This is a genomic window from Chryseobacterium vrystaatense (genome assembly GCF_000737765.1).
Lineage (GTDB): Bacteria > Bacteroidota > Bacteroidia > Flavobacteriales > Weeksellaceae > Chryseobacterium > Chryseobacterium vrystaatense.
Window position 1 is genome coordinate 1 of record NZ_JPRI01000003.1, and the last position, 115343, is coordinate 115343.

The window sequence follows — 115343 nt, forward strand, 5'->3', positions numbered from 1 at the left end:
TGAACGTAAAGAAAATTCTACTGTCCGAAGCGCGGGATAAAATTTGATTCTTAACATAGGGTTCTACCGCGCGAGTTTTAGAATTTTTAGAGAACAGGATTTATTTTTAGCGGAAGTTTCCCGGTCTTGAATTTTTGATTCTTTTGTTTGAAGACAAAAGAATACAATGAACTATCTACATCAAAAAAAAATCTTCGGCGGCCCGAATGGGCCGCCGAAGATTTTTATGTTATCTCTCAAGCGTAAAATTAGATATCACTTTCGGATGTTCAGCCTCATTAGCTGCTTTCCAGGATGTTCTGTACATCCATTCCGTCATTTTATAAAGCTTTTTAAAGTTGATGTTTTCCGATTCATCCTGAGGGGTATGGTATTGGTCGTGCAATACACTTGTGAAAAATATGGAAGGAATTCCAATTTTTGCATAGGGAAGGTGATCACTTCTAAAGTAGAAGTATTCTGCGTGGTTTGGAGAATCCCAGTCTTTCAGGTATTTGAATTTTGTACTTTCATTATTGGCATCCTCAGCCATTTTTACCAATTCTTCAGAGTTTTTATGCGGTGCATTTCCTCCCAGAAGGGCAGCTTCATTATTGTCATTTCTTCCGATCATATCACCGTTCAGGACGGCAACTATTTTTTCTTTAGGAACGACCGGATGGGCCGCATGCCATCTTGAACCCAGCAATCCTCTCTCCTCAGCACCATGGAAAACAAATAAAATACTTCTTTTTCCCGGCTGTTTTTTGTAGGCTCTGGCCATCGCCAGCATCGCAACACAGGTACTCGCATTATCATCGGCACCATTGTAGATTGTATCATTTTTCACCGGATGTCTGATTCCGTCATGATCCTGATGTCCGCTGAGCAGAACGTATTCCTCTTTCAGTTTAGGATCTGTACCTTCTATTTTTCCGATGATATTGACTGAGGGGTATTTATAGGTTTCTGTGATCAGGTTCAGAGCAATTTTAGGATTGTTTTTTACCCAGCCTGCATTTTCTCTTTTAATCCAAATGACAGGAATATTATCTGTTATTTTTTCTCTGAGGCCCTCCACGCCGTAGGTTCCTCTTGTCATTTGAGGAAGGACTTCAACCCAGCTTTTTTCAGAAATATCGTCTGTAATAAAAATCACAGCTTTCGCTCCCAGTTCAAGAGCTTTGTTATAATATTTAGTTCTTACAAAACCAGGATACCGTCTCACAAAAAGAGTCATTTCCTTATCGATATTTTTATCAGAGGCGTTAATGGCAAGCACTTTTCCTTTGATATTGAATTGGGAAAGCTTATCAGGTTCGGTCGTGCCTGCATATACGATTTCTCCATCAACAGAAGCATTCACAGGTTCTGCAACCAGAAAATCTTTCCACAGCGTCAGACTGCTGTTCCCTATTTTCAGACTGCTTTGAGGAATCACCTGATGCCTGTACATATCAAAAAACTGAAAAAATGTTCCGTTGTCACCCGCGGGTTTCATTCCGGCTTCTTTGGCTTTATCGGCAAGCCACATTGAAACTTTTAATTCATCTAAAGTTCCTGCTTCACGTCCCCAGAACTGATCTGCTGCCAGTTCATACATGTCTTTTTTCAGATCAGCTTCTTTGATCGCTGAGACCAAAGGTTTTTTATAATTTTGGGCACTTCCAAAGCTGAACAGGAGAACGCTAAGTATAGATAATATATATTTTCTATTCATCAGAATTTTTAATTGAAGTTAGCCAATTTATCGGAAAACTGTTTCGAAAATTCCTTTCTGTCTTCCTCAAGCTTTTCTTTTTCAGAAGGAAGAATATAATTAAAAAGGACTTTGTCTTCCTGATCAAGAAATATGATTTCCTTTTCATTGCCATCGATCATTTGCGAGAAAATTTCCCACATGGATGCACCTTTTAATTTTAATAATTCAAAAAACTGTTCTGCTTTTATTTCTATTCTCTGCATATTTCGTTTTTATATAGATAACGTTACTTAATATTATTTTTTGTAAAACAATTGATTTTCAGGAATTAAAATTCCAATAATTTGAGCTTAAACTGGATCGCAAAATTCTGCTTGAAATTGGGTGTAGTGTAGTATCCCACCCGGTAGAACAGTCCTAAATTGAAATAACTTGATAAGAAATTATTCCACTCAAGTCCCACTTCCTGATACAGATGGTCCAGTTTTCTGAATTTAAACTGATGGTATTCCGGATGTTTCATATCTCCGATTGTTCCTCGTAATACAAAGTCAAAGCTTGAAATATTCTTTCCGAAACTTTTGAAATACAGAGGAAGTTTGTGGGTGAAGTAATATGCAATAAATTTGTCATTGTAATACTTCCCACCTTCCAGCGTTGCAAAACCCAGATAGGAGGTAAGGTTAAAATTGAAATCCTTTCTCGGAGAAGCCAGTCCGTTCATCGTAAAATGTTTCCAGATAGGAGCTTCGCCCAATACCATTCCTCCGTAAAGCCTGAATCCTGTAGTTCCTAACATGGTTTTAAAGTTATGAACGAAAAGGGCGTCAAAACGGGTATAATTGAAATCCCCCCCCAGAACCTTATAACTTTGTTCATAGTTAAAATACAGCTCAGGATATTTCTGATCGATAATCGATTTACCCTGAGGAGTCATGATATTCGTCGAATTAGGTGAATATTTTAAGGTAAATAAAGTATTGAAATTATCAAACTGGCCGCCTCTTCCCCTGAATTCGTAGTCAAATTTTGCCTCTTCGATATTTCTTTTAGCTGCAAAAACCAGGGTAAGTCCGTTGGTAACATCATTCAAATAGGAGAGAGAGGCTCCTCTGAAATGATAATATTTATCATTGTTGATGTTATTCCCGTAATTCATCGTTCTCATCTTAAAATTCCAGAGTCTTCTGTAAAACTCTCCCGACGCTGTCACATCATTATAATATTCAATTCTGAAGAATGAATTCTTATCAAGTGTCGTCTTCATATCAAGACCGATTCCATACTTCCATTTGTCGTCTTTGAAACCGTAGGCAAAATAATAGTCCGGTGAGAAATAGGGATTAAAAGTTTCGTTCAGTTTAGCTTTTAAACCGAGCCTGAAACCTTCATACAAGTTATAATTCACGATTTCATCTACTGCAAAATCTACAATACCCGTTCTTATTTGCCCGTTGATAAGGCCTGTCAGGATCTTTGCTTTACTGTCAATATTGTATTTTCTGCCCAAACTGTCTATCGTAGTATAGGTATTTTTTTCACGTTCGGTCAGAGGCTCCGTTCGGTACTTATCGAGAAGATGGCCATCTGCATTTTTGACCTGGAAAGTATATCCTTTAAAATTATTTTTGTCTTCTTCAACAGGTGATTTGAAATCAAAATAGGTTGAGGTCAGAAAAGCATAGGTTCCGAAACTGGTCCTGTCTTTCTTTTCAGGCTGCTCCTCTGTTTTATCCTTATTACCCTCTTCCATGGCCACTCTGCTCATTCTGAGTTTTACCTTTTCCTGAGCAAGGAACCATTTGTTATTATAGAAAACCCAGACACTCGTAATAATGCCGTCATTTTTGTTCTTGCTGAAATTTTCGATCTTCTGGATTCCATAGGTTTCGGTATCTACATAAATAGCACCATTATATTTTCTTCTTTTATCCGGTTTTTTGTAATTCACCTCCCTGAAACGGATGACAAATGTTTTTCGTCCGTTAACTTCGATGGTATCTGAAAGGAAAAAGCGGTAAAGCCCCCTGTTTTCCTGTTTGATCTGATTAGGAATTTTGTCCCTGTTGCTCTGCTGGATCGCAATCATTTCATAGATTGGCTGTTTGAGCCCGGAAATTCTGTTATCAAGGATATTAATCTTTTCACCGTATGTTTTTGAGTATAAAAACTCCTGAGCTCTTTCCCATAAAAAGAGTTTACTTTTTGAAAAGATCTGTTTGGCGGAGATATTATTTAATGAATCCTTTTCTCTTTTTTTCTTGAAAAACTGTGTGTCATTGAAAAACTGATTAAACTGTGTAATGCTGTCCTGATCGATGTCCAGAGATACTTTTTCGTAAGATTTAAAAGTGTAGGAACTGAGGCTTTTGGGAGAGTTTTCTTTAAAAAGCCTGTTGACTTTTTTCAAAATTTCAATAGCTCGCGGGTCGCTTCGGTCTTCGATAACGACCTCTTGAATATCAGTGGTTTTTGATGCTTTTTTTAGAAGAGAAATTTCCATATCTGCTTCTACAGAAGCATTCTCTTTCTGATATTTTTCTGCCTCTATGTCAATAGTACTGCATGATGCTCTGAACTCCAGTACACCCTGAACATTCGTAAAGCCAAGAACTTTTCCGTCACAGGAGATTTTAGCATTTGATATAGGTTTCTGATTAGTTTCGTCAATGACTCTAACCTTTGATTGAGTGTAACCAAAGAAATACATTAACAAAAACAATAAAACTAAAAACCTTTTCATGCAAAAACTAGGTCAAAAGTAGTAATATTTCTTGTGGTGCGAAAGTTTTTATGATTTGTTAATACATTGATTTAATCTAAATTTTAAATAGAAATATAGATAAAAAACTCCTGAGATTCTCAGGAGTTTTTCGGTATCATAACAAAAGGACTTTCAATCCTAAATATTCAAAGCTTTTTGATAAGCATTTTCCAACCCATCAAGATTTTTCCCTCCTGCTGTTGCAAAGCCCGGATTTCCGCCGCCGCCGCCCTGGATTTCTTTTGCCAGGTCTTTAACGATCGTTCCAGCCTGATAATCTGCAGCCAGATCGTCAGAAACTCCAACAGTGATCATGGGTTTTCCATCTGCATCAGAAAGAATAATAGTCACAGAGTTAGGGATTTCTCTCTTCAGCTGAAATACAATATCTTTCACAGAACCTGTATCCAGAGAAGTTTTCTTCACCAGCAGCAATTTGTTTCCTTTCTGCTCGTAAGCATTTTTCCATTCGCCGATCTCGCCTTTAGCTTTTTCTTTTTTCAGAGCTTCCACTTCAGACTTCAATGAAGCATTTTCTTCCATCAGCTTTTCAACAGATCTTACAACATCTTTAGATTTCAGCAATTGAGAAAGTTCATGAATCTGATGTTCTAAATTTCTGAAATATTCCTCAGATTTGTCTCCGGAAATAGCTTCAATCCTTCTGATCCCTGCTGCTGCAGAAGCTTCAGAAGTAATCTTGAAATGACCAATCTCAATCGTATTTTTAACGTGAGTTCCCCCGCAAAGTTCCTTAGAACTTCCAAACTGGATCATTCTTACACTGTCACCATATTTTTCTCCAAACAAAGCCATTGCTCCTTTGTCCAAAGCCTCCTGAATAGGAATGCTTCTGAACTCCTGTAATGCAATACTTTCTTTGATTTTGTGATTTACTTTTTCTTCTACCAAAGCTAATTCTTCTTCCGTCATTTTATTGAAATGAGAGAAGTCAAAACGAAGATAGTCAGGACCTACATAAGAACCTTTCTGCTCAACGTGAGTTCCCAGAACCTCTCTTAGCGCTTCATGCAAAAGGTGTGTTACAGAGTGGTTGGCCTGAGAGTTTTTTCTGTCATCAGCATTAGCTTTTGCATAGAAAACAGCTCCGGCATCTTTTGGAAGACCGCTGATCAGAGATACAATCAGTCCGTTTTCTTTTTTAGTTTCTAAAACTTCGAAGCTTTCAGCTGCATTTTCCAGAATTCCTTTATCTCCCACCTGGCCTCCGCCTTCCGGATAGAAAGGAGAACTGCTTAGTACTACCTGATAGAATTCTCCGTCTTTATTTTCTACTTTTCTGTATCTTGTAATATAGGTTTCGGACTCAATCTGGTCATAGCCTACAAAGTTTTCAGGTTTTTCTTCCAAAACAACCCAGTCATATACTTTCTGAGCAGAGTCCTGCTTGGAACGGTCCTGTTGTTTTTTTCTTTCAGCCTGAAAATCATTCTCGTCAATAGTAAGACCTTTTTCTTCCGCGATAATTCTTGTTAAATCATCAGGGAATCCATAGGTGTCATACAATTCGAAAACCGCCAGAGTAGGTAGAACCTTCTGATTGTCAGCTATCGTTTGCTGAATTAATTTTTCAACTCTAATTAATCCTGTTTCAATTTTTTTCAGGAAAGATTCTTCTTCACTTTTAATAACTTCTGTTACCAAAGTTCCCTGTTTTTCAAGTTCAGGGAAAACCTTACCCATCTGTTCCTGCAGAACGGCAACCAGTGTATAAAGAAAAGGCTCCTTCATATCCAGGAATCTGTAAGAGTAGGAAATTCCTCTTCTTAAAATTCTTCTGATTACATAACCGGCACCTCCGCTTGAAGGGAGCTGACCATCAGCAATCGCAAAAGCAACCGCTCTGATGTGGTCTACCACAACACGGATTGCAATATCTTTTTCGTCTTCTAAAATTCCGGTGTATTTTTTACCTGAAAGTTCTTCCACTTTAGCAATAAGCGGCGTGAAAACGTCAGTATCATAGTTGGAAGACTTACCCTGCAGTGCCATACAAAGACGCTCGAAGCCCATTCCTGTATCCACATGCTGTGCAGGAAGTTTTTCCAGAGATTTATCTGCCTTTCTGTTGAATTCCATGAAAACCAGGTTCCATACTTCTACAACCTGCGGGTGATCATTGTTAACAAGATCAAGTCCCGAAACTTTAGCTTTCTCTTCAGGAGTTCTAAGGTCTACGTGGATTTCTGAACAAGGTCCGCAAGGTCCGCTTTCGCCCATTTCCCAGAAATTATCTTTCTTGTTTCCGTTGATAATGCGGTCTTCAGAAATATGAGATTTCCAAAAATCATAAGCATCCTGGTCCCTTTCAAGGTTTTCAGAAGCATCACCTTCGAAGATGGTGACGTATAAGTTTTCTTTTGGAATACCGAATACCTCAGTCAGTAATTCCCAGGCAAAAGCAATAGCATCTTTCTTAAAATAATCACCAAACGACCAGTTTCCCAGCATTTCAAACATGGTGTGGTGGTAGGTGTCTCTACCCACATCATCCAGATCATTATGTTTTCCGGAAACTCTCAGACATTTCTGTGTATCGGCAATTCTCGGGGCCGTAGGTGTTTTGTAACCTAAGAAAAAATCTTTGAACTGTGTCATTCCTGAGTTGGAAAACATAAGGGTAGGGTCGTCTTTCAACACGATAGGCGCTGAAGGAACGATAAGGTGGTCTTTACTTTTAAAATAATCTAAAAATTTTTGACGTATCTCTTGTGATGTCATAGTATTGCTTTGCTTTTAAAACTATCAAATTTTTGATAAGATGCAAATTTAATGTTTTTAAGCGATTTGTAAATAATTTTATGCTATGTTTTGAATGGGGTAAGCAGTGGTTTGTTATATAATAGATTTTAATACAGAATGGGAAGTGTTTATATCATGTTGGATTGGCTCATTTTTTTTAATAGAAGACCTTTTTTAAGCAAAACATGATTTTATCATTTACTGTTCGCAATGATATGCGTAATAAAAATTTTGCGTGGTATCATTTAACTTTTTATATTCGTTTTAATATTAAAAATAAAGACTTAACAGATATTAATTATAACGGGAGATCCAATGTACAGAATCAATAGTTTTTATCATAATATGTATGTAATTCAAAGATGACGAAAAATGAAGTACTGAAAAGCTGGGTAGAGCAGTATTCCGGACCTCTTTTGAAAAGGGCAGCTTATCTGCTTTCAGACAAGGTAGAAGCTGAAGATATTGTGCAGGACGTCTTTTTAGCAGCATTTTCGTCCTATGATTCTTTTGAAGGGAAGAGCCAGCCATTAACCTGGCTGACCTCTATTTTACATCGGAAAGCTGCCGACTTTTACCGCAAAAAGTATAAGTCAGAACCGGAAATCCGTCTTGATCATTTTTTTGATGAAACAGGATCATGGAAAAATGACGGTGTTCTGAATGACTGGAATGTGTCAGAAAAAGAATCTGAACTTTTAGATAATAGTGATTTCAATAAAACATTGGAAGACTGTATTGAGGAGTTGCCCTCCAGATGGAAGATTCCGCTGAAAATGTACTATCTTCAGGAGAAAAAAGCACCTGAAGTGAGTCAGGAATTGAACATATCCACGACTAATCTTTGGAAGATCCTTCAGAGAAGCAGAATGCAGCTGAGGGAATGTCTTGATATCAATTGGTTTACCAACTTATAACCCTATCATAAAAAATGTTGAGAAAGTTAATTCATATTCTGTTCCTGCCCTGCAGCAAAGCTACGATGCTGATGGAAAAAAGGAATGCACAGACCATCTCCCAAAGGGAAGACTGGCGGCTTTCCATGCACTTGAAGATTTGTAAATGGTGCAGAGCTTATGAAGAAAAACTGAAAATTTTAGATGATATTTTGAAAAGAAAACTTTCTCAGAAAGAAAATGTTGAAATTAATGATTCTGATATTCAGGGTTTTAAAAATAAAGTATTAGAAAAATTAGATCTTTAGATAAAATCCTGTCAGGATTTTGAAATTGTTCCGACTATACTTTTGAAAATAATAAAGTATCATTCAAAATCTTAAAGACATGGACGGAACATCAAAACTTGACCTCGAATCCGGAACGTACAGATCCGGATATTACATTTCACTTTTCGGAGCTGCATTGATTTTGCTCTGGATTGGAATATTCAAATTTACACCCACTGAAGCAGCTGCCATAAAACCATTGGTAGAAAACCATTTCCTTACTTTCTTCGTATATAAAATAGCAAGTGTCCGGATGGTGTCAAATGCTATCGGAGTGATAGAAATTATCATTGCTCTATTACTGATATTTAGTGTGAAATTTGCATCACTAAGGAAGTATGCCGGAATTGGGATGATTGTAACGTTTCTGATCACGCTGAGCTATCTGTTCACTACTCCCGGAATCTGGAAAACAGTGGATGGTGTCCCTGTCACAGACTTTTTTATTTTAAAAGATCTGATGTTATTAGGATTCGGGCTGATGATCGTACAAAACAATAAAAATAATGGATAAAAAGAAAAAAATGAAAAATATATTTATTGTACTCGGAATTATTCTGGGTATAGCAGTTTTTGCTGCAGGATCTGGGCTTTTTAAAAACTCTAAGTCCAAAGAATTAACAACAGAAAAAGAAAAGGAAAATCAGAAAATTATGGATAATAAAAATGTCAGAGAGATTTATTTTGCAGGCGGATGTTTTTGGGGAACTGAACACTTTTTTCAGCAAATCCGCGGAGTCGTGGGAACTGAGGTAGGATATGCCAATGGAAATACTCAAAATCCAACCTATGAAGAAGTAGTAAGTCATACGACAGGTTTTGCGGAAACGGTAAAAGTAAAATATGATCCTGAACAGGTTGATCTGAAACTGCTGATTGATCTTTATTTTAAAACAATAGATCCTACCACTCTTGACAAGCAGGGAAATGACAGAGGAAATCAATACAGAACGGGAATTTATTTCTCAAATAAAGAAGATGAAACTGTCGTGAAAAATGAGGTTTCAAAATTGGCTAAAAATTATTCTCAGCCAGTTGTGGTAGAAACGGTGGCTCTGAAAAATTTCTACAAAGCAGAAGACTACCATCAGGATTATCTGGATAAAAATCCAGGAGGATACTGTCATATTGAGCCGGGACTTTTTGAAATGGCTAAAAATGCAAATCCACTTCCCAAGGCCAAATATCAGAAGCAGGATAAAAAAGCGTTAAAAGAGAAACTGACTGCAGAACAATATAATGTAACTCAGGAAAATGGAACGGAAAGACCTTTCCAAAATGAATACTGGAACGAAACCCGTGAAGGAATTTATGTAGATATCACAACAGGTGAGCCATTATTTATCTCAACGGATAAATTTGAGTCAGGCTGTGGATGGCCAAGCTTTTCAAAACCGATTACTAAAAAACTGATCGATGAGAAAATGGATAAAACTGCCGGAATGGTAAGAGTGGAAGTACGAAGTAAAACAGGAGATGCTCACTTGGGACACGTTTTCACAGATGGTCCTACAGATAAAGGAGGACTGAGATACTGTATCAACAGTGCTTCTCTGAAGTTTATCCCTAAAGCTGAAATGGAGGAAAAAGGTTACGGAGATTATCTATCTCTGCTGGATAAGAAGTAATATGAAGGAGAGACCGCCGAAAGGCGGTCTTTTTTTATACCAGTTAATAACGCAATTGGAATCTTTCTTTAATACTAAGCATGGATATATTCACCAGGAATAGAAAACCAAATATGATGAAAAATGCTTCTTTAGGTAATAGAGCTAAAATTTCTGTAAACTTTGTATATCCTCTGGAGTCAGCTTCGGAATCAGCAAAAGTTGCGATAGTGTCATTACAAAGAAGGCATTCTTCAACTACGGGTGGAATATAGCGTTGAATAACAAACAGGTGTCCCGTTTTTTCTAAATCAAGAGCATATTCCTCTGATTTTGTTATATACAGATCATTAAATATGGAGATGAAATCACCATAGGTGTTATTTTCATTGAGAATAAATTCAATTCCGGTCCTTTGTTTATTCCTTTCCTTAAGTTTTTTGATCTCTGAAACATAGAGACTGGAATTTTCTTTTGCCTGTTTGGGTTGAACTTTAATTTTTTTATAATCCAAGTTTCTCAAAGGCTCAAAAGTGAAATTAAGATTACCTCTATCCTTTGATAATTTTGCAGGAAGCCCTATATCAATAACATTAAGGTTAATTTCCTCAAATTTCAGGTTTCCATAATACCAAAAAATCAGTGGCATAGCGATAGCACTGATCAGTCCCGGAAAATAATAAATCTTTTTCATGCGATTATTCTTTTTTGGATTTGAAGATTTTCTTTAATGCTGAACATCGAGATATTTACCAGAAGCAAAAATCCAAAAACTATATAAAATGCCTGGGTAGGGAGATTTTTTACAATGCTTTCGGGATCAGAAAAATTCATCTGAGCTTTTCCTTTATTATATTCTCCTCTAACCACCCCTCCACAAGTAGCATAGTTTTTATTAGGATCTTCATAAAAATGGACAGCAAAAAAATGACCTGTTTTCTCTACATCAATAGCATAAGATTCCTGTTTGGCGAGATGCATGGTATTGATGAGCCCTATGAAATCCTGATAGTTGTTATGATCGTCAATAATGAACTCTATTCCGGTTTCTCTTTCATTTTTTGCCTGAAGCTTTTTTAATTCGGAAATATAGTATTCTTGATTTTGGGTGAATGTATGTGGTTTTACAATAATTTTTTTATAATTCCAGTTTCTAAATGGTTCAAAAGTATTATACGGATTGTATTCTTTTTTGGAAGGAAGTCCCAAATCCATAACTGTATACTGTGGGTGTACTCTCTGGTTTCCATAGTACCAAAACAGGAGCGGAAGAGCAGTCGCACTGATCAGTCCCGGAAAATAATAGATTTTTCTCATTTCAGCATTTTGATAAAAATAATAAAAAATCGAATACTTGAATAGCAATCCTCCATTTTTAACATTTCAGTGATCATAAAAACAAAAAAGTGATCCAAGGGACCACTTAATATTTAAATCAATTCAATTTTTTAATTTACAAAGCCTACCAATCCCTTTTTCTCAGGATCAGGTAAGAGCCGACAATAAAGATCACAGACCAGATGATACATGCAATCATACTTTCTGTTGGATAATGAGCTTCATATTTTACGCCCATCACTTTCACAAGATTCAACCGCATCAAAGGGTTCGGTATTAGATTGGACATGCTTTCCAACGGTAAAAGGTTGGTGATAAAGAAATCATTCTCAAGTACCGCTTTTCTTTGCTCACCCTGCATTCCTGTTAATTTCTGATAGGCTTCTATACCTGTTAAAATCTTTTCAGCGATCCAGTAGGCGAAGAAACCAAGGAATACAAACATCGATTTTCTCAGCAATACGGAAAGGAACATCAGGAAAGAGAAAAAGGTAAACAGCTTCACAAAATAATTTCCGATATAGTACACTTCTTCATAAATTTTTGAAGAATCAGTTACCTTTGAATATTGATGTCCCAGGAACATTGTAATAATAAATACAATCAGTGTGGAAACCGCTGTAAAGATCGTAATCGTTAGAAGTTTTGATCCTATGAACTCCTTTCTGCTCAGCCCGTCAATGGTATTTTGTTTAAACATCCTGTTTGTGAACTCCTGCGAGATCGAAAATACAATGATCAATCCCAGAAAAATTTTCAGAAGGGCAACAATCCATGTCGTAAAGTTCCAGATTTCAGGAAAATTGTAAATTCCCTGTTCCTTTAAATTGACCGTCCCTCCGAAAACATCAAGATCTACCAATCCTATGAAAAGGAGAGCAATCAGAATGGCAAAATATAAGATGGTAAAAACCTTGAACGGTCTGTAGTTCAGATTTTTGTAATATTCTAGTTTTAGTAATTTAAGCATGGGTATTCGTGTTTTTTACAAGTTCAAGGAATTGAGTTTCAAGAGACAGTTTTTTCTTCGTTAAATGAGACAGAAAAATTCCCTTTTCAGCAAGCTTTTGATTTAAAGCAGAAGCAGAAATCGATGCGTCATCACGGATTTGGGCTTTGATGATTTCACCGTCTGCTTTCACAGCACTGAACCACTGAAGTTCTTCCAAAGCGCTTAAGAGCAAAGTATTATTGTCTGCCTTTAGCTCAAAGTATCCGTTGTTAGCCGTCATTTCATCCACCCTTCCACAATAAATTGAATTTCCCTCTTTCAAAACAATAACGTGGCTGCAGATCTTTTCGATCTCATCCAGAAGATGGCTGGCAATAATAATGGTGATACCCTGTTTAGCTATATTACTGATGATATCTCTGATCTGAATAATTCCCTCAGGATCCAGACCGTTGGTTGGTTCATCAAGAATCATCACCTCCGGATTGTTCAGCATGGCTGAAGCAATAGCCAGACGCTGTTTCATCCCTAAAGAATAGGTTTTGAAAGCATCATTTTTTCTTTCAAAAAGTCCGACTGTTTTCAGTACTTCAGCAATTCTGGTGTAGGGAGTTTCTTTGATCTCTGCCACGATCTTAAGATTCGTTTCAGCATCCAGATAAGGATAAAAATTAGGCTGTTCGATAATAGCACCGATTCTTTTCAGAGTATCGGGCTCTGTCCCTTTTTTTCCGAACCAATACCAGTCTCCGCTGGTGGGATTTATGGTAGAAAGCAACATTCCAAATGTGGTCGATTTTCCGCTTCCGTTGGGTCCCAGAAGACCATATACATTCCCCCTTTCTACATCAAAGGAGATATTGTTGACCACAGTTCTTTTGAATTTTTTTGTTAAATTCTTTACTGACAAAATTTTTTCCATGTAATTTGTTTTACATAGTAGTAGTCTATGTAATTAAGATATTGTTACAGCAATTTGATTTTTTTAAGACAATTTATTGAAGTTTCTGTTAGTGTTCGATGTAACAAGATGGATAGTGTCACTGTTTTACGGATGTAACTATTGTTAAAGAATGGAGACCTATTGAACAACCATCAACTCAAAAAATATAAGTATGAAAATCATTAAATGGGTAAAGCGTATCGCTATGGCACTTCTTTTAATCATCATTTTACTGCTGATTACGGGATTCATTTTTGAGAAAATATCCCGATCATTAGCAGAGAAAATTAAACCTGACGGTCAGTTTGCAGAAGTAGAAAACCATAAAATGCACTACCTGAAAGAAGGAAAAGGCGGCCCAACAGTAGTTTTTGAAACCGCTTTTGATCCGGCAGGCCACCTTCAGTGGTATCATATTCAAAAAGATCTTCCCAAAAACTACACTACATTTTCCTACGACAGATCCGGAATTTTATGGAGTGACAGAGGAACCAATCAAAAGACAGGCGAGAAGATGGCAGAAGAACTTCACCTGCTTTTGGAAAAGGCCAACGCTCCCAAACCCTATATTTTGGTAGGGCATTCTTTTGGTGGAATGCTCACCCGGTTTTTCGTTAAAAAATATCCTAAGGATGTTGCAGGAGTGATATTGGTAGACAGTCAATACCCGGCAGATGAAAAATTTCTTTCGCCACAAATGCATAAAATGGTCAATCAGGGGCTTCCCGGTGGGTTCCTCAAATTTGCCAATATTTTTGGAGCAGCAAGGCTGATGTTTAAAAATATGTTTCCTGCAACGGCAGAGTATAAATTCCAAAACTCCGTTATGCCTGCACTGCTTTACAAAAGTGCTGATGCTACCCTTGAAGAGCAGGATCATATGAAAGCGATTAAAGCAGAAGCCGCTACTGTGAACTCCTTCGGTTCAGTTCCTTTGTATGTGATCACAGCAGGAGATAAAACAAGGTATGATAGCTTCATCAAAGATCAAAAATTAAAAAACGAAATGCTTGAAGCATGGGACAAAATGCAGAAAGATTTACTTAATCTATCTGCTGACAGCAAGCAGACCATCGTTCCAAACAGTGGGCATTATATTAATCAGGACCAGCCTAAGGTCATAGAAGATGCCGTAAATGATATGGTTAAAAAGATCACAGTAAAATAATCAATGGATAAATTATTCATCTCAACTAATGTAAACTTCAGTCTTAGCTTTCACTAAACATATCTTCATTTACCTATTTTATTTTAGCGTATTTTCAATAGATTTTTAAGATTAAAATATTAAATTTGATAGAATTAATAGGTAATTTATGAAGTTAATTGAGTTAGCAAAAGAGCTTAATGTTTCGGCAGAGGCTATTAAACAGTTTATTCAGGATTTTGATCTTGAACTGGGAGTGTGCATCAGTACAAACTTTGAAGTGAAGAGCGATTTTGAAAAGTTTGCCCGTGAAAATATAGCATTTTTAAAACGTTACGAAAAAGATCTGGACCAAAATAAAACCCTTGAACAGATTGCTGAGGTGATCAACCAACCTAAGGAAAAAGTAGAAGAAGTCATCAAAGAGAATAATCCCAATATTTTTGACAATGGTTTTTTCCGGTCTTCAATTTCAAGTTATGGTATAGACAATAAGCTTGGTGGTAATTACAAATTTGTGTATGATTACTTTGGATATAAAACAAGCCTCAAGCACAGGGACTTTATTGGATACAGGGACCTTTTCTTTTACATATCGGGGGTTTTAGAACCTTTCTTAAATCCACAGCAGATAAAAGATTGGGGAATTCATAAGCCTGCCGGGATTATCCTTTACGGACCTCCGGGAAGCGGGAAAATATTCTGGGCTACCAAAATTGCCGAAATTATCGGGTATCACTTTAAAGAAGTAAAAAAACACTACCTCGGAACCTCATTTATTGATGGAAACCAAACGAATTTCACCGATTTTCTGTTAACCATGATGAAAGAAGAAAAAGTATTGCTTTTCCTCGATGATTTCGACGAAATTATGATGGAAAGAAAAGCAGAAACAGACCTTGCTTCCTGTAATCTGGAAACTCAGGAGCTGATTCTTCATTATATAGGAAAATTTGAAAAAGAAGAACTGCTGATGGTGGGTTCCGCAAACTCCGTATCAGAAATTGACGAAGAAATTCTTGCTCCCGGGAGGTTTGACGTTATGATCCCTGTCTTCCCACCCAATGCTGCAGAACGTTCGGAAATCATTCTCTATGCGATGACTAGAGGACTTGAAGAAGATTCCCTTCTTTATAAGATTCTTAAAAAAAATAAAGCAGACAAAGTTCCGTTCTGGCACGAAATCGCTGCTAAAATGAAGGCATTCAGTAATACCATGCTGATTGATTTTACGCAGAGTCTTAAAAAACGGCTTAAAAATCAGTACCAAAAAACCAGAAATGAAAATCTTAAAATCGATCAGAACCTTCTCAACGCTGCTTTACGAGATGCTGCCGGAAAACTAACTGAAGAATATCTTGACCAGGTAGCAAGATTCCTGGCAGATGCTATTATCAATAATTTTGATGAGTTTAAATCCAGAATTCAGGCGCTGAAAAAAGAACTGGAAACCTATAAGGTAGTAGAAGAGCCAAGAAGAGAAATAGGATTTCACCATAATGGAGAAGGGGGTGACAGTGCTCAGGGATAATTCTATTTGGAAAGTCTTGGAATAAAAGAGTTTAAGATACAGATTGTAAGAGTAAAGGGAAATGAGTGCTGATTCTATATTTTTTTTATCCTAAAATCTGTATCTCAAATCTTAGCTCTTTGTTCTTCATTCCTGACTCTTAGATCTTGATTCTTGACTCTTGACCCACCTTACCACTAATACATCTACTAAATAAAATGAACAGCATCTGGGAACTTGAAACTTTTTACAGAAAAAGAGATATCGTCATTATTGGGGCTGGGTTTTCAGGCCTTTGGACTGCTGTTTCCATTAAGGAAAAATATCCTGATAGGTCTGTTTTAATTATTGAGAGAAATACTGTTCCATTGGGAGCTTCCACAAGAAATGCTGGTTTTGCCTGTTTTGGAAGTCTTACGGAAATGATTGCCGATTCTCAGAAAATGGGTTGGGAAAAAACACTCGAGCTGGTTAAGATGAGGTTTGAAGGACTCCAAAAGATCAGAAAGTATTTTAGCAGTGATGAAATAGATTTTCAGTTGGATGGAGGCTATGAAATTTTGAATGATGATGAACCTTTACAGCAGTTAGCGACAGTTAATGAAAAACTGAAAGCCATAACTGGTCTCGATGAAACCTATTTTCTGAATCAGGAGAAAATTACAGGATTTGGTCTCAGAAAATCTGAATTTCTGATTGAAAATCCATGTGAAGGAAGCCTGCATTCCGGTAAGTTATTACAGAAACTTCTGGAGAAATGTTATGAATTGAAAGTAGATTTTCTTTTCGGTACAGAAGTGAAAAGTGTTGATGAAAAGACTGATGAAGTCGACATACAGCTGTCTGAGGCACTTTCGATAAAGACTGACAGGATCATTTACTGTACCAATGCATTTAGCTCAAAATTTCTTGAAAAGGAAGACATTATTCCCGCACGTGGACAGATTCTCTTGACGGAACCGATAGAAGGTTTGAAACTTAAGGGAACCTTCCATTATGATGAAGGATTTTACTATTTCAGGAACCTTGGCAACAGGGTCTTATTGGGAGGTGGACGAAATAAAGATTTTAAGACAGAAGAAACGACAGATTTTGAAACAACAGAATTTTTACAGAACCATCTGGAACATTTTTTAAAAGAAGTCATCCTGCCGGATCAGGAATTTCGTATTTCTCTCCGATGGTCAGGGATTATGGCGATGGGCTCAGAAAAAACACCTATTATAAAACAGATTTCAGACCGACAGTTCTGTGCAGTAAGACTTTCCGGAATGGGAGTTGCACTGGCCCCGAAAATAGGAGAGATTGTAGCGGAAATGATTTAATTACAATGTTATAGACCAATGAAATATTTACCTTTTGAGCGTATCATTTATAGAACAAATTTGTCTGAGCACGAAGTAGTAAAAAGGCTTTCAGACTTTATTGAACCCAAAAAATTTAGTTGGGGCAAAAAAACAACCAAAGAATATGAAGGATTTGTGACTAACAGCAGTTTTGAAATAAATAGAATTATAGATTACAGAAATTCTTTTCTTCCTCGAATAAGTGGCACTTTTAAAGAGAATAACGGCGTAACTCAAATTGAAGTTACCATGAAATTACATGTATTAGTCCTTGTTTTTTTAATAGTCTGGTGTGGATTTGCTCTACTGTTCTTAATAGGTATGGGGGTGGCTGTTGGCATAGCTGAGGAAAAAATTTCTTTAGTTCTTTTTATTCCTGTATTTATGCTTTTATTTGTTTACGCTTTAACGATGTTTGGTTTCAAAAGTGAAAGTAAAAAATCCAGAGAATTTCTGAAGAAAAGCTTTGAAGCAGAAATAATAAATGAATAAATACCAATTAATTATTTTTCCGCCAGTTCATTATATCATTTGTTATTTTTTCTGAATTGAATTCATGCATATACAGGCCATATCCCACGCAGAGTTCTGATTTTATGATGCCCTGTATTTTCTTCGAATCTGCCCCTTTTTCTAATTGCTGAAGTACTTTTTCGGCAAGAAAGGTGCAGAAACTTTTATGCATTTCGGAACTTATATTCATTGATATAATCAGTTTTTCCAACTGCCAAACACGGTTTTTACGATCATTAATCAACATATTCATATAATCGCTATCCATTCACTTTATTTTTTGATTATTTAAATATAAGATAAGAATTTAAGAAAGAATTCAGACATCAGACTTAAGCTAAGGATGAGATTAAGAAAGTTATTTGATAACGGTTAAATTCTTTCACTCTAAAACTTTCCAACCCTCAAACTTAAACCCTGCGTCTCAATCATTCGCAATCTGAAACCCGTACTCAGCATTCTCAACTCACAAAAGAATTCCGTATTTTTGTATAAAATAAAAAATTCGTGATCAACAACGACCAGATAAAAGAAGTTCAGTCTAGAATTGTAGACTTACATAAATACCTTCAGATCGAAAAAAAGAAGATAGAAATAGCGAATGATGATGAAAAAACTGCAGCTCCCGAATTTTGGGACACTCCAAAAGAAGCTGAAGTATTTCTAAAGCAGCTTCGTTCCAAAAAGAGATGGGTAGAAGATTATGAGGAAATCAGCACGCAGTTTGAAGACCTGCAGGTCTTGGTGGAATTTGCAAAAGAGGATGCAGACTCTGAAAAAGAGCTGGATGAAACATTTCCAAAGCTTGTGGAAAAAATAGAAGACCTTGAATTTAAAAATATGCTTTCCAACGAAGGAGACGAGCTTTCTGCCGTTCTTCAGATCACTGCAGGAGCAGGAGGTACAGAAAGTTGTGACTGGGCTGCAATGTTGATGAGAATGTACACGATGTGGGCTGAAAAGCAAGGATATAAAATCCGTGAACTGAACTATCAGGAAGGTGAGGTAGCAGGAGTGAAGACCGTTACGCTGGAGATTGATGGTGAATATGCCTTCGGTTACCTGAAAGGGGAGAATGGGGTACACAGACTGGTTAGGATTTCACCTTTTGACAGCAATGCCAAGCGTCATACAAGTTTTGTTTCTGTCTATGTTTATCCATTGGTGGACGATACGATTGAAATCAACATCAATCCAGCTGATATTTCTTTTGAAACGATGAGATCTTCCGGAGCTGGGGGACAAAACGTAAACAAGGTGGAAACTGCTGTCCGTCTTCGACACGCACCTACCGGAATAATTATTGAAAACTCCGAATCCCGTTCCCAGCTTCAAAACAAGGAAAAGGCTATGCAGCTGCTTCGTTCAAGACTTTATGAAATGGAACTTGAAGCACGTATGAAAGCAAGAACCGAGATAGAAGCCAATAAAATGAAAATAGAGTGGGGAAGCCAGATCAGAAACTACGTCATGCATCCTTATAAGCTGGTAAAAGATGTCCGTTCGGCTCACGAAACTTCAGATGTGGATTCTGTGATGAACGGAAATATCACGCCATTCCTGAAAGCCTTCCTGATGGCCGATGGTACCGCTGTTTCAGATGACGATATGGACTTGTAAAATATCATGTCTGGTTTTTAGTTAAAATCTTATAATTAATTTTTGTTTAAGACATTTTACACTTACTTTTGTTGTTAATCGTTATATATGGAAGATTTCAATAGCTGGAGAGATTTACTGAACCCCGAGTTTTATATCAAAATGGGTGGGTTTTGGCTTATTTTATTTATTGTTTTTGCTGAAACAGGTCTTTTCGTAGGGTTTTTCCTGCCTGGAGATTCACTACTGTTCGTATCAGGAATTTATGCCGTTGAAATCATCAAAGAGACTTTTGGCTCTACAGGGAGTGATTTCTTAGATACTACTATTTTGGCTTCGTGTGTGGCGCTTGCTGCCATTGTCGGAAATGAAGTAGGGTATTATTTTGGAGTGAAGACAGGTCCTGCTTTGTACAAAAAGCAAGATACCATGCTGTTTAAAAAGAAATATCTGTATCAGGCCCATGATTTTTTTGAAAAACACGGTGCACTGGCGATCATTATGGCCAGATTTTTACCTGTAGTGAGAACTTTTACTCCCATTGTTGCAGGTATTGTAAAAATGGACAAAAGAGAGTTCTTGAGAGACAACGTCGTTGGAGCTGTCCTTTGGTCATTTATTCTGATCTTTGCAGGACACTATCTTGATAAACTTTTTCAGGAGCAGTTTGGAATTAACCTAAAAGAAAAACTGGAGGTAATCATCATTATCATCGTTCTGGTAACAACACTTCCGGTAATCATCAAATTTGTATTCGGCAAAAAAGAAGATCATTCTAAATACGAAAACAAAGATTTCGACCAGGAATAATACCATAAAATTATATCACTAACCTGCTTTTCAGCAGGTTATTTTTTTATCCATTCCAGGATGTTGGGATAAATGATACTGTCTCTTTTGATCCTGCTGAAAAACCTTGGAACATGTCCCGTTCTTTTCATAAAGATCAGTTTGTGAGGAACATTATGCTTAGCCAGTGCCGAATCCATCGATAAACCCTGATGTTGGTTGACAAGAAAATCATTGTTTCCCTGAAAAAGTAATGTCGGAACATTAGATATATTGGCGATCGGACTCGCTTCTTTGAAAGCCCCGGATACATTTTTCCGGTCAAATTTGGTTCCTACAACCTTTTGAAAAGTAGGAGAAGTGTATTTTGAATAAAATGAGTTAAGGTATTCGGGGCTGTAAAAATCTGTAGGTCCGCTTAAAGATATAATTTTTTTGATCTGTTCAGGATGTCTGTAACCATAGAGTAGGGCAAGATGGGCACCGGCACTTTCTCCAAGAAGTATGTAATTGTCAGGCTGAAGCTCTGCTTTTACAGCCAGTGAGTTGAATTTTTCAATGGCGTAGCCAATATCTTCCAGCTGCTCTTTGTAGGTGATCTTCTTCCGTGTGGAAACCAACCTGTAATTCATATTGATGCTTGGAATTTTATTCTCAAAAAGCATTTTCTGAATCTTAATCATATGTTCCTTTTTGCCAAGTGTCCATGCACCGCCATGGACGATAAGAACGACAGGGGCATCTTCAGCATAATCCAGTGGAAGGAAAACGTCCATTTTCTGCCTTTCGTGCTCTCCGTATTTTAAATTGTATATTTTTTGCTGCCCGCCAGTACCTACCCAGACTCTGAATTTTGTGTTGCATGACTGTAGCAGGAAGGTTAGACAGCTTATTACAAAAAAATGGTATCTGAGAACTAACTTTTTCATTACTTAAATTTAAAGAAAAATTACGGGAGTGAGGACTTTTGAAGACTGATTTTTGATAGGGTATATCAGATACAAAGGTTCGGTACAAAATGAATTTGAAATACTGTTTTAAAGCTTTTCAGCAGTTTTTGATGAAAGACCTTTATTGATCATGATTGCATCTTTTTCGCCCTTTGTAAATAAAAAAGTGATTTCAGAATCATCATCACTGAGAAAGAAAACATTCTCCTTTTCAGCCAACATTCTGACTTTTGGGCCATTGTCCATTTGGATATAAAGCTGCCCTTTTTCAGTAAGAATATGAATAATACTGTTGTCCGAAAGTTGATAATTTCCAGAGTATTTTGAGAGGAGAGAAGGTTGAAGCGTTACTTCCTTTTTTGGATAGGGAAGTTCATACGGCTGGTTTAAAAGAGCAGCTAAAATTGTATTGCCTGCTTTCTCGAGTTTTTTACTGGTGATATTATTGAGAAGTATAATGCAGATATCATCGTCAGGAAGCATGGCAAAATAACTTGTTGAGCCTTCTATATTTCCTCCGTGATTGATGAGTTTTTTTCCGTAAAGATCATCAATGAACCAACCATAACCATAGCCGCTCAGATATGGAGTAGTGGCTTTCTTGAATGATTCTTTAGAAACAATTTTGTAATCTCTCAATCCTTTATAATACTGATACAGGTCTTCTGCAGTACTGTAGATTTGTCCTGCAGGACCGGTAAGTCCCGGATTCCATATCTCTGTTTTTTTCTGTTTTGTTTTTGATATATAAGAATAGGGAACTGTTTTGTATGGACTTTTCAGTGCGAGATAATCAAAACCGGTATGAGTCATTTTAAGAGGATTTAAGATCATTTTTCTTACAGCATCTTCATAAGAAAGTCCGGTTACCTTTTCAATAATAATTCCCAACAGTATATATCCTGAATTGGTATATGAGAATTTGGTACCTGGCTCAAAATCCAAAGGTTCATCTTTAAAAAATGAGATTGCCATTCCTTTTGGAATAATTTCCCCTGTATGAAGCAGCCTGAAATATTCCTTGTTTCGAAGCGGTTCATAAATTCCTGAAGAATGGGTCAGGAGGTTTTCAATGGTAATTTCATTTCCTCTGGGATAATCTGGAATAAATTTAGAGATGAGGTCCTTCACAGAAAGTTTTCCCTCTTCGCTTAGCTTGATAATGGTTAATGCCGTGAAGGATTTAGTTAAAGAAGCGATCTGGTAAATATTATTGTTTTGATTCAATATTTTCTTCTCTGCATCCTGCCAGCCGTAAGACCTTTCGAAAATCACTTTATTCTGATCATGAACAAAAGCTGTTCCGTTGAATTTATTGATGTCAGCATATGCTTTTATAATATGGTCTATTTCATATTTCTTCCCTTCCTGAACGCTACCTTTGGTGTCTGGTTTTGTCTGACCTTTTAATGGACAGCAAAAGATGCTGGATATGAATGTTATACATCCTAAAAAGAAAATGTAAGATTGATGGCGCATAGTATTCTGTTTTAAAAAACGTTTAAAAGTAAGCAGAGTTTTGTTCAGATAAACGGTCCATCCTCAGAAATTATTTAAAAATAATATTCAGAATCAAATAAAAATAGATTTTAATAATTATTTTTGCCTTACTTAACATATATTAAAAAAACATTAAAATAATATGGCATCTGGTTTTTTTGCGATTTTAGATGATATAGCTGCGCTGATGGATGATGTAGCGGTCACTAGTAAAATAGCTACACAGAAAACGGCAGGGATCCTTGGAGATGATCTGGCTGTGAATGCAGAGAAAGCCACAGGCTTTCTTTCGTCACGTGAAATTCCTGTTTTGTGGGCCATTACAAAAGGCTCCTTTATCAACAAACTGATTATTCTTCCTGTTGTTTTCCTTCTCAACTGGCTTTATGCTCCGGCAATTAACTATGTATTGATTTTGGGTGGGCTGTATTTGTCATTTGAAGGTGTTGAAAAGATCATAGAATTTCTTTTTCACCGGGATAAAAAAGGTCACGAAGTTATTGAAGAAATTGGAGTAGATGAAAAGAGTGATGAAGAAATAGAAAAAACAAAAATTAAATCGGCCATTACCACGGATTTCATTTTATCTGTTGAGATTGTCATTATTGCTTTGGGAACTGTTTTGGAAGAAAGTCATCCTTTTATTACCCAGATTTTGGTGACAAGTTTGGTTGCCTTTATTGCTACAGTAGGCGTGTACGGGATTGTTGCATTGATCGTAAGAATGGATGACGCAGGATTCAAATTAATCAAAAAGAGTAATGACAAAGGTTTCTTTGGAAAGCTAGGGCACTTTTTGGTGAAAGCTTTACCTGTTGTTATTAAAGCTTTGGGGGTTATTGGTACGATTGCTTTGATTATGGTAGCAGGAGGTATTTTTGCCCATAGAATAGAATTTCTTCACCATTTTTTACCTTCTTGGTCTTCTAATGAAGTGCTTACTATTTTAAAAGAGATTATTCTCGGACTTATAGGAGGCTTATTTGCTGTAGCACTTTTTACGATGGGAAAAGGTGTTGTTTCTTTAGTAAAGAAGAAATAGAATTTGATAGATTATAAACGACTCGGCGCGGCTTCTATGAAGCCGCGCCGAGTCGTTTATAATCAAAAAAAGAGGCTGATAAAAGCCTCTTTTAAATATTTTAGTTGAATAGATCTTTCACTTTATCAAAAAAAGTTTTTTCTTTTCCGGAAGGTTCTGCAACCATATCTCCGCTTGACATCTGTTTTTCGAAGAAATCTTTCTGTTCTTTATTCAGTTTCTGAGGAGTCCATACATTAATGTGGATGAACATGTCTCCTTTTCCATAGCTGTCGATGCTTGGAAGCCCCTTTCCGGCCAGTCTGAGGATCTTTCCGGACTGTGTTCCCGGATCAATGGTAATTTTCACTTTACCGCCTACTGTGGGAACTTCTTTCTTAGCTCCTAAAGCAGCTTCTGCATAGGAGATATATAATTCCTGATGAAGATTGTCGCCTTCTCTTTTGATTGTTTTATCTACTTCCTCTTCAATGATAACCAATAAGTCTCCCGGAACTCCTCCAAACGGAGCATCATTTCCTTTACCTCTTACATTAAGCTGGATACCATCTCTTGCACCCGCTGGGATATTGATTGAAATTTCTTCCTCATCTTTGATCAGTCCCTGAGCATTAGCTCCTGTAGGAATTTTATCAGCAACTTTTCCGATTCCCTGACATGTACCACACGTAGTCTGTGTCTGCATCTGTCCGAACATCGTATTCATCACTTTCATCTGAACACCGGAACCATTACAGGTAGGGCAGACTTTTGAAGTGGCACCATCGGCCATCTTCATTTTTTTTACTTTGATGGTCTTTTGCGTTCCGTTTACCATTTCTTCAAGGTTCAGTTTGATTCTGATCCTAAGATTAGAACCCTTTACCTGCTGGCGTCCGCCTCCGCCAAAACCACCGAAGCCTCCTCCGCCTCCGAAAATATCTCCAAACTGGCTGAAAATATCTTCCATATTCATACCTCCACCGAAGCCTCCGCCTCCGAAACCACCGTTACCACTCATTCCGGCATGGCCAAACTGGTCATATCTTGCACGTTTCTGATCGTCGCTCAGTATTTCATAGGCCTCTGCAGCTTCCTTAAATTTTTCCTCAGCCTCTTTATCTCCCGGATTTTTATCAGGGTGAAATTTGATGGCCATTTTTCGGTATGATTTCTTTATCTCCTCGGCCGATGCAGATTTACTGATCTCAAGAACTTCGTAATAATCTCTTTTTGACATAATGCTTATAATTGATTGTTGATGGGTAATAAATGATTTGTTTTGCCTATCATGTATCACTCACCATTGATCATTGGTATTTTAGTTTCCTGTTACTACTTTAGCAAAACGGATCACTTTATCACTTAAAGTATATCCTGTTTCGATAACATCTACGATTTTGCCTTTTAGATCTTCCGATGGTGCAGGAATCTGAGTAATTGCCTCATGGAAGTCTACATTGAAGGTATCACCTGCATTTACTTCCATAGCTTTTAAGCCTTTTTCGGTAAGTCTGTTCTTAAATTTCTGATAGATCAATTCTACACCCTGAAGGTCAGATGGATTTCCGTTTTTAGCAATTTCTTTTAAAGCTCTTTCAAAATCATCCAGAATTCCCAACATAGAAATCATCATATCCTGATTGGCATACTGGAAGAACTCCATCTTCTCTTTTGCCGTTCTTTTTTTATAGTTTTCGAACTCAGCGTATAATCTGATGTAACGGTCTTTCTCTTCTGCCAAAAGTTCCTCTGCAGAAGGTTTTGCTGTCACATTTTCCTCAGATGCCACTTCGTTCTGAATGTTGTTTTCTTCCTGATTATTGATGCTTTCTTCGTTAATATCCTGATTTTCCATAATTCAATATTTATTTAAATAATTGTTTGACAAAGAACCTGCCAAATAGAAAAAATGGACATTAAGGCAGAAATTTGAAGAGAGAAACTGACTGTAAATGGTCAATTTTACCACACAAACTAATGGGAAAGTATGGGTTTGCTGTTTCTATTGGTACATGGTGAATGATTATCTATTAAAAATTTACCATTCACCATTCTTAATAATTGTTACTATCAAGCGAACGTTTGGTACAGAAGGTAAAGGTTTAGAATAATGATAACAATAGAAATAATCCAGACACAGACTTTCAGGAAAGGCTTATTTACGAATTCCCCCATTTTGGCTTTATCATTGGTAAACATCACAAGAGGAACAACAGCAAAACTGAGCTGCATAGATAAGATAACCTGACTTAAGACCAATAAGTCAGTTGTTCCCTGTTCTCCATAGAGAATAGCAACTATTAAAGCAGGAATCACTGCAATCAGCCTCGTGATTAATCTTCGAAGCCATGGTTTTAGTCTGATATTTAAGAAACCTTCCATAACAATCTGCCCTGCAAGTGTTCCTGTAAGTGTTGAGTTTTGACCTGATGCCAATAAAGCAATCGCAAAAGCAATACTTGCCATAGAAGCCCCAAGAATAGGAGTCAGCATTTTGTACGCATCATGGATATCCGCCACATGTTTATTTCCGGTAGTATGGAATGTAGCTGCTGCCAGTATGAGGATTGCTGCATTAATAAAGAAAGCCAGCATCAGTGAAACAGTACTGTCCAAAGTTGCGAATTTGATCGCTTCCTTTTTTCCTTCTTTGTCGCGTGTATAATCTCTGGTCTGAACAATGCTGCTGTGCAGGTATAAGTTATGCGGCATGACCGTAGCTCCTAAAATTCCGATAGCAATATAAAGCATTGCAGGATTTTGGATGATTTCTTTTTGAGGAACCAAGCCACCCAGAATTTCATTGAAGGCCGGCTGTGAAATCACAATTTCATAAATAAAGCATGCGAGGATAATGAAAATAAGCCCGCCAACGATACTTTCTATCCATCGGAATCCTTTGGCCTGAAGCAAAAGAATGATCAGAACATCCACTGTTGTGATTACAATTCCCCAGGTTAGAGGAATGTGAAATAGAAGATTTAAAGCTATGGCAGAGCCAATGACCTCGGCGAGATCGCAGGCTGCAATGGCTATTTCACAAAATACCCACAGAATAAAATTGGTGGTGGGACTGAAGTGATCACGACATGCCTGAGCGAGATCTCTTTCCGCCACAACGCCTAATTTTACAGATAAATGCTGTAAAACCATCGCAAAGATGTTCGAAATAAGAATAACCGACAACAATGTGTACCCAAACTGTGCACCTCCTGCTATATCAGTGGCCCAGTTTCCCGGATCCATATATCCGACGGCAATCATAAGTCCCGGACCTGCAAAGGCCAGATATTTTCTCCAGAAACCTTTTTTAGGTACTTTTATGGATGCATATACCTCCGGAAGGGAGTGAGAGGTTTTATCTTTACGCCAGGCGTTATTTAAGTTGAAATTCATAAATGTTAGAAATGACTAACAAATTTACTTAAATAAATGTAAATACGAAAGTCGGCTGATAAAAAAATCCCGAAAACTAATTTTCGGGATTCTGTTTTTATTGATGTTAAAGATTTATTTTGCAAATCTTACAGACATTTTTCTATCTGCAGCTCTTTCTGCATCCGATGCTTTAGGATCAACCTTAGCAAATTTACTTCCGTAACCTTCCGCTTCTAAAACCTGAGTTCCAACTCCAGCTTTAGCCAGAGCAGCTTTGATAAATTCAGCTCTTGCCTTAGATAGTTTTACGTTATTTGCTTCGTTTCCTACTTTATCAGTATACCCACCAATTTTAATTTTTGCATCCGGGAATGCTTTTAAAATTGCCACTAAATTATCAAGCTGTCCCTGAGAACCTGCTTCCAGATCTGTAGAACTTCCCATTTTGAAATTAACATGGTCAAAATCATACCACTTATCTTTTAATGCTGCATCATCAGCTGCATTTTTATAGTTTCCTGATTTCAGGAAGGTGATCATCTGATCTTCCATACCTCCTTTGTAACCTTTCAGCATTACGCCATTAAGATCGATGTTTTCATCTGTCTTAGCAACTGGGGTTGCAGTGGATGCAGAAGTGTCGACAGGAGTAGTGGTAGCTGCGGTGTCCGTTTTCGACGCTGTAGAATCACTAGTCGTAGTGGTAGTTGTTGTCTGTTTCTTGTCGCACTGTTTCCAAAGGAAATAACCAGCCGCAATCAAAAGTAAAAGCGGAAGCAACCATTTCCAGATTGAACCTCCGCCTTCATTATTATTTCTGTCAGGATTGGTTCCTGCAGATGTTGTACTTCTTGTAACTTCTATTTTTGGCTCTTCGCTGGCAGTTGTTCTAATGGCATCATTGTCATTATCAAACTTGTACCCTTTAGCCCAGTCACCAATATTCAGAGATGCCAGAGAAAGTCCTGCGGGAAGAAGTGAAGAAACAATTCCTTTCTGCTCACCCAGCAGGTTTGAAATACCTGACTTATCCAAGTTATTATCAGCAGCATATTTTCCGATAGAACCTACCGTAGCTCCTGTGACTAAATTCAGCAGTGAACTGGAAGAGTTATTGCTGATACCTGCGTACGTAGCAATAGCATTCACTATTCCACTGATCTTATCTCCAAAAATAGAGGTTAACAGATTGGATATAACAGGGCTGCTTGAAGCACCACCCATTAAATTTCCTAAAATTCCGCTCGACGAGGCATTGGTAATTGCATCCAAAACTCCCGGGTTATCAGAATTATTTGCTAATCCTCCTACAACTGCAGGAAGCATTCCTCCAATTGCTTTTGAGATACCGGATTCACTTTCGCCAAACTGAGAAGCGGCTTGTGAAACCAAGGCGGGACCTAACTGTCCTTTAATTAAATCAATGACATTTAAAGACATAATAAATTATTTTGAGATTAATGTTCCATAAATTTAAACAAAAATCTGTCCAAATGTCATTTTTTTTGAATATTTATTTAATTTTCAGTTAAGTTTTTGCATATCAGCAAAAAAATATTAATATGCTTTTGCGAATAATACACGTCTTTTAGATGGCTTCCCACTGACTAAAGAAATACCTTCTTCTATATCATCATCTAAAGGAATACAACGGATAGTAGCCTTTGTTTCTTCTTTGATCTGCTCTTCTTCTTCATCAGTTCCATCCCAGTGTGCATAGATAAAACCTCCTTTTTCTTCAAGAACTTTCTTGAATTCTTCATAGGTGTCAACTTTTGTGATGTTGTCCTGTCTGAAGTTTAACGCTTTTTCATAAAGATCTTTCTGGATGGTCTGCAATAATTCTTCGATGTATACTTCAACACCTTCAATAGAACGGACTTCTTTGGTAAGGTTATCTCTTCTTGCTATTTCTATGGATTTATTTTCCAAATCTTTAGGTCCGAGAGCTATTCTTACTGGAACACCTTTTAGTTCATATTCTGCAAATTTCCATCCTGGTTTGTTGTGGGTATCGTCGTCAAATTTAACGGAAATACCTTTTGCTTTTAATTTAGCCTGGATATCCAGCGCTACTTCGCTAATCTGAGCCAATTGCTCTTCTCCTTTGAAAATAGGAACGATTACTACCTGGATTGGAGCCAATGTAGGAGGAAGTACCAATCCGAAATCATCGGAATGCGTCATAATCAAAGCACCCATTAAACGGGTAGAGGTACCCCATGATGTCGCCCATGCATGTTCAATTTTACCTTCTTTATTGGTGAATTTTACATCAAATGCTTTTGCAAAATTCTGGCCTAAGAAGTGAGATGTACCTGCCTGAAGTGCTTTTCCGTCCTGCATTAATGCCTCGATACAGTAAGTGTCATCTGCTCCGGCAAATCTTTCAGCTGGTGTTTTTACTCCTTTGATAACAGGCATTGCCATGAATTTTTCTGCAAAATCTGCATATACGTTATTCATTTTTTCAGCTTCTTCTACAGCTTCATCTTTGGTAGCGTGTGCTGTGTGGCCTTCCTGCCATAAGAATTCTGCTGTTCTAAGGAACAGACGGGTTCTCATTTCCCAACGTACCACGTTGGCCCACTGGTTGATCAATATAGGAAGGTCTCTATAAGACTGAATCCAATTTTTGTATGTATTCCAGATAATAGCTTCAGAAGTAGGGCGTACAATTAGTTCTTCTTCCAGTTTAGCATCCGGATCTACAATAAGCTTGTGTGGATTGTCCGGATCTGTTTTTAATCTATAATGGGTAACTACTGCACATTCTTTAGCAAAACCTTCTGCATTTTTTTCCTCTGCCTCAAACAGGCTTTTGGGCACAAAAAGCGGGAAATAAGCATTCACGTGACCTGTTTCTTTGAATCTTTTATCCATTTCATCACGCATTTTTTCCCAGATTGCATAGCCGTATGGTTTGATTACCATGCATCCTCGCACTCCAGAGTTTTCAGCTAAGTCAGCTTTTACCACCAACTCATTATACCATTTGCTGTAATCTTCGCTTCTTGAGGTTAATTTTGCCATTGTTTTTTAAAATTTTTTTAACTTTTCTACATTATTGTAATCTAAAAATAAAAATCTATTTTTGATAGATTTTTTTACCGGTGTTTTGGTACATTTTTGGTACAGATTGCAAATATAATTTAAATTAAAAATCTTTACGTTATCATGAAAAGAAATATACATAAAAATTTGCTCGGTATGTTAAAGTCCAAAGGGATTTTAGCACTATCAGGTGGGTTACTGCTTGTGTCTTGTGGCGCCCAGATGGGAGGATACACAGAAACCGATGGGGTTTATTATGATCCTAATAAAGATACGCTGCCAGAAGGGGTGATCATCAATGATGGCGGAAACAGAGTTGGAGAATATTACGATTATTATCAGGATTCTAATGTGATTCAAAATGCTCAGGCAAACTCGAAAGAACAAGACAACAAATACAATACATGGAGCGATAATAACTGGAATACCAATGCTACGGACTCAGATTGGGGCGCATTCGCAGGAGCTCAGACCAATTTTTATGACAATTCCTGGGGATCTCCTTGGGGCTGGTACGGTGGTTATAGTCCTTATTGGGGCATGAACCGTGGCTGGGGCTGGGGTGGATCATTTGGTTGGAACAGTTCATTTGGCTGGGGCGGATCTTTCGGCTGGGGCTGGGGAGGCTCTATGGGCTGGGGAAGTCCTTACTGGGGCTATGGATATTCTCCTTATTGGGGTGGATATTATGACCCGTTCTGGGGTGGCGGTTATGGCAACCCATATTGGGGTTGGAATGGTGGATACTGGGGCAATAGCTACAGACCTGTTTACAGAAGAAGCAGTGGAGGAGGATTCAGCAATCCGGGATTAAGTAACGCAGTTTACAGAAGCAATAACTATAGAGGATATGGTAACGGCAGTACAAACGGTTTCCGTAATACATCTACCAATAACGGATTTAGAAACAGCAATACCAACGGAGGTTTCAGAAATAGCTCCACTGGAGGTTTTAGAAACAGCGGTTCGTATAATAACGGAGGATTCAGAAATGGAACTACTAACGGAGGTTACAGACCTCAGCAGCAATCAGGAGGCTTCCGTAATTCAAATTCTCAGCCAAGACCAAATTATAATACACAGCCTACCTACAATAACAACAATGGTGGTTTCAGATCCAACGACAATGGTGGAGGTTTCAGATCAAGTGGAAGTTCTTCAGGCGGCGGAGGCGGCTTCAGATCTGGCGGCGGAGGCGGCGGCTTCAGAGGTGGCAGATAATTTCAAATTTAATAACTATTAAAAAAATAATGTTAAAAAAATCTTTAGTATTAATGAGTATTTCTGCAGCATTTTTTGCGCAGGCTCAGGATGTTTCTATAATAAGAAATACTGCAGATGTTTATTCCAATGGTCCAATGGTGGGTTCGTCAAAGTTTAATGCAATGGCTGGAGCTAACGGAGCATTAGGAGGAGATGCCAGCTCACTGCTTACGAACCCTGCAGGTTTGGGAGTGGCGATTTCGGGTGAAGTTTCGGGAACCCTGTCTATTTCGGGAAATAAAAATAAAAGTACTTGGGCCGGATCTACCATAGATTACAGCAAAACCAATACAGACCTTGGAAATATAGGTGCCGTAATGGCATTCCCATTGATGACTGAAACAGGGTGGAAGTTTATCAATATAGGAATCAATTATTCCAATCAGTCATTGGATAACTATATAGAATCTCCGGGAAGCAGTGATGTGATTAAGGATTTTTCCGATAAGACCAGCGCTTCATTGGCGGGACATGCTTACAACAGATATGGAAATCTTTCAAAGACAAGTTTCGGTGTAGGTGCTAACTATAATCATAATCTGTATATTGGTGCTGGATTCAATTTTTTCAATGCCTCTATTGATCAATATGATACAGCAGCTTTCAAATCATTATCTGACGGTTCTCTCGAATATTTTGACAGACAGAATACGCCTTTTACTGAAAGGTCTTCAGGTTTTTCTGCATCATTAGGGGTCATTGGTAAACTTAGTCCTAATTTCAGAATTGGAGGTGCTATCGAAACACCTACATTCTGGCGTATTGACAGAGCTTATAATTTTTATAATGATCCAACCTATGGGGATGGAACAGGAGGAGAAATAAGAGATCTTACCACACCGCTTAAAGCTACGGTAAGTGCTGCATTTGTTGCCAGTAAAAACTTTTCATTGAACGTTGATTATACCTTGGGCCTTACAAGACCTAAATATAAAGTGAATTCAGGTGCAGATCTTGAACTGAACAGCTTCTTCAAAGATAATTATAAGAATGTATCAGAAGTAAGAATTGGGGCAGAATACAGAGTACAGCAATTTAGATTAAGAGGTGGTTATTCATATGCTTCCAATCCTTTTGATGCTATGACTGTAAGCCAGGTAAATCCAGATGCTTCTACCGAAGACAGATCATACAATAATATGATGCTTAATAACAGAAATCTGGCTTCATTAGGTATTGGATATGATTTCAAAGCCTTTTATATAGATGCATCTTACCAATATATAACATCTACCTACAGTAATCCTTTCCTAAGAGGTATTAATACAGGTGATCCGGCTACAGATACTGCTTATTATTCACCTTACAATAATACAACAAATACACCAGGGCGTATTATGTCCAGTGATTATTTCGCTGTTTCAGAAGTGAAAAATAACAGAAATAACTTCTTTATTACATTAGGCTGGAAGTTCTAATCCAGATGTGTAATGAGTGATTAAATTGATGCTCCGGATCGTAAGATCCGGAGTTTTTTTATCGATTAAGTAAAAGGATTAATGAGAATGTCCTGCAGCAGGATGTTGGTGGAAAAGATGCATGATCAGGGCTAAGGAAACACCCAGAATAACCAATCCTATCTTCAACCAGTCAATATTATGATTCTTATTGCTTTCAAAAATGATCACTGATGAAATATGAAGGAAAATTCCACCTACGATAGCCAGGAAATAAGGCTGAAGGTCGGGATTGAAATAATTCCCCAGCAGCATTCCCATAGGAGAAGCGAGTGCAAATAATGCAACGATCAGAAGGGAAGGATATGGTGAACTTTTTGATTCGTTTTTTCTGTTGAACAGAAAGGCTCCAAGAATAAATGAAATAGGAAGATTGTGAAATACAATTCCCAGAAGATAAGGTGACAACTGCTGTTTTTCATTAGCCAGAGGAATTCCCTCAATAAAAGCATGGATAAATAAGCCTACCATCAATGCCATAGGAAGAATGTTGTTCTCGCTATGGTGGTGAAAATGTCCGTGTTCGAAACCTTTTGTCAAAGCCTCAAGAATCATTTGAAGCAGAACACCTGCGATGACGAATATTCCAAGACTGCTTCCGACCTGAGAGGTGTAAACCTGTGGAAAGACTTCATTCAGACAGATTGTAATAAGGAATCCGGCACTCAGGACCAGCAGATTTTTGGCCAGCTTTTCTTTTTTTCCGAAATGCTTGCCAAGAAAAACTCCTGTAATAACACTTAATATCAGTAAAACGACGGTGATCATGCCTTTTTCTTAAATAAATTGATACAGCGCGGGGAAACTTCACGGTCAAATTCATTCAGCTGATAATCGCCCCAGATCTTTACTCTTTCAAAACCGCAGTCTGCTGCATAGGAATGAATAGCCTCCAAAGTATGAAGCTTTACTTTCTCAAAGAAGTGGAAAGATTTTCCTTCTGTCTCGAAACGGATATCTTTGATGATATGTCTGCCTTCGATCTTTTTAAGGATCTTAAAATCAATATCACCACGTGTTATCGTGGTTTCAGGGACTAAACTTTTTCTTACATATTCTTCATTCAGATAATCCAAAACAAAATATCCTCCAGGTTTTAAAGCATTGTAAACCGACTGGAATACTTTTTTGTCATCACTTTCGTTATCAAAATATCCGAAACTTGTAAATAAATTGAACACAGCATCCATTGGATCGGCATCAATAGGGTTTCGCATATCATGAACATTGAAAAGAAGCGTCTGCGTTTCAAACTGCTTATCGAATTCAATACTCTGTCTGGAAAGGTCGAGTCCCAAAACGTCATATCCTAATTTATTCAAAAAAACAGAGTGTCTTCCTTTTCCACAGGCCAGATCAATAATCTTGGATGAAGGCGGTAACTGAAGGTCTTCAGTGAGCTTTGTAATGAAGTTTTCGGCTTCCGTATAGTCTCTGTTACTATAAAGAAGATGATAATAAGGTGTATCAAACCAAGATTCAAACCATTCCATAATGCAAAAATAACTAAATTTGTGCGGTTAAAAGCAAAGTATTTAAATAATGAAGGATCGAAAAATTCAATTGATAGGAAAATTGAATCCGTAATCTTTTAATTATTAAATCATTAAATCTTTTAATTATAATTTATGGACACAGAAAATCTAAAGATTCAGATAAAGACATTCTTCGGACTGGAGCAGATTCTTGCTGAGGAGATCAAAAAATTAGGCGGAAAAAACGTTGAAATCAAAAACCGTGCAGTCAATTGTGAAGGTGACCTTGGTTTTCTTTATAAAATTAATTACTCTGCAAGAACAGCATTAAAAATATTAATTCCTGTTTTTGAGTTTAAGGCATTTAATCAGCATCAGTTTTACAATAAACTTTCTGCTATCGCCTGGGAAGATTATATGGATGTAGACCAGTCTTTCGCAATCGACTCTACTGTCAATTCTGAAACCTTCAAACATTCACAGTTTGTGACGCTGAAAATGAAAGATGCTATTGTGGATTATTTTCAGGAGAAATTCCATAGACGTCCTGATGTAGAAACAAGAAGTCCTGATATTAAGTTTCATCTTCATATCGACAGGGAGTTGGTGACTATTTCTTTAGACTCTTCCGGAGATCCTTTATTCAAAAGAGGTTATAGAAAAGAGCAGGGTGAAGCACCCATTAATGAAGTTCTGGCAAGCGGAATGCTTCAGCTGGCAGGCTGGGACGGGAAAGGAAACTTTTTGGACCCAATGTGCGGTTCAGGGACACTTCTTGTTGAAGCAGCGATGATCGCAATGGATCTTCCAGCTCAGATCTTTAGAAGAAGATTTGCGTTCCAGAACTGGGCCAATTATGATGCTGATCTTTTTAGTAAGATCAAAGAAGTAAGAGTAAACAGGGTAAGAGAATTTACAGGAAAGATCGTTGGTTATGATATTGATGGAAGAATGCTGAATGCAGCCAGAACAAATATTGAAGCAGCAGAAATGGAAGATGTGATCGAACTGAAAACACAGGATTTCTTTGAATCTAAAAAAGAACTTTTCCCATTGCTGATGGTTTTCAATCCACCTTATGATGAGAGAATTTCTATTAATGACGAGGATTTCTACAAGAAAATAGGAGATACCTTCAAAACAAACTATCCTAATACATTAGCATGGCTGATCTCTTCTGATCTTGAGGCGGTGAAAAAAATAGGTCTGCGTCCTTCCAGAAAGATCAAACTTTTCAACGGAAAACTGGAAACCAGATTCTTACAGTATGAAATGTATGAGGGAACGAAGAAACTTCATAAAATCGAAAAAGAATAATTAATTTCAATATAAACCTTCCTGCTATGGAAGGTTTTTTTATTTTTGTTTCAATTCACAAATTAAAAGTATGGTGTGGGATCTTCTCGAAACTTTAGGGAATTTGTTGGACGTTGTTAATCTGTTTTCCAGCAATTCATCTTCAAGAGGTTTACATTATAATGATAAACCTGCAAAAAAGAAAAAGTCGAAATATTACACAGAAAAAGTGAGCGGCTGTTTTATAGCCGCAGCAGGGATATTGCTATTCTTTGTGTTTAAAGATCCGTTGCCGGCAGAAAATTACACCCAGACTTTACTGGTGTCATCTCTTATTGGAACTGCCGTTTCCGGACTTTTGTTTTTCCTTTTGTATGTTCTGAATCTTTACTATTTTAAAAACTTTTTCAAATTGCTGCTTTTCAGTGGCTCAGTAATCCTGTTTTTTATTTCTCTGGTAGGGTGTGTTTACTTCAGATCAGGCTTATTTGTTTAAAATATGACGAGCAGCTGTCATCTTTAAGTAAAATTAGCAGATTCCATTTTGCTTTTGATCGGTCTGTTAAAGTAAAAAGCCCCTTAAAAGGAGATTTACTATTGTGTATTCTGTACTCCTGAAACTGACTAAATATTGGTTTTTATTCTTTATTAAAATTTCTTTTCTGTGAAATACTATCGGAGATTTTGAAAGTCCCTTTAGTGAGATCAGTTCAAGGCAGATGGAACCAGCCCATACTGTTTTTTAAAAGCGTAAGAAAAATGGGAAAAATCCTCAAAACCAACTTCCATGAATATATCGGAAGGTTTTTTATGTTTTTCCTTTAAATGATAATAAGCCAGTTCCAGACGTTTGTGAGTGAGCCATCGCTGAGGAGTGGTCTGAAAAATTTTTCTAAAGTCCCTGTTAAAAGTAGAAAGGCTTCTGCCTGTAAGGTATCCGAATCTTTCCAGAGACATATTGAACATATAATTCTTTTCCATAAATCCGGCGAGGTCAATTTTTCCAGGCTCTTCAAAATCGGTCAGAATTCCATCAATATCTTTGTCAATTTCTCTTAGAATACTGATGGCTTCCGTAATTTTCAGCGAAGCGATATTTTCCGGGAATGGCCCTTCCACTTCAAAATAGGGAATCAGTGAGGCAAGGCAGCTTTTGAGTAAGGGATGATTTTGAAAACTGTATATTTTAGATTCTCTGCCCATTGGTTTATATTCGCATTCAACTGAAGCATAAAACTGCTTAAGACGTTCTGTCGTGAGATGCATTACTACAGCTTTATGAGGAAGTCCGTCTTTGGGGTAATTGATAATAGTGGCGAGGTGATTTCTCGGAATAAGAAAAATATCTCCTGCTCTGAACAGGTAGGATTGATCTGCCTGAATAATTTTGGTTTCCCCGGAAATAAACCATACCAGCATATGGTATTCAAAAACCGTTTCTGTTTTGAAGAGCCTGTCATCGTAGGTTGAAAGCTTGATGTCCGGTGTGATATAGTTTATCTGGAATTCCATCGTCTTTAGTTTATAGATACAAATGTATTTAAAAAGGAACTATTCTGCGTCGAATGTAAAGCCAAGCATTTCTTCGCTTAATTTCCATAGTCTCTGTGCATTTTCCAGATCAATGGAATAAGGCTGTACACCTCGGATTGTTGATGGTTCGTCATATCTGTGTTTGATCTGGCCAAGATCGATTTCGGCAATATCACAATTTTCGCAGTAAACGCCACCTATATTTTGAAGAGCAGGGCTGGTTGCACACCAAACGGTTGTGGCAGCACCCTGAGGAACTGTTTTCAATCTGGCTTCAACTTCAGGTTTTATTTTTCCGTCAATGTCATGGGTTCCCATCTGGATATACAGATCAATAGGCTCTTCTCTACCCAGATCCGTTCCATATACTGAGCCTGGATGCAATGAGTAAGCTCTGATATTAAACTTCTTCCCCATTTCGTCCAGCGCAGTGGCAAATAAATTACATGCTGTTTTCGATTGGCCATACCCTAAAAGAGTTTGATAGTCTCTGTTCTCAAAATTAGGATCTTCAAAATCAAAAGGAGCCATTTGATGCCCGTAAGAAGAAACACTGATTACTCGGGCGTTTTCTGCTTTTTTTAAGGCAGGCCATAGTTTTGCAGTCAGGTGAAATTGTCCAAGGTAATTGGTAGCCAGTTGTGATTCAATACCTCTGGAGTCTCTTCGGAGGGGAACCCACATAATTCCTGCATTATTAATGAGAAGATCGAGTTTTCTGCCGGAAGCAATGAATCTTTCGCTCAATGCATCAATAGAATCCGGATCCATCAGGTCCATTTTTTCCAGTTCTATGTTTTCAATACCGGCAAGATTCTGGCGGGCCTTTTCAATGTCTCTTGCGGGAATGATTACTGTTGCTCCTGCTGACACAAGTGCTTTTGTTGTTTCAAGGCCTATGCCAGCGTAACCTCCTGTGATCACTGCTGTTTTTCCGGTAAGGCTGATGCCATTAATGACTTCCTGTGCTGTTGATTCTGCATTGAATCCTGTGTGAACAGGCTGCTGAAATGGATTGATGTTCTGTAACATTTTTTTAATTTTAAAAATTTCTATAGCAAAGGTAGAGCGTACAGATCATGTTGATTTTGTTCAAAATGTCAAATTAGTGTGTTTAAAATTCCAAAAGTATTTTTTTAGAAGTTTCCTGTGAAAGTTAATTTCTATGAATAACCTGTTAAACTGTTTGCGGATTCCTCAGCGAATAAGTAATTTTGAAAAATTTTCAATTTGAGACCTACTATTTCCATTGTTGTTGCTATTTTCAACCGAAAAGACGAACTTTTTGAACTGCTGAATTCTCTGACTTTTCAGACAGATAAAGAGTTTGAAGTGATTATTGTAGACGATGGTTCTCTTATTGATCTTAAGCCGACAATTCAGAATTTCGAGGGTATTTTAGATATTAAATATTTCAGAAAAGAGAATTCCGGTCCGGGACTTACGAGAAACTACGGAGCAAAAAGAGCGAAGAATGATTGGCTTCTTTTTGTAGACAGTGATGTAATCGTAGAAAAAGATTATATCGAAAATATTAAAAAAGATATTGAGACCATTCCATGTGACGCTTTCGGAGGAGCAGATAAAGCTCATAAAGGTTTTAATCTCATGCAGAAAGCTATTTCCTATTCTATGACTTCAGTTTTTACAACAGGAGGAATCAGAGGGAGCAAAAAAGCCGTATCCAGATTTCAGCCGAGAAGCTTTAATATGGGAGTCAATAAAGCGGTTTTTGAGCAGGTAGGCGGTTTTTCGGAAATGAGAATAGGAGAAGATCCGGATTTGTCTATGACGCTTTGGGAGAAAGGTTTCACAACTGCATTTTTTGATGATATTGCCGTGTTTCATAAGAGAAGGGTAGATCTCGGTAAATTTTCTAAACAGGTGTACCAGTTTGGATGTGCCAGACCAATTCTTAATCAGAGACACCCCAACTATGTAAAGATATCATTTGCATTTCCTACACTTTTTATGTTAGGTTATATCTTAGGTTTTATCGAATATTTTATTTTGGGAAGAGGTATTATTCTGGCATTTTACGGATTGTATACCTTCCTGGTATTGTTTCATGCAATGATGGTTACGAAGAATATAAGCATTGCCGGAATGGCTGTGATTTCTACTTATATTCAGATGTTCTCTTACGGATACGGTTTCCTGAAATCGTGGGTGCTTCTTAATATTTTCAGAATGAAGCCTGAAGATGCGTTCCCAAAACATTTCCATAAAAAATAGATAGAGAAAATAAAAGCTGTCAAAAATTCCGACAGCTTTTATAACAATAAATTAGGATATGTATAAAGTTTCATGGTTGAGAACGCCTGTTTTCAGCATGCATTCCCGCATTTTTTCATAAGTTCTGGCGATATCATGATCCAGTCCGATCGAGAATCTGATCAGTCCGTCTGATATGCCCATTGCTTCACGCTCTTCTTCCGGAATCTCCGATGAAGTAGAACTTCCCGAGCATGAAAATAAAGTTTTATAGAAGCCCAGGCTTACTGCAAGATACCCCAGGTTTTCCTGCTGCATCATTTCCATCAGCTCATTGGCTTTATCAGTTGTTCCTGCATCTACCGTCAGCAGTCCGCCAAATCCGTACTCTTCATACATCATGCTTTTCATAAGCTCATGGTCCTTATGGGATTTCAGTCCCGGATAAGAAACTTTCAGTCCGTCTTTTTCAAACCTTTCAGCAAGGTACATTGCATTGTGGCTGTGCTGTTTCATTCTGATGTGAAGCGTTCTCAGGTTTTTCAGGATACTTGCAGACCGGAAACTGTCCATCGTTGGTCCGAGCAGCATGCATGCTCCGTTGTTCACGTTTTTAGTATCATTGATGAATTCCTGAGTTCCACAATAAACACCGCCTACCGTATCACTGCTTCCATTAATAAATTTGGTTAAACTATGGATTACGATATCGGCACCTAACAACGTCGGTGAAACAGAAAGAGGGGAGAAGGTATTGTCTACGATCAGTTTCAGATTGTGTTTTTTACAGATCTCTGAAAGTTTTCTAAGGTCTGCCACTTCAAGCAGCGGGTTGCTTACACTTTCACAGTATATAACCTTTGTATGAGGTGTTATTGCATTTTCTATAGACTCAAAATTGCTGATGTCTACGAAAGTGGTGTCAATATGAAATGGAGGCAAAAAGTTTTTAAGAAAAGCATAGGTACCGCCGTAGATCGTTCTGCTGGAAATAATATGGTCTCCACTTTTACATACCTGCATGAGGACAGAAGTAATAGCTCCCATTCCGGATGCCGTAACGTTGGCTGCCTCTGTGTTTTCCATTTTGGCCAGTGCCTGCGCCAGGTAAAGATTCATTGGGGATGAATGTCTGGAATATAAATAACATCCTTCAGCATTTCCTTCAAAGGTGTCAAACATCGTTTTTGCAGAAAGAAACGTATAAGTAGAGCTGTCAGAAATCGATGGATTCACTCCTCCGAATTCACCAAAATATTGCAGATCCTGGATCTCATTGGCTGCATTAAAATTTTCCATAAGCTTTATATTTTATTGATCGGTTAAATATGCTCTGTTTTCATAATAATTACAAGATATATTTGATTATGTAGAATATAAATCTATTTTTTTTGCTTTAGTTAGAAAATATGTTTGGTATCTTTGAAAATGTTAAACTTTTTCCAAAAAATTATCTATGAATTTTGATGAAACTGATAAAAAACTGCTCCTGTTCCTGCAGGAAGACTGTAAACAGACTACCAAAGAACTGTCTTACAAGCTCAATTTGTCTGTAACGGCTGTTTATGAACGGATAAAAAAACTCGAAAATCTGGGAGTAATCTCAAAATATGTGGCATTACTGGACCGGCATAAAATCAACAGGGACTTTATTGTGTTATGCCACATCAAATTAACACAGCATAAAAAAGAATTTGTACTACAGTTTGAGAGAGAAGTTATGAACCTTCATGAGGTCACAGAATGTTTTCATGTGAGCGGTGATTACGATTACATCCTGAAGATAGGGGTGAAAGATATGGAAGATTACCGTAATTTTATGCTCAGCAAATTGACGGCACTTCAGCATATTGCCAGTACCCACAGCTCGTTTATGATTTCCGAGGTGAAAAATACAACAGCAATCATTGTATAAAATACAGAAAATCAAAAGGAAAATTCTGATTTTCTGTATTTGAGGCTGAATATTTATTTATGAAAAATCTTGTTATTTGCCAGGACTAAGATCCTTGATACACAAGAGTGAGGACAGCGCGTAAAGAGTTTTATTTTCAGTACAATCTTAATGTGCCTGGGTAATTTTATCTATAAAATAATGAAGCCTTTTGATATCGGCCCTTCCTTTGTTTTTATCATTTAAAAAGCACGTGGTTACAATCACCATCTTTAAATCAGGAATGACACAGATTAGCTGGCCGCCGTATCCGGTAGCAACATATGCCTGATGACCATTGGTTTTTCTGCGCCACCAATAATAACCGTAGCCATTAGCATCCGGCATTACATCCCATGAATCCAGTTTCACCTGCTCCGAAGTTGATTCCTGAAGCCATTTTTGAGACACAATCTGCTTATTTCCAACTTTTCCGTTGTTCAGGATCAGAGAGCCAAATTTCAGCATTTCACTGGACTTCATAAACAGTTCCGAGCCTGCAAGGTTTCTGTCCTGTGGATCTGTATCCCATTTGGTGATGTGAATGTTTAAGGGTTGGAAAAGATTTTCATCTGCAAATTGTTTTAGACTTGTATTGACGATTCTCGACAATGCAGCTCCGAAAACATAGGTTTCACCACTGTTATAGTTGAATACGGCTCCGGGATATTCTTCGAAAGGCAGCTCCAGAACAAATCTTACAGGATCACTTGAAAATCCCATAGCCATAGATACTTTTGAATTTTCAACCCAATCAAAACCTCCCTGCATCATCATCAGATTTCTTAATGTTACAGTGTTTTTGATAGAATCATGAAGCATTTTGCCTTCAAGATTGGAAATATTTTTAAACCTACTCCTTGAAACATTGTATTCAGGAAGGATTTTTAAAACAGGTGTATTAAGATCGGGAAGAAGGTTTTTGTCTTTTGCAATGCCTGCCAAAACAGAGGTTATGCTTTTGGTAACAGATTTTACACTGAAGACGGTTTCTTTGCTGGCACCGTGAAAATACTGCTCGTATATTATCTTGTCATTCTGAGCAATGATGAAAGAACCAAGAGAAGGGATACTATCCTTAATTTCTCCGGTGAATTTCTCAGTAAATGGTTTGGATAAATCAATTTTAGGAGTTGCCTGTGATTTCAATTTAGGGCAAAAAATGGTCAGAACAGAAATCGTCATAACCTGCAGTACATGCTTGAATTTCATTGTTTAAAAAAGAGGGGGATTTATATAATTATCAGCTAGTGTAAAAAGATAGCTGCACTATACCAAAAACAAAATGTGAATTTCATTTTGGGTATAACGTCAACTAAATTTTATAGCCTCTAAATTATGAAATAAAACAATAAAATATGAGCAAAATAAGTTTAAATTTTTGTAGTAAATGCTCTTATTTTGTCGTGAGTAGATTTTAGGATGATGAAAAATATTACACCAATACTCCGTTCTTGGAGGAGATAGGTTCTGGAAGGTCTTCATGCCCTCCTCCCATTTGTAAAAGATCAATTTCTATTGCTCTACAGATAGAAAGCATAGGAACATCAAACATTAATCCTCCAAAGGGATTTTCAGAATAATCACCCACGAGTTCCATAATGATATAGATCCAGCCGATAGTAATACAGAAAGGAATAGAAGTCCATATACCCCAGTCTCCCAATTTGGCAAATTCATTTACCAAACCTAGCGGAAGTAATAGGATGAAAAGAATATTAAATACAAATGCCGTACTCGCAAACTGTCTTGGTGAAGGGAATTTTTTAATTCTTTCGGCTTGTCCCTGGTAATTATAAAATTCGTTTAAACAATTTTGTAGCTGTACCTGATTGAACTCAGATATGATTTTTTCATTTTTTAGTTCATTGATCTCTTTGGCTTGCTGGGAGATCAGATAGGTTGCGAAATTTTTGTAATCTGACTGAAGCTCAAATTCTTCTTCCGAAAGATATTTATGTAAAAAAATAGGGGTTCTTCCGTAATCAGGAAAACCTGCTTTAATAAGTCTGTGGCGTTTAAGATCAACATTTTTAAAAGAATCTTCTTCATTGCTGATGTGTTCCCATTCTGCAGGAACGAGAAGCTGTTCGCGAAAGGTATACAGCCATGCAATATGACGGTGAATAATTCTTTTTCTACGGTCTTCCAGGTCAAAAGCACCGACTTCCTCATTTTTAGTGTCAAAAGCATAAACCATGGACCCGAACGAGCGGCTGGAGTTCACAATTCCACCCCATATTTTTCGTGCTTCCCATAGTCTGTCATAAGCCTGATTGTTTTTAAAACCTACCAAAAAAGCTTCTGCAGTACCAATCAGTGCCACGGGAACCCAAGGGATGATCATCCAGTGCCAGTTAAAAAAATAGAAGAGTCCGGTAATTAAGGTGCACCAAACAGAAATCCAGATCAGATGAATACCGGATAAGTTTAAAACCTGTTTGTAGTTGACGTATTTTGTGGTGATCATAATGCAGCGTGAAATTTGGTGTCGGTATAAACAAAAGAAATACCAAAATGAGATATTCTAATGCTTATTAAATGTAATAAAAAAAACCTCTAAAAAATTAGAGGTTTGATATAATTAATATTGTTGATTAATATTTCAGCATTTCTTCGATCTTTTTGCTCAGCTTTTCTGCGTTCGGAAGCATTTCTTTTTCCAATACCAGATTGATAGGAACAGCCGGTACATCAAGAGATCCCATTGTTTCTACAGGAGCGTCCAGATATTTGAAGCAGTTTTTCGAAATACGGTGTGCAAATGCCTCTGCAAAAGAATTGTTGAGTTGTTCTTCTGTTAATACAATACACTTTCCGTGCGCTTTCACTCTTTCGAATACAAGCTCTTCGTCAAGAGGAATGATGGTTCTCAGGTCGATTACTTCAACTCTTCCATTGAAATTCTTTACAGCTTCTTTAGCCCAGTAAACTCCCATTCCATAGGTAACAACCAATAATGTCCTGCCTTTTTCAGTTTCATTCTGATCAGCTTCAATAATTACTTTACCTTTTCCGAAAGGTAAGATATAATCTTCTGCCGGTTCAATGGTCTTGGCATCTTCAGTTCCCGGAACTTTGCTCCAGTACAGGCCTTTATGCTCCAGCATGATCACAGGATTTGGATCATAATAAGCTGCTTTTAATAAACCTTTGAAATCAGCTGCGTTGCTTGGGTACGCAATTTTAATTCCTTTAATATTGGCTAAAATACTTTCAACACTTCCGCTGTGGTACGGTCCGCCGCCGCCATAAGCACCAATTGGTACCCTGATGATATTGCTTACCGGAAATTTCCCCTGACTTAAATAACTTGATTTAGAAATTTCAGTAATCAGCTGGTTGATACCCGGATAAATATAATCAGCAAACTGAACCTCCACGATAGGTTTTAATCCTACAGCACTCATTCCGGCAGTTGAACCGATGATATAAGCTTCCTGAATGGCTGTATTGAATACTCTTTTACTTCCGAATTTTTTACCTAAAGTAACGGTTTCTCTGAAAACACCTCCGATTCTTTCCCCAACATCCTGTCCGTAAAGAAGGGCTTCAGGATGTTTCCACATCAGCTCCTGAACAGCATGAATAGCTGCATCTACCATTACAATTTTCTCACCGCCTGCAGGCTCACGTGTTCCCGTTTCCTCTGTGATCGGAGTTGGAGCAAAAACGTGCTGCATAACCGTTTCAGGTTTTGGATCTTCCGCATTTTGAGCTCTTTCAAAAGCTTCTTCTGCTTCAAGACGGGCTTTTTTAGTGATCTGTTTTAGCAGATCTTCATCAGCTCCTGATTCAAGAAGCTGTTTTCTAAGGATTTCTCCCGGATCTTTCGCTCTATGTTTTGTTAAATCTTCTTCGTCTCTATAGAATTCTCTACGTACTCCGGATGTATGGTGACCGATAAGAACCGTTTTGGCACAAACCACTAAAGGCTTTCTTTCATTTCTTACAAAGTCTACAGCCTTTTTCATGGCTTCAAAACTTTCCACAAAATCAGTTCCGTCAACACGCATTCTGCTAAGGCCTGTAAATCCTGCTACAAAATCGTAAGCATCACATGTTCTTGCCTCTTCTTTGGTTACAGAAATACCCCATTCATTATCCTGTACAAGAAATATGATAGGAAGCTGGTGCAGGGCTGCAAACTGCAGCGCTTCACTTACTTCACCTTCCGTTACAGAATTATCTCCAAGACTGCATATCACAACCGGATTATTTTCAAAGGTTTGTAAATTGAAATCCTGAATATATTTTATCCCCTGTGCAACTCCTGTAGTTGGAATGGTTTGCATTCCTGTAGCAGAGCTCTGATGGATGATCTTTGGCTTGTTTTCATCGCGGCTTGAAGGGTGAGAGTAATACGATCTTCCACCAGAAAAAGGGTCTTCCGCTTTTGCCAGCAATTGAAGCATCAATTCATATGGCTCAAAACCAATTCCTAAAAGAATACTTTCATCCCTGTAGTATGGAGAAATCCAGTCTTCTTTTTTTAACTGATAAGCAGTGGCTAGCTGAATAGCTTCATGGCCTCTTGATGTACTATGAACATATTTACAGATATTTCTGTTTTCTTCATAGATATCTGCCATTGCTTTGGCCAGCATCATATGATTGTACGCTTTAAGCAAAATATCCTGAGAAACTTTTTCGTGAAGTGTATTTTCCATAGGAAGCAAATATACATAAAAAACAAAATACTAACAAGCGTTAGTATTTTGTATGAATTCTATGTGGTATAGGGTTATTCTTTAATTACTTTTTTAGAGATTACATCTTTATCTGTTCTTACTTCAACGATGTAAATTCCTTTAGTATATGATGATAAATCAACAGATTCTCTCTCGCTGTTGATTACTCCATTCTGTAGTTTTTTACCGGAAAGATCATAAATCACGAAAGTTGACTTTTTAGGAGCTTTCAAGATATTAACGAAATCTTTTGTTATACTAGGAGCGACAGCAATTTCATTTTTAGATTTTACTTCGTCATTAGTTCCCAGGAATTCAGTGTGTCCTGTAACCATGATTGAGTAATTCTGAGGAGCTGCTGCTCCCGCATCATTCTTAAGAGTTCCTTTGTTATTGATTTGAATCTTGTAAACTCTACCCGCTACCGGATTGTTAATAACCACCTGTTCTACATTGTCAACCGTATTGTCAGCTTTTATTGCTGGAGTCATTGGACTGTTTGCATTTAACTTCCAAGGATAATAGATGGTATTGTCTGTGGTGTCGATTATTCTCAAATCAACATCATTGATCAGTTTTGAATCACGGTTGTTAAAAACATCCTCTACAAATTGGTAATTTGGAGTATACTTAGGATCAAGCCAGCTAATCGTAACTTTTAATGGTTCTGATCCTGATGCTTTAATCATTTTGGTATTAGCGGTACCACTTGTTAATGTTTCATCTGTGAAAATAACAGAGCCATTTGATTTTCCAACCAACAATTCTGCGCCTTTTTTAGCGTTGATGAATCCCCATCCGAAGTGTGGATCCGGACCAACATTACCCGCCTCTGAGGCAGAGTGAATGGTAAGTACTTTGGCTGAAGATGCGTTAAGCAATGCATTGTCAAATAACTGTTTGTTGATTTGTGTCCAAAGCCCTATAATTCCTGTTACAATAGGAGCCGAAAAAGAGGTTCCGCTTCCTCCTGCCCAGGAATCGCTTCCTGTAGCGGATGATGCAGCATAAAGAACATTTGTTCCTACCGTTGAGATGTCCGGCTTGATTCCACCGTCATCTCTAGGACCTGCACTGCTGTACTCCGAATGCACAACTTCTGAAGCATTGGTATATCTGAAATTATTAGTAGCAATGATATCTGTTGCACCAACAACAATAATATTTTTTGCCAATGATCCTGTTCCGATACAGTCGTATCCTAATGAGCAGTTATTGGGAGGTAAGGTATCTGTAGCAGCAAATGCAACAGCTCCGTTAGGACCCTGATAAGATTTTGGAGCAGTAGAGTTTTTTCCGGCAGGTCCAAGATTAAAATAGTTACCTGCGGATTTAACAATGATATAAGAAGGATTATTATATGCTATTGCATCATAGTTGGCATCATTTGTATTGTATGTTCCCTGATAATCATAAAATGAATCACCAGCTTTACTTCCGTTGTATACAAAAGAAGTTATGCTTCCAGTATTGAGATCATATGTTTCTGTCCAACCGGAATTAATTCCGTAAGAGTGATTGGAAATATTGGGTTGAGCAATAATAATTTTTTCAAAAACAGTACTTGCTGCTGTATTACCCGGTAAAGTTGTAGTAGCAAACCTATAGCTGTCCATTGTAGAGTTGATCGCAACTCCTTTAGCATTTCCAACTGCTACAGGTGGTGTTCCGGATGTAAGAGTAACACTTTTCCCTCCTATAAAACTTCCCACACCAGTAGAGTGTTCAGAATATGGTTGAGTGGTTGCTTCCTTATTGGAGATTCTGTTGGCTGCATTATTAAATGCGGTGTGAGCCTCGTAAATTCTTCCACCATCAAATACAGTGTATTTAATGTTCTCACCATTAAAAGACCCTGCTAAACCTGTGATATTCCCTGCTGTATTAAGCAAATCTGAATTCGAATTTGATAACTGTCTGGTGTCCTCCTGCTGTAAAAAATAAGGGATGCCAAAATTAAAGCCTGCTAAATTAGATCTCATTTGATCTATTTCTTTTTGTTTTTCAGGGCTTCTGTTGCTTCCGAATGCTTTTGCTACGTAAGAGTCAAACTTAGCGTTGTTCTCTCTGTTCTGTTTCTCAAACTCATGTTTTAATCCTTCGTTCTTTTGTGCACTTACTAAAGCAAAAGCTAAAGTACCTACCAAAAATAAATGTTTCTTCATAACAGTTAGTAAAATGTTTAAAATTTATAAGATAACAAATATATAGCAAAATGTTTAAATTAGCTTATGTTTAGTAGGTTTTTGTTTGTTTTTTTTAATGCTTATTATTAGAGTTATTGATTTTTTTTATGTATTTAATGTTTATTGTGTATTTGTTTAGATTGTGAATTTTAAAAAAGATACTGATTCGGGGTTAAAATTTTGAACATCATTGGACAGTAGCGAAGATGTTTATTATTAGAAAAAATGAAGTAACTTTACATTCTCTTTTTTTTAGAAAAGTTAGAAACTTATATGTATTTAATTTTTGACACAGAAACAACCGGTTTACCTAAGAATTTCAATGCTCCGCTCTCAGACTCAGACAACTGGCCAAGAATGGTTCAGATCGCGTGGCAGATACATGATGATGATGGTAATTTAATTGAGAATCAGGATTATATAATAAAACCTGAAGGCTATGATATTCCATTTAATGCTGCAAGGATCCACGGGATTACTACCAAGATCGCTAATGAAGAAGGACGTGACCTGCAGGAGATTCTGGAGGAGTTTTCAAAAGTACTGGATAGGGTGAGAATCGTTTCCGGACACAATGTGGAGTTCGATTACAATATAGTAGGAGCAGAATTCTACAGAAAAAATATAAAAGACAATCTTCAGGATAAGCCCAAAGCCGATACCATGATTCTGGGAACAGATTATTGTAAGCTTGGCGGCGGAAGAGGAGGGAGGTATAAATCTCCTAAACTGGAAGAACTGTACGAAAAGCTTTACGGCCACAAATTTGACGAAGCCCACAATGCTGCTGCTGACGTAAATGCAACCGCCAGAGTATTCTTCGAAATGATGAGAATTGGCGTAATTCCATCCGATGTACTGAAGATCTCCGAAGATCAGCTGGCGTATTTCAAAACACTTTATCCGGATCCGATAAAGCCTTTTCCCATTGTCATCAGACGTCAGGTTGCTGATTTTAACAGCAAGAAAAAACATACAGACTCCCGAAATATTGATGAAGTTGATCTGGGGAAATATTTCAATTTCAACAGCCACAGTGTTTTCTCTACATTGATGGCAACTTCCAGCATTAATGACCTGATCAAAAAAGCTTCTGATGAAAACTTTCCTGCCGTAGGAATGGTGGATACCGGAAACATGATGGGGGCTTTCAAATTCGTATCAGCAGTAGAGTCCACGAATTCTGACCGTTCAAAAAAACATAAAGAATTCCTTGCTAAAAAGCAGGAAGCAGAAGAAAACGGAACAGAGTTTACCGAAGAGGAACCTGTTTCAGATCCGCTCATCCCTATTGTAGGCTGCGAATTTTACATATCAGAACGGTACGAGCAGAAGCAGTTTACCAAAGATGATCCGGACAGGAGGACTCAAATGGTTCTTTTGGCAAAAGATTTTAACGGATACAAAAATCTGGCAAAGCTTTCGAGTATAGGATTTTTAAAAGGTTTCTATTTCGGAGTGCCGAGAATCAGCCGAGAATTGATCGCTGAATACAAAGAAGGACTTATCGCTGTAACCTCCGGTATTTTAGGAGATATTCCGGATGCAATCCTTAATACAGGGGAGCAGAAAGGGGAAGAGCTCTTTAAATGGTGGAAAGAAACCTTCGGTGATGATTTCTATGTGCAGCTTCAGAACCATAAACTGCCTGAAGAAGAGCATTTAAATGAAGTTTTACTTTATCTGGCAGATAAATACGATACTAAAATTCTTGCCCAGAATGAAACTTTTTATACCCAAAAAGACGATGCCAATATTCAGGATATCATAAGCTGTATCAAGGATGGTGAAAAGCTTACCACTCCCGTAGGAAAAGGCTTCGGGAAACGAAGAGGACTTACCACAGGAGAGTATTATATAAAAAACAGCGACGAAATTAAAGAAGCATTTCTGGCTTATCCGGATGCTTTCGATGCTTACGAGGAATTTCTAAGTAAATTCAGTCCGTATACTTTAAAAAGAGACGTTCTCCTTCCTAAATTTGATATTCCGGAAGAGTTTATCCATGCAGAAGATGCGGAAGATGGAGGAAAAAGAGGAGAGATGGCTTATCTTACTCATTTAACGTATGAAGGGGCAAGAAAAAGATATGTAGAAACCGGAATTACAGATGAAATCAAAGAACGTCTGGACTTTGAGCTTGATGTAATCGCGAACACCGGTTATCCCGGATATTTCCTTATTGTGCAGGATTTCTGTAATGAAGCTCGAAATATGGGAGTCTGGGTAGGACCGGGAAGGGGTTCTGCGGCAGGTTCTGCGGTTGCTTACTGTATCGGGATTACCAATGTTGACCCTATTAAATACGATCTCCTTTTTGAGAGATTCCTGAATCCGGAGAGGGTTTCGATGCCCGATATTGATATTGACTTTGATGATGAAGGGCGTGACAGGGTAATTAAATGGGTTATCGAAAAATATGGACAGAGTCAGGTGGCGCAAATTATTACCTACTCGGTTTTGGGTGGAAAATCAGCCATTAAAGACGCCGGAAGAGTTTTAGATTTACCAATTCCTGATACCAATAATATTGCAAAACTGATTCCTCCAAGTCCGGGTATGAATATTGCAAAAGCATTGGCAAAGTATGATAAACTAAAGCCGGAAGAGCAACAGCTTGTCGATGAAATGAAGTATGTTCTGAACACACCGGATGACGCCCGCCACGATGTTTTGGCAAGTGCCAAAAAAATGGAAGGTTGTATCAGAAATACGGGAATTCACGCTTGTGGAGTTATTATTACGCCGGAAGATGTGAGTAATCTGGTGCCGGTAACCATTGCGGCTAAAGATGCCGATATTTTGGTTTCTCAGTTTGATAACTCGGTGGCTGAAAGTGCAGGACTTCTGAAAATGGACTTTTTGGGTCTTCGTACGCTGACGATTATTAAAGATGCAGTAAAGTTAGTCAAAGCCAGACATGGAATTGATATCAATCCCGATTTGATTCCTTTGGATGATGCTAAAACCTATCAGTTATTCAAAGAAGGACGAACAGTCGGAATTTTCCAGTATGAAAGTCCGGGAATGCAAAAATACATGCGCGAACTGAAACCTACGGTTTTTGCCGATCTGATTGCCATGAACGCCTTGTACAGACCGGGACCAATTAAATACATTCCAAGTTTTATCAACAGAAAACATGGAATCGAAGAAGTGATTTATGATCTGGATGAAACTAAAGAATATCTTGAAGAAACCTACGGAATTACGGTTTATCAGGAGCAGGTAATGCTCTTGTCTCAAAAATTAGCCAATTTTACAAAAGGTGAAGCCGATACTTTGAGAAAAGCAATGGGTAAAAAGCAGATTGAAGTTCTGAATAAAATGTATCCCAAATTCATTGAAGGTGGAAGAAAAAATAATCTTAACGAGGAAAGGTTAGAAAAAATCTGGAACGACTGGAAAGCCTTTGCTGAATATGCCTTCAACAAATCTCACTCCACCTGTTATGCATTAATTGCTTATCATACGGCTTATTTAAAAGCAAATTTTCCGGCAGAATATATGGCGAGTGTAATGAGTAATAACATTAACAATACGGATTCTATCACCATGTTTATGGAGGATTGTAAAAGTATCGGGGTGGATGTTTTAGGACCGGATGTGAATGAATCTCAATATAAATTCTCTGTAAACGAAAAAGGCCAGATCCGTTTTGGTCTGGGAGCGATTAAAGGGATTGGTGAAGGGCCGAGTGAGGCTATTACAAGGGAAAGAGCGAACGGAAGGTTTAAAAATATTTATGATTTCTTCGAAAGGATTTTACCTTCCCAGATGAATAAAAGAGTGGCGGAAAGTTTAGTGTTGGCGGGTGCTTTCGATGAATTGGGATCTTACCACAGAGGTCAGTATTTTGATATTGACATGGCTGGGAAAACGAATCTTGAAAGATTGATCAGGTACGGACAGAGCTTCCAGGAAAGTAAAAACGAAATGGAACATTCTCTTTTTGCTGATTTTGCCGATGAAGTACAGATCGAGCAGCCTAAATTGCCACCTTGTCCGGAATGGCCGAATATGCATAAGCTTAACAAAGAAAAAGAGATCATTGGATTCTATCTTTCTGCACATCCGCTGGATGAATTCAAATATCATTTTCAGTTTATGCAGGGGCAATTGTCTAAAAAGAGCGTGCTGGAAAAAGATGAGGAAGAAAAGCTGGTAACGGATGAGGTTCCTATTTTGGAAAAAGATTCTCAGGATGAAACTGTAGATCTTATTGAAATTGTCTCTGATGACCTGTCTATTGGTGAAGAAGAAATTATAGAAGAAGTAACAAAAAAAGCGGAACCAAAAGGAAATTTCATGTTTTTAAATCTTGATGAGGTAGATGCTTATAAAGAGCAGGCTTTCTCCAATAAGCAGGAAGAGCTGTTTGAAGAAAAAAAGAAAGACTGGAAGACACTTCAAAAGGAAAGAGAGAATGGAGGAGGCGGAAAAGAATATACAGTAGCCGGATTAATTACTGAGTATAGAGTTCAGGATGGCTTCCGAAGCGGAGAAAAGGTAGCCTTTGTTACTCTGGAAGATTATTCAGGGTCTTACTCTTTCAGGCTGGGAGATAGAGATTATATGCGTCTGAAAGAAAAGCTGGAGGTTCAGAGATTTGTAATTTTCAAAATAAAGTTTGCACAGGTGAAGGATGGAAGAGTCTTTGTTAATGTCAATGATGTGATTGAACTTCAGGAAGCTTTTGAAAGATTTGCCAAAAGTATCTCTCTGGTTATGGACGTTATGGATGTACGGGCTGAAGATCTGGACTTTTTCAGAACCGTTCTGGACAGGAATAAAGGAAATCAAAAACTTAAATTCTATATCAAAAATATTGAAGATGATTCACAGATTGAAGTGCAGTCTATGAAACATTCTGTAGATCTGAATGGGGATCTTATTAAAGAAATTCAACTCCTTAATAAATATGAGTTTTATCTGAACTAGAATATTTAGATCGAAAAAACAGAAAGAGCGGCATTTTGTCGCTCTTTCTGTTTTAATATTAAGTCGTTGTTTGGTGAAAATTTTTAATATTTTTTTATGTTAAATTGAAATTTATCCATTATTTGGGATTTTTTAAAATTTTATAAGTATTTGTTATTCAGTGTTTTATTGTTTTATTTTAAATTGTAAAATTATAGTTAAAATTAAACAAGTATTTAATTTTATTTAATAATATGTAATATTTTCAATTTAGTATTTAATATTTTATGATAATTTTTGATTTTAAGTGAAATATTTGTTTACTTTTACCCCCTAATTTTATTTTTACTACGTATGAAAAAACTTCTACTATCGTGCTTAGTTTCCATGAGTATGGGAGCTTATGCACAGGTAGGTCCGCCACAGGCGACAAATCCAAATACCAATAACGGGTATGGATTTACGCAAAGTACTGGAACCTACACTCCGCTGTCTGCCGGTCGAACTATTTGGCAATCCGGTACAACCTTAGGAACTGATGCTGTATCTGCAGCGATTAATTTACCATCACCATTTAAGTATAATGGTAAATCGTATTCGGCAGTTTATATCAGCAATAACGGCTTTGTAACGCTAGGCACGCCTGCTTTGTCCAATACATACACAGGGCTTTCTACGGACACATCTACTCCTTATGAAGGTGCATTTGCCGGTTTTGCGACGAACCTGAGACATGCCAATACCACAACTTCTGAAATTTCTTATGAAACTGTTGGCTCGAATTTTATTGTTCAGTTCACAGATTTACAGGGAAGTTCTGCAGCAGCGGCACAAACTCTTAACTTTCAAATACAATTTGACTTAACATCCAATAATGTTAATATTGTATATGGTAACTGCGTCTCAGGAACTGCTTCATTAACTGGGCAAGTAGGGATTAGAGGCTCAGAAGCTTCCGATATAAACAATAGAGTGGGAACCGACTGGAGTGCAACTGCTATCGGTACATCAGCGACCGTTTCCTGTACGTTGGGAACTACAAATGGGACGACTGTTCCTGCTTCCGGTCTTACATTTACTTTTACTCCGGGAACATGGCTGTCAACACCAGCGACCTATGCTACATTACCTTTTACCGAGAATTTTGGCTCATGGGTCAATGGAAATTCGACAGCTGACCTGCCTAATGCAGCCAATTGGAGAACCTGGCCTTCCAGAGGGGATAACTCTTGGAGAGCGAGTGATATTTCCGTTTCTGGATTTTCCAGTGTTTCAGGATGGACAAGTGTAGGTGGAACTTCTACTATTGGCACACCTGCGGTGGCACCTACAGCTAGATTTCATTCCTATAATACGGTGAATGCTTCAGGATATATGGATTTGTATATCAACTTATCCGGAGGTACAGGAAATAGAATTTTGAGTTTTAATTACTACAATTCCACAGGAACGGATAATCTGAAAATACAGCTTTCCACAGATGGAGGAACTACATTCAATACAGTAGGCTCTACCTTTGGGGTTTCTTCTTCATGGGCTACCAGATTTGTTGATTTAGGATCCAGCAGCGCAACAGCAGTTGTAAGATTCCTGGCAACTGGTGATAACGGAGATAATGATATTTATGTTGACAATGTTAACGTAAGTGTTGTAACCTGTTTAATGCCGGATACAGTTACTGTAGGTACCAGCACTGCTACAACAGAATCTGTAAACTGGACTATCGGAACTCCTGCTCCTTCTTATGATATTTATTACAGTACAACCAATACGGCTCCTACCAGCACAAGTACACCAAATGTAACAGGTGCTACGGGTACGACGAATACATTAACGAATCTTACCCCTCTTACTACCTATTATGTTTGGGTAAGGTCGCATTGTTCTTCATCTGACCAGAGTATCTGGATTGCAGGACCATCCTTTACCACTAAAACTTTCTGTCCTACAGTGTCAGTGCCTTCTTCTTCAGCAACAGGTGTTTCAGTAACCCCTACATTTACATGGACTGCCAATGCTGATGCAACAGGCTATAAACTTTCTATCGGAACTACAGCAGGAGGGACAAACATCCTGAATAGCTTCGATATGGGGAATGTGAATACTTATGTATTGCCGTTCGAATTATCCTATAATACTAAATATTATTATACTGTTAATTCCTATAATGCAACGCAGACTTCTACAGGTTGTACAGAAAGAAACTTTACAACACTTTCTATTTGTCCTACAGTTTCTGTGCCAGCTGCATCAGCGATTGAGGTTAGTTTAACACCTACATTTACATGGTCTGCAGTTACTGGTGTTAATGGGTATAAACTTAGAATTGGTACTACTGCAGGAGGGAATGACGTGTTGGATAATGTGGATGTAGGAAATGTTACTACTTATACTTTACCAACTCCGCTTAATAACAGTACTGTTTATTATTACTCAGTAGGTGCTTATACGGCTACTCAGAATTCAATTAACTGTACAGAAAGAAACTTTACTACCCTGTGTAGCGCGGTTACTGCATTTGCAGAAAACTTTGATGGCGTGGCTGCAGGAAGCTGGCCAGCTTGTTGGGGGAAAGTCGGTACTACAGGTACTGCCAGCATTGTAGCTAATATTGCGATGTCCGGACCTAATGTTTTAAATATTTCAGCTTCATCCACTACATCTTTACCTGTTGTTAAAATGAGACCGGTAAGTACACTGGATACAGGTTTATACAGATTAAGATTTAGGGCAAGATCAAGTTCTACCGTAGGTGGAAAAGTGGAAGTTGGATACCTAACGAACCCTGCTGCTGCTTCATCTTTTGTGAACTTAGCAACTTTTACAACAACAAGTACTTCTGTTGCGGATAATTTTTCTGTGAACAATATTACAGCGCCTGCCGGTACAACTATTTTAGCATTCAGACACACAGGTTCTCCTTCCAATGCTGTTCTGGTTGATGATGTTGTATATGAATTAATGCCTTCTTGTATGGAGCCAAGTGCTATTGTTCCGTCAAGTCCAACAGTTTCAGGAGTTAATTTAGCCTGGACAGCACCGACTTCTGCTCCTGCAAATGGATATGATATTTATTACAGTACGGTAAATACTGCTCCTACAAGCACTTCAACACCGAATATAACTGGTTTCTCAGGAACCTCAACACCAATTTCAGGTCTGGCTTCAGGTACAGCGTATTACATCTGGGTAAGATCACGTTGTTCTTCATCTGATCAGAGTATCTGGGTATCAAGTGCCTTTACAACAGTGACACTTCCTCCTGTAAATGATGACTGTTCTTCTGCTGTAAGTTTAGTAGTAGGCGGTACCTTTGCTCAGAATGTAGTAACAGGAACTACTGTTGCTTCTACGAATACACCTGCATTGACAGCCAGCTGTCTTACAACAACAACTAATGTTGCTGGAAATGTATGGTACAAAGTAGTGGTTCCGGCTTCAGGTAATATTACTATTGAAACAGATACTTCTACGGGAACAGCTTTAACAGATACAGTAATTTCTGTCTTTGCCGACTGTACTTCTACAACTTCTATTGGTTGTGATGATGATAGCGGTAACGATGCCTTTTCTAAACTTAGCTTAACAGGCCAGACGCCAGGGGCAACATTATATGTAAGTGTTTGGAGATACTCTAATTTGGGAGGTGGTAGTGATGGTACATTCAAAATTTCAGCTTATGATGCTTCACTATTGGGAACTTCTGAAGTTGCTGCATCTAAAAATACCATTAAAGTATATCCAAATCCTTTTGCAGATGTATTGAACATTTCTGATGTTTCTAAAGTGAAATCAATATCAATTATTGACCTTTCCGGAAGAATAGTGAAAACTATTGACAACCCTTCTTCATCTCTTCATTTGGGAGATGTTAAAGAGGGAATGTATTTGGTTACACTACATATGAAAGATGGATCTAAACAGACCATCAAGGCTATTAAAAAATAAAAATTTTAACCATGATTGTAGAGAATAGCAGCTGAAAAGCTGCTATTCTTTTTTTAGATAATGTCGTAAAATGAAAGTCGTTCCGGAAATTTCGGTTGTGAACTCAATGTATTTCATAAATACTGTAATAATTCTGAACAGGAAGAATGGATCTGGATATATGATAAAAGTAATTTCAAAATAATTCCTGTTTCGTCTATTTGTCAAAATCGGTTTGGCCTCTTTTTTAAATTAAAAAAAAGAGTGTTATTGTGTTTTTTTTATTAATTTAGCCTTTACTATAAAAAAATAATATATGAAAAAGATTTTACTTGCGAATTTACTAACGATTGGCGCGTTTTCGTTTGCGCAAACCTATTGTACACCTGCATTTGCAGAGGGATGCGGAGGTGGAGATGTCATCAACAGCTTTACGATTCCGGGAGCGGGATTCAGTCACCTTGATACAGGATGTTCTCAGTCAGCTTATACAGATTATACGGCTCAGACTATTAATTTAAATGCAGGTCTTAATTATGCATTTTCAGTGACGCATGGATATTCCAGTCAAAATGTTCGTATTTGGATAGATTTTGATAATAACGGAACATTTGATGATGCTGCTCCGGAGCTTGTTGCGGAGGGAAGCAGTACAGGATCTGGTAATAATTCAATTACTAACAGTAATATGAGTATTCCTTCAACAGTTACACCAGGAACGTACAGGATGAGGGTAGGAGATCGCTTTTCCAGTCAGCCGGAACCTTGTAACACACTTGGGTATGGAGAATCACATGATTATACCGTAGTGATAGGAGCCGCTCCAAGCTGTTTGGCACCGACCAATTTATCTTCAAGTGCAGTGACTTCAAGCTCAGCTTCTATTTCATGGACAGCCACTACAAGTACCGTCGGCGTTGGCTATGAATATTATTATTCCGATACGAATACTGCGCCAACAAGTACGACTGCCGCAACGGGAAGTGTAGGAGCCACTTCAGTTTCTGCTCCATTATCTACACTTTCTCCGGCCACTACTTATTATGTATGGGTAAGGTCAGTATGCAGTGCTAATGACAAAAGTGGATGGTCTTTGGGGACTTCATTTACCACTCTTTGTGCTACTATCGTACCTACAGTAACCTATATAAATGATTTTACAGCATTTCCGGGGAACTGTTGGGAGCTTGCATCTGGCGGTGATGCTTCTACAGGGCCTACTGATACAGAAGAATTATGGTTTGATGGGGACTTCCTTAATGGTACTGATGAAAACAATTCTGCAAGAGTAAATCTATATTACGAAGGTAAAAAAGCATGGTTGAAAACAGTTCCTTTTAATCTTTCTGCTGGAGGATACAGAGTTAAGTTTGATTATGGAGTGACAGAATATTCAGATACGACTTCTTCTGTTATGGGATCTGATGATATGGTTCAGTTTTTAGTGTCCGGAGATGGTGGAACTACATGGACTGTGCTTGAAACATGGAATGAAGCGAACGGACCTTCTAATACGTCCACTACCTATTCTTATGATCTGACTTCTTATACAGGAGCCAATACTGTCTTTGCATTTTATGCTACAGACGGAACGGTAGTAGATGACCTGGATTATGAGTTCTTCGTTGACAACTTTAAAATAGAATCTGCATCACTTTCTACATCTGAAGTTGCCAAGGCAAAAGAAGTGGTTAAGGCATATCCGAATCCTTTCACTGATGTATTGAATATTTCAAAAGCAGAACTTGTAAAATCAGTTTCAGTTTCTGATGTTTCCGGAAGATTGGTGAAAACTATCGATAATCCGTCTTCTGCTCTTTATTTGGCAGATCTGAAACAGGGATTATATTTTGTAACACTTAATATGAAAGATGGATCTAAACAGATGATCAAGGCGATCAAAAAATAATATATATTTATCATATTATAGGAATAGCAGCTGAAAAGCTGCTATTTTTTTATTTTAAAATAATGAAAGGTAATTGGTGGTTGTGATGAAGTGTATGACTAATTACTAAGGAAGCAAATGAAAAAAATAAGTTTCATTTATGGGTTAATTTTTTGTTTGGATAGGATTGTAGAATGTATAATAGATAAAAAGATGGCATTATTGCCATCTTTTTTATATCAGTCATAATACATCACTTATTGGGTACGGGCTGTATGTCTCCTGTATTCATGTGCTCAAAGACAGTCGGGAAAAACATAACGAGTATAAAATAAATAATGATCATTAATACAATTAAAGCAAAAAGGATAATGACCAGACTATTGGGTTTGTTTTTCTTTTGTGGTTCCATAATGTTTGTGGTATTTGGTTAATAGATTCATATCAATACCAGATACTAAGCTAATTTCTTGCCACACTGTTTGCAGTATCTTGCATCATCATCGATATCTTCGTTGCCGCACTGGTCACAGATCTTTTCAAGATTCTGTCTTTTATTCCGCATTTCTGCCGTTACAATTCCTGTAGGCACTGCAATGATCGAATAACCTGCGAGCATCAGAATAACAGCAAAAAATTTACCCATCGGTGTAATAGGAGAGACATCTCCATAACCTACCGTAGTTACTGTAACGACAGCCCAGTAAATAGATTGTGGAATGGTTTCAAAACCCGGTCTTCCTCCTTCCACCATAAACATCAAAGAGCCTACAATTACGGAGAAAATGATCAGGAACAGAAGGAAAATATAGATCTTTCTGGAACTGTGCTTTAAGGCTCTTACGATGAGGTATCCGTCATTCATAAAATCCAGAAGATTAAAGATTCTGAAAATCCTAAGCATCCTCAACATTCTGAAAATCAAAAAATATTTGGTAACCGGAAAAAAGAAACTCAGATAAAAAGGAACAAGAGCAAGAAAATCGATAATTCCGAAAAAACTGAAAATATAGTTTTTCTTATTTTTAAGAACACTGATACGCATCCAATATTCGGCTGTAAAAAAAACAGAAATGATCCATTCCAGAATCAGAAATGTATAATGAAATCTTTTGTCAAGTTGAGGTACGCTTTCCATCATGATAATGGCGGTACTTATCAGGATCAGAGATAATAATGTAATGTCAAATAACTTTCCGAGTTTAGTATCTGCCCGGTAAATAACCCTGTAAAGAAATCTTTTCCAAAGCTTATCTTCGGGAACAAGATTATGTTCTCTTTCCATGTTTAATGTTTTTTTAAATTAACAAATTATCGTTATTTTCGTAGCAAACATACAGAATAAAATGACAATAAGCGAAGTAATTTCAAAAATAGAGAACCGTATTCCATTGCAGCAGGCAGAAGATTTTGACAATGTAGGATTACTGTGTGGAGCTCCGGAGAGAAATGTCAGCGGAATACTGGTTTGCCACGATGCCCTCGAAAATGTTGTGGATGAAGCTATTCAGAAAAACTGCAATCTTATAGTATGTTTTCATCCCATTATTTTCTCAGGGTTAAAATCTTTAACCGGGAAAAATTATGTAGAAAGAGCAGTATTGAAAGCTATTGAAAATAAAATAGCCATTTATGCTATACACACAGCATTTGATAATGACTTGTTTGGAGTCAATTACGGAATATGCAGTCATCTGGGATTAAAGGATATGAAAATTCTTCAGCCGAAAAAGAATAATCTGCAGCAGCTGACGGTTTTTGTGCCAAAGGAGCATTCCAGTCAGGTGAAGGAAGCTCTTTTTTCAGCCGGAGCAGGTAATATAGGTTTTTATGACGAATGCAGCTTTACCCTTAACGGAAAAGGAACTTTCCGACCAATGGAAGGTTCCATACCATTCTCGGGACAACAAAACATTCGGGAAAACGCTGATGAAGATATGATCTCCGTTATTTTTGAAGGCTATAAACTGCGTGGTCTTATTTCAGCAATGAAGTCGGCGCATCCCTATGAAGAAGTTGCTTATCAGGTGTATCAGCTGGAGAATGAAAATCAACATTCCGGCTTGGGAATGTACGGTGATTTTGAGGAAGGAATAGATGAGCAGGATTTTTTAAGACTTGTGAAAGAAAAATTTGACCTTGAAGTAATCAAACATTCTGATTTTAACCATAAAAAAATAAAAAGAGTAGGGGTTCTTGGGGGATCCGGAGCCAGCGGAATAAAGTCTGCATTATCCCGGAAATGTGATGCCTATCTCACTGGAGATATCAAATACCACGACTATTTTCTGGCAGAATCCAAAATGCTGATCTGTGACATAGGACATTATGAATCCGAACAATTTGTAACTCAACAATTATTTGAAATTTTGTCGCAAAAATTTAGTACATTTGCAATTTCAAAATCTATTGAAAAAACAAACCCAGTAAATTATTTCATTTAAGATATGGCAAAAACCAACGATATTTCAGTTGAAGAAAAATTAAGAGCTTTATACGATTTGCAGATCATTGATTCAAGATTGGATGAAATCCGAAATACCAGAGGAGAATTGCCAATTGAAGTTGAAGATCTTGAAATCGAGATTGAAGGACTTGAGAAAAGAGCTGAAAAATTTCATGCAGATATCAAAGATCAGGATGACCAGATCAAAACAAAGCATGAAGTGATTAACCATGCAAAAACTTTAATTGAAAAATACAAATCTCAGCAGGATACGGTAAGAAACAATAAAGAGTTTGAAGCATTAGGAAAAGAAATGGAATTCCAGGAACTGGAAATTCAGCTTGCTGATAAAAGAATTAAAGAATTCGGAGTTAAAATTGCTCACAAAAATGAAACTTTAAGCGAACTTAACGGAAAAATCAGTGACTTAAAAAACCATTTAAAATTCAAGAAAGAAGAATTGGAAGGTCTTGTCTCTGAAACTCAAAAAGAAGAAGAATACTTAATAGAGCAGTCTAAAGAGTATGCAGGTAAGATTGACGAAAGATTGCTGGCTTCATATAACAGAATCAGAAGAAGCTCTATCAACGGACTTGCTGTTGTAGGATTAGAAAGAGGTGCACCAAAAGGTTCATTCTTTACAATCCCTCCTCAGAAGCAGATGGAGATTGCTCAGAGAAAGAAAATCATTATTGATGAGCACTCTGGAAAAATTCTTGTTGATGACGAATTGGTAATGGAAGAGAATGATAGAATGAAATCTGTAATTAAATTCTAATTACAGGCTTTACATAAAATAAAAATGCTGCTTCAATCGAAACAGCATTTTTTGTATTTAATTCCAATTGAAATTTTAAGGAGTACTTTTTATCAAATTCCCCAAAGAATCCATGTATCCTATAGGAGTACCGTATTGGGAAAGATAATACATCCCGTTGTACCGTTTATCGATGCTTATTTCGTGATCATAGATAATAGGCAGAACTTCTTTCCCCTGCGTATTATAAACACCATATTTCCCATTCCTGTTGACAATAAAGAATTGATCTGAGCTTTTGATCTGGGTGTCAAATTGGGGAGAAATGATTTCTTTTCTCTCACCTACATTATAAACGCCCCATTTCTTTTTTCCTGAAGAGTCTTTTGCAATATATACATAAGGATCAAGAATGGATTCTATGATCATATCATAGGTATTATTCAGAATAACTTTATAATCATTGTCCATAATTCCGTACTTATTATCTTTTTTGAAATAAATAAAACGATTGGGATGATTAGCACTCATCAGTCTTTCTTCGTACAGACTGAACTTATCCGAAGCAACAAAGCATTCAGGAAGAATTTCATCGTACACAAAATCAGAAATCAATTTTCCCTGATGATTAACAATCGCAAACTTATCTTTTTTTCTTAAACTGATAAAGGCTTCTGCCACATCATCAAATTCATTGGTTTTGAATCGCAGTTGGTCATAGTCAACATTAAACTTAATAGGTTTGCCTTCAAGATTCATTAAGACGGTTTTTCTTTCCTGCGTCCCACTTGCTTCTATAGTCCCATTTAAAAAGTAATTGGATGGTTTGATATAGTCGTAAATAAATTCTGTGAGGGGTTTGAAATTTTTGGAAAAGACAGCGTATTTTTTACTCTTATTGGTAGCGAGGATCACCGGTGTTTTTTCATTCCCTGCCTGTGAAAAATAACTCATAGGTTCTTTAGACAGCAAATTTCCCTTGAGGTCATACGCATAGGTTCCGTTATCCCTGTTGGCCGATAAAAATAAGGCCTTATTCCAGAATGCTACATAGTTAAACTCTACAGGAAGGATCATTTTTTTTAGTGTTTTGTCATATACTCCTGACAATGACTTTCCATCTGTTGACTGTATTTGGAACAAGTTATCTGTGAACGGTTTTGCCGATCCTAAGCTTTTTGGAACGCCATAATTATCGGGACTGGCTTTTGTCCTGAACTGTAACCTGTTATCTCTTTGGCTGTACTGAATTTTTTCTCCTTTTATATTTAAATAAATGTAATCCTCCTTTTTCCTGGCTTTAAAAATAGAATCTTTATAAATGGGCAAAGGCCATTTTTCCGGGCTTAATCTTCTTCCTACATGGTCGTATTCTTCATAGGTCAGCATATCATAAATAAAGGGTGTGATTAATTTTCCTTTATAATCTGAAATAGCCCATCCTTGCTCATTTTTCAAAAGAAAATGATCATGATAAGCGGAAAGTGCCGAATTGGTAAAGTACATACCTGCAATTTCCTCATAATCAGGTTTAAGTATTTCTTTACCATAAATATCAATGACTCCGAATTTTTTATTTTTCAACGTTACAGCATACACCAAAACCGGGTTTTTGCTGATCGTATCGAACTGGCTGATTCCATCATAACCATTTGCTTTCCGAAGCTTTGAATACTCAGTCTGTACCAAAATTCCGGCTTTGTCAGTTTCTAATTTCTTTTGACCATATGAAAAGACCGATAAAGTAATAAGAGCCGGTAGAATCAGTTGTGCAGTGAGAATACTCTTTTTCATTAATAATGTATTTGAGAATAAAGGGTTATGAGTTAGTTTAAGGGTATGAATTGTTCAAATATACAAAATAGTGATGTTGCTATTTTTGTATTCAAAAAAAAGCTGCTTCATTTCTGAAACAGCTTGTTATCTTGTTATTCGTGATGCTCATACATTTTATTGTACAGGTCCATGAATTTTTCTTTGACCGCTTTTCTTTTCAGTTTGAGAGTCGGGGTGAGCAGGCCTGTTTCTATGGCCCATACTTCCGGAGTAAGTTCTATTCTTTTAATCCTTTCCCAGTTGCCAAGATGCTCATTGATGCCTTCAATTTCCTTCTCAATTCTTTCCTTTAACTCAGGACTTTTTGCAATTTCTGCCGGTGTAGATCCGATGTTCAGATTGTTTCTCATGGCCCAGCTTTTAGCAAATTCAAAGTCTGGCTGTACCAGTGCACAAGGCATTTTTTCGCCATCACCTACCACCATGATCTGTTCTATGAATTTTGATGCTTTTGCTTGGTTTTCAATGGTCTGCGGAGCGATATATTTTCCACCTGAGGTTTTAAACATCTCTTTTTTACGGTCAGTGATCTGAAGAAATCCTTCAGCATCAATATGTCCGATATCACCTGTTTTGAAAAATCCATCTTCTGTAAAAGCTTCTTTGGTCATTTCCTCAGCTTTAAAGTAACCTTTGAAAACAGATGGTCCTTTTACCGTGATTTCACCGTCTTCCTGGATTTTTACCTGTAAGTTATCCAATGGAGCTCCAACAGTTCCAACCTTCATTTTTTCAAAACTGTTCACGGCAATTACCGGTGACGTTTCTGTCAGCCCGTATCCTTCAAGAATAGGAATTCCGGCATTCTGGAACATCATATTTAATCTGGTAGATAATGCAGCAGAACCGGAAACTAACGTGATTATTTCGCCTCCCATACCTTCTCTCCATTTGGAGAAAACCAGTTTATCAGCGATGATTTCCTGAAGACCGGAAGGTTTTGAAATGGTTTTCTTTTTACTGATCAGGTTTAAAGCCCAAAAGAATATTTTTGATTTCAGACCGCCGGCAGACGAACCTGTATTATAGATCTTATCATATACTTTTTCTACCAGTCTAGGGACCACTGTCATGTAATGAGGCTTTACCTCTTTGATGTTTTCTCCCATTTTATCGATACTCTCGGCAAAATAAATAGAAAATCCATTGTATTGATACAGATAGAAAAGCATTCTTTCAAAAATATGACATATCGGAAGGAAACTCAGTGCTCTGGAATCCTTATAATCAAGACTTTTTCTCTTAGGAATTCTTGGGATTGAACCCAGTACATTGGAAACAATGTTATGGTGCGTAAGCATTACTCCTTTCGGTCTTCCTGTCGTTCCGGAAGTATAAATAATAGTGGCTAAATCTTCAGAATTAATGGCATTGGAAAGGTCTTCTACTTCAATTTGGGTAGAATCATCTTCACCAAGATCCAGAATTTCTCTCCAGTTGGCCGCTCCGCTTATCGTATCGAAAGTGAAGACCCCCTGTAAAGAAGGAATATTATGTTTTACCTTCATCACTTTGGTCAGAAGTTCTTTATCAGACACAAAGCAATACTGTATTTCAGCATTATTAAAGATGAATTCATAATCTTCAGCAGAAATACTCGGGTAAACAGGTACGGAAACCACACCGATCTGAGATAGTCCAAAATCCATAACCGCCCATTCTGTTCGCGAATTGGTGGTGATCAGAGCAATTTTGTCTCCGGGTTTTATACCCAGCTTCAAAAGCCCTCTGGATATTTTGTTTCCCTGGTTGATAAACTCTAATGTGGATGTTTTTTTCCATTCGCCCTGATATTTCGTCACAAACATATCTGTTTTAGGAAATTTTTCTAAAGCATAGTGTGGAATATCGAATAATCTTTTGATCGTCATGATTTTTTAAGCAATTTTTAAAGAATTTTAAATATAAGCATTTTTTTTAATTGTAGTAATCTGAAATTACCAATTGAAAATTAATTGAATGCCTGCCATAATATCCGGAGCGTTGAAGTAATTATATGCCTGAAATTTCAAACTCACCACCTCTAACTTCTAACTTCTCATCTCTAACTTCTAATTCTATTTTCAGATTTCGTTAAAAAGTGTAAATTTACGGCTATCTAATTATTATTTTTTATGGACTTTAATTTATCGGAAGAACAGCTGATGATTCAGCAGGCTGCAAGAGATTTTGCACAAAATGAACTATTACCCGAAGTTATCGAAAGAGACCGCGACCAGAAATTCCCTACAGAGCAAGTAAAGAAGATGGGAGAAATGGGACTTTTGGGAATGATGGTAGATCCTAAATACGGAGGTGCTGGTATGGACAGCGTTTCTTATGTTTTGGCAATGGAGGAGATTGCAAAAGTAGATGCTTCTGCGGCTGTGGTAATGTCTGTAAACAATTCATTAGTATGTGCAGGTCTTGAAAAATTTGCTTCCGAAGAACAGAAAGTAAAATACCTTACACCTCTTGCAAGCGGAAAGGTTATTGGAGCTTTCGCTTTATCTGAGCCTGAAGCAGGTTCTGATGCTACTTCTCAAAAAACAACAGCAGAAGACAAAGGAGATTACTACCTGTTAAACGGTATTAAGAACTGGATCACAAACGGTGGAACGGCTTCTTACTATATTGTAATCGCACAGACAGATCCTGAGAAAAAACATAAAGGAATTAACGCTTTCATCGTAGAAAGAGGATGGGAAGGTTTTGAAATAGGAGTAAAAGAAGACAAATTGGGAATCAGAGGAAGTGATACGCACTCTTTGATCTTCAATAACGTAAAAGTACCGAAAGAGAACAGAATCGGAGAAAATGGTTTTGGATTCAATTTTGCAATGGCAGTATTGAATGGAGGAAGAATTGGTATTGCTTCTCAGGCTTTAGGAATCGCTTCCGGTGCTTATGAATTGGCTTTAAAATATGCTAAAACAAGAAAAGCGTTCAAAACTGAAATTATCAATCATCAGGCTATCGCATTCAAATTAGCAGATATGGCGACTCAGATCACTGCAGCAAGAATGCTTTGTTTCAAAGCTGCTTTTGAGAAAGATGCAGGTAAAGATATCTCTGAAAGCGGTGCTATGGCTAAATTATATGCATCTCAGGTGGCAATGGATACTACCATCGAAGCGGTACAGATCCACGGCGGATATGGATATGTAAAAGAATATCACGTAGAAAGAATGATGAGAGATGCGAAAATCACGCAGATCTATGAAGGAACTTCTGAAATCCAGAGAATTGTCATTTCCAGAAGCATCGCAAAATAAAATTAATATAAAAAACACTGCTTATGAAAAAAACTTTGTGGATCAGTCTGGGCGTAGTCCTTATTCTGATAAGTGTACTGGTATGGTACAAATACTTTTTCGTTTTTGGAGAAGGGGTGAAATCCGGCTATCTGAACTATGCCATGAAAAAAGGCTATGTATTCAAAACCTATGAAGGAAAACTAATTCAGGAAGGTTTTGGAAAAGGAAAGACAGGAACTATTACAAGTTACGAGTTTGAATTTTCTGTAGAAGATTCTGAAATTTTTAAGCAGTTGGAGACCAACAGCGGTAAAACTTTTGATCTTCATTACAAAGAATACAATGGAGCACTTCCATGGAGAGGAAACACAAAGTTTATTGTAGATAAAGTAGTGAACATGAAATAGCGAAAGGCTCCCAATCGGGAGCCTTTCTATTTACAAACCACTTACTTTAATAATATATGAGTGCTTTTTCAAGCCATATTATTCTCTTTTATTTAATAATAAACTGATCCGACTTAGGAAATTGGTCAGTGATGTCATCACCAATACCGAAATTTCCTTTTAGAATATCCTTGGGATTTCCACCGATCCAGCTGCTCAGGTCGATCGCTCATACAGACCATTATTGAAACCTAAGAGGACAATCAGTTTTTCAGAACCCGTATTTTTAATATAATGTCCGGCTCCCATCGGAACATAGCCGACATCTCCTTTTTGAAATTCATCTTTTACAAACTGACCTTCAGCCAGAAAAACCCCCATTTCTGCACGTCCCTGAATATAATACTGCCATTCATCTGCATTTGGGTGCCAGTGCATTTCCCTGAGACCGCCAGGTTCTATCTCAAAAATACTTCCCGTAATAGACTTTGCAATATTGAACTCTTTTTGAGTGACCACCCTCTGCAGTCCTCCACCAGGGACAATAATTGGCTGCTGTGCCCCGAGAGGGTAGCGATGCTTAGAGACCAGAGAAACCTCACTTCTTGAAAATGAAAGCCCGGAATGAATGTCCGGAAGTTCGCATTGCGCAAAATAAGCTTCACCCTGATACAGTTTTTTAACTTCTTCTTCTGTGATTCCCAAATTCTGAGCAGCGATTTCCACAGGAACACTTGAAATAAAATCCGTGATGCTGAACGTATGGTCTTCAGAAAAATTACCATTGTCGAAAATGAGAATGAAATGACAGCTTTCACTGCTGATACACTGTAGAACATGCCCAAAACCTCTGGGGAAATACCAGACATCTCCGGGATTAAAGATATCAACAGAAACATTACCTTCAGGATCAATTACCGTAGTTCTCATCTGTCCTTCTATCACATAACCCCATTCTGCAGCATTGGCATGCCAGTGAAGTTCCCGGATTGCTCCCGGATCCAGATGCATACTGACTCCTGCAAGGTTTTGAGAAGCTTCAAATTCTTTGACCGAAACACCCCTCGTAATCCCACCAGGCCCTAACCTGGGTTCCTTTTTTTCCAGTTCATATTTAAAATTAGGAAGCATCTTATCCATGGGATTTATTATGTTTGTCTTAATAAATATAAATATAGGAAGAAGTATTGGTTTTAATTTTTTAAATTCATTAAAAAAATATTAAAAAAATCCATCTTTCGATGGACTCTGCTTTATTGAGGATTGTTATCATTTGTTTTTTTGTTTCTTCTCTTATAAAAATAATATCCGATACCTCCAATCAGGAACAGCGGCCAGAGTGGAAGAATAAAAAGAAAGGTAGCTGTGATCACACCCCAGCCGGATGAAATAGCTGCCAGAGATTTTTCGCCGAAAGTTTTAGGTTCCTTTTCATAATCTGACTTATCAGTAATACTCACGGTTATAGTGCACAAGGTATTATCCGTGTAATTATTTCCCGAAACCTGTATGTTTTTAGTTTCAATCTCACCAATACTGTTTAAGTCATTCATCAGACCGTCAAAATTCTGGATAGGAACTTTGATATCCATATAATATACTCTCTGTGTACTTTCAGTATAAGAAGGATCTCTTCTGGCTGGTTCAGTGGTAATATAAGTAAGTTCTTCACTTTTCACATATCCATTATTTTTTACCGTTTCTTCTTTTACCAGCTCTTTTACCGTTTCCGCATTGTCGGCCTTTACAGAAATAACTCCCGTTTTTACCATTCTGTTCCTGGAAGCGGTAAGTTCATAGCTGTCATTCTTTGGTTTGTCTTTATAGATGATCTTGGTTTCTTTGATCACTTTTGGAGCAGGTACATTGACAACGATCTTTTCATTCTTTTTCTCAGCAGAATCTTTCCTGTCAATTTTGGATTCCAGTTTTGTGGAGGCAATTTTATCTGACAGAGAATCTACAATTTTTGATGTATTGTCTATTTTTTTCTGAATGTCACCTTTGGCATCTTCAAAGTCTTTTATTCTGATATTGGCTGAATCCAAAACTTTGTTTGCGGTATTATTAATAGCGTTCACTGTTTCATTCACAGCTGCAGCAGTACTGTCAGCAGCGTGTAAAGTATCTTCTATTTTCGATGTTGCTGCTTCTCCTTTTTTACACATAATGAAAGTGCTTGATATAGCAACCAGTAATATGAACTTTTTCATAACATTAATTTTTTTGATGAAGTAAAATTACTCGTGAACAGACACAGACTTTTGTAAATGGAAAGTATTATTCTGGTAAAGATTCAAATGTCTCAATAACAGTGTTTTGTATTTATTTTACAAGTGATTTACAAATTTTGTTATTGGCTTTTATCATATCGGAAGATGGGTTTATCCATTTATATTGAATAAATATTTAATTGAAGAATAAAAATGATTATTATCTCATTTTGAGAGGTTTAAATGTGGAAATGATAACAGAAATATAAAATTTGCATGTAAATTATTTCTATATTTGTTATTATGGGTTTATCTATTAAAAGTTTCTTTTTTTATAGCTTTTTCAGTTTTTTAGTATGTAATTGTACTGATTATAAAAATGTTTCGCAGATGAACTATGACAATAAAGATCAGAAGAAAGTGGAATTCACCGAAATCAGAAGACTTAATTTTGATCATAATATGAAAGAATATACGGTCATTACTTCTACAAAAGAAATCAAAGATCTGTATATGGAACTGAATGATTCAAAGTATTCCAGATCCGCACCAATACCTGTTTTACAGGAAGGGGAATACTTTTTGGTTTTAAAGCCTAAACTTAAAACTTTAAAGAATGGAGATATTGACATTGTAAAAATGGAATCAAACAGTTCTGTTCTGAATATTTTTTATAAAGAAATCGAAAATCAGGAATATTCCGATAAAAAATTGTCCCATCCCATACTGATCCTGAAAATTACAGACAGTCCTAAAAAAATTAAATTAACCATAAAATAATATAATATGAGACGAAAATTATTATTTCTGACGGGTCTTCTGGTTCTTTCGGGAACAGCTGTAGCCCAACAGAATGTCTGGAATAAGACCTCGCAAAATAATGTGAAAGAAACAAGAGAAAGAAATGTAAGAACCTCCGACTATCAATTGGTGAATCTGAACACAGATGAACTGAAGCACCAGCTTTCTCTTGCACCGGAAAGAACCCGGCTATCTTCTGAAAAAGGTATTCTTGTTAAGTTTCCAAATGACCAGGGAAAATTTGATACTTATGAAATATTTGAAGCATCCACCATGCACCCGGATCTTCAGTCGAGATATTCGGACATACAATCTTATGAAGGGCATAAAGTAGGAGATGCTGCTACAGATATCAGATTTACTTATGATCCTTATTTCGGACTTAATGCCGTAGTGAGAGGTATAAATGGAATATATTATATAGATTCTTACTCAAAGGATAACAAAACATATATGGTCTATGACCGGAAAAATGCAATATCTCAAAGTCGTTTTGACTGTTTGTTTAAAGGAGATTCTCCTGTAGCCGATCTGACTCAGAACGCACATGGCAAAACAGTTATAGATGGTTTGCTGCGTAAATACAGGCTGGCCATCAGTACAACAACAGAATATACGGATTATATTTCCCAGCAGGCTGGGGTAGGGGCAGGAACAGATGCTCAGAAAAAAGCAGCGGTACTTGCTGCAGTTAACTTAGTCGTAGCGCGCCTTAACCAAGTATTTGAAAACGAAATTTCAGTTTCTCTGCAGTTAATTGCCAATACAGATCTCTTATTTTTCATTGGGACAGACACCTTTAACGCATTGAATGCTTATCAGATGATTGATGAAAATGTTGTGGTGACCAATAACGCGATCGGTGCAGAAAACTATGATATCGGGCACGTATTTTTCCGTGCTACTCAGGGCAATGATAACGGCTTAGCTTATACACCTGCGATCTGCAACAGTACTTATAAAGCAGGTGGCGTGACCGGTTCTGAAATCCCTGTCGGAGATCCGTTCGTGATCGATTTTGTAGCTCACGAAATGGGCCATCAGTTTGGAGCAAACCATACCCAAAATAATCCATGTAACATCAATAATGCCACTTCCATAGAACCGGGAAGTGCAAGCTCTATCATGGGGTATGCCGGGATCTGCTCTCCTAATGTACAGAACAACAGTGATTCTTATTTCCATGCAGTGAGTATCCGTGAGATGTACACAACCATTACCGGAGGAGGAAACTGTAGTATGAATACAGCAACAGGAAATAATGAGCCAACTGCCAATGCAGGACCTGACCGGACAATTCCTATGGGAACACCGTTTGCCTTGACAGGAGTAGGTTCTGATCCGGACGGCGATGCCATTACTTATAACTGGGAGCAGATCGATGCTGGTGCGGCTCAGATGCCTCCAAGGCCGGCTAATGCTGTAGGCCCGATGTTCAGATCAATGTGGGGAACTGTGTCTCCAACAAGATATTTCCCAAGACTGTCAACCATTATTGAAGGTTATAATCCAAACATGATCACAGCTTCGAATTACAGATCATGGGAAAAGCTTTCAACAGTGGCAAGAAACTTAAACTTCTCGCTGATGGTAAGAGATAATAAAGCAGGTGGTGGACAGTCAGGTCGTGATGATATCCAGCTTACAGTATCTACTGCTGCCGGACCATTTACGGTGACGTCTCAAAATGCTGCTGGTGTAGTCTGGAACACAGGAGCTTCCCAAACTATAACATGGAACGTTGCCAATACCAATGCAGCTCCTGTAAATACAGCGAATGTAATGATTCTTCTTTCTACAGATGGAGGTCTTACATTCCCTCATACTTTGGTAGCGAATACACCCAATAACGGATCTTATACATTTAATGTTCCCGGAGGTTTAGGAACAAGCTCAACGGGAAGAATAATGATCAAAGCGGTTGATAATGTTTTCTTAAACGTGAATACAACCAACTTTACCATTAATTCCTCATTAGGAACCAGTGAAACTGAAAAAGCTGAAGCAGGAGTAAGAATTTATCCAAATCCTTCAAAAGGTATTTTCACGATCGAAACAGAGGGCGGAAAAGGTATTTCATACACCGTTTTTGCGATGGATGGAAAACTGGTCAATGCCACAAAAGAAGTGAAAGGCAGTAAAGTCCGTGAAGAAGTTAATGTATCTTATCTTCCTTCTGGGGTTTACATCGTTCAGGTAGATAAAGACGGTCAGAAGATTTCCAAGAAACTGATCATTAAAAAGTAATATCAATCTTTGCCATAAAAAGAAACCGTTCAATACTGTATTGAACGGTTTTTATTTTAATAGAACTAAATATTATTCATTATTAAATTCACTGATAAAATGCAGTTTCACATTCGGGAATTTTTCCTGTGTCATATGAATGGTGAATGAAGAGTCTGCCAGGAATACAAGTTGATTGTATTTATCCCTTGCAAGGAACCTTTGCTTCAGTCTTGCAAATTCTTTAAACTCCTCTGATTTTTCATCAGCTTCAATCCAACAGGCCTTGTGCATGGAAAGAGGTTCATACGTACATTTTGCACCATATTCATGCTCAAGACGGTACTGGATAACCTCATACTGAAGAGCTCCTACCGTTCCAATGATTTTTCTGTTGTTCATTTCCATTGTAAACAACTGAGCAACGCCTTCATCCATCAACTGATCAATACCTTTAGCAAGCTGTTTTGCTTTAAGCGGATCACTGTTGTTGATATAACGGAAATGTTCTGGAGAGAAGCTTGGTACTCCTTTAAAGCTCAATTTTTCACCGCCGGTTAATGTATCTCCGATTCTGAAACTTCCGGTGTCATGCAGACCAACAATATCTCCAGGGAAACTTTCGTCAACTACTTCTTTTTTGTCAGCAAAGAAGGCATTGGGAGAAGAGAATTTCATTTTTTTGTTTTCTCTTACCAACAGATAATTTTCGTTTCTTTTGAATGTTCCTGAAACGATCTTCACAAAGGCAAGACGGTCTCTGTGCTTTGGATCCATATTCGCATGAATCTTGAAAACAAATCCCGTAAAATTACTTTCTTCGGGTTTTACAAGACGCGTGTCACTTTCTTTAGGCTGAGGCATTGGGGCAATTTCAATGAATGCATCCAAAAGCTCTCTAACCCCGAAATTATTTAAAGCTGAACCAAAGAATACAGGCTGTAAGTCACCCGCCATATACTCATCACGGCTAAATTCAGGATAAACAGACTGCACCAGTTCCAGCTCGTCTCTAAGATCCTGAGCTGCTTTTTCTCCGATCACCTCATCTATGGAAGGATCATTGATATCATCAAACTTAATGGTTTCACCTACTTTCTGTTTCTTTTCTTCCAGAAACAGCTGGATATTATTTTCCCAGATATTGTAAATTCCCTGGAAGTCACTTCCCATACCGATAGGAATAGATAGAGGAACTACTCTTAATCCCAATTTCTGTTCCACCTCATCCAAAAGATCAAAAGCGTCCTTACCTTCACGGTCAAGCTTGTTGATGAAAACAAGCATTGGAATGTTTCTCATTCTGCAGACCTTAACCAATTTTTCAGTCTGTTCCTCGACTCCCTTTGCTACGTCGATTACAACGATTACGGAATCTACAGCAGTTAAAGTTCTGTAAGTATCTTCAGCAAAATCTTTGTGACCTGGCGTATCCAGAATGTTAATTTTGTGATTCTTATATTCAAAAGCCAATACAGAAGTCGCTACTGAGATTCCTCTCTGTCTCTCGATTTCCATAAAGTCGGAGGTAGCTCCTTTTTTTATTTTGTTGGACTTTACCGCACCGGCTTCCTGGATCGCTCCTCCAAAAAGAAGCAGTTTTTCCGTAAGAGTGGTTTTTCCGGCATCCGGGTGGGAAATGATCCCGAAAGTCTTTCTTTTTTGTATTTCTTTGATTAAGTCTGACATAGTGTATTTTGAAGTTGCAAAAATCGGGATTTTTTACGAGGTTTCAAATAATTTATCGGAATAAATAATTGACGGAGGGTGATCAGGCGGTTTGTGGGTTGAGAGTGGAGGTTTTGAGGGGTAAGGGTGGGCTTTTTGACTGTTTTAGATTATTAGATTAGGAACACAAAGCTGCAGGAAATATAGTGACTGTTTGTTATCTGATGTCTCCAATCTAACTTAAAAATTTAATCAAAAGCACAAACAGATATACTAAACCAAAAATAAAAGCCAACAAAACAGCAGTTACCGCAAATTCAGATTCTACCCATTTTTGAAGCGGGCGTTTTTCTCCGGTCAGATTGTACTCTTTAAGTGTGTAATCACTTATTTTAAGATCCGTTCTGAAAGTTTGGACTCCTTGCAAAAAATGCCTGTAGAGTTCATATTTATTTTTTAAAATGTAAAAACCAAAGTTAAAATCAATTACAGTTTCCTGTATCTCACCTGCTTTATTTTTCTTAAAGATCCTTAATGATTTTGTCAGGGAAGGCTGGCTGTTTGTTTTGCCGCTTACATCAGGAACGAATGGGGTATTGGATAGGGAAAGCTCAGTATATAAAGTCTGATTAACAATCTTGTTCCTGTAATTGTAAATATAAACTCCTTTTTCGTCAATGACCACTCTTCGGAAATATCTTTTCCTGACCCCAATCATATGAATGATAAGGAAAAAAGATAAAGTAATAAGGAGAATTTCTGCAATAAGGATGATGAAAAAATGATCAGGGCGGTAAGCAAAGTACTCGCCGAAACCATGTTCAAAAAGATCATAAAAAAGCAGGGCAATCACATTGGCTACCGCAATAATGCTCAGCCATACCAAACTTATGGCAAAACAGGTAACCGGCCGGTTGATTTCAGATTCTGTTATTTTAAATTTATTTTGATCCATACCGTTTTAAGTAAATGTCATCACCAGCCACATAATAATTCCACAAGTCAGGAGAGCTGCTGCAATGATTAATAAAAATAAATATGATGCCCCTTTTCTATTGATCTGCCAGGTTTCCGGGTCAATGAAATAGTTGAGAAAAACCTGTGGGGCAATCTTCAAGTCAGGGCGGAAAGTACTGATCCCTTTAAGAAAATGCGCAAATAATGTATAACGGTCCCGGACAACATGCAGGGGGAGATTCATTTCGATACGCGAAACGGCAGAACCCTCTTTTTCTGAAGCTATAAAGACTTCAAGCATCGGAATGATTCCGCTGCTTCTGGTATTCACAGTTGAAATGTCAAAGTCCTTTCCCGAAGAAACAAGATCAGCATAGAGTACTTTATTAACAGCTTCACCTTTCTTATTACAGTAGAGAAGTCCGACGTCATTGACGATAATTTTACTTGGCTGTTCACTTCTTTTGATGATGTAATATTTGACGGAAGGAATAAGAATACCCAAGCCAATTGGGAAACAGAGCAGTGCAGGGAAAATCATGACCTCAATCCCTCGTTTGTAGATTCCATAGGCAGGAAGAAGAATGAGAAATGCAAATGCTGCAAGCAGCATAAAATAAAGAAGTCCCTGAAGCATTACTGTTGGGAACAGATTGATTCTTGATTCTATACTGGAAAAAGGTTTTTCAGAGCTCATTTTTGCTGTGATTTCGATGGAAAGGCGAAAATAAGTATTTCCTTTTTTAGTTGCCTAAGGCTTTCAAAAAAATTATCTTTGTTTCTATAAATTTTTTACAGAGAAAAGCATGGAAAATAGCAGGTATCCGAAGTTTACCTTCACATGGATCGGCGGTCTGGTCTTAGTGGCAGGATTATTCATAGGAACAATGGCAGTTACTTTTTTTGGCAGTTTCTGGAAGATTGCTTTCAGAGAAAACCTTGAGCTGAAAGACTGGTTTCTCATGTTGACCAATGCCGTAGGATTTTTGACAGCGATTGCATTTTTTGATTTTTTCATCTGCAGGCCTTCTACCGGGAAAAAGCTCAATTTCAACTTTTCTACGACGAATTTTTATACCTATCTCCTGATATTTCCTATGATGATCGGGATGATGTTTATATCAGAATTTATCACCTCGCTTATTCCTATTACAGGACCGTTCTGGGGAAAATACTATGACTATTTCTCGCAGCTTATGGAGCAGCTGACCTTTGAACCGGTCATCATGATCATTATGACCGTGATTATGGCACCCATTTTTGAAGAAATTATTTTCAGAGGAATCATCCAGAAAGGACTTATTAATAAAGGGGTAGATCCCAAAAGAGCTATTTTTTATGCCTCCATTATTTTTGGATTGGTTCACGGAAATCCATGGCAGTTTGTAGGAGCAGTTCTGCTTGGATGTGTATTGGGACTGGTATATCACAAAACAAAATCTTTGCTGCTGCCGATGCTGTTGCATGGATTCAACAATTTGTGTTCTTCCATGCTGGTGACCTACACTAAAAGTGAAAGTTTTGCAGATGCCTTCAAAATTTCTGAATGGATCATCCTTGCGGTAGGGATTGTACTTTTTTCTTTGTTCTATTATCTTTTTATGAAAAAGTATAAGGTACATTACGCAGAGATTTAACAAAAAACACGAATGAAATCAACCGTAGCAGTGATATACGGACATTAATGAATTGAGCAAAAATGAATATAGATATGGAATTATTGGTTGCGACACACAACGAACACAAAAAAGAGGAAATCCAGCAGATCCTTGGAAATGACTTTACAGTAAAAAGCCTTACAGACTATAGTATTCATGAAGAAATTGTAGAAGACGGCGATTCTTTTAATGCCAATGCATTGATCAAAGCAAAATACTGTTTTGAAAAAACCGGGATTCCCAGTTTAGGAGATGATAGCGGCCTTGCTGTGGAAGCTTTGGATGGCAGACCCGGAATTTTTTCGGCACGTTATGCAGGAGATCATGATTTTGCTAAAAACATGGAAAAGGTTTTAGGCGAATTGGATGGTGAAGACAACAGGAAAGCTTATTTCATTACTGTTTTATGCTATTATGATGAAAATGGAGCCCGTTACTTTGAAGGAAGAGTTCATGGAAATATATTAACAGAAAATAAAGGACATAAAGGCTTCGGATATGATCCGATCTTCGTGCCTCAAGGATATGACAGGACTTTTGCAGAAATGAATCCTGAAGATAAAAATAAGATAAGCCACCGTAAACAGGCATTGGATCTGTTTCTTGATTTTCTTAAAGTAAAAGATTAGTTCCAACAGGAGAGGTATAAAGTTTACAATACGTAAACTTTTAAAATTTACCGATGTACCACAGGATAAAAAATTCCTTTTTTGCTGATGCATATGGAATTTATAGTTTGACGGACAGGGCCGGTACTTCCCGGCTGATCCAGTCATCAAAAGATCCAAATCTAAAACGTATTTTTAGATTTTCTGTCGTACATTTGTTATCATAAACTATTGATTTGAGTACTTATTTAACGATATTAGGTTTTAATTCAGCTATTCCGACCATCAATTCTTCACCTACGGCCCAGCTGTTGGAAATAGAAGAAAGACATTTTCTGATTGACTGCGGAGAAGGAACACAGGTACAGTTGAGAAAGGCAAAAGCGAGATTTTCAAAGATCAATCATATCTTTATTTCTCATCTTCATGGTGACCATTGCTTTGGGCTGCCAGGGCTTATTGCCTCTTTCCGTTTACTGGGAAGAGATATTCCTCTGCATGTGTATGGTCCTAAAGGGATCAAAAAAATGATGGAGACTATTTTTCAGATTACAGAAACACACCGTGGTTTTGAAGTGGTTTATCACGAGCTGGATAAAGACTATTCTGAAAAAATCTATGAAGACAACAGGGTAGAGGTATACACCATTCCACTGGATCACAGGATATACTGCAACGGTTATCTTTTTAAGGAAAAACCGAAAGACAGACATCTCAATATGAAGGAAATTGCTAAATACAGCGAAATAGAAACCTGCGATTATCATAATATAAAAGCAGGAAAAGATGTTGTATTGAGTGATGGTTACGTCCTGAAAAATGAAGTACTGACTTTAGAACCTGCAGCTCCCGTGTCCTATGCTTTTTGCAGTGATACCCGCTATCTTGAAAGTGTACTTCCTATCATTAAAAACGTGACCGTTCTTTATCATGAATCCACGTTCCTCCATGATCTGAAAGAAATGGCTGACTATACAGGACATTCCACTGCTCTTGAAGCTGCAACGATTGCCCAGAAAGCTGAAGTTGGAAAACTTATTTTAGGTCATTTTTCAAACCGGTATGCAGACCTTACCGTATTTACAGATGAAGCCAGAAATGTTTTCCCCAATACCTTTCTTCCGAAAGCTTTGGAAAGCGTAAAAATTTAAAACCTGTATGCTTAATTTTGAAGAATTAAAAAGCTTTTTGAACGAAAAAGCAGATCAGTACAACAGCCTTGATTTCATTGAAGAAGATCCGATACAGATCCCTCATCGTTTTTCGTTAAAACAGGATGTGGAAATTGCCGGCTTTCTGGCAGCAACTATTTCCTGGGGAAACAGGAAATCAATTATCAGGTCCGCAGATAAAATGCTCGATATCATGGGAAACTCTCCTTATGATTTTGTGTTAAATTATTCTGAGAAAGATCTGGAGTCGCTTCAGGACAAAAGTATTCACCGAACTTTTAACGGCCAGGATTTTGCTTACTTCATCAGGCAGTTCAATAAGATCTATAAAGAAAACGAAAGTCTCGAAAATTTATTCATCATAAAAGATCAGGAGACTAATTTTCTTCATGCTATTGAAAGATTCAGAAGCAGTTTTTTAGAATCAGAGAAACACAGAAGTCATAAACATATAAGTTCACCTTATAAAAATTCCTCTTCCAAAAGGATCATTATGTTCCTGCGGTGGATGGTACGGAAAGACAGGCATGGCGTAGATTTTGGAATATGGGAAAGTATAGACCAGAAATACCTGTCGATTCCTTTAGATGTACATACAGGAAATGTTTCGAGGAAACTTGGTTTGGTTTTGAGAACACAGAATGATTGGAAAACAGTGGAAGAACTGGATTTGGCCATCCGGAAATTTGATGAGAATGATCCGGCTAAATATGATTTTGCATTATTTGGAATTGGGGTAACCAAAGAACTCTTATAAAACATAAAAGGATGAAAAAAGATAGCGAAAAAACAGAAGTTCTAGAGAAAATCGCAAACGGTATTACTTGGTGGGTAGGTTCTATTCCATCTCTTATTGTGCATACTTTGTTCTTTATTACATCATTTCTTTTGCCGATGCTTCATATCGTTGAGTTTGACAAGATGTTGCTGATTCTTACGACAGTAGTTTCACTGGAAGCAATCTATCTGGCTATTTTCATTCAGATGTCGGTCAATAAAAGCCACGAAAAAATTGAAGATATTCAGGAAGATATCGAGGAGATCAGTGAAGATATTGAAGACATCCAGGAAGACATTGAAGAAATCAGTGAAGATATTGAAGAGATCAGTGAGGATATTGAGGAGATCAATGAAGACATTGAAGATATCCAGGAAGATATTGAAGAGATCAACGAAGATGAGGATGATGAAGACCATAATGAAAGAGCAAAGAATGCCATTCTTAAAAGCAATGTGAATTCCAATAAAAATGAAATCAAAGCGCTGAAAGATATTATCAGCCAGCTCCAGAGTGAAATTGAGCAGCTGAAAAAATGATTATAAAATCATAAAAAACATCATTGCTTTATCAATATAAAAAGACCGGATATAAATAATCCGGTCTTTTTCTGTTTCGTTTTTTAGGCAATTTTAAATTCTACTAATTTTGTGGAATATTTAATTATAAAATGTATTCTTTATGAATATTGATGGTGAATTATTTGAATATGCTAAAAAGAAGTGGGTTTTATATAATTTTTTACTACATTTGGATAAATAATTATAAAAATGTTCAATTATAGACTGAAGAATTACTTTTTATTTATGGTGTTTCTATTGGCTTACGCTTCTGCATTTTCTCAAAAAGCAGACAGAACTGTGAAGCCGGAGAAATTTAGTGCACAGAGTAAAAAAGCAGGTGCTTTTATAGATGTGAATGTACCTACCTATGTGCCTTCCGGATATACCATAGAGCAGCTTGTAAAAAATGTGCTTATTTCAGGAGGATCTGTCTGTGCAGCTCCCAATGTGAGCAACGTGACGATATCACCGAATCAGCTTCCAACTGATGCTGACAGAGCCTGGGGATATTTTCATAAGGGAACGACTGCCTTTCCGTTTACTGACGGATTAGTTCTTGTAACAGGAAAAGCGAGAAGAGCAGGAAATGGTTTGGAAGGAAATTTGGGAGATACTGTTCCTGGAGCGATAATGAATGATCCGGATCTGGTAGCAGCAATTAACCCACCAGGTAACCTTAAAGATGTAGTGTCTTTAGAATTCGATTTCGTTCCGAACAGCAACCAGGTTAAATTTAATTATTTATTTGCTTCGGAAGAATATACGAGCGGATACCCATGTGGTGACTTCGCGGATGGTTTTGCTCTCCTTCTTAAAAAGGTCGGTGATCCAACATATGAAAATTTAGCAATTTTACCAAACGGAGATGGACCTGTAAGCGTTCTTAACATTGTACCTCCGGGAGTAGGATGTGATGGGGAGACTAAAAATGAGCAGTACTTTGGCGGATTGAATACCGCGAATATTGAAACTAATTTTGTAGGAAGAACAATTCCTCTTACTGCGGTTGCAACGGTAATACCCGGCCAGACTTATCATTTTAAAATGGTTTTAGCGGATGCTATTGATAATGGATATGACTCTGGGGTATTTCTTCAGGGAGGATCTTTTGATATCGGGATGACTATTGTAGATAACAACGGGAATCCGTTGGGAGACACTATCAATATGTGTGATAATACACCTCAGATTTTAAAAGCACAGGTGACTACAGTTCCGGGAATGACCTACAAATGGTATAAAAACGGAGTGTTGATTCCTTTTGCAACCAATGCTGTGTATGTAGCTACCTCACCGGGAGTCTACGAAGTAAAAACCTTTGTAGGAGGAACAGAATGCCAGAAAGCAAGCATTACCATTATTGGCGGGACATCGCCTACAGCACAGAATGCAACGTTGAAGCTGTGTGCTACTCCAGCCAAGAATACTTTTAATATAGAAGATTCAAAACCTCTCATCAGTACAACGCCGGGAGCGGTATTCCGTTTCTATGCTAATCAGGCTGATGCACAGGCTCAAAATAACAGTTTTATCACAAATACCACCAACTATAACGGGACAGACGGACAGGTTATCTATGTACTGGTATCCAATGGAGCATTTTGCAGCAAAATAGTGACACTGAGCTTAAGAAGAGAAGAAACACCTGTGGCTGTACTCACAGCTCCAAGATTGAGAATATGTGCGGGAGAATCGCTGATACTAACAGCTTCCGGCGGTGTAACTTATCAGTGGAGTGATACTTCGAGTACAGGACCGGTAAGAACGGTAAGTCCAACACAGACGACTACCTATACGGTGTATGCTATCGGTGCTCAGGGATGTAAATCGCTTTTACCTGCCACTATTACTATTGATGTAGTGCCGGCTATCGTATCTTCTCTGAAGGGAGGACAGATCTGTGAAGGCGATATGATTCTTCTGGATGCAGGATCAGGACCTGGATATACCTACGAATGGAATACGGGAGAAACAACTCAGTCCATTACAACGGGTACTCCGGGAGAATATACTGTTAAGATCAGTAACGGAGTATGTACTCAGGAATTTAAAACGCAGGTAATCCGTGCTGTAGTACCTCAAATTATAAAAGTAGATTACAATGATAGCGGAACAATGGTTCTTACAGCCAGTAATCCTAGTAACGGAACATTGCAATATTCTGTAGATAATGGTTTTACATGGCAGGCATCCAATGTATTTACTAACGTTCCTAAAAATACAGTAATATCAATTCGTGTTAAAGTAAAAAACACCAGCTGTGTAGGATTTCTGGAGTATTTCACATTTGTTCTTAAAAATGTAATTACACCAAACGGAGATAACGTTAATGATAAAATTGATTTTAGTGGAGTAAGTGGTTATCCAGACTTTAAAGGGCTTGTGTTTGACCGCTATGGAAGAGAAGTTTTCAAAGCCGTGAAAACAAGACCTTATTGGGATGGCTATTTCCAGGGGAAACGTCTGCCAACCGCATCTTATTGGTATCAGGTGACCTATCAGGACCCTGCGAGTAAAGAGATGACTGTAAAAACAGGATGGATCCTCCTTAAAAACTTAGAATAAATTTTTATAAAATATCTATAAAGGCTGACAATTTCGTCAGCCTTTTTTATTATTTTTAAGTAAAGCAAGTTTATATTGTAAAATAAATAAACATGTATTAATGATAATGTAAATTGTCTTAAATTAAATTTCAATCAAAAAAAATAGTATTTTTGTTTTAAATACTATAAAATGTTAAATAGGAGGATTGGAAGTTTATTTTTGGCGTTATTTTTTGCACTGCTTGGAAGCTTTGTCTTTGGTCAAAACAGAGACAGATCTAAAATAAGTGCAAAAAAGCCTGGTGCAGCTTCTATGAAAGCCGGTGTTTTTATAGATGTAAATACACCCAACTATCCGGAATCCAGCTACAGCGTTACACAGCTTGTCAAAGATGTGCTTATATCCGGGGGAGCCTGTTCTACCGCAAATGTAAGCAACGTTAATGTTTCTCCTAATTTATCAGTCAATGATGCCAACCGAAGCTGGGGCTTTTTTAACAAAGGAACCACCGCTTTTCCGTTTGCAAAAGGAATTGTTCTTACCACAGGGTATGCAAGAAAAGCAGGAAACAGCTACGAGGGTACATTGAGTGATCCTCTTCCTTCTGCCGGAGATGTTGATCTTGCGACCGCTTTAGGGGTGAACAATGGTTCACTTAAGGATGCTACCTATATAGAATTTGATTTTATTCCGACTTCCACTGAAGTTACATTCAGATATTTATTTGCTTCCAAAGAATATGATACATCGCATCAGTTTGCCTGCAGTATATCAGACGGATTTGCCTTACTGTTAAAGAAAGTAGGAGATCCTAATTATACCAATCTCGCGGTACTCCCAGGTACAACCGTTCCCGTGAGTGTTACCAATATTCACCCGCTTATTCCGGGAGGTCAGGGCTGTGGTCCTGTTAATGAGGCGTACTTTGCTGGTATCAACAGTACGATGGTTGAGACTAATTTTGATGGGCGTACAATACCTTTAACCGCAAAAGCGACTGTAATTCCTGGCCAGACCTATCACTTTAAAATGGTTTTGGCAGATTACTCAGATCCAAATTTTGACTCAGGAGTTTTTCTTGAAGCAGGATCGTTTGATATTGGGGTAAAGATTCTTGATCCGGCTGGAGTCCAGCTTCCTTCCAGCGTCATTATGTGTGATAATACACCTCAAACTTTTACAGCTTCGGTACAGGCTCCCAACGTAACTTATCAGTGGTTTTTAAATAATAATCCTATTACTGGGCAGACAGGACCAAGTTATACCGCGACCCAGCCGGGTGTATATAGCGTGCAGGTATATATTCAGGGAAACAGCTGTCCCGGAACAGCGACCATTACTGTTGTCGGAGGAATATCCCCAACAGTGCAGAATGCGGTACTGACAGCCTGCTATGCTGCAGGAAATACAACCTTTAATTTACCTTCAGCACAGACTTCTATAAGTACAACTCCAGGTGCAACATTTGCTTATTATTTAACTCAGGCAGATGCACTGGCAGGAAATGCCAATACAATTCCAAGCCCTGCCACCTATTCCAGTCCTGGAGGACAAACGGTATATGTACAGGTAAAAACCGGATTCTGTTCTAAAGTAGCTGAATTGCAGCTCGTAAAAGCACCCCAGATGACAGCCTCGGCTTTACCTCCACCAGTACTTACGTGCGCAAGCTCACAGGCAACTTTAGATGCTACGGCTTCTGTGTATCCTGCGGGAGCGGTTTTTAACTGGACTACTACAGGAGGAAATATAGTTTCAGGCGGAAATACATTAACTCCGGTGATCAATGCTCCGGGAACTTATACTTTAACGATATCAAATACTTATCAGCCCGGGAATTTAATATGCACTGCGGTTACCAACGTAACAGTTACGGGCGACAGTGCGCCACCTGTAACAGGGCTTACAGCAAGTAAAATACAGATATGCAACGGCGAATCAGTTACCTTAACGGCATCCGGAGGAGCTACTTATACCTGGGCTACACTGCCTGGAACAGGAAATACACAGACGGTATCACCAACCACCACCACCACTTATACGGTAACTGCCGTGGGAGCCAATGGATGTGTGTCCCAAAATCCTGCAACATTAACTATTGAAGTTTCACAACCGATTACAGTACAGAATGCTGTATTGCATAAATGCTATGCTCCGGGAATTACATATGATCTTACCACGGCTCAGAGCCAAATCACAGCTGCAGGCGGTGGTGTTACTTTTACTTATTATATCAATCAGGCAGATGCTCAGGCCGGCAATGCCAATTTTATTGCGACTCCTACATCGTATGCTCCCCCTGCCAATCAGACTATATATGTTTTGGTTAAAAACGGAGGATGTCATTATGTAGTTTCACTTCAGTTACTTAGAACAGCCGAAACAACACTAACGATAGCAGCGCCACAGGAAATCACCTGTACAACACCTCAGACTACAATCGATGCTTCGGCATCTGTTGTGCCGGCAGGATCTACGATTACGTGGACAGCTGCGGGAGGTGGAAATATTGTATCAGGGGCTAATACACTTAACCCTGTAGTTAATGCGGGCGGAGTTTATACACTTACGGTGACTAATGTATCCCAACCTGGAAATTTAACCTGTACCTATACAGCAAATGTTACGGTAACTCAAAATACTACGTTACCGACCACTGCGGTGACCTCATCTCAGCCTAGAATATGTGTTGGAGAATCTGTAACACTTACAGCAACTGGCGGAGTAACTTATAACTGGAACGGACTACCCGGAAATGGAAATACACAGGTCGTTTCTCCAAATACCACTACTGTATATACCGTATTTGCGGTAGGTGCCAACGGATGTATTTCTGCAACTCCTGCAACAGTTACTGTTGTAGTGGGACCTCCTGTTGCAGGGGTTTCAGCATCAAAAATGAAGATATGTGCCGGAGAATCAGTGACGCTTACTGCTACTGGTGGATTTACCTATAACTGGGTTGGTCTTCCCGGAAACGGAAACACACAGGTTGTTTCACCAACAGCTACGACCACCTATTCAGTATTTGCTTTAGGAGGGAATGGCTGTAGTTCAGTAGTGGCGGCAGAAGTAAAAATAGAAGTAGTTCCGGCCATTGTATCTACATTACAGGACGTATATGTCTGTGCAGGAGATACAGGGATTCTAGATGCAGGAGCAGGAGTGAATTATACTTATTTATGGAGCAATGGGGCAACTACCCAAACTATTTCTACCAATGTTACTGGAACATATAGTGTAACGATCAGCAATGGAGTTTGTTCCAAGACCTTTACCGCCTCATTATTAAATCCTGATCTGCCCAAATTTACTAATGTAACCTATGAAAACCATGTGCTTACGCTTACAGCAAGCAATCCTACGGGAGGTGCGTTAGAATTTTCGATAGACGGAGGTGTAACATGGCAGACTTCCAATATGTTCTACAATGTCTTAAACAATACCAATTACCATCTGATGGTAAAAGTGAAAGACGCAAAATGTGGAACATCATTAGATTACTTCACGTTTGTGATCAGCAATGCAATTACTCCTAATATGGACGGAGTCAATGATACGGTAGATTTCTCGGGAATTAGCGGGTACAATAATTTTTCTGCATCAGTCTTTGACCGGTATGGTGCAGAGCTGTTCAGGGCGACAAAAACCGATGCGGTCTGGAGAGGCTCTTTAAAAGGAATGAATCTCGCTACGGGAACTTATTGGTACAAAGTACAGTGGGAAAATCCGGCAAGCAAAAAACTCGAACAGCGTTCAGGTTGGATATTGCTAAAAAATAGGAACTAACAGCTAAACCTTCCATATTTGGAAGGTTTGTTTTTTTTATGTTAAAAAAAAAGTAAAAGATAGATGATATATTTGAAAAAAAATTAAATTTGTTGAAACAAAAGTATTATGCGAAGAAATCTACTATTTTTTTTACTTTTTTTAGTCGTCTCGACATTTTCATATTCACAAATTAATGGCCCGCGAAAGCCTCCCAAAGAAAAAGCTTCCCCATCAGCTACTCAAAAAGCAGGTAACTTTATTGATATCAATGCTGCCGGATATGCAGAATCTGCCTATAGTATAACCCAGCTGGTAAAAGATGTCCTGATCTCTTCTGGAACAAATACGTGTGTAACACCCACAGTAACCAATGTAAAGATAACGCCTAACCATGCTGTGACAAATGCTGACAGGTCATGGGGGTATTTTCATAAGGCAACTACTAATTTCCCTTTCAAAGACGGAATCGTACTTTCTACAGGGAAAGCAAGAAGAGGAGGAAACAGCTCCGAAGGACTTCTTGGCGACAATAATGGGGGAGGAACCGATGCTGATCTGGCTCAGGCTATAGGGTCTACAGGAACGCTTACTGATGCTGTTCTTTTGGAATTTGATTTTGTTCCTACTACCAGCCAGATCAAATTTAATTATATACTGGCATCAGAAGAATATACAGGAACGTTTCCATGTAACTATGCAGATGCTTTTGCCATTCTCCTTAGACCTACATCAGGAGGCCCATACCAAAATATGGCCGTACTTCCGGGTGGTGCAGGTCCTGTAAGTATTACCAATATCCATCCATTGATACCTGGAACGTTCGGCGGTTGTGCTGCTGTTAATGAACAGTTTTTCGGAGGCTATAATACAAGTAATATTGAAACCAATTTTGAAGGAAGAACAATTCCTCTTACAGCCACGGCAACAGTAATGGCCGGCCAGGAATACCACTTTAAAATGGTAGTCGCTGACTTTGCTCCTGGTAGCTTTGAAGACCATTCTTATGATTCAGCTGTGTTTCTGGAAGGGGGATCATTTAATATTGGGGTAGAACTTTTAGATCCCAGCGGTGCCACATTGCCTTCTGATATTAATGTATGTGATAATGTACCCCAGTTGATAACAGCTTCCGTAAGTGATCCTAATTTATTATATCAATGGTTCCTGAACGGAGCTCCTATTGCAGGTGCAACCACAAACACGATTACAGCTCTGCAGCCGGGATCATATACCATCGAAGTAAGTGTTCCCGGCAATCCTTGCCCGGGTAAAGCGACCATTGAAATTCATGGGGGAACTACCCCTCAGGCACAGGATGCTACGCTATTGCTCTGTACAACACCGGATATTACGACCTTTGATCTCACTAATGCTATGCCGTCGATAAGTCCGACACCGGGAGCTGTATTCAGATTCTATGTGAATCAGGCTGACGCTATAGCTCAGAATAATAACTATATTCAGAATATTTTAAATTATAATGGGACAGACGGACAGATCCTGTACACTGTAGTTTCCAATGGAGGGTTCTGTAGCAAACTTATAGAATTAAAATTGCTTAAAGAAACCACACCTACAGCGGGTGTAAAGTCTTCAAGGATAAAAATATGTCCGGGAGAATCCGTAACCCTTACCGCTGATGGAGGTGTTACTTATCAATGGACTAATTTTCCGGGTACCGGGAACACGCAAACGGTGACTTTATACCAGACGACAACATTTACTGTATATGCTGTAGGGGCAAAAGGATGCCGTTCATTAAACCCTGCTACCATAAGAGTAGAGGTTACCCCTGAGATCATTTCATCTTTAAAAGATGTGGAAATGTGTATAGGAGATCGCCTTACTTTGGATGCAGGTGCTGGACCTTATTATAAATATCTATGGAGTACAGGAGCTACAACGCAGACCATTACTGTAGACAACTGGGGAGTTTATACCGTAGAGATAGACAACGGATTCTGTAAAAAGATCTTTACAGCGAAAATAGGAGGTGCAGCAATTCCTTTCGTTACTGCAGCCAATTATGAAAGTGCTAAAAAAACGATAACCGTCGTTGCTGAAAATCCTGTGATGAATAATACTCCAAGTACCTTAGAGTATTCTATAGATAATGGGATCACCTGGCAGCAGTCTAATATTTTTACAAGCCTTTTTGATAATACCAATTATACAGTATTGGTGAGAAGGGTAGGAACCCATTGTGTAGGAACATTTGATTTCTATACTCTTCAAATCAATAATATCATTACACCTAATGATGATGGAATTAATGATGTCCTGGATCTTAAAATGCTTGGAGAATTCAAAAACTTTACGGGATCTGTCTATGACAGATATGGTGTAGAGATGTTCCGATTCTCTAAAGAAAAGCCAGTATGGGATGGAACTGTTGGAGGTAAGAAACTTTCTACCGCTACGTATTGGTACAAATTTAATTTTGAATATCCTAAGTCAAAAGTTCAGATGAACTGGTCCGGATGGATCATGCTTAAGAATAGAGAATAGAAGATAAAGCACATGTAAAAAGCCTTTCAAGAAAACTTGAAAGGCTTTTATTTTTTTATAAACCTGAATTACTGATTCTGCTTCCAGAGGTTGGCAAAGCCTATAAAATCAAGAACACTAAGCTCTTCGGCTCTTTTGTCCAGAAATTCATGAGTTTTTAAAGCTTCAGGAATATCCAGGACCTTCAGCGAGTTTGAAAGTTTTTTTCTTCTCTGATTAAACCCTGCCTTTACGATTTTCTTAAAAAGAATCTCGTTTCCGGCCAGACCTTCTTTTGGATTTCTCGTCAGTCTGATAACTCCTGATTTTACCTTCGGAGGAGGGTTAAATACATTTTCATGAACAGTGAACAGATAGGTCACGTCATAATAGGCCTGGATCAGGACAGATAAGATACCGTAATCTTTAGTCCTGGGAACCGCAGCTGTTCTTTCAGCAACTTCCTTCTGAAACATTCCCACCATTTCAGGGACCTGCTGATAATAATCAACGATCTTAAAAAGGATTTGTGAAGAGATGTTATAAGGAAAGTTACCAATGATTGCAAGTTGCTCACCGTTGATAAAATTAAAGTCCTGCTTCAGAAAATCTCCAACAAAGGTGCTTTCTGTAATCTTTGAATAATTGTTTTTCAGGTATTCAATAGATTCAGTGTCGATCTCTGCAAGGTAGATGGTCTGATCCTTTTCAAGCAGATATTTAGTAAGGACTCCCATTCCGGGACCTACTTCCATGACATTTTTATAGTCTTCATAGCTAAGACCTTCCACGATTTTTCTCGCGATATTTTCATCTGTCAGAAAGTGCTGTCCAAGATGTTTTTTTGCTTTTACACTCAACGTTTTTTATGATTTTATTAACAATGATTTTCTTTATTTCCCCCCAAATTTCGGAAGTTTTTTTCTAATTTAGCCAAAAATTTTAATATTAATGGCTAAATCTGTAGATGAGTTTAATAAGAAAAGGCTTCGGTCCAGCAATATTACAGTAGTAATAAGTATTGCCTTAGTGTTATTTTTGTTAGGATTAATGGGGCTTATTTTAATCAATGCCCAGAAGTATTCTGACTATATCAAAGAACAACTGGTAGTGAATGCTTATTTTGACGAAAACTATGATGCAAAAGATTCTGTAAAAATTGCAAAACTGGAGGAAGAAACTTTTAAAAAGGTACAGACATTAGCTCCTGTAAAAAAAGCAACCTATATCTCAAGAGAGATGGCGGCGAAAGAAGCCAAGAAAACGATGGGCATAGACAGTGATGCACTTTTTGAAGAAAATATTTTTCCTTCATCCATCGAGATTGCATTAAAACCTGAATATGTAGATCCTGCCAAAATAGACGGAGCGATCAAAGTGATCAAATCTGTTCCTGGTGTTGTCGATGTTAAGAACGACAGTACTTTGATGGTGGATGTTTACAATAACCTGAGCAGAATTTTGAAATGGATTCTTGGATTCTCTATTCTTTTCCTGATCTTGGCGGTAGTTCTGATCAATAACTCGATCAGGCTGAAGATATTCTCCAAAAGGTTTATTATCAAAACCATGCAGTTGGTAGGTGCAAAAAGAAGATTTATCCTGAAACCATTCATTATTGAAGCTGTTATTTTGGGAGCGATCGGATCTGCAATTGGTCTTTTGGCATTAGGTGGGGTATGGTATTATTTTACAAGCCAGATTGGTTCCGCTTTCGTACAGGAGAACAGTCAATATTTCTGGTTGGTTGTTTTAGTACTGGGAGTAGGTGTTTTCATATCAGTCCTGAGTACCATTTTCGCTACATGGAGATTCTTAAAATCAAACGTTGACGATCTATATTATTCATAATAATGAGCAAAAAAACAAATAAATTGGCCGCTTCGGAGTTTGGCAAAGAAACAGAAGTAGTACAGGAAAGCACTTTCTATTTCGGACAGCAAAATTTCAAGTGGATGTTGATAGGGCTGGCATTTATCGTGGTAGGATTCCTGCTGATGATGGGCCCGGATGCTAACACAGTAGATGGTAAATTTGATCCCAATTCATGGAATGATGATATTTTTTCTATTCGTAGGATCAGAATTGCGCCACTATTTATAGTCATAGGCTTTGTGATAGAAGTGTATGCTATTTTAAAAAGAAAATAAATCAAAACTTTATTTAAAGATTAAGAGATTGAGGAATTTAGGATGGTTTTCTAGATTTCGAAATCTCTTAATCTTTTAATTTTAACAATATTATGGATGTAATTAACGCAATCATTATTGCTATTATTGAAGGACTTACAGAGTATCTTCCTATTTCTTCTACAGCTCACATGGGATTTACCGCTAATCTGTTGGGACTTAAGGATGACGAATTTCTGAAGATGTTTCAGGTATCCATTCAGTTTGGTGCAATTTTGTCCGTCGTAGTAGCCTATTGGAAAAAGTTCTTTGATCTGAAGAATATCCAGTTTTATTATAAACTAGCTTTTGCTGTTATTCCTGCATTGGTTTTGGGATATTTATTCGATGATAAAATTGAAGCTATTCTCGGAAATCAGATCGCTATTTCTTCAGTACTTGTACTGGGGGGTGTTATCCTGCTCTTTGCGGACAAATGGTTTAAGAATCCCCGAATTGATGATGAAAAAGGAATTACAATTAAAAGTGCTGTTACCATCGGATTCTGGCAGTGTCTTGCAATGATGCCCGGAACAAGCAGAAGTGCGGCCTCTATTATCGGGGGAATGTCACAGGGACTTACAAGAAAAGCTGCCGCAGAATTTTCATTCTTCCTGGCAGTTCCTACCATGCTCGCAGTGACCGTATATTCTGTATTTCTGAAAACATGGGGTAAAGAAACAGGGAATCCTCAGAAAGGATATGAAATGATTATGGCATCTCAGGATCATATTATGATTTTTGTGATAGGAAATATTGTTGCATTTATTGTAGCTTTGATTGCTATCAAGGCTTTTATTGGGGTACTGAATAAATACGGCTTCAGGCCTTGGGGCTGGTACCGTATCTTCGTAGGGGTTGCCTTATTGATTTATTTTTATTTCTTTAAATAAGACTATGAAAAATACTGTTTTTATAATATTGGCTTTTTCAGGTCTGATCGTTTCCTGTGCTCCGGCACATACGCTGTTTGTGAAAAATAATACGAAGGAAAGGTTAGAGGTCTTTGTAGAACTTAAGGAGAAAAGTCCTATAGGAGATTTATTGATCTGTAAAGAACTGGTACCTGATGACAAGCTGGATCACAAACCTTTTATTGAATATTCAAAGGAAGGGAAATGTTATCATCAAAAAATTACAGCTGTTGATAAAATCAGTTATAAATTTAATTTACCTGAGAATTACACCGTTAATATTGTTCCGAACAATTCTGTATATCCATTTCGTAATATATACTACTTTATAGGTGATAAGAAATGTTTTGTCAATGTAGAAAATGGCCCTGACTGTAAGCAGAAGGTCAATAAATTACCCAGCTTGGTAAGTATCACCGAAATTTTAGAATAATGACAGCTGAAGAACTGCAATCAGGATATGTGTTTTTATTGGACAAACCTCTGGACTGGACTTCTTTTCAGGCTGTCAATAAAATGAAATATAAACTAAAAAGAGAGTTTAATCTTCCTAAGAAATTCAAAATAGGGCATGCCGGAACTTTAGATCCGAGGGCTACCGGTCTTCTCATTGTATGCTGTGGGAAGTTCACCAAAAAAATTCCGGAGATTCAGGATGCTCCCAAAGAATACTGGACAGAAATCAAAATAGGGGTTCAGACAGAATCCTATGATACTGAAAAGCCTGAAATCCTTCAACAGAGCATCGATCATATTTCAGAAGAACAGGTTAGGGAAATACTGGGAAAATTCGTTGGAGAGATAGAGCAGAAACCTCCAGTATATTCGGCTATAAAAATAGACGGACAGAGAGCTTATAATCTTGCGAGAGCAGGAGAAGAAGTAGAAATGAAATCCAGAAAAACAACAATCTTCTATATCAAAGATATTAAAGTTGATTTTCCTTTGATAAGTTTTACAGTAGGCTGTTCAAAGGGAACGTACATCAGGAGTCTTGCTCATGACATTGGTCAGGATCTTGGAGTAGGGGCTTATCTTACACAGCTTAGACGTACAAAAATCGGGGATTACATGGTTGAAAATGCGACAACTGATTTTTTAGAGAATGAATATAAATTTGAAAATTTATGATAAAAAATTTTCTCCTGATGGTAGGAATCCTTTCTTCTGCAGTATTTTTCTCTCAGGAAAAGAATGCGAAAAAAGAAAAAATGGATTTTTATTTCAATCCTTCGCTTAATGTTGGATTAAACCTCCAGACCAAAGATAATCAGTTCACCAATTCACAATATATTGAACCGAAAAGAACAGGTAAAATAAGTTATGGGGTCACTGCTATAGGAGGATATAATTTTCTTCCTAACTTTGCACTGGGAACCGGATTTAAATACAGTTTTATAGAAGATAATTATCATTTGGTCTATTGGATGATCCAGCCAAAGATTATATTCAGTCCGGGTGACCGTCCTTTTTATATAGATTTAAATTACGGAAAGCAGCTTAATAACTCAGCAATTTCAGATTCTGAATTCTGGGGAGCAAGACTGGGAATGATGGTTTCTTATTCAAAAAGACTGAGCCAGGAAGGTGGAATTACTTTTGAAGGCTACCAGCTGAACGGAAAGTCTAACGGTTTTTTCATCGGCTTAAGTTATGGAATTACCATTTTCAGCAATAAAAATTATACAGGTTACGGAGAAGACTAATGGAAAAAACGCGTATTAATAAATATTTATCAGAAGTAGGCTATTGTTCGAGAAGAGCTGCAGATAAGCTTTTGGAAGAAGGTAGAATTACCATTAATGGAAAGGTCCCGGAAATGGGAACAAAAGTTTCGGATGAAGACCTTGTAGAAGTTGATGGAAGACCTATTCGTGAACCGCAGGATAAACCCGTTTATATAGCTTTCAATAAACCTGTAGGGATTGTCTGTACTACAGATACGAAACGCGAAAAAAATAATATTGTCGATTATATTAATTACCCAAAGAGAATTTTCCCTATCGGCAGACTTGATAAACCAAGTGAAGGACTGATTCTGCTTACCAGTGACGGGGATATTGTCAACAAAATCCTTCGGGCAAGAAACAATCACGAAAAAGAATATATCGTACGCGTAGACAAACCGATTTCTCCCAAATTTCTTGAAAAAATGAGAAATGGAGTTCCAATCCTGGATACCGTTACCAAGAAATGCGATGTGGAAAAGATTGATGATATGACGTTCCGTATCATTCTTACTCAAGGACTGAACAGACAGATTCGCAGAATGTGCGAGTACCTTGGCTATGACGTAAAAAAGCTTAAGAGAATCCGTATCATGAACATCAAACTGGATCTTCCGGTTGGTAAATGGCGTGATCTTACAGAAGAGGAATTTAATGCACTTAACTCCTTACTTTCTGATTCTAGCAAAACAATCGATTAAGAGTATATCATTAATAATAAAAAATTAAGCAGGAAATATTTTCCTGCTTAATTTTTTATATCTGTTTTTTTTTTAATGAATTAAAACTTCTATTTTCGAGTATTCTATCTGAAGGAAAGTAGTATAAAATACTTAAAATTACTATTTGTAAATATTCACACATTAGTGTAATATTATGATTTTGTTGGTGAAAATATATTATATTTATAATAGTAACTAAAAAACAAAAAACCATGAAACTAAAATTTAATCTACTTTCCCTTGTTATTTTAATAACATTTTCTAATTGTCAAAATGATAATCATCATTCGGACCTTCCGCACGATTCTTCTTTTTATATTGACTATAGAAGTTTGAACGGATTATCAGATGGAATAGCTGTAATTGAGCTTGATCCTGAAGCCCCCAATTTTGGACATATCAGCAGCAAACTTGAATTAGGTGTTGGTGTCCTGCCTCATCATCTTTATTATAATCAGAATGCAAATAAATTATTTACCACTGCTTTAGGAGGTAATTATCTCTACGAGATAAAAACAGAAAAAGATAAAAATGGACAGCCAAAATTAGTGAGTGCAACACCTCTTGATACAGGTGAGAATACAGTAGGCGAAAATTTGTTTTTTACCAATGATGGAAGATATTTTATGACTTTTATGGGTGGGGCAGGAGGACCAAAAGATGGCAGTATAGGTGTTTTTAACGCCAATAACAACCAGCTGATTAAAACTATTAAAGCGCCGGTTCAAACCAATCCAAATCAATTTATTATGTACCCGCATGGTATTTCTGTTAATGAAGAAAAAGGATTAATGATGGTCACCTCAACCATTCACCCGGATCTTACTACCGGAAAGGGAAATACTTGTACTTTATTAGATCTGAATACCTATGAATTAAAAGAGACTTACCTCGTAGCAGACTCACAAACGGATATGTCCAGTCCAGTCGAGGTTTTATTGCTACGTGGAAAATTTCCACAGTATGCCCTTGCAACGACAATGCTGGGTGGCGATATATGGATTGCTCCATACAATGCGATAACCAAGAAATATGATGCTTTTAGTAAAATATTTGATGGAAGCACACAGGGATTAGGCTGGGCACTCGAAATGTACATCGATGATAACAGCAGGCTTTATGTAAGTTTTGCAGATCCCGGAAAAGTTCTGGTCTTTGATATAAGTAATCTTCCTCAGCTAAAGCTTCTAAAAACCCTTACCGCAGATAAAGGAGCACATCATATGGTTTTCTTTAAAACCAAAAAAGGAAAAGAAGTTGTAGCAGTACAGAATAATCTGTTGGATATTCCTAACTTAAATTCCGGTACCATTAGTGTTATTGAAATCGAGACAGGGAAAACACTAGGTACCATCGATTTACGAACCAAATATGGAATGTTGCCTGAATCAATTGAAGGAACCAATGGTCCAAGCAACTACATGCATCACTAAAACTTAAAATAATATGCAGATGAGAAACTACCCAAAATAGCAGATTGTGTTTTGGGTAGTTTTTACTGTATGGTTTCCGTTTTATTTTAAATATAATTTCATTCTTTCTTCATACTCAGGCTTTAATTTTAAAAGCTTTAGAATTTTCTTATCATCCGTGTAACTGATCCGGTAATAAATGATCTTATCAGCGGAGTACTTAAAATAGGGATGGCTTTTAAGCCATTCTTCCGGGGCATCTCTCAATGAATATTTAGGAACATCCATTGTATGCAGCTGGCATATAGAAGTCAGTTTCTCGACAATATCCTTGTCAACATCATAGGTATTCAGAATTTGCTGCTTATTGACAAAACCTCCAAGTTTTTTACGGAATCCAATTATAATGGCAGCACTTTTCTGATCTAACCCAAATTCCATAAGCTGTTTAAAAGTAATCACATTTAGATCAATCTTTGAAAAATCAGTTTCCTGCTTTTTATTGAGTTCAGGATTCAGTTTGATATAAGGTTTTAATTCAAGAAATTTTTCAGGAGAAATAACAAAGCACTTTTGTATATCATCAAGTGTTTTGAAATTTCCTCTTAAATTTCTATCGCGGTAACTGACAATGGTATTAGCCTGCCTGTCGGAAAAACCCAAAGCCTTCCAGCCTTCCGTATCCAGAGTGTTAGGATCAAAAGTACGGTATTGAATATTGGATTTTACAGTATTTTGTTTACCCTGATTTTTAAAATGTTCCGGTGTTTTTGAAGGAAGTAACAAATAAGGCTCCAGCCTCTTGTAGTTGTCTGAAGAAATGATAAAACATTCTTTAAATTTCTCTTTGCTTATAAAACTTCCGCCCAAATAATTCCGGTATTTTACAATAGCTTCAGATTGTTTTTCGCTGAACCCCATCTTCATCCATTCGCTGGAAGAAAACCCGTCAGGATTGAATTTTTTGGAAACTGAAATCTCTTTATTTCCAGAGTGTTCAGACTTTTCCATGGGAGATTCTTTACCGGTTTCAGCGAGTAAAATATACGATTCAAGTTCAGCGAATTTTTCTTCAGAAACAGCAAAGCACTTTTTGAACTGTTCTTTGGATGTAAATTTTCCTCCAACAATTTTTTTGTAGTTAAGAATCGTCGAAGTCTGCTTTTCGGAAAACCCCAAACGCTGCCATTGTTTCGCATCCAGGTCGTTGGGATCAAAATTGCTGAGATCCATTGGAATAGAACTTTCTGCAATAAATTTTACTTTAGGAAAGTCCTTTTTATCGCGGCTGGTATAATTCTGAAATGCGAACAGGACAATAAGCAGCATTCCTATGAATGCCATTTTTTTGTAATAGTTTTTTCTCATGATAACGTAAACTTATCAATAAAAACAAGTCAGCACAATGCTCGTACACCGAATCGGTTATTTTATGCAACAGATTCTTTTAAATGATTTTTAAATTACATTTGAAAGACTGTTATATAGAATTATTTGAAGATAGTCGAAAAAAAAAGCATCTCAAAGAAATGCTTGTATACTATAATAAGATTTATTCTGAATCCCGGTCGGCCAGAGAAGCCTTGAGCTTCTGAAGCTCAGCTTTTATAAATTCAAGACGGTCGATGATCGTTACTGTCTCAGAAATTTTGCTGTTGGTAGTCAAAGCAATCCTTGCACCGTCCAGCGTATAGCCCTTTTCCTTTACCAAATGATAGATCATCTGTAAGTTCTTGATATCTTCAGGAGTGAAATATCGGTTTCCTTTTTTGTTTTTTTTAGGTTTGATAATAGGGAATTCCTGTTCCCAATAACGTATCAGTGAGGTGTTTACATCAAAGGCTTTGGCCACTTCTCCTATAGAATAATACAGTTTATCGGGTAAATTTATCTTCATTTTATGAATCCTAAAAGCCAAAGATAAAAATTTTTTAAATTCTTATGCAAATATGCGGTACTAAATATCTCTGCAAATGTTTTGTATGAGAAGGATTTTTGAGATTTTCGTTATTTTTTTTAGAGTTATTAGTAAAATATTAGAAGAAATTTATTCAAAATCAGATTTTTGTATTATTAATTTTTATTAAATTGCCGTACAACCAAATCACTTTTTTATGAAATATTATTTCTTTCTTTCCATGTTGACGATTCCTTTTTTAGGATATTCACAATGGACAAAAACATCCGTTAGGACGCAGAAGGTTAAGGCGTCTCAGGAAAAATTACATTATTCAGCACTCTATTCTTTAGATGCAGGAAAACTCAGACTTACCCTCAAAGATGTTCAGGATCGGTCTTCGGGAGCAAAAGGCGTAATTATTTCGCTTCCAAATGCTGCAGGTAAAATTGAAAGATTCCAGGTTTGGGAGTCTTCCAATATGGATCCTGCTCTTCAGAAAAAATTTCCAGATATCAGATCTTATGTAGGAACGGGAGTAGAAGACCCTTCTGTGTATTTAAGATTTAGCATGTCTCCTGTAGGGTTTTCATCCATGATCACCCGTTCCGGTATTTCAGAATTTATTGAACCGTATACAGATGACAGAACTGTATATGCGGTATTTGATTCGAATGCACGAAATGGCCAGGAGAAAGACCTTTTTGAATGTTCCGTTACAGATGCCGGAGAGAAAAACAGTGGAAGTGCCAATAAAAAAACGGCGGGCTTCAATATTTTCAGACTTGCACTATCCTGTACGGGAGAATATGCACAGTACCATTTAACGGCTGCCGGTACTCCTGCCGGAGCAACTGAAGCTGAAAAAAAAGCGGTGGTACTTGCTGCGATGAACGCTTCTCTTACCAGGCTGAACAGTGTTTTTGAAAAAGACCTTTCATTTCATTTTAATCTTATAGCCGGTATTGAAACTATCATATTCGTAGATCCGGCAACAGACCCTTATACAAACGGAGGTCCGAACGAGGCCCATGCCCAGATTTCCTCAAGAATCGCTGCTGAGGATTATGATATGGGTCATTTAATTGATAAGAAAGGAGGTAACGGATCAGCAGGCGTAGGTGTTATCTGTAACAACAACTCAAAAGGAGCAGGATGGACTGCTCATAATTTTCCTGAAGGAGATAAATTTGATATAGATTATGTTGCTCATGAAATGGGCCATCAGCTGGGAGCAGGGCATTCTTATACATACAGATCGGCGCAGGCAGATCAGAGAGTGGAACCGGGAAGTGGAAGTACAATAATGGCATACACAGGCATTACAACTGCTTCAGATGTTCAGTTTAACTCCAATGATTATTTTCATACGAACAGTGTTACACAGATTAAAAACAAAATAAACAGTATTGTCTGCGGGGTTAATGCTCCTTTTGTAAATCCTGCTCCGGATATCAATGCAGGTGCTGATTACACTATTCCCAAGTCTACACCGTTTGTTTTAAAAGCTACCACTGCTGATGCTGTAAATGCTGCTTATACTTATACATGGGAGCAGGCAGATCAGGCAGCCGCAGCGCAGATAGGAGCAGGAGATATTTCTTCAGCTTATCCTACGAAACCTACAGGGCCAACCTTCCGGTCTTTCGCTCCGATAAGTTCTCCGGTAAGGTATTTTCCTGATTTTAATAAAGTACTTTCTGGTGTATTATCAACCCGTTGGGAATCAGTATCGAGTGTAGCGAGAAGTTTGAATTTTGCAGCTACGGTAAGAAACAATAATCCAGTACAACCGCAGGTGTCCAAAGATGCAATGGCAATAACAGTAGATGCTGCATCCGGTCCTTTTCAGGTAACAGCTCCTGTATTTGGACAGCCGGTAACTTCCAATGGTACAGTTAATGTAACATGGGATGTGGCCAATACCAGTCAGGCACCGGTTAATACGGCCAATGTTAATATAAAACTGTCTACAGATGGAGGACAGACATTCACTGTCATTGCGGCCAATACACCTAATGATGGAAATGAGCAGGTAACCATACCCGCTGCATCGATCTCTGCCAATGCTTATATTCTGGTAGAAGCTGTGGGGAATGTTTACTACGCTGTAAGTCCAAGCTTTGTAATTGATTATGCAGTGGCAGGAGAAAGCTGTAACACCTATACATATGGTGGCGGAGCAGTTGCTATTACAGACAGTCCGGGAGGCGCAGGTATATCAGCACCTAGAATCAACATTCCTTTAATGGTCAACAATACCGGAACCATTACCAGAATAAAAGTTACCCCATCTATTACCCATCCTAATATCAGTCAGCTGGCCATAGGAATTGAAAGCCCTGTGGGATCTTCAGCTCTTTTCTGGAACAGACAATGCTCCGGACAGTCAGGGATTACAGCCTCATTCAGTGAAGCTGGTAACGCAGTAGCCTGTGCGTCACCTCTTGCAGGAGAAACAAAATCCAATGAATCTTTAGCGATATTTAAAGGACATAAGGCTCAGGGAGAATGGAAGCTTTTTGCAACAGACAATAATCCGGGAAGTACAGGAACAGTTACTGCATGGTCTCTGGAAGTATGTACAAGAGAAACCCAGAGTCTGGGAACTCATGACGTTTCTTCTCCGTTGGCGGATGATATCAAAATCTATCCAAATCCAAGTGACGGTAATTTCTTCATTAAATCCCGAAACTTAAAAGGAGAAGTAAAAGTAGGTATGTTTGATGCCAGTGGAAGATTGGTATTTTCATCTGCGTACCAAAGCGAAGGAAATAATACCAAGGAGTTTAATGTTAATGTTCCGAAAGGAGTTTATGTGATCAGCATCAATTCTTCAAAAGGCGCTTACAACACCAAGCTTGTTATCAAATAACAGATAATAATTTCTGAATGAAGGACTGGTTTTTACCAGTCCTTTTTTTGTAACCCTATCTCTGGTATGATCTTAATTATTGAATAGATCCGATCATGTAAAATATCCTTATTTCATAAATCTTGACGACACCGATTGTTTTTTTATTCACTGCAATTACATACAGGTAATATTATCCCTTTGTCAGACGTATTTATATGAATTTTGATAATTATATTAGATTTAACATAAAAAAAAATATATGAAATTCCCATAATATCAATATTTTATCTTGTTGAAATGTGTTAAATTAGTGCACAACAAAATCACTTTTATGAAATATTATTTCTTTCTTTCCATGCTGATGGTTCCTTTTTTAGGATCTTCGCAATGGACCAAAACCTCCTTGAGAGCGCAGAAGGTTAAGCCGTCTCAGGAAAAATTACAATATTCAGGGCTCTATTCATTAGATGCTGAGAAGCTCAAACTTACATTAAAAGGTGTTCCGGATCGATTTTCAGGAGCAAAAGGCGTGATTGTTTCGCTTCCTACGGCAGCGGGCAAAATTGAGAAATTTCAGGTTTGGGAATCTTCCAATATGGATCCCGAGCTTCAGAAAAAATTTCCTGATATTAAATCTTATGTAGGCACAGGGATAGATGATCCTTCTGTATATTTAAGATTTAGCATGTCACCGGTAGGATTTTCATCGATGATTACCCGTTCCGGTATTTCTGAATTTATTGAACCTTATACAGATGACAGAAAAGTTTATGCTGTATTTGATTCAAATGCACGAAGAGGGCAGGACAAGGAACCTTTCGAGTGTTCTGTAACGGATGCTGTAGAGAAAAGTGCCGTTGAAAAAAAAAGCGAAAGTGCCAATAAAAAAGTAGCAGGTTTCAATGTTTTCAGACTTGCATTATCCTGTACAGGAGAATATGCACAGTATCATTTAACGGCTGCCGGTACTCCTGCCGGAGCAACGGATGTTGAGAAAAAAGCGGTCATTCTTGCTGCGATGAACGCATCCCTTACCAGAATGAACAGTGTTTTTGAAAAAGATCTGTCCTTGCACTTTAATTTAATTGCCAATAATGATGTCGTTATATTTTTAGATCCGGCAACTGATCCTTATACTACATTTGGAACAGGTGCGGCACAATCAGCAATATCGGCCCGCGTTCCCGCAGCGGATTATGATATGGGACATTTAATAGATAAAAGAGATGCGAATGGAGTAGCCGGTTTAGGAGTAATATGCAACAACACTCAAAAAGCCCGGGGATATACTTCATGTAACTTTCCTGAAGGAGACAGCTTTGATATAGATTATGTGGCCCACGAAATGGGACATCAGCTTGGGGCAAACCATACATTCTCTTTATATCTTGATGGTAATGGTTCCTCTGAAACAGAGCCTGGAAGCGGATCTACTATTATGGCTTATACAGGAATTATGGGAGGGAATGATGATGTTCAGTTTAATTCCAATGATTACTTTCATGCTTATAATGTGACTGAAATTAAGAATAAAATCAACAGTGTTGCCTGCGGCACCAATACTGCTTTCGTAAATCCTGTTCCTGTTGTAAATGCAGGTTTGGACTATACTATTCCTAAATCTACCCCATACGTCTTAAAAGCAACGACAACGGATGCCAATCCTGCGTCTTACACCTATACCTGGGAAGAGATGGACGCAGCACCAAGTGCTCAGACAGATGCCAACTCAATTGCCTATCTTGCTAAACCTGCAGGACCTAATTTCAGATCTGTGATTCCTGTAAGTGCTCCTGTACGGTATTTTCCGGACTTTAATAAAGTGCTTGGAGGAGTTCTGACGACAAGATGGGAGTCTGTATCAAGTGTAGCAAGAAATCTTAACTTCAACGTAACGCTCAGAACCAATAACCCGGTTGATCCGCAAACCAATAAAGATGCAATGGTGGTAACAGTCAATGCAGCAGCAGGACCTTTTCAGGTAACCGCTCCTGTTTTTGGACAGTCATTAAGTTCAGGAGGGACTGTGAATGTAACATGGGATGTAGCCAATACCAACCAGGCACCGATTAATACAGCCAATGTAAATATTAAATTATCTAAAGACGGAGGACAGACGTTTACGGTTATTGCAGCCAATACTCCTAATGACGGAAGTGAGGAGATCGTTATTCCTGCAGGTTCTACTTCAGCGAATGCTTATCTTATGATTGAAGCCGTAGGAAACGTGTATTATGCAGTAAGCCCTAGTTTTGTTGTCGATTACAACGTAGTCGGTGAAACATGTAATACCTATACTTACAATGGAGCTGCGGTTCCTATTACAGACGGTCCCGGAGGTTCAAATATTTCTGCGCCAATTGTTTCTGCTCCTTTGATGGTGAACAATACCGGAACGATTACTAAGATTAAAGTAACCCCATCAATTGCCCATGCTAATGTAAGACAGCTGGCTATTGGTATTCAGAGTCCGATAGGTTCTTCAGTATTAATCTGGAGCAGAACCTGCACAAACAGCTCTGGAATTACAGCTTCATTCAGCGATGCAGGAAATGCGGTGGCATGTGCGTCGCCTATTGCAGGAGAAACAAAATCCTTTGAATCTTTAGGTATCTTTAAAGGACATACTGCACAGGGACAATGGAAACTTTTTGCAACAGATAATAATCCTGGTACTACAGGAACCATTAATGGATGGTCTCTTGAAGTATGTACAAGAGAAACACAGAGTTTAGGAACGCATGACGTTTCTTCTCCATTAGCGGATGATATCAAAATCTATCCCAACCCAAGTGACGGCAATTTCTTCATTAAATCCCGTAATTTAAAAGGAGAAGTAAAAGTAGGTATGTTTGATGCCAGTGGAAGAATGGTATTTTCATCTGCTTACCAAAGCGAAGGAAACAATACAAAAGAGTTTAACGTTAATGTTCCGAAAGGGGTTTATGTGATCAGCATCAATTCTTCAAAAGGAGCCTACAACACCAAGCTTGTTATCAAATAACAGATAATAATTTCTGAATGAAGGACTGGTTTTCACCAGTCCTTTTTTTATGCAGATTTGTGTTATCCCTCTTTTTACAGTACTTTTATACCATAACTACGATCCGTTTATTATATCAGTAATGAATTCTATCTCTGTCCTTCATATTGAGCTTTTCCAGTCCGGCAGGAATACGTCAGATTTTTATTTCAATACCATGAAAGAACATTTGGTTGTAGGTCACAGCCATATTGAAAAGCCTCACCGTCATGATTTTTATGCAGCGGTTCTATTTACCAAAGGAAAAGGAATCCATGAAATAGACTTTCATAAGTATGATGTTTCAGAAGGAAGCCTTTTCTTCCTTTCTCCCGGGCAGATCCACAGTTGGGAACTTTCAGAAGATATTGATGGATACATTTTTTTCTGCTCGCAGGAGTTTTATGAAATACATTATGTAAGTCAGAAGCTGCGGAATTTTCCATTTTTCGGTTCCATATCTTTCCCCAGAAAATTACAGTTGGATACTGATGAATTACATAAAAAAAACAGCCTGTTTCAGGAACTGGGCAAAGAGCATAAATCTCAGGGTGTTATGAAAGAAGGAGCGATTCTTTCCCTGATGTCTCAGATTTTTATCAATGCGACAAGACTGTTTTCAAAAGATATTGATATCCGCTCATCTTCCGCCAGTCTTTCCTATTTTAAACACTATCAGGATTTTGAGAATCTTGTAGAACAAAATTTCACGACTCATAAATCCATTTCCCATTATGCCTCTTTATTGGGCATGACCCCCAAACACCTCAACAGAATTGCACAGACTGTTGTTCAAAAGACAGCAACTGATGTTATTACAGAAAGAGTAGTACTGGAAGCCAAAAGAATGCTGATGTACCTTGATGAAGGTCTTGTGGAAATTGCCTTCAGACTTGGATATGAGGAATATTCCTACTTTGTAAGAGTATTCCGGAAAAGTTCCGGAATGACTCCTACGCAGTTTATGAGAAAATACAAGGCTTAAAATTTAATCTGTCAGGACACAGGTAAAACCGGGATAAAGTTAATTGAACTTTATACTGACGGTCTCCCTTCTTAAATACTCTGTCTGCAGTCTGATATCTCATCTCCTACAGCATCAGCTTAAATGGTCCCTCAAACGTTGTGTCAAATGAATCAAGCATTTCTCCTTTTTCATCAAAGACTCCGATAACCATATTCTGCTTGGAAAACTTAATGTCATCTTCGGGGAATGTAATATTAATGTTTCCCTTCAGGATCTCATCGCCCTTAAGAATGATCTTTTCCGAACCGAAGTAATCGATCTCTGCATGGGCAGGAGTTAGTACTTTAATCGTTAAAATCTTTTTCTCGTTGGATTTATTTAACAGCGTATAAATAAAAGTATTCGTGATCTTACCGTTTTTGATAAAGAAAGTAGAACCTGCAGGTTTGATGAATTTTGCTTCCATTGATCCGCGGTCATACATTAAGAAACCTAAAAATCCTATCAGCAGAGCTAAAAATACCGTTGTCACCTTCATTCTTGAGGTAAATTTGAAGGTATCCTGATTTTCAATTTCTGCTTCTGTTGCGTATCGAACCAATCCTTTAGGAAGTCCTACTTTTTCCATGACCTCATCACAGGCATCTATGCAGGCTGTACAGTTGATACATTCCAACTGCTGTCCGTTTCTGATGTCAATACCGGTAGGACATACAACAACACACTGATGACAGTCGATACAGTCTCCTTTACCCGTAGCTTTCCGGTCTTCATTATTTCTCCATTTTGAACGGTTTTCTCCCCTTTTGAAATCATAATAAACATTAATGGTCTGTTTATCGATCAGTACTCCCTGAAGTCTTCCGTATGGGCATACCAGTGTACAAACCTGCTCACGAAGCCATGCGAAAACAAAGTAGAAAGCGATGGTAAAAAATATCATGGCAACGAATTTCAGAGGATGCTCCTGCGGACCTTCACTCATAATTCTGAACAGTTCCTGGTATCCTACAATGTACATGAACATAAAGTGAGCAATGGTCATTGAGATCAAGGCGAAGACAGACCATTTCAATACCCTTTTCCTGATTTTTTCAGCATCCCACTCCTGTCTGTCCAGCTTCATCTGCTTGTTCCTGTCGCCTTCGATCAGATATTCAATTTTCCGGAATACCATTTCCATAAAAAGAGTCTGCGGACAGAGCCATCCACAGAAAATTCTTCCGAAAACTACCGTAAAAAGCATCACAAAGATTACAGAAGTTACCGCTCCCAAAGCAAGAATAAAGAAATCCTGCAAATAAAATGGCTGTCCCACAATGAAAAATTTTCTGTCGATTACATTGATCAGAAGAAAAGGATTACCATTGATCTTCACAAACGGAAGTCCGAAAAATATAGCCAGCATAAGATAACTTGCGTAATTCCTGTAGTTGGTAAATTTTCCCTTTGGCTTTCGGGGAAAGACCCATTTTCTTTTACCAGCGTCATCCATCGTTCCCACCGAATTTCTAAACGCGTCGTTTTCTATTTCTACAAATTTGCTGCTGCCTGATTCTGCACTCATTGCGGTACTTTTGTTAAGTTAAAAAAGTATTAAGGTAATATTGGAGGCCGGATCAATCTGGTTTTTCAGTCAGTTTTTAATAAGGAAAAAGAAGTGTTGATCTTACCATGGCAAAGGTCCGGATAAAACCGTTTTTTAACTAATACCATCTGCTTCAATAATAGGACAATTGAGACATTGTGTAATTTTCGACAGATCGTTCGACGTATACAAGTGCTGTTTTTCCAAATTGCTGAAATTCAGTTCTCTTAAGGCCTTTTTTTCGTAGTTTAGCCTCAGCTGTGATAGGCTGATTGATATTTGACTTTTTTCATCTGATAGCCTCGGTTTTGTCACTCTTTCTCTAAAAATAAAAACCGTGAAAAATAAAATTTCTATTCTCCTTGTACTCTTGTTTATTTGCTCACCACTAGTGGCTCAAATTCCAAATAAACTGTCACTTAATGAGAAAATTTATGGACTGTCTAAATTTTGGAGTGATGTGGAATATAATTTTGTGTATTTGTATAAAACAGATCAGAAAAAATGGAACGAGGCATACCGGGAAGCCATAGCTAATATTCAGAAAACAAAAAACGATTATGAATACTATAAGGAGCTTCAAAAATTGTGTGCTGTTTTAAAGGATGGACATACACAGGTCTATTTTCCTGAAGATATACAGAATCAGGTCATGGTTTCTATGTTCGGAGAATACAGGCTTTTTCTCATGAATGTACAGGGAAAAATCTACATTATAGGAACCAATAAAAGTAAAGAAAAAGAAATTCCTTTAGGCAGCGAGATCATAAAAGTAAACGGATTGTCTGTTGACGAATACCAGGGAAAATTTGTTAAACCTTATATTTCCTCTTCTACAGTCAGTTACCTGAACTTTAAAGCCGGGATGAATTTATTGGAAGGAGTAAAAGGTGATGTTTATGATATTGAAATAAAAACTCCGGGAGGAGCATTAAAAAAACTGCATCTTATTCATTCCAAAACAGATGAAACAGCTGTAAATCCTGAACCATTACCTAATCAGTCCCTTTTTGAATTTAAATGGCTGAAAGATAATATGGCTTATGTAAAGATCAGCACATTTGAAAATTCTTCTGTTGTGAAAGACTTTGAATCAAATCTGCCCGAGCTTAAAAAAGCAAAAGGAATTGTTTTAGATATCAGAAATAATGGAGGAGGAAGTTCAAAAAACTCAAAAAATATTGCGAAGTATTTTATCAAAGGAGATACCATTTACGGGGCAAAAAACTACAGCCGGAAGATCATTCCCACAGAAAGAGCGCTTGGTTCTTTTCTCACTCCAAAAGATACACTAACAGGTAAATCAGAATGGGGGCTTTCAAAAGAGGAAACCACCGATTTATATAAAGCATATGTAGGGAGCAAGTTCCACGAATTCGAATATAAGCCTCAGGTGGTAGATCCTGTAGAAAAACTGAATGTTCCTGCTGTAGTGCTGACGAGTGTTTTAACAGCTTCAGCTGCAGAAGATTTTTTGATCTATCTGTATGGTCAGAAAAATATAGTGCGTGTGGGCGGTTACTCCAATGGAAGTACAGGTCAGCCCGTTCAGATTGAACTTCCCGGAGGAGGATCTGCAATGATATGTACCAAAAAAGTTACGCTCCCTGATGGAGAAGAATTTATAGGAGTCGGGATTAAACCGGATATTCTCATAGAAAGGAATCTCAATGATACTTTATACCCTCTGAAGTTTGATTCTCAGCTTGAAGCGGCAATACAGTATTTAAAGAATACTTTGAAAAAGTAGAATTATTTTTTCACACAGAATATGGGAATATCTTATGTTTACAATTTGTAAATTTGAACGTGTTAAAGAAGAAGAATGAAAAATATATGCAGAATAGGTACGGTTGGTTTGGTTTTCGCATTGTTAAACTGTCAATCAGTAAATTACAACAAAATGTTTTATGAAGATGTACACCCGGAGAAGGTTTCGGATCAATTCAGTTTTACGGAAGGACCGTCTTCGGATCAAAGAGGAAATGTTTATTTCACTGATCAGCCTAATGACAAAATTTATTACTGGGATTGGAAAACCAATAAGGTTGTAGAGTTTTTAGGTAAGTCGGGTAGGGCAAACGGTACCCATTTCGATAAAGACGGAAACCTCATTACCTGTTCCGACGATCAGGGAGAGATCTGGAAAATTTCAAAAGACAAAAAAATAGAAGTAATTCTTAAAGGCTTTGAAGGGAAAAGACTCAACGGACCTAATGATGTCTGGAATGATTCACTCGGAGGAATGTATTTTACAGATCCTTTGTATAAAAGGGATTATTGGGTAGATTTCAAACAGGAAATTGCCCATAAAAGCCTTTACTACCGAACTAAAGAAGGGAAAACCGTTGAACTGGAAACCTTTGTCCAGCCCAATGGAATCGTGGGAAGTGAGATCTTTAAAAAATTGTATGTCTCAGATATTGATGCCGGAAAAACTTATGTTTATGACATTCTCGGTGAGGGAAAACTGTCTGAAAGAAGGCTGTTTTGCGAAATGGGTTCAGATGGTATGACGCTCGATAAGCATGGAAATCTTTATTTAACGGGCAAAGGAGTACATATTTATAATCTTAAAGGTAAAAAGCTATACCATATTCCGATTGAAGAAGACTGGACATCAAATGTAACTTTTGGAGGTGAAAATAATGATATACTGTTTATTACCGCTTCAAAATCAGTATATACTTTACGCACAAAAGTAAGAGGGGTGAAGTAAAGCATAACCAGGAAGAATTATAACAATATTAGATAAAAAAAATAAGCCCAGAGCGGGCTTATTTGTATTTTGAACGGTTGGCTTACAGTTAATAAGCAACTTCCATTTTTACTTTTTTACCTTTCAGTTTTTCATTGCTTAATTTCTTCAAAACAAAGCTTACCTTATTTCTGGAAACGGCGACATAAGAAGTCGTATCTTTCACTTCAATGATGCCGATATCCTCTTTCTGCAATTCTCCTTTTTTGATAAGATATCCCACAATATCAACCTTATTAACCTTATCTTTTTTTCCTGCACTGATATAAATCGTCTGGAAAGGTGTTTTCTCAGGAACCTTATTAAAACCGGCAACACTTTCTTCCTCAGTATTACTTTTAATGAAAGGGAAATTTTCATCCTCAGTCATGATCAGGTAGGCGAAACCTTTTGCATTCATTCTTGCGGTACGTCCGTTTCTGTGGATAAAAGCATCTTCTTTGGGAGGAAGCTGATAATGAACAATAGATTCCACTTCAGGAACATCAAGACCGCGAGAAGCTAAATCTGTCGTAATTAAGATCCTTGCAGAATCGTTTCTGAATTTCAGTAAGGCACGTTCTCTTTCATCCTGCTCCATACCACCGTGGAAAGTTTCTCTGTCGATCCCTTTGTCTGCTAAAAGGTCAGAAATACGGTCAACCGCTTCACGGTGATTACAGAAAATCAACGTTCTTTTATTTCCGATTTTACATATTAAGTTAAACAGTGTATCCAGTTTCTCTTCAGAAATCGTCATTACTTTTCTCAATTGAATATCAGGCTTTACTTCGCTTAGTTTTAGAAAATCAATGATCTTTTCATTTTTCAACCCTGTAAACTTTGGAATTTCATCCATTGCTGTTGCTGAGGTTAAAATTCTTTGGGAAAGACCTCTCAGTTCACCTGAAATATATTCCATATCCTCGTGAAAGCCCAGTTCCAAAGCTTTATCAAATTCATCGAGAACCAAAGTCTTAATGGTCTTAGGATCAAAGTTGTTATTCCTTAAATGGTAAGTGACTCTTCCGGGAGTTCCGATCAGAACAGCGGGAGCTTCAATTAAATTATTAACCTCAATTTTTTTATCATGACCACCATAACACACCGAAACTTTAAAATCTGTTCCCATTGATTTGAAAACCTGCTCAATCTGTAACGCAAGTTCCCTTGCCGGAACAAGAATCAAAGCCTGAATTCCCTGAACATCTTTTTTTAGATTCCGAAGAACAGGAAACAAAAACGCAAGGGTCTTTCCGGATCCTGTAGGAGAAAGCAAAACGACATCTGTATTGTTTTCGGTAGTTTTATAGGTAGATTTCTGCATTTGATTCATATCCTGAATCTGCAGTTTTTGATAAATTGATTCTAATTCCATTTTGCAAAGGTAGTAAATTTAGGTGGCTGGCAGAAAATGAAAAGTGGCTGTATTGAGACTTTGAACGTCTTGGGGGTTGAGCGTTTTGGAGCTTGATAATTTTAGAGTTTGAAAGCTAGGGAGGCAGTCTAAGTCTTTATCTGACATCTTAGATCTCATCTATAGTATCCCTGCTGCTGCCTTATTTCCATTTTCCTTCATCCAGACGGCACAGCATTTCTGTTCCCCTGGACAAAGTAACTTTATATGTTTCTTCCGGATTATAGATTGATTTTTCGTAAAATTCTTTTGCTGCACTGGTGTTTCCTTGTGCAAGATTTACAAAACCGGACATTTCATACATGAAATTTTTGAGCTTGAGATCTGTATTTTCTTTGGCAGACAGATATTTTAACAGGTTATCTGCAGAGGTAAGTCTGGGGTCTTTGTACTGCTTCACATTATATCCCTCAGGTTTACTAAACCAATAATCCCACATTCCGCCATTAGACTGTTCGTTCCATGAATATTTAATGAGCTGTAAAGCTACTTCAAGCAAGGCAGAATTTAAATTCTTATTTTTTGGGGCCTGTTTTTCACTTTCTGTAATATAATGAGCAATGGTCGTTTCGGTTCCTTTATCTTTCATTTCCTGAAGAATAGACTCTTTAAGGTACAGGGAATGATTTTTTGAAAAACTTTCATAAGCAAAGGAGGATGGAAAATGATCGGCAAGGTTCTCAATTCGGTATCCTTTCTTCAATTCAGCTTTTAAGTCGATGGTGTAAACAGTATTGTAATCATGAAAAAGATATACGTTGATGGTTCCCTTTTTTAAATCATAGATGCTGGAATATAAAGTATTCAGTTCTCCTTCCTGGTGGGTTTTATCTAAAATAGCTTTTAAAAAATCTATATTGTTTTCCTGAGAAGAGGCCAGCATTTCATTGGCTATTTCCGGTCTTCGGCATGATAGTTTTCCATTGATCACATTGCAGTTTGAATTTACCTGAAAATCACCGGTCTTTTCTATGATTCCTTCAGGAGTAATCACAATAGAATTTCCTTCTTTATCGGCTAACAAAGCTTTAGCGGATATGGCGAAATCATATTTTTTTAAGATAACCATTGCTTCTTTTACATTTTTGCATTTTCCTAATATTTCCCACATCAAATCTCCTTTATAAGGGTTTTTCAAATTCAGCTTACTGAGATCATAGTTGGCTGCTGCAAAATCATAAAACAGTCCATATTCATTCATTGCTGCAGCCACTTGCATATCGGGTGCTCCAAAGCATACAGATCCGTACCGGTCTTTAGTGGCTGGGTTGTACCAGATTCTTGTAAAAGGAGTGGTGTCATCCTCATTGGCCGCCGCAAATGTCTGTCCTCCTCTGGAGCAGGAGAAGATCGTACAGGCTTTCACCGTGTGAATACCAGTTGATAACAGACTGATTAAAATTAAAATAAAATGTTTTTGCATTGTATAGTTTTTATGGATACTGCTGTTTTGATTGCAAAAAAATGATTTTGTTAAAGATTTTTTGAAATATTTATTTTTGATACAATAGGCTTGGTTGAGTGCTCATTACAGTGTCGGTAATTTTGTACTTTCCGGAGATAAGGGAAAGAAAATTCATTGTTTATCTTAAATAAAATTCATATCTTTGCACCCACTTTTTGTGGGAAAGGTTTGAAAAGGTAAATTATTAAAAATTAATTACTTCCGTATTTTTTAAATCCACATTTATTCAAGCCATTAAAAAAGAAGGAATACAAATTTTATTAGAAAATGTCAAAAGAGACAAATTCAGCAGAGGTTTTATTAAACCAAAATGTAGCACCAGAACAATTTGATTGGGATTCATTCGAATCAGGTCTTGATGCAGACGCAAGAAAAGAAAAAAGCGATTTAGAAGAAATCTACAACGGATCTCTTAGCAGTTTAAATGATAACGACGTTATCACTGGTAAAGTTGTAAGATTAACAGATAAAGAAGCTATCGTTGACATCGACTTCAAATCAGAAGGTGTTATTTCTCTTAACGAATTCCGTTACAACCCGGGCCTTAAAGTAGGTGATGATGTTGAAGTAATGGTAGACAGAAGAGAAGACAAAACTGGACAATTACAGTTATCTCACAGAAAAGCTAGAACGCTTAAAGCTTGGGATAGAGTAAACGAACTTCACGAAACTGGAGAAATCGTTAACGGTTTTGTTAAGTCTAGAACTAAAGGAGGTATGATCGTTGACGTACACGGAATCGAAGCATTCTTACCAGGTTCTCAAATTGATGTTAAGCCAATTAAAGATTACGATCAGTTCGTAGGTAAAACTATGGAGTTCAAAGTTGTGAAAATCAACCCTGAGTTCAAAAACGTAGTAGTATCTCACAAAGCATTGATCGAAGCAGATATCGAAGGTCAGAAAAAAGAAATCATCGCTCAGCTTGAAAAAGGTCAGGTTCTTGAAGGTACTGTTAAGAATATTACTTCTTACGGTGTATTCATCGACTTAGGAGGTGTTGATGGATTGATCCACATTACAGACCTTTCTTGGTCTAGAGTGAACCACCCATCTGAAATCCTTGAAGACGGACAGACTGTAAAAGTTGTTATCCTTGATTTTGATGACGAGAAAACAAGAATCCAGTTAGGTATGAAGCAATTAGAAGCTCATCCTTGGGATGCTCTTTCTGCTGACATGAAAGTTGGAGATAAAGTAAAAGGAAAAGTAGTAGTTCTTGCTGACTATGGTGCATTCGTAGAAATCGCTCCAGGTGTAGAAGGATTAATCCACGTTTCTGAAATGTCTTGGTCTACTCACTTAAGATCTGCAGGTGATTTCGTGAAAGTAGGTGATGAAGTTGAAGCTGAAGTATTAACTTTAGATAGAGAAGACAGAAAAATCTCTCTTGGTATCAAGCAATTGTCTAAAGATCCATGGGAAAACATCGAAACTAAGTATCCATTAGGATCTAAGCATGTAGGAACAGTAAGAAACTTCACAAACTTTGGTGTATTCGTAGAGTTAGAAGAAGGTATCGACGGGTTAATCTACATCTCTGATCTTTCTTGGACTAAGAAAATCAAGCACCCATCTGAATTCTGTGCAGTTGGTGATAAATTAGATGTTGTCGTTCTAGAATTGGACATCCAGGCTAGAAGACTATCTCTAGGTCACAAGCAACTTCAGGAAAACCCTTGGGATAAATTCGAAACTAAATATGCTGAAGGTACTATCCACGCTGGTAAAGCTGTAGAAGTTCACGATAAAGGAGCTTCTGTACAGTTTGAAGATGTTGAAGTAGAAGCTTTCTGCCCTTCAAGATTATTAGAGAAAGAAGATGGATCTAAAATCAAGAAAGGTGAAGATGCTCAGTTTAAAGTAATCGAATTCAACAAAGAGTTCAAAAGAGTAGTTGTTTCTCATACTGGAATCTTCAGAGACGAAGAGAAGAAAAATATGAAAGACTCTTCTTCTAGAAACGTATCTTCTTCTTCAAACAACGAAGAAAGATCAACTCTTGGAGATATCGATGCATTAGCAGAATTGAAAAGAAAAATGGAAGAAGGTAAATAATCTTCAAACCATTGATCATATAGAGCCGCTCATTTGAGCGGCTTTTTTTTATGCTATTTTCATTGATAAATATTTATTTTAAATTATTTCACGGATTATAGATAAAAATGTTATTTTTAGCATAATTAAATTATCAACTTTTAACTATGAAAAAAACATTTTTATTTGTCATTTTTGCATTCCTTGCTTCCTGGAATTCTCTGCAGGCTCAAAAGGATTATCTGATCATTATGGATGATGGTTCAACAATGAGTGATACCAAATGGGCAGAAATGAAAACGACTACAGTGAATCTGATCCAACGCCTTCTCGCGTGTAATCCCAAAAACAAATATGCAATAGCCCATTACGGAGCGGGTGATGCGCCGGTTTCAGGTTATGAACCGAAAGTTTATATAGAGATGGACTTTACCCATGACAATTTTGTAGAGAAATACATCAAGAGAAGATTACAGTATGGTCAGCATTTTCATGAAGCGCTGGGTATCTTGGGAGATGCACTGGATGGTAATTTTAATCCGGCAATCGTAAGTCCGCAGACCTCTTTAAACAGAGAGCCAACTTTTGAATTTAATGTAATCCTTATTACAGATGGCTCAAGGAATGTAGGGGATTTATCGACAGGTTCGTATCTTGTGAATTATAATAACACCACCTTAAATGATCCTGGCTCATTTAAAAATGTATCTCTATTTAAAATACAGAGAAATGCCAAGTTTGCAGTCATTCATTTAAGTCCTGATGCCCAGTCAAGTGCAGCAGGTGCCTCTATTGCAAGTGCAGGCGGTTTTTATACAGGCCCCGTTGAGAGTAATATTGATGACCCGGACTATGGAGTATTACCCAGAATGTACTTTCCAAGGCCACAGACTTTTCTTTATCTGTATGGAGGAAACACGATAGAGGAAGATTTTGAGCGTATTGTAAATGCACTGTGTGATCCATACGGTGGTAAACTTGATTTTTTCTATGAACATGCGGGCTGTGCAATTCCACCAACAGTGTATTTAGGAGGTCATTTTACCCTTCCGCCGGGTGGGTATTATCAAGGCAGTAAACTGGCAATTAGAAGTTTAGATACGGGAACGGATTATCCGATCACCGTACCTCCCAACTTTATCAGTCCTAATAATTTCGTATATACTCTTTATCCAGCAGACTTAAACCTGCCGCCTGGTGCTACAGGTAAGTATAAGTTTATAATGTCAATGTATGTTAACGGTCCTTATGAATTAACGAGTTGGAACAACTATCCTTTTTATGACTGGGACCTGGATTTGGATGCTACCTGCACAAGATCGGCTCCCGGTTCAATTAAGAATAAAGAAGGAATGTTGAAAATTTCTCCAAATCCGACAGATGGACTCTTTAAAGTAATACTGGATAAAGAAATTGAATCCGGACTACTCGAAATAA

88 protein-coding genes (1 of these 88 running past the window's edge) are annotated in these 115343 nt (G+C 37.7%); 49 read left to right on the forward strand and 39 right to left on the reverse strand.

Annotation, left to right across the window (positions count from 1 at the left end):
- Positions 1-229: 229 nt before the first annotated feature.
- From IW16_RS09360 to alaS, 4 genes are all read right to left on the reverse strand, one after another.
- On the reverse strand, positions 230-1699 hold the full coding sequence (locus IW16_RS09360) for a M20/M25/M40 family metallo-hydrolase (protein WP_034742896.1): 1470 nt from the start codon (positions 1697-1699) through the stop codon (positions 230-232).
- Between the two features lie 8 nt (positions 1700-1707).
- Complete coding sequence (locus IW16_RS09365) at positions 1708-1944, reverse strand: hypothetical protein (protein ID WP_034742899.1); 237 nt, start codon at positions 1942-1944, stop codon at positions 1708-1710.
- 65 nt (positions 1945-2009) lie between these two features.
- Positions 2010-4424 (reverse strand): hypothetical protein, encoded by a 2415-nt coding sequence (locus IW16_RS09370; protein WP_034742902.1) that lies wholly within the window; start codon positions 4422-4424, stop codon positions 2010-2012.
- A 159-nt stretch (positions 4425-4583) separates the two neighbouring features.
- Positions 4584-7187 (reverse strand): alanine--tRNA ligase, encoded by a 2604-nt coding sequence (alaS, locus tag IW16_RS09375; protein WP_034742905.1) that lies wholly within the window; start codon positions 7185-7187, stop codon positions 4584-4586.
- 383 nt (positions 7188-7570) lie between these two features.
- Between alaS and IW16_RS09380 the strand changes: the two genes are divergently transcribed.
- The 4 genes from IW16_RS09380 to msrB all read left to right on the forward strand — a co-directional run bounded on the left by IW16_RS09380 (position 7571) and on the right by msrB (position 10061).
- Positions 7571-8125, forward strand: a complete 555-nt coding sequence (locus tag IW16_RS09380; RefSeq protein ID WP_034742907.1) for a sigma-70 family RNA polymerase sigma factor — start codon at positions 7571-7573, stop codon at positions 8123-8125.
- A 14-nt stretch (positions 8126-8139) separates the two neighbouring features.
- Complete coding sequence (locus IW16_RS09385; RefSeq protein WP_034742909.1) at positions 8140-8412, forward strand: hypothetical protein; 273 nt, start codon at positions 8140-8142, stop codon at positions 8410-8412.
- Positions 8413-8491: 79 nt separating this feature from the next.
- The gene (locus tag IW16_RS09390) at positions 8492-8947 is read left to right on the forward strand and encodes a DUF417 family protein (RefSeq protein ID WP_034742912.1); all 456 of its coding nucleotides are present in this window, start codon (positions 8492-8494) and stop codon (positions 8945-8947) included.
- 10 nt (positions 8948-8957) lie between these two features.
- On the forward strand, positions 8958-10061 hold the full coding sequence (gene msrB, locus IW16_RS09395) for a peptide-methionine (R)-S-oxide reductase MsrB (RefSeq protein WP_034744146.1): 1104 nt from the start codon (positions 8958-8960) through the stop codon (positions 10059-10061).
- A gap of 43 nt (positions 10062-10104) precedes the next feature.
- Here msrB and IW16_RS09400 read toward each other — a convergent pair whose 3' ends face one another.
- The 4 genes from IW16_RS09400 to IW16_RS09415 form a co-directional block, all read right to left on the reverse strand.
- Positions 10105-10734, reverse strand: a complete 630-nt coding sequence (locus tag IW16_RS09400) for a hypothetical protein (protein WP_034742914.1) — start codon at positions 10732-10734, stop codon at positions 10105-10107.
- Positions 10731-11357 carry a hypothetical protein gene (locus tag IW16_RS09405; protein WP_034742916.1) on the reverse strand — a complete coding sequence of 209 codons (627 nt, stop codon included), beginning with the start codon at positions 11355-11357 and terminating at the stop codon, positions 10731-10733. The genes IW16_RS09400 and IW16_RS09405 overlap by 4 nt, the downstream gene beginning before the upstream one ends.
- A 145-nt stretch (positions 11358-11502) precedes the next feature.
- Positions 11503-12348, reverse strand: coding sequence for an ABC transporter permease (locus tag IW16_RS09410; RefSeq protein WP_034742918.1), 846 nt, complete (start codon positions 12346-12348; stop codon positions 11503-11505).
- Positions 12341-13252, reverse strand: coding sequence for an ABC transporter ATP-binding protein (locus IW16_RS09415; RefSeq protein WP_034742920.1), 912 nt, complete (start codon positions 13250-13252; stop codon positions 12341-12343). Before IW16_RS09415 ends, IW16_RS09410 begins: the two co-directional genes overlap by 8 nt.
- A 193-nt stretch (positions 13253-13445) precedes the next feature.
- On the opposite strand from IW16_RS09415, the gene IW16_RS09420 reads away from it, so the two are divergent.
- From IW16_RS09420 to IW16_RS25660, 4 genes are all read left to right on the forward strand, one after another.
- Positions 13446-14441: an alpha/beta fold hydrolase gene (locus IW16_RS09420; RefSeq protein ID WP_034742922.1), complete on the forward strand. Its 996-nt coding sequence runs from the start codon at positions 13446-13448 to the stop codon at positions 14439-14441.
- 148 nt (positions 14442-14589) lie between these two features.
- A complete protein-coding gene (locus IW16_RS09425; RefSeq protein ID WP_034742924.1) occupies positions 14590-15951 on the forward strand; it encodes an AAA family ATPase in 1362 nt (453 codons plus the stop codon).
- Positions 15952-16148: 197 nt separating this feature from the next.
- Positions 16149-17255: an NAD(P)/FAD-dependent oxidoreductase gene (locus tag IW16_RS09430; RefSeq protein WP_034742926.1), complete on the forward strand. Its 1107-nt coding sequence runs from the start codon at positions 16149-16151 to the stop codon at positions 17253-17255.
- Positions 17256-17273: 18 nt separating this feature from the next.
- Entirely contained in the window at positions 17274-17768 is a 495-nt protein-coding gene (locus tag IW16_RS25660) for a hypothetical protein (RefSeq protein ID WP_051890065.1), read from the forward strand.
- Positions 17769-17775: 7 nt separating this feature from the next.
- Here IW16_RS25660 and IW16_RS09440 read toward each other — a convergent pair whose 3' ends face one another.
- On the reverse strand, positions 17776-18057 hold the full coding sequence (locus tag IW16_RS09440) for a hypothetical protein (RefSeq protein ID WP_034742928.1): 282 nt from the start codon (positions 18055-18057) through the stop codon (positions 17776-17778).
- Between the two features lie 239 nt (positions 18058-18296).
- Between IW16_RS09440 and prfB the strand changes: the two genes are divergently transcribed.
- Together prfB and IW16_RS09450 are read left to right on the forward strand one after the other, a co-directional pair.
- Entirely contained in the window at positions 18297-19409 is a 1113-nt protein-coding gene (gene prfB, locus IW16_RS09445; RefSeq protein ID WP_034742931.1) for a peptide chain release factor 2, read from the forward strand.
- Positions 19410-19496: 87 nt separating this feature from the next.
- Positions 19497-20198: a DedA family protein gene (locus IW16_RS09450; protein WP_034742934.1), complete on the forward strand. Its 702-nt coding sequence runs from the start codon at positions 19497-19499 to the stop codon at positions 20196-20198.
- A gap of 38 nt (positions 20199-20236) precedes the next feature.
- Here IW16_RS09450 and IW16_RS09455 read toward each other — a convergent pair whose 3' ends face one another.
- Both IW16_RS09455 and IW16_RS09460 read right to left on the reverse strand, forming a co-directional pair.
- Positions 20237-21106, reverse strand: coding sequence for an alpha/beta hydrolase (locus IW16_RS09455; protein ID WP_034742938.1), 870 nt, complete (start codon positions 21104-21106; stop codon positions 20237-20239).
- Positions 21107-21214: 108 nt separating this feature from the next.
- Positions 21215-22606 (reverse strand): serine hydrolase, encoded by a 1392-nt coding sequence (locus IW16_RS09460; protein ID WP_034742941.1) that lies wholly within the window; start codon positions 22604-22606, stop codon positions 21215-21217.
- Positions 22607-22769: 163 nt separating this feature from the next.
- Between IW16_RS09460 and IW16_RS09465 the strand changes: the two genes are divergently transcribed.
- Entirely contained in the window at positions 22770-23669 is a 900-nt protein-coding gene (locus IW16_RS09465) for a DUF808 domain-containing protein (RefSeq protein WP_034742944.1), read from the forward strand.
- A gap of 100 nt (positions 23670-23769) precedes the next feature.
- Here IW16_RS09465 and dnaJ read toward each other — a convergent pair whose 3' ends face one another.
- From dnaJ to proS, 5 genes are all read right to left on the reverse strand, one after another.
- Complete coding sequence (gene dnaJ, locus IW16_RS09470) at positions 23770-24888, reverse strand: molecular chaperone DnaJ (RefSeq protein WP_034742947.1); 1119 nt, start codon at positions 24886-24888, stop codon at positions 23770-23772.
- 81 nt (positions 24889-24969) lie between these two features.
- On the reverse strand, positions 24970-25506 hold the full coding sequence (locus IW16_RS09475; RefSeq protein WP_034742955.1) for a nucleotide exchange factor GrpE: 537 nt from the start codon (positions 25504-25506) through the stop codon (positions 24970-24972).
- 215 nt (positions 25507-25721) lie between these two features.
- Entirely contained in the window at positions 25722-27047 is a 1326-nt protein-coding gene (locus tag IW16_RS09480; protein WP_034742972.1) for an Nramp family divalent metal transporter, read from the reverse strand.
- A 114-nt stretch (positions 27048-27161) separates the two neighbouring features.
- Entirely contained in the window at positions 27162-28469 is a 1308-nt protein-coding gene (locus IW16_RS09485; RefSeq protein ID WP_034742974.1) for an OmpA family protein, read from the reverse strand.
- Between the two features lie 117 nt (positions 28470-28586).
- Positions 28587-30062, reverse strand: a complete 1476-nt coding sequence (gene proS, locus IW16_RS09490) for a proline--tRNA ligase (RefSeq protein ID WP_034742976.1) — start codon at positions 30060-30062, stop codon at positions 28587-28589.
- A 177-nt stretch (positions 30063-30239) separates the two neighbouring features.
- On the opposite strand from proS, the gene IW16_RS27135 reads away from it, so the two are divergent.
- Both IW16_RS27135 and IW16_RS09500 read left to right on the forward strand, forming a co-directional pair.
- Positions 30240-31304, forward strand: coding sequence for a prolyl-tRNA synthetase (locus IW16_RS27135; RefSeq protein ID WP_316931917.1), 1065 nt, complete (start codon positions 30240-30242; stop codon positions 31302-31304).
- 53 nt (positions 31305-31357) lie between these two features.
- The gene (locus tag IW16_RS09500) at positions 31358-32764 is read left to right on the forward strand and encodes an OmpP1/FadL family transporter (protein ID WP_223878137.1); all 1407 of its coding nucleotides are present in this window, start codon (positions 31358-31360) and stop codon (positions 32762-32764) included.
- A gap of 78 nt (positions 32765-32842) precedes the next feature.
- On the opposite strand, the gene IW16_RS09505 is transcribed toward IW16_RS09500, so the two are convergent.
- On the reverse strand, positions 32843-33568 hold the full coding sequence (locus IW16_RS09505) for a ZIP family metal transporter (RefSeq protein ID WP_034744152.1): 726 nt from the start codon (positions 33566-33568) through the stop codon (positions 32843-32845).
- On the reverse strand, positions 33568-34296 hold the full coding sequence (locus IW16_RS09510) for a class I SAM-dependent DNA methyltransferase (RefSeq protein WP_034742985.1): 729 nt from the start codon (positions 34294-34296) through the stop codon (positions 33568-33570). Before IW16_RS09510 ends, IW16_RS09505 begins: the two co-directional genes overlap by 1 nt.
- A gap of 135 nt (positions 34297-34431) precedes the next feature.
- Between IW16_RS09510 and IW16_RS09515 the strand changes: the two genes are divergently transcribed.
- A complete protein-coding gene (locus IW16_RS09515; protein WP_034742987.1) occupies positions 34432-35595 on the forward strand; it encodes a THUMP domain-containing class I SAM-dependent RNA methyltransferase in 1164 nt (387 codons plus the stop codon).
- A 70-nt stretch (positions 35596-35665) separates the two neighbouring features.
- Positions 35666-36070, forward strand: a complete 405-nt coding sequence (locus IW16_RS09520; RefSeq protein ID WP_034742989.1) for a hypothetical protein — start codon at positions 35666-35668, stop codon at positions 36068-36070.
- A 209-nt stretch (positions 36071-36279) separates the two neighbouring features.
- Here the strand turns inward: IW16_RS09520 and IW16_RS09525 are convergent, their stop codons facing one another.
- Positions 36280-37086 (reverse strand): helix-turn-helix domain-containing protein, encoded by an 807-nt coding sequence (locus IW16_RS09525; RefSeq protein WP_034743000.1) that lies wholly within the window; start codon positions 37084-37086, stop codon positions 36280-36282.
- A 39-nt stretch (positions 37087-37125) separates the two neighbouring features.
- Complete coding sequence (locus tag IW16_RS09530; protein ID WP_034743003.1) at positions 37126-38139, reverse strand: SDR family NAD(P)-dependent oxidoreductase; 1014 nt, start codon at positions 38137-38139, stop codon at positions 37126-37128.
- A gap of 198 nt (positions 38140-38337) precedes the next feature.
- On the opposite strand from IW16_RS09530, the gene IW16_RS09535 reads away from it, so the two are divergent.
- The gene (locus IW16_RS09535) at positions 38338-39342 is read left to right on the forward strand and encodes a glycosyltransferase (protein WP_034743005.1); all 1005 of its coding nucleotides are present in this window, start codon (positions 38338-38340) and stop codon (positions 39340-39342) included.
- 51 nt (positions 39343-39393) lie between these two features.
- Here the strand turns inward: IW16_RS09535 and IW16_RS09540 are convergent, their stop codons facing one another.
- On the reverse strand, positions 39394-40620 hold the full coding sequence (locus tag IW16_RS09540) for an aminotransferase class I/II-fold pyridoxal phosphate-dependent enzyme (protein ID WP_034743007.1): 1227 nt from the start codon (positions 40618-40620) through the stop codon (positions 39394-39396).
- A gap of 157 nt (positions 40621-40777) precedes the next feature.
- Here IW16_RS09540 and IW16_RS09545 point away from each other — a divergent pair, with 157 nt between their 5' ends.
- Positions 40778-41236: an Lrp/AsnC family transcriptional regulator gene (locus IW16_RS09545; RefSeq protein WP_034743009.1), complete on the forward strand. Its 459-nt coding sequence runs from the start codon at positions 40778-40780 to the stop codon at positions 41234-41236.
- Between the two features lie 147 nt (positions 41237-41383).
- Here the strand turns inward: IW16_RS09545 and IW16_RS09550 are convergent, their stop codons facing one another.
- From IW16_RS09550 to IW16_RS09565, 4 genes are all read right to left on the reverse strand, one after another.
- Complete coding sequence (locus IW16_RS09550) at positions 41384-42466, reverse strand: serine hydrolase domain-containing protein (protein WP_034743010.1); 1083 nt, start codon at positions 42464-42466, stop codon at positions 41384-41386.
- A 223-nt stretch (positions 42467-42689) separates the two neighbouring features.
- Positions 42690-43724, reverse strand: coding sequence for a bestrophin family protein (locus tag IW16_RS09555; RefSeq protein WP_034743011.1), 1035 nt, complete (start codon positions 43722-43724; stop codon positions 42690-42692).
- A gap of 127 nt (positions 43725-43851) precedes the next feature.
- Complete coding sequence (locus tag IW16_RS09560) at positions 43852-45924, reverse strand: alpha-ketoacid dehydrogenase subunit alpha/beta (protein ID WP_034743013.1); 2073 nt, start codon at positions 45922-45924, stop codon at positions 43852-43854.
- 74 nt (positions 45925-45998) lie between these two features.
- Positions 45999-48110 (reverse strand): S8 family peptidase, encoded by a 2112-nt coding sequence (locus tag IW16_RS09565; protein WP_034743015.1) that lies wholly within the window; start codon positions 48108-48110, stop codon positions 45999-46001.
- A gap of 294 nt (positions 48111-48404) precedes the next feature.
- On the opposite strand from IW16_RS09565, the gene dnaE reads away from it, so the two are divergent.
- The 3 genes from dnaE to IW16_RS09580 all read left to right on the forward strand — a co-directional run bounded on the left by dnaE (position 48405) and on the right by IW16_RS09580 (position 58887).
- Complete coding sequence (gene dnaE / locus IW16_RS09570) at positions 48405-53072, forward strand: DNA polymerase III subunit alpha (protein WP_034743017.1); 4668 nt, start codon at positions 48405-48407, stop codon at positions 53070-53072.
- A gap of 333 nt (positions 53073-53405) precedes the next feature.
- Positions 53406-56999, forward strand: a complete 3594-nt coding sequence (locus IW16_RS09575) for a fibronectin type III domain-containing protein (RefSeq protein WP_084694524.1) — start codon at positions 53406-53408, stop codon at positions 56997-56999.
- A gap of 295 nt (positions 57000-57294) precedes the next feature.
- Entirely contained in the window at positions 57295-58887 is a 1593-nt protein-coding gene (locus IW16_RS09580; protein WP_034743022.1) for a GEVED domain-containing protein, read from the forward strand.
- 436 nt (positions 58888-59323) lie between these two features.
- Here IW16_RS09580 and IW16_RS09585 read toward each other — a convergent pair whose 3' ends face one another.
- On the reverse strand, positions 59324-60151 hold the full coding sequence (locus IW16_RS09585) for an ion transporter (protein WP_034743024.1): 828 nt from the start codon (positions 60149-60151) through the stop codon (positions 59324-59326).
- A gap of 61 nt (positions 60152-60212) precedes the next feature.
- On the opposite strand from IW16_RS09585, the gene IW16_RS09590 reads away from it, so the two are divergent.
- Together IW16_RS09590 and IW16_RS09595 are read left to right on the forward strand one after the other, a co-directional pair.
- Positions 60213-61310: a Nif3-like dinuclear metal center hexameric protein gene (locus tag IW16_RS09590; RefSeq protein ID WP_034743026.1), complete on the forward strand. Its 1098-nt coding sequence runs from the start codon at positions 60213-60215 to the stop codon at positions 61308-61310.
- A 3-nt stretch (positions 61311-61313) separates the two neighbouring features.
- The gene (locus IW16_RS09595; protein WP_034743028.1) at positions 61314-62090 is read left to right on the forward strand and encodes a zinc ribbon domain-containing protein; all 777 of its coding nucleotides are present in this window, start codon (positions 61314-61316) and stop codon (positions 62088-62090) included.
- Between the two features lie 75 nt (positions 62091-62165).
- Here the strand turns inward: IW16_RS09595 and IW16_RS09600 are convergent, their stop codons facing one another.
- Both IW16_RS09600 and IW16_RS09605 read right to left on the reverse strand, forming a co-directional pair.
- On the reverse strand, positions 62166-63863 hold the full coding sequence (locus IW16_RS09600; protein ID WP_034743031.1) for a WG repeat-containing protein: 1698 nt from the start codon (positions 63861-63863) through the stop codon (positions 62166-62168).
- Between the two features lie 134 nt (positions 63864-63997).
- Positions 63998-65776, reverse strand: coding sequence for an AMP-dependent synthetase/ligase (locus tag IW16_RS09605; protein WP_034743034.1), 1779 nt, complete (start codon positions 65774-65776; stop codon positions 63998-64000).
- A 243-nt stretch (positions 65777-66019) separates the two neighbouring features.
- Between IW16_RS09605 and IW16_RS09610 the strand changes: the two genes are divergently transcribed.
- On the forward strand, positions 66020-67159 hold the full coding sequence (locus tag IW16_RS09610) for an acyl-CoA dehydrogenase (RefSeq protein ID WP_034743037.1): 1140 nt from the start codon (positions 66020-66022) through the stop codon (positions 67157-67159).
- A 23-nt stretch (positions 67160-67182) separates the two neighbouring features.
- Positions 67183-67548, forward strand: a complete 366-nt coding sequence (locus IW16_RS09615; RefSeq protein ID WP_034743039.1) for a hypothetical protein — start codon at positions 67183-67185, stop codon at positions 67546-67548.
- A gap of 195 nt (positions 67549-67743) precedes the next feature.
- Here the strand turns inward: IW16_RS09615 and IW16_RS09620 are convergent, their stop codons facing one another.
- Positions 67744-68667 (reverse strand): cupin domain-containing protein, encoded by a 924-nt coding sequence (locus tag IW16_RS09620; RefSeq protein WP_228376921.1) that lies wholly within the window; start codon positions 68665-68667, stop codon positions 67744-67746.
- Positions 68668-68780: 113 nt separating this feature from the next.
- Positions 68781-69740 (reverse strand): DUF4349 domain-containing protein, encoded by a 960-nt coding sequence (locus IW16_RS09625; RefSeq protein WP_034743041.1) that lies wholly within the window; start codon positions 69738-69740, stop codon positions 68781-68783.
- Positions 69741-70130: 390 nt separating this feature from the next.
- Between IW16_RS09625 and IW16_RS09630 the strand changes: the two genes are divergently transcribed.
- Together IW16_RS09630 and IW16_RS09635 are read left to right on the forward strand one after the other, a co-directional pair.
- Entirely contained in the window at positions 70131-70520 is a 390-nt protein-coding gene (locus IW16_RS09630) for a hypothetical protein (RefSeq protein WP_131327868.1), read from the forward strand.
- A 6-nt stretch (positions 70521-70526) separates the two neighbouring features.
- Positions 70527-72788 carry a zinc-dependent metalloprotease gene (locus tag IW16_RS09635; RefSeq protein WP_034743046.1) on the forward strand — a complete coding sequence of 754 codons (2262 nt, stop codon included), beginning with the start codon at positions 70527-70529 and terminating at the stop codon, positions 72786-72788.
- Between the two features lie 72 nt (positions 72789-72860).
- On the opposite strand, the gene IW16_RS09640 is transcribed toward IW16_RS09635, so the two are convergent.
- From IW16_RS09640 to IW16_RS09650, 3 genes are all read right to left on the reverse strand, one after another.
- Positions 72861-74456, reverse strand: coding sequence for a peptide chain release factor 3 (locus IW16_RS09640; protein WP_034743061.1), 1596 nt, complete (start codon positions 74454-74456; stop codon positions 72861-72863).
- A 214-nt stretch (positions 74457-74670) separates the two neighbouring features.
- Positions 74671-75390, reverse strand: a complete 720-nt coding sequence (locus IW16_RS09645; RefSeq protein ID WP_034743064.1) for a hypothetical protein — start codon at positions 75388-75390, stop codon at positions 74671-74673.
- A gap of 6 nt (positions 75391-75396) precedes the next feature.
- Positions 75397-76089: a hypothetical protein gene (locus IW16_RS09650; protein WP_034743067.1), complete on the reverse strand. Its 693-nt coding sequence runs from the start codon at positions 76087-76089 to the stop codon at positions 75397-75399.
- Positions 76090-76198: 109 nt separating this feature from the next.
- On the opposite strand from IW16_RS09650, the gene IW16_RS09655 reads away from it, so the two are divergent.
- From IW16_RS09655 to IW16_RS09690, 8 genes are all read left to right on the forward strand, one after another.
- Complete coding sequence (locus tag IW16_RS09655) at positions 76199-77029, forward strand: CPBP family intramembrane glutamic endopeptidase (RefSeq protein WP_034743069.1); 831 nt, start codon at positions 76199-76201, stop codon at positions 77027-77029.
- A gap of 62 nt (positions 77030-77091) precedes the next feature.
- A complete protein-coding gene (gene rdgB / locus IW16_RS09660; RefSeq protein WP_394332450.1) occupies positions 77092-77679 on the forward strand; it encodes an RdgB/HAM1 family non-canonical purine NTP pyrophosphatase in 588 nt (195 codons plus the stop codon).
- 215 nt (positions 77680-77894) lie between these two features.
- Positions 77895-78809, forward strand: a complete 915-nt coding sequence (locus IW16_RS09665) for a ribonuclease Z (protein WP_034743070.1) — start codon at positions 77895-77897, stop codon at positions 78807-78809.
- 7 nt (positions 78810-78816) lie between these two features.
- Positions 78817-79587 (forward strand): TIGR02757 family protein, encoded by a 771-nt coding sequence (locus IW16_RS09670; RefSeq protein WP_034743072.1) that lies wholly within the window; start codon positions 78817-78819, stop codon positions 79585-79587.
- 11 nt (positions 79588-79598) lie between these two features.
- Positions 79599-80147, forward strand: a complete 549-nt coding sequence (locus IW16_RS09675; protein WP_034743076.1) for a DUF1003 domain-containing protein — start codon at positions 79599-79601, stop codon at positions 80145-80147.
- Between the two features lie 231 nt (positions 80148-80378).
- Complete coding sequence (locus tag IW16_RS09680; RefSeq protein WP_034743079.1) at positions 80379-82736, forward strand: T9SS C-terminal target domain-containing protein; 2358 nt, start codon at positions 80379-80381, stop codon at positions 82734-82736.
- A gap of 171 nt (positions 82737-82907) precedes the next feature.
- Positions 82908-86507 carry a T9SS C-terminal target domain-containing protein gene (locus IW16_RS09685; protein WP_034743083.1) on the forward strand — a complete coding sequence of 1200 codons (3600 nt, stop codon included), beginning with the start codon at positions 82908-82910 and terminating at the stop codon, positions 86505-86507.
- A gap of 108 nt (positions 86508-86615) precedes the next feature.
- A complete protein-coding gene (locus IW16_RS09690; RefSeq protein ID WP_034743086.1) occupies positions 86616-88997 on the forward strand; it encodes a T9SS C-terminal target domain-containing protein in 2382 nt (793 codons plus the stop codon).
- Between the two features lie 68 nt (positions 88998-89065).
- On the opposite strand, the gene rsmA is transcribed toward IW16_RS09690, so the two are convergent.
- Entirely contained in the window at positions 89066-89836 is a 771-nt protein-coding gene (rsmA, locus tag IW16_RS09695; protein WP_034743088.1) for a 16S rRNA (adenine(1518)-N(6)/adenine(1519)-N(6))-dimethyltransferase RsmA, read from the reverse strand.
- A 91-nt stretch (positions 89837-89927) separates the two neighbouring features.
- Between rsmA and IW16_RS09700 the strand changes: the two genes are divergently transcribed.
- The 8 genes from IW16_RS09700 to IW16_RS09735 all read left to right on the forward strand — a co-directional run bounded on the left by IW16_RS09700 (position 89928) and on the right by IW16_RS09735 (position 95940).
- Positions 89928-90827, forward strand: a complete 900-nt coding sequence (locus tag IW16_RS09700; RefSeq protein WP_034743091.1) for a cell division protein FtsX — start codon at positions 89928-89930, stop codon at positions 90825-90827.
- Positions 90828-90829: 2 nt separating this feature from the next.
- A complete protein-coding gene (locus tag IW16_RS09705; protein ID WP_034743094.1) occupies positions 90830-91126 on the forward strand; it encodes a DUF3098 domain-containing protein in 297 nt (98 codons plus the stop codon).
- Between the two features lie 92 nt (positions 91127-91218).
- Positions 91219-92037 (forward strand): undecaprenyl-diphosphate phosphatase, encoded by an 819-nt coding sequence (locus IW16_RS09710; RefSeq protein WP_034743097.1) that lies wholly within the window; start codon positions 91219-91221, stop codon positions 92035-92037.
- A gap of 4 nt (positions 92038-92041) precedes the next feature.
- Positions 92042-92491 (forward strand): hypothetical protein, encoded by a 450-nt coding sequence (locus IW16_RS09715; RefSeq protein WP_034743100.1) that lies wholly within the window; start codon positions 92042-92044, stop codon positions 92489-92491.
- Entirely contained in the window at positions 92491-93189 is a 699-nt protein-coding gene (gene truB / locus IW16_RS09720) for a tRNA pseudouridine(55) synthase TruB (protein WP_034743102.1), read from the forward strand. The genes IW16_RS09715 and truB overlap by 1 nt, the downstream gene beginning before the upstream one ends.
- Positions 93186-93764 (forward strand): hypothetical protein, encoded by a 579-nt coding sequence (locus IW16_RS25665; protein ID WP_051890067.1) that lies wholly within the window; start codon positions 93186-93188, stop codon positions 93762-93764. Before truB ends, IW16_RS25665 begins: the two co-directional genes overlap by 4 nt.
- Positions 93764-94486: a 23S rRNA pseudouridine(2604) synthase RluF gene (gene rluF / locus IW16_RS09730; RefSeq protein WP_034743105.1), complete on the forward strand. Its 723-nt coding sequence runs from the start codon at positions 93764-93766 to the stop codon at positions 94484-94486. The genes IW16_RS25665 and rluF overlap by 1 nt, the downstream gene beginning before the upstream one ends.
- 233 nt (positions 94487-94719) lie before the next feature.
- The gene (locus tag IW16_RS09735; RefSeq protein WP_051890069.1) at positions 94720-95940 is read left to right on the forward strand and encodes a YncE family protein; all 1221 of its coding nucleotides are present in this window, start codon (positions 94720-94722) and stop codon (positions 95938-95940) included.
- An 81-nt stretch (positions 95941-96021) separates the two neighbouring features.
- Here the strand turns inward: IW16_RS09735 and IW16_RS09740 are convergent, their stop codons facing one another.
- Both IW16_RS09740 and IW16_RS09745 read right to left on the reverse strand, forming a co-directional pair.
- A complete protein-coding gene (locus IW16_RS09740; RefSeq protein WP_034743107.1) occupies positions 96022-97287 on the reverse strand; it encodes a helix-hairpin-helix domain-containing protein in 1266 nt (421 codons plus the stop codon).
- Positions 97288-97471: 184 nt separating this feature from the next.
- Complete coding sequence (locus tag IW16_RS09745; RefSeq protein ID WP_034704939.1) at positions 97472-97816, reverse strand: MerR family transcriptional regulator; 345 nt, start codon at positions 97814-97816, stop codon at positions 97472-97474.
- 217 nt (positions 97817-98033) lie between these two features.
- On the opposite strand from IW16_RS09745, the gene IW16_RS09750 reads away from it, so the two are divergent.
- From IW16_RS09750 to IW16_RS09760, 3 genes are all read left to right on the forward strand, one after another.
- Positions 98034-100691 carry a reprolysin-like metallopeptidase gene (locus tag IW16_RS09750; protein ID WP_051890071.1) on the forward strand — a complete coding sequence of 886 codons (2658 nt, stop codon included), beginning with the start codon at positions 98034-98036 and terminating at the stop codon, positions 100689-100691.
- Between the two features lie 313 nt (positions 100692-101004).
- Entirely contained in the window at positions 101005-103677 is a 2673-nt protein-coding gene (locus IW16_RS09755; protein WP_131327869.1) for a reprolysin-like metallopeptidase, read from the forward strand.
- A gap of 121 nt (positions 103678-103798) precedes the next feature.
- Entirely contained in the window at positions 103799-104680 is an 882-nt protein-coding gene (locus IW16_RS09760; protein ID WP_034744171.1) for an AraC family transcriptional regulator, read from the forward strand.
- A gap of 106 nt (positions 104681-104786) precedes the next feature.
- Here IW16_RS09760 and ccoG read toward each other — a convergent pair whose 3' ends face one another.
- Entirely contained in the window at positions 104787-106229 is a 1443-nt protein-coding gene (ccoG, locus tag IW16_RS09765) for a cytochrome c oxidase accessory protein CcoG (RefSeq protein ID WP_034743110.1), read from the reverse strand.
- Positions 106230-106587: 358 nt separating this feature from the next.
- On the opposite strand from ccoG, the gene IW16_RS09770 reads away from it, so the two are divergent.
- Entirely contained in the window at positions 106588-108000 is a 1413-nt protein-coding gene (locus tag IW16_RS09770; RefSeq protein ID WP_034743114.1) for a S41 family peptidase, read from the forward strand.
- 75 nt (positions 108001-108075) lie between these two features.
- Entirely contained in the window at positions 108076-108969 is an 894-nt protein-coding gene (locus IW16_RS09775; RefSeq protein WP_034743116.1) for an SMP-30/gluconolactonase/LRE family protein, read from the forward strand.
- Between the two features lie 88 nt (positions 108970-109057).
- On the opposite strand, the gene IW16_RS09780 is transcribed toward IW16_RS09775, so the two are convergent.
- On the reverse strand, positions 109058-110365 hold the full coding sequence (locus tag IW16_RS09780) for a DEAD/DEAH box helicase (RefSeq protein WP_034743119.1): 1308 nt from the start codon (positions 110363-110365) through the stop codon (positions 109058-109060).
- 181 nt (positions 110366-110546) lie between these two features.
- Complete coding sequence (locus IW16_RS09785; RefSeq protein ID WP_034743123.1) at positions 110547-111827, reverse strand: C45 family peptidase; 1281 nt, start codon at positions 111825-111827, stop codon at positions 110547-110549.
- 309 nt (positions 111828-112136) lie between these two features.
- Between IW16_RS09785 and rpsA the strand changes: the two genes are divergently transcribed.
- Positions 112137-113927: a 30S ribosomal protein S1 gene (gene rpsA, locus IW16_RS09790; protein ID WP_034743126.1), complete on the forward strand. Its 1791-nt coding sequence runs from the start codon at positions 112137-112139 to the stop codon at positions 113925-113927.
- A gap of 146 nt (positions 113928-114073) precedes the next feature.
- Positions 114074-115343: the 5' portion of a T9SS type A sorting domain-containing protein gene (locus IW16_RS09795; RefSeq protein ID WP_034743129.1), read on the forward strand. 152 nt of this gene lie beyond the right edge of the window; 1270 of the gene's 1422 nt are visible here — the first part of the coding sequence; it begins with the start codon at positions 114074-114076; the stop codon falls past the right edge of the window.

Bases quoted from the DNA above. Each gene is read 5' to 3' on its own strand.
- IW16_RS09360 (WP_034742896.1), bottom strand. From the start codon at position 1,699: ATGAATAGAAAATATATATTATCTATACTTAGCGTTCTCCTGTTCAGC.
- IW16_RS09365 (WP_034742899.1), bottom strand. From the start codon at position 1,944: ATGCAGAGAATAGAAATAAAAGCAGAACAGTTTTTTGAATTATTAAAA.
- IW16_RS09370 (WP_034742902.1), bottom strand. From the start codon at position 4,424: ATGAAAAGGTTTTTAGTTTTATTGTTTTTGTTAATGTATTTCTTTGGT.
- alaS (WP_034742905.1), bottom strand. From the start codon at position 7,187: ATGACATCACAAGAGATACGTCAAAAATTTTTAGATTATTTTAAAAGT.
- IW16_RS09380 (WP_034742907.1), top strand. From the start codon at position 7,571: ATGACGAAAAATGAAGTACTGAAAAGCTGGGTAGAGCAGTATTCCGGA.
- IW16_RS09385 (WP_034742909.1), top strand. From the start codon at position 8,140: ATGTTGAGAAAGTTAATTCATATTCTGTTCCTGCCCTGCAGCAAAGCT.
- IW16_RS09390 (WP_034742912.1), top strand. From the start codon at position 8,492: ATGGACGGAACATCAAAACTTGACCTCGAATCCGGAACGTACAGATCC.
- msrB (WP_034744146.1), top strand. From the start codon at position 8,958: ATGAAAAATATATTTATTGTACTCGGAATTATTCTGGGTATAGCAGTT.
- IW16_RS09400 (WP_034742914.1), bottom strand. From the start codon at position 10,734: ATGAAAAAGATTTATTATTTTCCGGGACTGATCAGTGCTATCGCTATG.
- IW16_RS09405 (WP_034742916.1), bottom strand. From the start codon at position 11,357: ATGAGAAAAATCTATTATTTTCCGGGACTGATCAGTGCGACTGCTCTT.
- IW16_RS09410 (WP_034742918.1), bottom strand. From the start codon at position 12,348: ATGCTTAAATTACTAAAACTAGAATATTACAAAAATCTGAACTACAGA.
- IW16_RS09415 (WP_034742920.1), bottom strand. From the start codon at position 13,252: ATGGAAAAAATTTTGTCAGTAAAGAATTTAACAAAAAAATTCAAAAGA.
- IW16_RS09420 (WP_034742922.1), top strand. From the start codon at position 13,446: ATGAAAATCATTAAATGGGTAAAGCGTATCGCTATGGCACTTCTTTTA.
- IW16_RS09425 (WP_034742924.1), top strand. From the start codon at position 14,590: ATGAAGTTAATTGAGTTAGCAAAAGAGCTTAATGTTTCGGCAGAGGCT.
- IW16_RS09430 (WP_034742926.1), top strand. From the start codon at position 16,149: ATGAACAGCATCTGGGAACTTGAAACTTTTTACAGAAAAAGAGATATC.
- IW16_RS25660 (WP_051890065.1), top strand. From the start codon at position 17,274: ATGAAATATTTACCTTTTGAGCGTATCATTTATAGAACAAATTTGTCT.
- IW16_RS09440 (WP_034742928.1), bottom strand. From the start codon at position 18,057: ATGGATAGCGATTATATGAATATGTTGATTAATGATCGTAAAAACCGT.
- IW16_RS09450 (WP_034742934.1), top strand. From the start codon at position 19,497: ATGGAAGATTTCAATAGCTGGAGAGATTTACTGAACCCCGAGTTTTAT.
- IW16_RS09455 (WP_034742938.1), bottom strand. From the start codon at position 21,106: ATGAAAAAGTTAGTTCTCAGATACCATTTTTTTGTAATAAGCTGTCTA.
- IW16_RS09460 (WP_034742941.1), bottom strand. From the start codon at position 22,606: ATGCGCCATCAATCTTACATTTTCTTTTTAGGATGTATAACATTCATA.
- IW16_RS09465 (WP_034742944.1), top strand. From the start codon at position 22,770: ATGGCATCTGGTTTTTTTGCGATTTTAGATGATATAGCTGCGCTGATG.
- dnaJ (WP_034742947.1), bottom strand. From the start codon at position 24,888: ATGTCAAAAAGAGATTATTACGAAGTTCTTGAGATCAGTAAATCTGCA.
- IW16_RS09475 (WP_034742955.1), bottom strand. From the start codon at position 25,506: ATGGAAAATCAGGATATTAACGAAGAAAGCATCAATAATCAGGAAGAA.
- IW16_RS09480 (WP_034742972.1), bottom strand. From the start codon at position 27,047: ATGAATTTCAACTTAAATAACGCCTGGCGTAAAGATAAAACCTCTCAC.
- IW16_RS09485 (WP_034742974.1), bottom strand. From the start codon at position 28,469: ATGTCTTTAAATGTCATTGATTTAATTAAAGGACAGTTAGGTCCCGCC.
- proS (WP_034742976.1), bottom strand. From the start codon at position 30,062: ATGGCAAAATTAACCTCAAGAAGCGAAGATTACAGCAAATGGTATAAT.
- IW16_RS27135 (WP_316931917.1), top strand. From the start codon at position 30,240: ATGTTAAAGTCCAAAGGGATTTTAGCACTATCAGGTGGGTTACTGCTT.
- IW16_RS09500 (WP_223878137.1), top strand. From the start codon at position 31,358: ATGAGTATTTCTGCAGCATTTTTTGCGCAGGCTCAGGATGTTTCTATA.
- IW16_RS09510 (WP_034742985.1), bottom strand. From the start codon at position 34,296: ATGGAATGGTTTGAATCTTGGTTTGATACACCTTATTATCATCTTCTT.
- IW16_RS09515 (WP_034742987.1), top strand. From the start codon at position 34,432: ATGGACACAGAAAATCTAAAGATTCAGATAAAGACATTCTTCGGACTG.
- IW16_RS09520 (WP_034742989.1), top strand. From the start codon at position 35,666: ATGGTGTGGGATCTTCTCGAAACTTTAGGGAATTTGTTGGACGTTGTT.
- IW16_RS09525 (WP_034743000.1), bottom strand. From the start codon at position 37,086: ATGGAATTCCAGATAAACTATATCACACCGGACATCAAGCTTTCAACC.
- IW16_RS09530 (WP_034743003.1), bottom strand. From the start codon at position 38,139: ATGTTACAGAACATCAATCCATTTCAGCAGCCTGTTCACACAGGATTC.
- IW16_RS09540 (WP_034743007.1), bottom strand. From the start codon at position 40,620: ATGGAAAATTTTAATGCAGCCAATGAGATCCAGGATCTGCAATATTTT.
- IW16_RS09545 (WP_034743009.1), top strand. From the start codon at position 40,778: ATGAATTTTGATGAAACTGATAAAAAACTGCTCCTGTTCCTGCAGGAA.
- IW16_RS09550 (WP_034743010.1), bottom strand. From the start codon at position 42,466: ATGAAATTCAAGCATGTACTGCAGGTTATGACGATTTCTGTTCTGACC.
- IW16_RS09555 (WP_034743011.1), bottom strand. From the start codon at position 43,724: ATGATCACCACAAAATACGTCAACTACAAACAGGTTTTAAACTTATCC.
- IW16_RS09560 (WP_034743013.1), bottom strand. From the start codon at position 45,924: ATGGAAAATACACTTCACGAAAAAGTTTCTCAGGATATTTTGCTTAAA.
- IW16_RS09565 (WP_034743015.1), bottom strand. From the start codon at position 48,110: ATGAAGAAACATTTATTTTTGGTAGGTACTTTAGCTTTTGCTTTAGTA.
- dnaE (WP_034743017.1), top strand. From the start codon at position 48,405: ATGTATTTAATTTTTGACACAGAAACAACCGGTTTACCTAAGAATTTC.
- IW16_RS09575 (WP_084694524.1), top strand. From the start codon at position 53,406: ATGAAAAAACTTCTACTATCGTGCTTAGTTTCCATGAGTATGGGAGCT.
- IW16_RS09580 (WP_034743022.1), top strand. From the start codon at position 57,295: ATGAAAAAGATTTTACTTGCGAATTTACTAACGATTGGCGCGTTTTCG.
- IW16_RS09585 (WP_034743024.1), bottom strand. From the start codon at position 60,151: ATGGAAAGAGAACATAATCTTGTTCCCGAAGATAAGCTTTGGAAAAGA.
- IW16_RS09590 (WP_034743026.1), top strand. From the start codon at position 60,213: ATGACAATAAGCGAAGTAATTTCAAAAATAGAGAACCGTATTCCATTG.
- IW16_RS09595 (WP_034743028.1), top strand. From the start codon at position 61,314: ATGGCAAAAACCAACGATATTTCAGTTGAAGAAAAATTAAGAGCTTTA.
- IW16_RS09600 (WP_034743031.1), bottom strand. From the start codon at position 63,863: ATGAAAAAGAGTATTCTCACTGCACAACTGATTCTACCGGCTCTTATT.
- IW16_RS09605 (WP_034743034.1), bottom strand. From the start codon at position 65,776: ATGACGATCAAAAGATTATTCGATATTCCACACTATGCTTTAGAAAAA.
- IW16_RS09610 (WP_034743037.1), top strand. From the start codon at position 66,020: ATGGACTTTAATTTATCGGAAGAACAGCTGATGATTCAGCAGGCTGCA.
- IW16_RS09615 (WP_034743039.1), top strand. From the start codon at position 67,183: ATGAAAAAAACTTTGTGGATCAGTCTGGGCGTAGTCCTTATTCTGATA.
- IW16_RS09620 (WP_228376921.1), bottom strand. From the start codon at position 68,667: ATGGATAAGATGCTTCCTAATTTTAAATATGAACTGGAAAAAAAGGAA.
- IW16_RS09625 (WP_034743041.1), bottom strand. From the start codon at position 69,740: ATGAAAAAGTTCATATTACTGGTTGCTATATCAAGCACTTTCATTATG.
- IW16_RS09630 (WP_131327868.1), top strand. From the start codon at position 70,131: ATGAACTATGACAATAAAGATCAGAAGAAAGTGGAATTCACCGAAATC.
- IW16_RS09635 (WP_034743046.1), top strand. From the start codon at position 70,527: ATGAGACGAAAATTATTATTTCTGACGGGTCTTCTGGTTCTTTCGGGA.
- IW16_RS09640 (WP_034743061.1), bottom strand. From the start codon at position 74,456: ATGTCAGACTTAATCAAAGAAATACAAAAAAGAAAGACTTTCGGGATC.
- IW16_RS09645 (WP_034743064.1), bottom strand. From the start codon at position 75,390: ATGGATCAAAATAAATTTAAAATAACAGAATCTGAAATCAACCGGCCG.
- IW16_RS09650 (WP_034743067.1), bottom strand. From the start codon at position 76,089: ATGAGCTCTGAAAAACCTTTTTCCAGTATAGAATCAAGAATCAATCTG.
- IW16_RS09655 (WP_034743069.1), top strand. From the start codon at position 76,199: ATGGAAAATAGCAGGTATCCGAAGTTTACCTTCACATGGATCGGCGGT.
- rdgB (WP_394332450.1), top strand. From the start codon at position 77,092: ATGAATATAGATATGGAATTATTGGTTGCGACACACAACGAACACAAA.
- IW16_RS09670 (WP_034743072.1), top strand. From the start codon at position 78,817: ATGCTTAATTTTGAAGAATTAAAAAGCTTTTTGAACGAAAAAGCAGAT.
- IW16_RS09675 (WP_034743076.1), top strand. From the start codon at position 79,599: ATGAAAAAAGATAGCGAAAAAACAGAAGTTCTAGAGAAAATCGCAAAC.
- IW16_RS09680 (WP_034743079.1), top strand. From the start codon at position 80,379: ATGTTCAATTATAGACTGAAGAATTACTTTTTATTTATGGTGTTTCTA.
- IW16_RS09685 (WP_034743083.1), top strand. From the start codon at position 82,908: ATGTTAAATAGGAGGATTGGAAGTTTATTTTTGGCGTTATTTTTTGCA.
- IW16_RS09690 (WP_034743086.1), top strand. From the start codon at position 86,616: ATGCGAAGAAATCTACTATTTTTTTTACTTTTTTTAGTCGTCTCGACA.
- IW16_RS09700 (WP_034743091.1), top strand. From the start codon at position 89,928: ATGGCTAAATCTGTAGATGAGTTTAATAAGAAAAGGCTTCGGTCCAGC.
- IW16_RS09705 (WP_034743094.1), top strand. From the start codon at position 90,830: ATGAGCAAAAAAACAAATAAATTGGCCGCTTCGGAGTTTGGCAAAGAA.
- IW16_RS09710 (WP_034743097.1), top strand. From the start codon at position 91,219: ATGGATGTAATTAACGCAATCATTATTGCTATTATTGAAGGACTTACA.
- IW16_RS09715 (WP_034743100.1), top strand. From the start codon at position 92,042: ATGAAAAATACTGTTTTTATAATATTGGCTTTTTCAGGTCTGATCGTT.
- truB (WP_034743102.1), top strand. From the start codon at position 92,491: ATGACAGCTGAAGAACTGCAATCAGGATATGTGTTTTTATTGGACAAA.
- IW16_RS25665 (WP_051890067.1), top strand. From the start codon at position 93,186: ATGATAAAAAATTTTCTCCTGATGGTAGGAATCCTTTCTTCTGCAGTA.
- rluF (WP_034743105.1), top strand. From the start codon at position 93,764: ATGGAAAAAACGCGTATTAATAAATATTTATCAGAAGTAGGCTATTGT.
- IW16_RS09735 (WP_051890069.1), top strand. From the start codon at position 94,720: ATGAAACTAAAATTTAATCTACTTTCCCTTGTTATTTTAATAACATTT.
- IW16_RS09740 (WP_034743107.1), bottom strand. From the start codon at position 97,287: ATGAGAAAAAACTATTACAAAAAAATGGCATTCATAGGAATGCTGCTT.
- IW16_RS09745 (WP_034704939.1), bottom strand. From the start codon at position 97,816: ATGAAGATAAATTTACCCGATAAACTGTATTATTCTATAGGAGAAGTG.
- IW16_RS09750 (WP_051890071.1), top strand. From the start codon at position 98,034: ATGAAATATTATTTCTTTCTTTCCATGTTGACGATTCCTTTTTTAGGA.
- IW16_RS09755 (WP_131327869.1), top strand. From the start codon at position 101,005: ATGAAATATTATTTCTTTCTTTCCATGCTGATGGTTCCTTTTTTAGGA.
- IW16_RS09760 (WP_034744171.1), top strand. From the start codon at position 103,799: ATGAATTCTATCTCTGTCCTTCATATTGAGCTTTTCCAGTCCGGCAGG.
- ccoG (WP_034743110.1), bottom strand. From the start codon at position 106,229: ATGAGTGCAGAATCAGGCAGCAGCAAATTTGTAGAAATAGAAAACGAC.
- IW16_RS09775 (WP_034743116.1), top strand. From the start codon at position 108,076: ATGAAAAATATATGCAGAATAGGTACGGTTGGTTTGGTTTTCGCATTG.
- IW16_RS09780 (WP_034743119.1), bottom strand. From the start codon at position 110,365: ATGGAATTAGAATCAATTTATCAAAAACTGCAGATTCAGGATATGAAT.
- IW16_RS09785 (WP_034743123.1), bottom strand. From the start codon at position 111,827: ATGCAAAAACATTTTATTTTAATTTTAATCAGTCTGTTATCAACTGGT.
- rpsA (WP_034743126.1), top strand. From the start codon at position 112,137: ATGTCAAAAGAGACAAATTCAGCAGAGGTTTTATTAAACCAAAATGTA.